Origin of the sequence: Streptomyces sp. AA4 (assembly GCF_000158875.1) — a bacterium.
In the GTDB taxonomy this organism is placed as follows: domain Bacteria; phylum Actinomycetota; class Actinomycetes; order Mycobacteriales; family Pseudonocardiaceae; genus Amycolatopsis.
In genome coordinates this window covers 3457030-3572372 of record NZ_GG657746.1, presented here as the reverse complement: position 1 = coordinate 3572372, position 115343 = coordinate 3457030, and the positions used below count along the sequence as shown (strand labels likewise).

Here is a 115343-nt window from a genome sequence, read left to right as displayed (position 1 = left end):
CGGCGATCGACCTCGCCCGCGCGGGCTTGCCCGGCCCGTATCCGCAGGAATTGCTCGCCGAATTGCACGAACATCATCTGGAGGCCATGGGCGGCGTCTTGCTTCGTCCGGAACCGCTCGACGAGGCCTTCGCCTGGGCAAGTGAAATCCGGCTCGGCGTCACCAGCCCTCTCCTTCCCGCAGCCGGAGGGATGTGGCGCGTCTTCGACTACCTCGTCGACCGCATGGAAAGCCTCGAGCCCTGCCCTCCGGTTCCCGACGTCGTGTGGCCGCATGCCGCGCGAGCCGCTGACCCTGCCGACCTGATGGGCGTGGCGACCGCTGCGGCCGAAGCAGCGACACGTGTCTCCTTTCGAATTGCGGAGGAGATCTGGCGTCCTATCGCCGCAGCCGACGCTGGGCCAATCTCTGCTTTGGCGCTGTTCAATCTCGGAGTTCTGTGCAGCGAGGCTGATCGTCCGGAGGAATCGATCGAACTCTTCAAACACGCCGCAGACCGCGGAGAGCCCCGGTCCGCCTTCAACCTGGGCGTGCTCGCTGACCGGGCAGGAGACAAGGCTGCGGGACGATCGTGGACCATTCGAGCCGCGGAACTCGGATACGGGCCCGCTTTGTTCAGGCTTGGCTTCGCAGCAGAGGAACAGGGCCTTCTGTCCGAGGCCGAGGACTGGTACCGGCAGGGTGCGGCGCTGGGGGACCACCAGTCAGCGACAAATCTCGGGAAGATCTTGAGCCTTGCCTGCCGAGAAGAAGAAGCACAGCAATGGTTTCTTCGCGCGGCGGAGGAAGGTGACGAGATCGCCACCTTCAACATCGGCCTGTTCCACCACGAAGCCGGACGGCTCGACGAGGCCGAACGATGGTACTTGCTGGGCATCGAACGCGGATCCGCCGAAGCCGCCAACAACCTGAGCAATATTTACAAGAATGCGGGCGACCAAGCCGGTGCGGAAAGATGGTTGCGCCATGCCGCCGACGCCGGATACCCGGGTGCAGCTTTCAACCTCGGCCTGCTGTACGAGGAGTCCGGCCAGCCCCGAGAAGCCGAATCATGGTTTCGGCGCGCCGCAGACAACGGACACCTCCAGGCTATCCATGCGCTCGGCAGGATCCGCTTGAACGAGGGTCGGCTCGACGAGACGATTTCCTGGCTTCAACGAGCCGTTGACCTGGGTGACCGCGAGGCGGACGGGATCATCGGCGACCTTCTCCTCGATCTCGGGCGGACCGAAGAAGCGGTCCCGCATCTGACTGTCGCGGCCGAGGCAGGCCATCAAGATTCGGCGTTCAATCTCGGCACGATCTACGCGAACAACGGCGAAGTGAACGAGAGTGCACACTGGTATCGCCAAGCAGCGGAAGGCGGGGACGCCGAAGCTGCAGCGAATCTGGCTGATGTGCTGTTCCGCGCCGGTCGCGTCGCCTCAGCTGTGTGGTGGAGCGGCCGCGCCGGCGATCTGCGCGCAGCAGCTGCCGAGAGCTGATCCGCACCCACCGCTGCCGACTCCTCCCGGGCACCTCCGTCCAACGCCCGGTCCCGGCCCTCGTTGACGCACTGGTTCCGCCTCCTCCACGGAGCGATCCACGCCCCGCTGAGCGGTACTTCCCACCTCCGTCCGGCCCAGCCTCCTTGACGCCAACTCAGCGCACCCCGATGATGATTCATCAGATGTATCGGCCGAATCCCCGCCCCGATTCTCTTGATGATCGAGAAACTTCCGTCAGGCATCGGATCACTGGACTTCACCGTGGAGGTTCCATGACGACCTATCCTCGTCGGCACGCGCTCGGCATGGCACTCGGCGGCGCGGTGCTGCTCGGGACGGCGGGCACCGCCGCGGCGGCGAACGGGCCAGCGCAACCGGTGGTCACGGACGGCTCGGGAACCCCGGTCGTGCCGCCGCCACCGCCGGTGCCCGTCTCCCTCGAGACCTGGTTCGACAACGACGGCATCGACTCCGCGAACGCGCACGACGGGAACTTCGACGGTTCCGGCTACACCTTTCCGGCGGAGCAGATCCCAGCGGGCAGCACGGTCACCGCGGGCGGCGTGCCGTTTCTGCTCGGCTCGGCGGCCGCCGGGGCGAAGAACAACGTCGTCGCGCTCGGCCAGCGCATCGATCTGCCGAAAGGCCGGTATTACGGTGCCGCGTTCCTCGTCGCGTGCAGTTACGGCGGCACCGGGGGCAACGCGACCGTCCACTACGCCGACGGCAGCACCAGCACCGCCGCCCTGTCCGGCTCCGACTGGTACGGCTCCGGCGGCGCCGTCGTCTCGACCTTCCGCTACGGACCGGGCGGCGTCGCCGACCAGAACCCGGTGTCGATCGGGACCGCGCAGGTGTGGATCGACCCGGCGCGGGAGGCGGTCGCGCTGACCCTGCCCAAGACCGCCCCGCCGGCGGCGAACGTGCCGAGCCTGCACGTGTTCGCATTGACGCTGCAGCCGATCGCGCAAGGCCGTTCGGCCACCGTGCTCGACGCCCGGGCGACCGCGAATCTGCTGCAGGACGGCGGTCCGCAGGCGGTCGAGGCGACGGTCGTCAACACCGGCACCGTCTGGCTCGAAACGCGCGACCGGATCACCGTCACGCTCGACGTCCCGGGCGGCCGGGTGCGCACGCCCGCGCCGATCCCCCGGCTGGCGCCAGGCGAGCAGACCACGGTGCGGCTCGGCCTCGTCCCCGATCGCGGCCTGCCCGCCGGAACCCCCGCGACCGGCCGGATCCGGGTGCTCGCCGACCGGTCGACGATCGCCACCCGGACCCTGCCGGTGCCGCTCGGCATCCCGGACTTCCGGCCGACCGACGCGTCGCTGTCCGCGCACCGCGCGCCGTATTGGTTCTGCGACGCCAAATTCGGGATCTTCATCCACTGGGGCGTGTACTCGGTGCCCGCGTGGGCCCCGGTCGGCCAGCAGTACGCCGAGTGGTACTGGAACAACCAGCAAGACCCCAACGGCCCGACGTACGCATATCACGCCAAGACTTACGGCGAATCGTTCGTCTACGACGACTTCATCCCGAAGTTCACCGCTGCCCGGTTCGATCCGCGTTCCTGGGTGCAGCTGATCGCGGACGCGGGCGCGCAGTATTACGTGCTCACGTCCAAGCACCACGACGGATTCGCCTTGTGGGACACCAAAGTCAGCGGCCGCAACGCGAAGAAGCTCGGGCCGCGGCGGGATCTCGTCGCGGACCTGTTCGCCGCGTCGCGCAAGTACACGCCGGGCCTGCGCAACGGCCTGTACTTCTCGCTGCCCGAATGGTTCAACCCGGACAACCCGTGGATGGGCCACGCGCCGCGCAATCCGTACACCGGCGCGCCGCTGCCCTACACCGGCTACACCGCCGGACGCGATTTCGTGAAGGATCTCCAGGCCCCGCAGGTGCTGGAGCTGATTTCCGGCTTCGACCCGGACGTGCTGTGGTTCGACATCGGCGGCGTGAACGACAGCCGTGACGTGCTCACCGAGTATTTCAACCGGGCCAAGAACCGGCGTCGCCCCAAGGACGTCACGTACAACGACCGCGGCGGCATCCCGGACCACGACTTCACCACGCCCGAATACACGACGTACCCGAACACGGTCGTCGCGAAGTGGGAATCGAGCCGGGGCCTGGATCCGTTCTCGTACGGCTACAACCGCGCGACGCCGGACGACAAGTACATGACGACCGACGACGTGGTGCACACGCTGGTCGACGTGGTGTCGAAGAACGGCAACTTCCTGCTGGACATCGGCCCGGATTTCGACGGCACCATCCCGGCGGTGATGCAACAGCGGCTGCGCGAGACCGGAGCCTGGCTGCGCACCAACGGCGAAGCGATCTACGGCACCACGTACTGGTCACGGATGGCCCAGCTCGGCGACCTGCGATTTACGGTGCAGCCGGGTTCGGCGTTCTACGTCCTGTCGCTGGTCGCGCCCGGCGCACAGCTCGTGGTCGACGCGCCGGTCCCGATCCGCCAGGGAGACCGGGTGAGCCTGCTCGGTTACGGCGGCCCGTTGCACTGGAGTCAGAGCGACGGCCGCCTGGTCGTCGACGTTCCGGCGGCGGCGCGGGCGGCGGGGAAGCACGTGTGGGTGTTCAAAGTGGACTGGCGCTGACGCTGGCCGGGGCGGGCCGCGACGGGCCGCCCCAACACCCGCTCGCCCGGTCTTGCGCCCGGGCCGCCACGTCGGCGTCCGAGCAGAACCCGCGACCGCTGCGCTTCAAGCACAACAGACCCAGCAACCGTCCGCTCTCGTCCACCACCGCGAGCCTGCGCCGGGACATCCCCCGCCACGTCGCGTGCAGGTCCGCTTCCGGAGCCGCCACCCGGCCGGTCAGCCGACCCGCCTCGGAGGCCGGAAGCGCGTCCGGCAGCCCGTCCAGATCCGGCCGTTCCACGACGCTCAGCAGCGTTCCCCGCGCGACGACCAGCGCGGCATGCACATGGTCGTCGGCGAAGAGCGCGCGCACCTCGCCGACCGTCGCCGACGCGTCGAGCACCTTCGGCGCCCGGAGCATCGCTTCGGCGACCGTCGACGCGCCGCGGAAATCCGGGGCGGTCACTGCGGGTTGTTCCACTCCGCGTCGGCCTGGTCCTCGGCCTTCGTGCGTTCGCGCGCCAGCTCCAGGGCCCGCCGGGCGGTGGCCTCGTCCGGGTACGGGCCGAGCCGGTCGACGCCGCGCGACTGGCGGCCGCGTTCGACCTCGTTCGTGCGGGTGTTGTAGTACCATTCTTCGGACATCGTCAGCTCCCCTGTGCCTCGATCGAACGCGCCGCGTCGACCCGCAGCGCCTGCATCGCGGTGACCAGTTCCGCCAGGTCCCGCGGGTCGGTGAGCGACCGGTCGGTGAGTTCCCGGATCCGGCGCAGCCGGTACCGCACCGTGTTGGCGTGGCAGTGCAGGACCTGCCCCGCGCGTTCGGACGAACCGCCGTGCGCGAAGTACGCGTCCAGCGTCTCCAGCAGCACGTCGCGTTCCTCGGCGGGCAGCTCCAGCACCGCCCCGAAGACCTGCTCCCCCAGCCGGCGGCCCTCGTCCGGGTCGTAGGCGACGAACGCGGCCAGCGGGCTCGGGTCGAACGCGCGGACCTCGCTCCGCTCCGGCGGGATGGCCGACAGCGCCGTCCGCGCCAGGTGGACCGCGCGCGGGGTTTCGGTCAGCGAGCGGAACATCGGGCTCACGCCGGTGCGGGCCAGCGCCAGTTCGCGCAGCAGCGAGAGCAGCGCGTCGTACTGGTCCTCGCGCAGCGACACCACTCCGGCCTGCAGCGTCGGCGAGAGATGCCACGCCGACACAATGCCGAGCCGCCCCAGCCGCCGCTCGACGCCGACCAGGCTCTCCTCGGCCAGCCCGCGCGTCTCGGCGGCGACCACGGTCAGCTTGCCGTCCAGCGACAGGCCGAGCAGCCGGCCCGCCTCCCACGGCCCGGAATCCGCCCCGCGCGCGCCGGTCAGCAGCGCCTCGGCCAGCGCGGACCGCCGCCGCTGCTGCGCGACCAGCAGTTCCGCGCTCGCCGCCCGGTACGCCTCGGTCACCCGGACCGCGTGTTCGTCGGTGACCTGCCACAGCTGGCTCGCCACGTCGATCAGCACGTCGGTGCTCCCGGTCTCGCGGGCGCGGCCGACCAGCAGGTCCCACAGCATCGCGCAGGCGATCCGGTACACCTGCAGCACCTCGGGCAGCGGCGCGCCCTGGTGCGCCCGGCGGCGGCCGGTCTCCTTCGGCGCGCGCTGGTCCGGGGCCTGCCCGCCGCCGAGCGCGTCGACCATGAACCGGAGGTTCACCGCGATCGAGCGGCGCAGGTCCGCGCGCGGGACGATCTTCTCGTCCCGGTACATCCCGATCCGCTCGCAGCTCGCCGCGCAGACGTCGTCGATCAGCCGGGGCAGCCGCTCCCCGGCCCAGTCGACGAGGTCGGTCAGGGCGGCGGTCCGCACAGCGTTTTCCTCCCGGTCGGCCACGTCCGGGATGCTACCCGCGCCCCGCGGCGGCCGCCCGGGCGGATTCCCTCCGCGGAAAACCGGGCGACTATTTCCCGCGCAATTTGTGGGCCGCCACAGAAATGATTGTCGCGGCCCACACCAGGCCGGTTCGCATTCCCCTCCCGGATGCCCGGAACGCGCCGCCGTGCTTGAATCGGAAGGGAAGCACACATGCGGGCGAGAGGGTTGCGGTGGACGAGCGACGCGAGGACCAGCCGGAGTTCAAGCCATACCACCATCCGGCAGCGGGCTGGGGCGCGGCGAAAAGCGTGACGCAGTTCCTCGTCCGGGAACGGGAACTCGTCGCCGGCCCGCGCGCGATCGTGAAGATGAATCACGAGAACGGCGGATTCGACTGCCCGGGCTGCGCGTGGCCGGACGACACCAAGGGCCTGCATCTCGACATTTGCGAAAACGGGATCAAGCACGTCACCTGGGAGATGACGCGGAAACGCGTCGGCGCGGAATTCTTCGCCGCACACCCAGTGTCCGAACTGGACGGGTGGAGCGACACCGCGCTGGAGGCGCAGGGCAGGCTCACCGAGCCGCTGCGTTACGACGAGAAGACCGACCGGTACGTGCCGATCTCGTGGGACAAGGCGTTCGAGCTGGTCGGCGCGACGCTGCGCGGCCTCGACTCCCCGGACCAGGCGGCGTTCTACACGTCCGGGCGGCTCGGCAACGAGGCGACGTTCCTGTACCAGCTGTGGGCGCGGGAGTTCGGCACGAACAACCTGCCGGACTGCTCGAACATGTGCCACGAGGCGAGCGGCCGCGCGCTGCAGGCCGCGCTCGGCACCGGCAAGGGCACCGCGGACATCCACGACTGGGAGCAAGCCGACGCGCTGTTCATCATGGGCGTGAACGCGGCGTCGAACGCGCCCCGGATGCTCACCGCGCTCGCCGAAGCGCACCGCCGCGGCGCGCAGATCGTGCACGTCAACCCGCTGGTCGAGGCCGGGGCCACGCGCACGATCATCCCGCACGACTTCGTCCGGATGGCGACCTTCCAGTCGACCCCGACGTCCACGCTCAACCTGCAGCCCCGCATCGGCGGCGACCTGGCGTTCCTTCGCGGGATGGCAAAAGCGCTGCTTGAGATGGCAGAGACCGATCCTGGCGCGATCAACTCGGAGTTCCTCGAGACCTATACCACGGGCGCCGAGAAGTACCGCGTCGTCTGCGAAACGACGTCCTGGGCGGAGCTGGAACGGCAGTCCGGGCTGACCGAGGCCGAAATCCGCGCGGCGGCGAAGATCTACCGCGACGCCGACCGGTCGATCATCAGCTGGTGCCTCGGCGTGACGCAGCACGAGCACGGCGTCGACACCGTCCGCGAGATCGTGAACCTGTTGCTGCTGCGCGGAAACATCGGCCGCCCCGGGACCGGTCCGTCGCCGGTGCGCGGGCACAGCAACGTGCAGGGCAACCGCACCTGCGGCATCGACCACCGCCCGGCGGCGGAGTTCCTCGACAAGCTCGCCGAGGTCTGCGGCATCGACCCGCCGCGGCACCACGGGCTCGACACGGTCGGCACGATCGAGGCGATGCACCGCGGCGACGTGCGCGTGTTCGTCGGCATGGGCGGCAACTTCGCGCTCGCCGCGCCGGACACCCCCTATACCGCGGCCGGGCTGCGCAAGTGCGAGCTGACCGTGCAGGTCAGCACCAAGCTCAACCGCAGCCACCTCGAACACGGCAAGCAGGCGCTGATCCTGCCCTGCCTCGGGCGGACGGAGAAGGACTTCCAGACGGGCGGGCTGCAGTCGACGTCGGTCGAGGACGCGATGAGCATGGTCCACCTGTCCACCGGCATGAAGAAGCCCGCGTCGCCGCACCTGCTGTCCGAGCCCGCGATCATCGCCGGGATGGCGAGCGCGACGCTGCCGGAAAGCCCGACGCCGTGGGCGGACTACGTCGGCGACTACGACCGGATCCGCGACACCATGGCGCGGGTGCTGGACGGATTCGAGGACTTCAACACCCGCGTCCGCGAACCCTTGGGTTTCCGCATCCGCCAGGCCGCGCGCGAACGGGTCTTCCACACGCCGTCCGGACGCGCCGAGTTCTCGACCGCGGAACTGCCGGACGTCGTCCCCGCCGTCGGCACGCTGGCGCTGGGCACGATGCGCTCGCACGACCAGTGGAACACGACGATCTACTCCGACGACGACCGGTACCGGGGCATCAAGAACCTCCGGACGCTGGTGTTCCTGAACGCCGAGGACATGCGGGACCGCGGGCTGAGCGAATTCGACGAGGTCGACATCACGGCCACGGCGAAGGACGGGACGAAACGCTCGGTGCGGCGCTACCGGGCGATCCCGTACGACATCCCGCGCGGCTGTGCGGCGGGGTATATGCCGGAGATGAACGTGCTGTGCGCAATCGGTGACTACAGCACGCAGAGCGATCAGCCGTTGATGAAGCACTTGAAGGTCACCGTCGAGCGCTCCGGTTGAGCGTCGCGGTCCGGCACGGGGCGCGGACCAGCACTGCTGCCCCGATGCCCGCCGCTGCCCAGCCGCGCCGTCCGCAGCGTCGCGGGAGCCGCGGGCGCGGCCAGCACGAAACCAGAAGCACCCGAAGGCCCCGATCACACGCTCCGCCTGACCGCCGCGCTCCGGCACGGGGCGCGGACCAGCACCGCCGCCGCGATGCCCGCCGCCACGCCGACCAGCGTGTCCGCCACCCGCGCCGTCAGCAGGGTCGCGGGTGCGGCGGGCGCGGCCAGTTCCGTCATGACCAGGATCAGCGGGGTAAAGAAGCCCAGCGCGATTCCGTAGTGGCGGGACATGAACAACTCCGTCGGGAACAGCAGCACGATCACCGCCAGTGCCAGCGGCGCGGCGCCAAATCCCGGCAGCAGCAGCAAAGCCGTCACGACCAGTCCGGCGAGAGTCCCGAGGACGCGGTGCGCGCTGCGGTCCAGCACGCTGTGCAGGCGCGGATGCAACCGGCTGCGCGGATCGGCCGCCGCGAGTGGCACCGCGGCCGAGGCCATCGCCCAGTTCGCGTGGTCCACGCCGAGCAGCAGACCGACCGCGCCCGCGGCGGCGATCGCCAGTGCGTAGCGGGCGGCGTGCACCAGGGCGCAGGCCGCACCGCATTCCGGTGCGCAGGTTGACGTCCTCGGCGCGGGCGGGCGTTCCGGGCCGGTCAGTCCAATGAGGACACATCCGGCGATCGTGCCCGCGCACAAGGCGATTCCGGCCCACGGTTCGACTCGTCCGGCGGGCACCAAGGCGATCGCGCCGAGGGCGAAGATCCCGAAGAACGGACCGCGCGGGCTCAGATCCAAGCGATTCGTCACGAGTGCGCAGCCGAACGAGAACGCGGCCTCGGTGACCACCAGCAGCCACGGCGGCGCGTGGCAGGCCGACAGCAGCACGCCCAGCGAGACGCCGCTCAGCAGCACTGCACCCGCCTGCAGCTGGTGCCGGAGGCGGAGTGCGCGCGACTCGGCGCGGCCGTACATTCCGGTGAAAGAACCGAACGCGGCGAAAATGATCAAATCCGGACGGCCCGCCGCGAGCAGTGCCAGCCCCGGAATGAGCAGCCCGGCCGCGACGCGTCCCGCGTGCCACCATTCGCCGCCGTCGAACGAGCGCGCGGCTGCGGCCGAGGTCGCCACCGGCACCCTGTCCTCCGCTTGATCGTCTGCCGTGAAGTCACCGGGATCGGCCGGTCATCCTACGATACCCGGGCGAATCGCCGTGACCGCCCGGATTGTGGCGCGCCACAACGAAGTCTGCGCCGGGCGTCAACTCAGGCGCCGGATGTCACTCTTGGCGGGAAACGTGGTACTCCCTTCCGCTGGCCCGCCGGTCCTCGCCGGTTCCGGCGCACACTCTTCCCCGGAAAGGACAAGAGAACCGACAGCCTCGGGAGCTTCCAGTGAGACGCACCAGAATCGCTCTCTTCGCCCTGCTCGTCCTCTGCGCCGCGAGTTTCCACCCCGCCGCCGCGTCGGCGCGCGCCGCCTTCGCCCTCACCAGCACCGCGTTCGCCGACGGCGGGATGATCCCCAAGGTCCACGACTGCGCCAGCAGCGGCGACGGCGACCCGGAAAAGAAGGACGAGTCGCCGCCGCTGGCCTGGTCCGGCGCGCCGGAGGCGGCGAAGAGCTACGCGATCGTCATGCACGACCTCGACAACGGCATCATCCACTGGGTCATCTACGACATCCCGGCAACCACCGCCGAACTGCCGCAGAACGTCGACCACGCGTATCAGCCGGCCGTTCCTGCCGGGTCACGGCAGGCCTACTACCGCGGCAGCGCGAACTTCTTCGGATACCAGGGCCCGTGCACGACCGACCACACCTACGAGTGGACCGTGCACGCACTCAACAAGGAGTCGCTCACCGAACTCGACTCCACCTCGTCCACCCAGGCCGCGGAGAACGCGATCGACGCGGCGACCACCGCGACGGCTTCGCTGCGCGGGAACTCGTAGCGGATCGAGGGGCGCGGTTCAGAAGGCGATCACCTGACGGACCGCGCCTCCGTCCCGCAGCCGGGCGAAACCCTCGTTGATCTCGTCCAGCGTGATCGAATGGGTCAACAACGCCTCCACCGGCAGCAATCCCGCCTGATACAGCGCGATGAACCGGGGCACGTCCCGCCGCGGCACGCACGAGCCCAGGTAGCTGCCCCGCAGGGTTTTCTCCTCGGCCACCAGGCTTTGCGCGGGCAGGGTCAGTCCGGCGGACGGGTCCGGCAGGCCCACCGTGACGGTCGTCCCGCCGGGCCGGGTCGCCTCGTACGCCTGGCTCAGCGCGGCGACCACGCCGGTCGTGTCGACGGCGTGATCCACCCCGCCGCCGGTCCGCTCGCGGATCTCCGCGACCCCGCCGGTCAGCACTGTGGCGCCCAGCGAACGCGCCAGCTCCCGCTTGCTCGGCACCGGATCGATCGCGAGCAGCGTGCTGGCACCGGCGGCCTTCGCGGCTAGCAGCGCCGAGAGGCCGACCCCGCCGAGGCCGAACACCGCCACGCTGTCGCCGGGACGCACGTCCGCCGCGTTGAACACCGCACCGGCGCCGGTCAGCACCGCACAGCCGAACAACGCGGCGATCTCGAACGGCAGGGCCCGGTCGATCCGCACCGCCGAGCGCTCGGACACCACGACGTGCGAGGCGAACGCCGAAACCCCGAGGTGGTGCAACGGGTTCCCGGCCGGCGACGACCACCGGACGTCCCCGCCGAGCAGCGTGCCCGCGCGGTTGGCCGCCGCGGCCGGACCGCACAGCGCGGGGCGGCCCGCCGTGCACGGGACGCAGTCGCCGCAGGAGGGCACGAAGGTCAGGACGACGTGCTCTCCGGGCCGGAAGTCGCTGCCCGGCCCGGCTTCCACGACTTCGCCGGCCGCCTCGTGGCCGAGCACCATCGGCACCGGACGGGGCCGCGACCCGTCGATCACCGACAGGTCCGAATGGCACAGCCCGGCCGCGCGCACTCGCACCAGCAGTTCGCCGGGGCCGGGCGGGGCCAGCGTCAGCGTCTCGATTCCCAGCGGTTTCCCGACCTCGCGCAGGACCGCGCCGCGGACCTCCATCACGCGCCCACCGGGACGCAGCGGGTGACCTGCCGGTCCGACAGCAGCGGCACGACCTCGCCGAGCACGATCCGCGTGAAGTGCTCCGACGCGCAGTGCGCGGTGAAGTCCGCCTCGCTGTCGTACTCCTCGACGATCACCACGACGCCGTCCTCGATTCCCGTGTGGACGGTGTACCGCCGGCACCCGGGCTCGCGCCGCGACGCCTCCGCCATCGGGCCAAGCAACTCGACCACCCGGTCCCGTTCCGCGGTCGCATACCGGGCCACCACTACGAAACTCATTCTTCTCCTGTACGCAGCCGGGACCGGGTCAGCGACCACAGCCCCGGATCGGAGGACGCGGCGGCCGCCGCGCCCATCGCCAGCGAATGCGCCACCCCGTCGCGGTCGGTGACGAAACCGGCCGCGACGAACGGCGACATGACCTCCCTCGCCGCCGCCGACATCCACGGGATGATCGGGGCGGGCATCAGCTCCACCAGGTCCGGCCCGCTGCGCTTGACCGCCTCCAGGCTCCGGTTGAGGTTGGAGCGGTCGGTGACGAACACCTTGTGCATGGTCAGCATCGCCAGCGCCCGCGCCCGTTCGATCGGCGCGACCCGGGTGCTGACCACCCCGGCCGCCCCGATCTCCTGGAGGAAGTCCACGCCCGCGCGGTCGGTGGCGAGCCCGGGGCACGAATCGATGTTGACGAAGACGAGCTTGTCCCGCCCGGCGAGCGCCGTCACGATCTTCGGCAGCTGCCCGACCGGCACCGACGCCAGGATCCCGACCCGCGCCGCCGCGGCCACGAAATCCGGCACCTTCGCGACGCCGACGACCGACGCGCACACCGGGACGTCCTCGAACGCCGCCGTGATCTTCTCGTTCATGCCGTCCACCGTTTCATGCCCTTCCGCGACTTCCCCATCCCGTCCCGCCGCTCCGGTCCGTCCGTGAAGGGCTCCTGAGGAAGATGATTCCCTCAAGGAGCCTTCACGGACCTCAGGCCCGGTCAGCTCGCCGAGTCCAGCGGGTTCGGGCCCAGTTCGGTCGGCAGGCCGAGCTTGCCCGGGTTCAGCAGCCCGGCCGGGTCCAAAGCGCGCTTCACGGCCACGAACGTCTCGAACCCGGTCCCGAGCGCGTCCGCCAGGTACGGTCCCCGCAGCAGGCCCGACCCGTGGTGGTGGCTCAGTGCCGCCCCGTGCCGTACCAGCACGGCGTTCGCGGCATCCCAGGCCGACCGGTACCAGTGCCGCCGCTTCTCCGGTTCCACGTCGCCGCGCAGCGAGAAGTACAGGCAAGCCCCGTCGGTATATGCGTGCGACTGGTGCGCCGACGCGGCCAGCGTCCCCGGCACCGCCTCGATCGCGGCGACCACCTCGTCGTAGATCGCCGGGAGCGCGGACCACGAACCGGCCATCTCGAGAGTGTCGGCGACGAAGCCCGGGCCCGGCGTGAACCCGTCGGCGGACTTGCCGACCAGCATTCGCTCGTCCAGCCAGCGGTCGAACACCGGCTGACTGTCCATTTCGGACCCGGTAGCGGCGCATTCCTCGGCGCTGACCTGGAGCATCGCGTCGACCAGCACCGGGTCGCCCTCGTCGGCGATCAGCAGCAGGTTCGTCTCCGGGTGGCCGAAGTGCGTGCCGCTCTCCAGCTTGTCGTACAGGCGCATCGCGGCCGGGGTCGCGCCGCGCTGCATGATCCGACGGCAGGCGTCCAGTCCGGCGGCGAAGGTTTCGAAGCCGTACGCGATGGCCTTCGAGTACGTCGGCAGCGGATGCGTGCGCAGCCGCACCGCGGTGATCACGCCGAGCGTGCCTTCCGAGCCGACGAACAGCTGTCGCAGGTCGGGGCCGGTCGCGGCGCGCGGGTAGTCGCCGAAGCGGGCCAGCGTGCCGTCGGCGAGGACGACGTCGAGGCCGACGACCATGTCCTCGATTTTCCCGTAACGGGTGGAAAGCTGGCCCGCGCCGCGGCACGCGACCCAGCCGCCGACCGTGGAGATTGCGAACGCGGACGGCCAGTGCCCGGTGGTCGCGCCGTGCGTCTCCTGCAGTTCCTTCTCGAAGAGGTCGCCGAACATGCCCGCCTGCACTTCGACGATCTGCGATTCGGCGTCGAACGACACGATCTTGTTGAGCCCGCACACATCCAGCACGACCCCGCCGTACACCGGAAGCGCGGCGCCGGTGACGTTGCTGCGTCCGGCCGAGACGGTCAGCGGCACCCGGTGCTCGCCGCACAGCCGGACCGCGGCCTGGATCTGCTCGACGGTGCTCACCTCGGCGATCACCGCGTCCGGGGTCGCCGGGGCGCCCGAGGTCTCGCCGATCATCGACCCGGCCCACCAGTCGCGGGTGCGCAGCACGACCTCGTCGCGTTCGGTGTGCACCGCGTCCGCCAGCCCGCGCAACGCCTCGGTCAGCGCGGCGGGCACGGCCACCGCGGCCGTCTGCAGCGACGCGTCGCCCTTGCCCGGTTCGGTGCGTCCGCCCCAGCGCGGCGGCGTCGGCGCGCCGACCACGTAATTGCCCCGGTTGAACGGGTGGGTGACGGTCTGGCGGCTGATCATGCGTTGGCTCCCAACAGATTGTCTCCGAACAGGATCGACTTCTCTCGGGCGACATCCGCCCGGTACTGGTCCACTTGTGCCGCAACGGTTTCCGGGCTGAGGCGCAGTTCCGCGCCGAGCAGTTCGCCGACGAGCGGGGCGGCCTCGACCGACGCGTCCCGCGCGAACAGCCGCAGCCGCGTCCGCCGCGACAGCACGTCGTCGACCGACCTCGCCATCTCCGAACGCGCCGCGAAGACGACCTCGGCCTTCAGGAACGGCTGTCCCTCGATGAGCGGCTCCCCCAGCGCCGGGTTCTCGTCGACCAGCGCGCTCACGAACCGCGCCTCGGTCCCGTAGCGGCCGCCGAGGTGCGCGGCGACGCCCCCGGTCGCGGCGGTCGCCTCCGCGTCGTATCCGGCACCGCCGATCAGCGGCAGGTTTTTGGTGCGGCACTTGGCTTTCCGGCCCAGCAGGCCGATCGCCTTGTCCACGACCAGCTCGCCCATGTGCCGGCTCGTGGTGAGCTTGCCGCCGGTCACCGTGACCATGCCCGCCGACACCGTGATGTGGTGGTCGCGGCGCATGTCCAGCGTCGCGCCCTCCTTGCCGCCGACGAGCGGACGCAGGCCCGCGTAGCTGCCCAGCACGTCGCCCGCGTCCAGCTTGGTATCAAAGGCAATCTGGGCGCCTTCGAGGAGGAAGTCCATCTCCTCGCGGGTGCAGTGTACGTCGTCGGTCGAGCCGGTGTAGTCGGTGTCGGTGGTGCCGACCACGACGACGTCGCCCCAGCGCGTGCAGGTGGCCCGCCGCGCGCGGCCCGGGATCGGCACGGTGACCGTGCAGTCGTTGCGGATTTTCGCCCACGGCAGCACGATGTGCACGCCCTTGGCCGGGCGGACCTGCGGCTGGTGCCCGTCGTCGGCCATGCCCTCGACCCGGTCGGCCCACACGCCGGTCGCGTTGACCACGACGCGCGCCCGGACGTCGATCTGCTCGCCGTCGGCCTGAACCGTCGCGCCGGTGACGCGTCCCCCCGCGGTGCGCAACCCGGTCACCTCGGCCCCATTCACCACCACCGCGCCGTGCCGGGCCGCGCTGCGCACGATCGCCAGCGTGAGCCGTGCGTCGTCAGCACGGCTGTCGTAATACATCAGCCCGCCCTTGAGGTTTTCCGCGCGCAGCGTCGGGGCGTGCGCGAGCACCTCGTCGACGGTCAGCCGCTGGTGCAGCTTGCCGATCCGCCAGCCGCCCGCGAGGTCGTAGGTCCACAAGAGACTCTCGAAAGCCTTGGCGATGCGGGCGTCGAACACGCCGTCCTTGGCCAGGATCGGGAACAGGAACGGCAGCCGCTGCACCAGATGCGGGGCGTTGCGGCGGAACCGCTGCCGCTCCAGCAGCGAATGCCGGACCAGGTCGAGGTTGCCCTGCTCGATGTAGCGCAGGCCGCCGTGCACCATTTTGGACGACTTCGACGACGTTCCGGACGCGAAGTCGTCGCGCTCCACCAGGGCCACCTTCAGGCCGCGGGAAGCGGCGTCGAGCGCGGTGTAGGCGCCGGTGACGCCGCCGCCGATCACCAGCACGTCGAACGTGCCGGTTTCGAGGTCGGTCAGCGCGGCGCGGCGGTCGAGCCGCAGCGGCGCGGACAAGGTCGCCCTCGCGGCGACGGCGTTCGGCCGTCGGGACGGCAGTGTGAACATGAGCTTGTCTCTCCACTCGAAAAGTTTGTAACGTCCACTAAGGACGGTCAGGACAGCGAGACCGCGAGCACGTCCTGCCAGCGGGCGCGCAGTTCGCGCCGTTCGTCCTCGGGCAGCCGAGGCTCGAAGACCTCGCCTTTCCCCAGGTGCGCAACGGCTTCGGCCAGCGACGGCCACACGCCCAGCCGGACGCCCGCGAGATACGCGGCGCCTCGCAGGCTGGCGGTCGCCGAATCGGCCACTCGTTCGATCTCCACCCCGGCGAAATCGGCCTGGCTTTGCAGGAGGACGTCGCTGGCGGCCAACCCGCCGCCCGCTCGCAGGCGGGTCACCGGCCGGTTCATCGTCGTCCGCAGTGCGTCCACGGTGTCGCTCACCGCGTGCGCGATTCCGTCGAGCACCGCACGCGCCACCACGTCGCGCGTGGTAGCCAGGCTCAGCCCGGTCAGCAGCCCGCGCGCGTCGGGACGCTGCACCGGCGTGCGCAGCCCGGCCAGCGTCGGCACGAACCAGGTCGACGTGCTTCTCGGCTGCGCCGCCGCCAGTTCGCTGATCTCCGCGGCGGAACGGAACAACCCGAGATCCTCGGTAAGCCACCGCAAGGCGGAACCGGTGGTCGAGGTGTAGGCCTCCAGGCTGAACCGGCTGTGTCCGGCGCTGCGCCAGCCGACGAGGCACAGCACGCCGTCGACCTCGCCGAGCCCGTCCGGCGGTTCGTCGCCGGCCAGCGCGCCGACGAACGTGCCGGTGCCGTGCACGCAGGTGCCCTGGCCCGGGGTCAGCGCGCCGAGCGCGATCAGCGACGCGTGCTGATCGCCCATCACCGCGGCGATCGGCACCTCGATGCCGAGCAGGCCCGGGTCGGTGCACCCGAAATCGCCGTCGTCGTCGACCGGCGGCGGGGCCAGCTCCGCCGGGAAACCCAGTGCCGCCAGCCATTCCCGGTCCCACGCGTGCTCGCGCAGCCGGTACCCCCCGAACGCGACGGCGTTGGTCGCCGACATGACATATCTGGTGCGGCCGCTGAGATGCCAGACGAGCCAGGTGTCCACCGAACCGAAGAGCACCCGGTCGGCGGGCACGTCGAGCTGGTCGAGCTGCCGTGCTGCCCACAGGAACGGAGCGCGGGTGCCGACCGGGCGGCCGGTCCGGTCCCACAGCACCGGATCCCACTCCGGAGCGAGCTTCGCCAGCTCGTCCGCGTACCGCGTGTCCTGCCACACCACGGCCGGAGCCAGCGGCCGCCCGGTCTCGCGGTCCCACAGGATCGCGGTCGCGCGCTGCGTGCACACCGACATCCCGACGATCTCGACGCCGTTCTCCCCCGCCCACACGATCGCCTGGCGGGCGACGTCGACGGTGCGCTCCAGCAACTGCGCCGCGTCTTGCTCCACTCGGGACGGTTCCGGATGGACGACGTCGACGGCGGTGTAGAACGACGGTCCGGCCACCCCGTCCTCGCCGACCACCGCTGCTCTCGTGCCGGTCGAGCCTTCGTCGACCGCCAGGATTCCGCGCCGCGTCACGCCGTCCTCCCCGGCAGGGAGATCTCCTCGTCGTCCGGGTCGACGCCGCTGCGCGTCGGGTCCCAGCGCACGATCAGGCAGGACACCAGGCCGAGCGCGGGCACCACGGCGAGCAGCGCGATCGTCGGGCCGAGCCCGATCGCCTCCTTGATCTGCGGGAACACGTACAGCCCGATGACGCTGCCGAAGCTTCCGAGCATGCCGGTCACGCCGGTGCCGAGGGTGCGCACGTCGCTGCGGTAGGACAGCGCCGCGATCGACTTGCCGTTCGCGCCCGGGCCCGCGGAGTGGAAGAAGATGAACAGGAACGGCAGCAGGAACCCGATCGCGATCGGCAGTTTCCCGAAGCCGAGCCCCATCACCAGCAGGATGGCGAACGCGAAGGCGTACCCGATCGCGGAGCTGACCCGCAGCCCGATCTTGCGGCCGAAATACGCTGACAGCGCGCCGCCGACGATCCCGGCGACGTTGAAGACCATCGACCCGAGCGTGGCCGTTTCGAACTTCTGGCCGAAGATCGCGAGGCTGATCACCGGCAGGTACCAGCCGACCGCGAAGTACTGCATGGCCTGGGTCAGCGAGATCGCCGTGGACAGGAACGTGCGCGGCAGGTAGGGCTTGCGGAACAGCACGCCCGCCTGCCGGAACCCGATCTTGCGCTCCTCGGCCGCGGCGTCCTCGGCGCTCGGCGTTCCCGGCGTCACGGCGAAACCGTAGATCCGGCGGAGGCTGGCCGCCGCTTCCGCCAGCCGCCCCTTGGACGCGAGCCACGACGGGCTCTCCGCGAGGAACGCGATCTGCAGCACCAGCAGCGCGAGCGCGAAAACCCCGGCCGAGCCGACCGACCAGCGCCAGATCTCCACCGACACCCCGGCTTTGTAGAACACCAGCGTCAGCGCGAGGTTCACCGTGGTGGCGACGTACCAGACGGACTGCCACAGGTTCAGCCGTCCGCGCAGCTTCGCCGGGGTGTACTCGGCGAGCAGCGCCATCGCGACCGCGAAGTCGATGCCGTAGGCGACGCCGACCAGCCCGCGTCCGGCCCAGACCGCCTCGAAACTGCCGCCGGTGGCGGTCAGCACCGCCCCCAGCCCGGCGATCGCCTTCGCCGCGATCAGCGGTTTGACCCGGCCGATCCGGGCGGCCAGCCAGCCGCCCGCCGGGTTGAACAGGATGGCGACCGCGGGCGCGGTCGCGGTGAGCAGGCCGACCTGGCCCGCGCTGAGCCCCAGTTCCTTGGTCATCGGCGCGAGACCGGCGCCGAGCGCGGCGTTCGAATAGGCGTCGAGGAAAAGCCCGCCCAGGACCAGGTACCACAGCAGGTTCGCCTTGCGCGGCAACGCGGACAACGTGTTGATCAGCGCGGTGACCTGCGAAACATTCGCGATCGATCGCGGCGCTGCGACCGTGGGAGAACTCATGGACCGCCAACTTTCTGCGCTGGCTGTCAGCGATCCCGGCATACGAAAAACAGACACGACGAAGACCGCTGACAGTGGCTCTTCGTCTGTGCCTGTCTGAGAACGCAAGATTAAGCGGCGTGCTCGCGGGCGTCAAGACACCCGCGAGCACGCGTCGTCAGAGCACCTTTTCCAGGAAGGCCCGAGCGCGGGGGTTCTCGTTGCCCGCGGAGAAGAACTCGGCGGGCGGCAGGTCGGCGGCGATCTTCCCGCCGTCGACGAAGACCACGCGGTCGGCGACCTTGCGGGCGAACCCCATCTCGTGCGTGACCACGAGCATCGTCATGCCGTCCTTCGCCAGCTCGGACATGATGTCGAGGACGTCCTGCACCACCTCGGGGTCGAGCGCCGAGGTGGGCTCGTCGAACAGCATCAGCTTCGGGTCCATCGCGGCGGCGCGGACGATCGCGACGCGCTGCTTCTGCCCGCCGGACAACCGGTTCGGGTACGCACCGGCGCGTTCGAGCATGCCGACGCGCTCCAGCAAGGCCCGCGCCTTCGCCTCAGCCTCCTCTTTGGACCGTTTGAGCACGTTCATCTGCGGCAACACGACATTGCGCAGCACAGTCATGTTCGGGAAGAGGTTGAAGTGCTGGAACACCATGCCCATGCGAGACCGCAGCCGGTCGAGGTCGACGCCGCGGCCGGTCAGCTCCTCGCCGTCGAACGAGACGCTGCCCGACGTCGGGGTCTCCAGCAGGTTGAGGCAGCGCAGGAAGGTGGACTTCCCGCCGCCGCTGGGCCCGATCACCGCGACGACCTGGCCGGGTTCGATCGCGAAGTCGATCCCGTCGAGCACCTGGACGTCCCCGTAGGACTTGGCGAGGCCGCGGACTTCCAACAGTGCCATCAGATGTACACCGCCATCTTCTTCTCGAGGGTGCGCGTCGTGCCGCTGATCAGGTTGGTGAGCAGGTAATAGAGCAGGCCGATGAACAGGTACACGGTCAGCGCGTCGAAGGTGCGGGAGATGATGGTCTGCCCCACCAGGAACAGCTCGTGAATGGTCACGAAGGAGACCAGCGCGGAGTTCTTCGTCAGCGACACGAATTCGTTGCCCAGCGGCGGAAGCATCCGCAGGAATGCCTGCGGGATGATCACGTGCCGCATCGCCGACACCTGCGACATGCCGCACGAGCGCGCCGCTTCCAGCTGTCCCCGGTCGATGGACTGCACGGCGCCGCGGAAGATCTCGGTCACGTAGGAGCCGCTGTAGAGCCCGAGCGAGACGATGCCCGCGGTCATCGGCGGAAGCTGGAGGCCGAGCTGCGGCAGTCCGAAGTAGATGAAGAACAGCTGCACCACGAACGGAGTCCCGCGGATCACCGACACGTAGACGTTGCCGATCCACCTGACCGGTGCGATCTTGCTGAGCTTCGCGAAGCCGCCGAGCGTGCCGAGCAGCAGGCTCAGCGCCAGCGCGAGCAGGATGACCTGGAGGCTGACCAGCAGGCCCTGCCAGAGCTGTCCCGACGAATCGACGATGGTGGAGAAGTTGAACAGCGAGTGCCCGCCCGATTTCGCCGCGGTGCTCTCCGCGCCGAACCATTTTTCGGTGGACTGCTGGTACGAACCGTCGTCGCGCATCTGCTTGAGCGCGGCGTTGAACGCGGTCCGCAGTTCCGGGTCGGCCTTCTGGAACGCGTAGCCGTAGTTCTCCTCGGTCAGCCGGTCGCCGACCTGCTTGAGGCCGCCCTGCTGCGCGATGAAGTACTTCCCGGCCGGAGCGCCGGTCACGACGGCGTCCGCCTGGCCCAGTTTGACCGACGAGAACATCTGCTCGTTGGTCTGCGCCGTGATCAGCTGCGCGGCGGGCTGGTGCTGAGCGAGCCAGTCGACGGACTTGGTGCCGACCTGGACCGCGACCCGCTTGCCGGCGAGGTCCTTGAGCGAGGCGACGGAGTTGTCCTTGTCGGACACGAAAACCGCGAGCCCGCCCGGATAGTAGATGTCCGAGAAGTCGACGGCCTTCTGCCGCGCGGGGCTGATGTAGATCGCCGACGCGCCGACGTCGATCTGGTTCGCCTGCAGCGCCGGGACGATGTTCCCGAACGGCATCTGCACGAAGTCGACCTTCTTGATGCCCGCGCGCTGCGCGAGCGCCCGGACGAGGTCGATGTCGAAGCCGAGCTGGCCGCCCTTGGCGTCGGTGAACTCGAACGGCGGGAACGTGGCGTCGGTGCCGACCCGGAGCGCGGTCTGCCCGGACCGCAGCGCGGCGAGCTTCCCGCCCTGCGGTTCGGCCGCGCTCGCGGTGGCCGCGCTCATCGGCAGGAACGCGAGCAGGCAGGCCAGCAGCACGGCGCCGAGCCGCGGCCGGATTCGCTGAGGGGGCATGGTCAGTGTCCTTCCGGGACCGGACGGCTCGTCACGAGCGTGTGCGCGAGGCGGGCCGCGATCCGGGCTGTGCGGTGGTCGACGTCGTAGACGGGGTTCAGTTCGGTGAGGTCGGCGAGGACGAGCTTCGGGTCGCTCGCGACCAGCCGGCACACCTCGAGGACGACCGCGGCGGGTACGCCGAGGCTCGCGGGAGCGCTGACCCCTGGCGCCTGCGCGGCGGGGAGCACGTCGAGGTCGATCGACAGATACAGCGCGTCGACGTCCGAGACGAAGGCCCGGACGAAGTCGAGAACTCGGTCGAGATGGCGTTCCTGGCAGTCGACGTCCAGCAGGTGGCGGACGTTCAGCTCGGCGGCCGTCCGGAACAACGCGGCGGTGTTGCCGGGTTCGCTGATTCCGACCACGGCGTAGGCGAATTCCGCGCCGCGTTCGGCTTCCCGGGCGGCGATCTGCCGGAACGGGGTGCCCGAGGACGCGCGGTCGGCCGTCCTCAGGTCGAAGTGCGCGTCGAGGTTGAGGACGCCGAGGCGTCGGCCGTCGAGCAGTCCGCTGCGGGCGAGGCCGAGATAGGAGCCGTACGCCGTTTCGTGGCCGCCGCCGAGCACCAGCGGGAAGTTTCCGGCGCTGAGCTGCTTCGCGACCAGCTCGCCGAGGCTTTCCTGCCCCGCTTCCAGCTCGTCGCCTTCGACGACGACGTCCCCCGCGTCGCTCACCGCGAACTCGGCCGGGAGCGCGAACGACGCCAGCGCTTGCCGGATCGCGTTCGGCCCGGCCTGCGCTCCCGGTCGTCCGCCGTTGCGCCGGACCCCCGCGTCGCTGGCGAACCCGAGCAGCGAAACGCTTGGGGCGGCGGAGAATTCGTGGACGGCGTGGTGCCATCGGCGATGGTCCGGACCGCGGCCGTCGTCGCGTCCGGTCCACTTGGCTGTGCTCACACGTGCTCCTGCAATCGGCTGATGTCCTGCGCGGCGGCGTGGGTGAGCGTGACGAGGGAATCGCGGCGCGGGCGCACGCGGAAATCCGGGGCCATCGTGCTGACCGTGCCGATCAGGTTCCGCTGCCGGTCCAGCACCGGCACGCTCACGCCCCACACGCCCGGGTCGACCTGGCCGACGCTCTCCGCGAAACCCTGGTCCCGGACCCGGCGCAGCTCGGTTTCCAGCTTCGCGACCTGCTCCCCGCTCAACCCGTGCGCTCGCGCGGACTTCGCGACCCGGTCCTCCGGCAGGTACGCCAGCAACGCCTGCGCACTCGCCCCGAACACCAGCGGTTTGCTCAGCCCCGGCGAGAAACTGCACCGGATGACGCGGGTCCCCTCGGCCGCTTCGACGCAGAGCACGTCGTTGTCGCGAGCGATGAGGAACGCGGCGAGTTCGTCGGTGTCCGCCGCGAGCTGCCGCAGCCGCCGCTTGACGCCGCCCTGGCCGAGCGCCTCGCGGCGGTAGTTCTCGGCCATCTGGACGGTGAGCGAACCCGCGCAGTACCGGCCGCGGGTGCGCGCCTGGTGCACGAGGCCGATCTCGACGAACGTCGTGAGGTAGCGGTACACGGCGCTGGACGGAATGCCCGTGCCGACGGAGACCTCCTCCGCCGTGGCGCTCTCCCGCTCGGCGAAGACCGCCAGGATCCGCGCCGCCCTGGTCCCGGCTTTCCGGTTGGCATCCGCGCTTGTCATGGCGCGCACGCTACGTCGCGAGCGGACGGGTTCCTAGCGGGTATTCCCAGTTAATGGGAAGTTTATTCCCGGTGATTGGCTGTGTGCGGAGCGGAGCTACGCTCCCGTCAGCGGGGGCGTTCTCCGCTGGGCGGGCACGTCGGATCCCGGTGGCCCGGCCCGGCGATCCTGCTGACGAATTCGGTGCTGTCGCTGACCCGCCGCGCCTGCGGGAACTGGACCCGGAACTGTTCGGCGAGGCCCTCGGTGCCGGTCTGGTCTTTCGGCACCACGATCACGGCGGCGGGCATGACGTCCGCCTCCGTGAGCTCCAGCAGCTCCGGCTCGTTCGCGAACATTTCCCGGAACCTCGCATAGCCGTCCTGTTTGGTCTGGGGGTAGCTCCGCAGGACCCGCGGATCGCCGCGCAGGGTCCGGGCGACCGCCGCCATCTCGGCATCGGTGCCGACCAGGACGGCCACGGTGTTCGCGCAGACCTCACGGTCGCCGATCGGGATCGGGCGAGTCCGGCAGCGCGTACCCGTCCACGCCGCGCCCGCAGAACCACCACCAGGTCGAACCTCCCGCGACGGCGAGGATCGCCAGCACGACCGCGGCCGTCGCCAGCCGGCGCCGGCGGGGAAGGCGCGGCCTCGCCTCCGGCCTCTCGGGTTCTTGGCCGGCACCGGGAGCCCGGTCGTTCATCGCGTTTCCCTGTTCTTCGCGGACGAGGACAAAACCCCCGCGACACTAGCCGACCCCGTACGGAATACTCCCCTGGTGTTCCTGACAGTCACCACGACTCACCAGCCCGCTTCCGACCTGGGGTTCCTGCTGCACAAGCACCCGGGCCGGGTCCAGTCGTTCGAGCTTTCCGCCGGCCAAGCGCACGTCTTCTACCCCGAGGCGTCCGGCACGCGGTGCACCGCCGCGCTGATGCTCGAGGTCGACCCAGTGGCGCTGGTGCGCGGCAAGGCGGGCTCCGGCGACGGGTTCACCCTGGGCCAGTACGTGAACGACCGCCCCTACGCCGCGTCGAGCCTGCTTTCCGTGGCGCTCAAGGAAGTCTTCCGCACCGCGCTCACCGGACGGTGCAAGTCGCATCCGGAGCTGGCGGCCAGCGCGATCCCGCTCGACATCCGGATTCCGGCGTGTCCGGGCGGCCTCGACCTGGTGCGCCGGATGTTCGAACCCCTCGGCTGGACCGTCGAGGCCACCGTGCTCCCGCTGGATCCGCAGTTCCCGCAGTGGGGCGATTCGCGCTATGTCGACCTCCGGCTCACCGGCGAGCTTCGGCTGGCCGACGCGCTCAACCACGTCTACGTGCTGCTCCCGGTCCTCGACAACGCGAAGCACTACTGGGTCAGCGAAGACGAGATCGACAAGCTCCTGCGCGCGGGCGGCGACTGGCTCGCCGGGCATCCGGAGAAGGAGCTGATCACCCGCCGCTACCTCGCGCACCGGCGGGCTTTGACGACCGCTGCGTTGACGCGGCTGGCCGAAGTGGACGATTCGGAGCCCGAGGAAATCGACAACGCGCTCGCCGAGCCGGCCGTTCTCGAAGCGGCGGACCGTCCGGTGCCGTTGGCCGAGCAGCGGCGCGGCACGATCATGGCCGTGCTCCGCTCGCTGGGCGCGCGTTCGGTCGGCGACTTCGGGTGCGGCGAAGGCGCGCTGGTGCGCGATCTGCTGGCCGAGAAGTCGGTGGAGCGGATCGTGGCCGCGGACGTCTCGGCCCGCGCGCTGCAGGTCGCGGCGCGGAAGCTGCGGCTGGAGCGCCGGTCCGAAACGGAGCGCGCGAGGCTGGAACTGCTGCAGTCCTCGCTCATCTACCGCGACGACCGGCTCGCGGGCCTCGACGCGGCGGTGCTGATGGAGGTCGTCGAGCACGTCGATCCGCCGCGGCTGGAAGCGCTGGAGCGCGCGGTGTTCGAGTTCGCCGCGCCGCGCGCCGTGATCGTGACCACGCCCAACCGCGAGTACAACGTGCGGTTCGCATCGCTGCCCGCGGGCAAGCTGCGCCACCGGGACCACCGGTTCGAGTGGACCCGCGCCGAGTTCCGCGCGTGGGCGGACCGGGTCGCGAGCGGCTACGGCTACGGCCTGCGGATGCTGCCGGTCGGTTCCGACGACCCCGAGGTCGGCCCGGCGACGCAGCTGGCTCTGTTCACGAAGGGAGGCGCGGCATGAGCACTCTGGAGGTCCCCGAACTGTGCCTCGTCGTGCTGGTCGGCGCGAGCGGGTCCGGCAAATCGACGTTCGGCCGCACGCATTTCCGGCCGACCGAGGTGATTTCCTCGGATTTCTGCCGCGGCCTGGTGTCCGACGACGAGAACGATCAGTCGGCGACCAAGGACGCGTTCGACGTCCTGCACTACATCGTCGGCAAGCGGCTCGCCGCCGGGCGGCTGACCGTGGTCGACGCGACCAACGTGCAGCCCGATTCGCGCAAGTCGCTGGTCGCGCTGGCCAGGGAGCACGACGTGCTGCCGGTGGCGATCGTGCTGGACCCGCCGGAATCGCTGTGCGTCGCGCGCAACGCCGAACGGCCCGACCGGACCTTCGGCGCGCACGTGATCCGGCGGCAGCGAGACCAGCTGCGCCGCGGATTGCGAAGCCTGCAGAAGGAAGGCTTCCGGACCGTGCATGTCCTGCGCACTCCGGAAGAGACCGCCGAGGCGACGATCACGCGGGTCCCGTTGTACAACGACTTGCGGCACGAAACCGGGCCGTTCGACATCGTCGGCGACATCCACGGCTGCCGCGTCGAACTCGAAACGCTGCTCGGCGAACTCGGCTACGCCGTCGAACGCGACGACCAGGGCCGCGCGATCGGGGCGAAGCATCCGGAGCGGCGGGCGGTGTTCGTCGGCGATCTCGTCGACCGCGGCCCGGACACGCCGGGTGTGCTGCGGCTCGTGATGGGCATGGTGCGCGCCGGAAACGCCTTCTGTGTCACCGGAAACCACGAGCACAAGCTGCTGCGCGCGCTGCGCGGCCGGAACGTGCAGGTCACCCACGGTCTGGCGGAGTCGCTGGAGCAACTGTCGGCCGAGAGCGAGGAATTCCGCGCGGAGGCGCAGGAGTTCATGGACGGCCTGATCAGCCACTACGTCCTGGACGGCGGCCAACTGGTCGTCGCGCACGCGGGGATCACCGAACGCTTCCAAGGCCGCGCGTCCGGGCGCGTGCGGAGCTTCTGCATGTACGGGCAGAGCACCGGCGAGACCGACGAATTCGGCCTGCCCGTGCGCTATCCGTGGGCGAACGAGTACCGCGGCCGCGCGATGGTCGTGTACGGCCACACGCCGGTGCCCACGCCGGAGTGGGTGAACAACACCCTGTGCCTGGACACCGGCTGCGTGTTCGGCGGGTCGCTCACCGCCTTGCGGTATCCGGAAAAGGAGATCGTCTCCGTCCCGGCGGCCGAGGTCTATTACGAGCCCGCCAAGCCGTTCCCCGCCAACCCGGCGGCCGCGGAACCCGCCGCGCGCCGCGACCCGGGCGTGCTCGACGTCACCGACGTCCTGGGCCGCCGGGTGATCGAGACCGCGTACCAGAAGCGGATCGGCGTCCGCGAGGAGAACGCCGCGGCGGCGCTGGAGGTGATGTCGCGGTTCGCGATCGACCCGCGCTGGCTGGTCTACCTGCCGCCGACCATGTCGCCGGTCGCCACCGCGACGGCCGACGGGCTGCTCGAACATCCCGAGCAGGCGTTCGACTACTTCCGCGCGGAAGGCGTGGATTCCGTGGTGTGCGAGGAAAAGCACATGGGTTCGCGCGCGGTCGCGCTCGTGTGCCGCTCGCTCGACGCCGCGCGGGCTCGCTTCGGCGCGCCCGGCGACGCCCTCGGCGCGGTGTGGACGCGGACCGGACGGCACTTCTTCCCCGAGACCGTGACCGCCGAAGTCGTCGACCGGATCCGCGCGGCGGCGGAGAAGGCCGGGCTGTTCGACGAACTCGGCTCGGACTGGGTGCTGCTCGACGGCGAACTGCTGCCGTGGAGTGTGAAGGCCGAACAGTTGCTGCGCGAGCAGTACGCGGCTGTCGGCGCTGCGGCCCGCTCGGCGCTCCCGGTCGCCGCGAACGCACTGGCCGCCGCCGAGGCGTCCGGGCTCGACGTGTCCGCATTGTTGGAGCGCACGCGTTCCCGCTCAGCCAACGCGGACGCGTTCGCCGCGTCGTACCGCCGCTATTGCTGGCCGACCGACGGTCTCGACGGCGTCCGCTTCGCGCCCTTCCAGGTGCTGGCGTCAGCGGGCCAGGCGCACCACAAGCGGCCCCACGATTGGCACTTGACGCTCGCGGATCGGCTCGTGGAGAGCAGCGACGGATTCCTCGCCCCGACCGGCCGCCTGTCGGTCAGCACCACCGATCCCGCCTCGGTCGCCGCGGCGGTCGACTGGTGGACCGGACTCACCGCGAAGGGCGGCGAGGGCATGGTGGTCAAACCGGCCGCCAACCTCGTCCGCGGCTCGCACGGGCTGGTGCAGCCAGGGCTGAAGGTTCGCGGACGGGAATACCTGCGGATCATCTACGGCCCCGACTACACCGAGGAGCGCCACCTGTCGCGGCTGCGGCAGCGTGGCCTCGGCCACAAGCGCTCGCTCGCGCTGCGGGAGTACGGCCTCGGCCTGGAAGCGTTGGACCGCCTCGCCCGCGACGAGCCGATGTGGCGCGTCCACGAGTGCGTTTTCGCCGTGCTGGCCTTGGAATCCGAACCGGTCGACCCTCGCTTGTAGACAGAAGCCGGTGCGTTCCCGCGGGAACGCACCGGCTTCTGTCGCCGCTCAAGCCGTGTAGGGCGACCGCTGCTCCAGCGTCGGGCTCACGTCCGGATGCCGGCCCTCCTGGCCGGGCACCGGCGTCACCGTCGGAGCCTGCAGATCCCTCTCCGACCGTCGCGCCAGCCGCTCGTCGCGGTGGGCGATCGCGTCGGCCACGTCCTGCTCGCCGCGGATCCGGGCCAGCGCGCCCAGCGTCGCCGCGTGCGCCAGAGCCAGGATCAGCAGCAGCACGCCCAGCCGCCCGACGACGCCCGGCAGGTCGCTCCCGCCGATGTCGACGGTCGAGATCAGGGCCAGGATCCCCAGGGTCCCGAGGTGGAACAACACGGTGACCAGGCGGGTCATCGAGGCGCCGGCTCCGGGGTCCCCGTAGGCGTTCGCGAGGTAACGGCGGCCGCTGCGGTAGATGATCTGGCCGTCCACCAGGACCAGCGCTATCCCGATCGCGAGGAACGAGAGGTATGCGTTGGTGCTCATGCCGGGTGCTCCTTTCCCTGCCGTGCTCCGATCCCCCGGTTACCCGTCGTGCCGCTCCGGAAACGGGCCGTTCGGGTGCCGCCGCGAGGGTGATTGGACCGCCGCCGGGCGGGGTAACCCGAAACGCAGGGTTCAGCGCGAAGCGGACGGAACAAGCGTGCTGGCCGCGGCGTCCCCCGTGGTCGAACTCCGGGTGCCGGCGAACGGGGAACTGCTCTTCCTGGCCCGCCTGGTGGCCGAGGACATCGCCGTCTCGGCCGAGTTCACCCTCGCCGAGGCCGCCGATCTCCGGCTGGCCGTGGACGAGGCGGTCGCGGCGCAGCCGAGCCGGGCCGACGACGGGGCAGTGCTGGAATGCTCGTTCCGCCGCGCCCGCGGGGTCACGGTGACCGTCTCGACCACTTCGTCGTGGGCGTTCCCGCCCGGACCGGACGAGGTCGGCTGGCACATCCTGCGCGCCCTGACCGATTCGCTCGACGCCTGGACCGAACCCGCGCCCGGGGCGGACGGCTGGCGGCTGTGCGTCGAATTCGCCAAGGACCCGTTCCCCGCCGAGCGCTGAGTTTCGCTGCCGTCCGAACGGGAATCCGGCCCGCATGCGCCGAGTGGACGAACTCCTCGCCGAACACGGCACGACGTTCGCCGAGGAAGCCGGGATCAAGCTGGCCGACAAACCGCAACCGCTGTACCGGTTGCTGGTCCTCGCCACACTGCTGTCTACCCGGATCAGCGCCGACATCGCCGTCGCGGCCGCGCGCGAACTCTCGCGGTCTGGCTGGCGCACTCCGGCCGCGATGCGCGATTCCACGTGGCAGCAACGCGTTGACGCGCTCGGCCGCGCCCACTACGTCCGCTACGACGAAAGCACCTCGCAACACCTCGGCGCGGGCGCCGAGTTCATTCGCGACCGCTACCGCGACGACCTGCGCCGCATGGCCGACGACGCCGACGGCGATCCGCGACGGCTGGAAAAACTCCTCGCCGAGTTCCCCCGGATCGGCCCGACCGGCGCGCAGATCTTCTGCCGCGAGGCACAAGCGGTCTGGCCGTGGCTGCGCCCGTACTTCGACCGGAAAGCCTTGGACGGCGCGAAGAAAGCCGGTCTGCCCACCGACCCGGACCGCCTCGCCAAGCTGGTGCCCGGCGAGGATTCGGCCCGGCTGGCGGCCGCGCTCGTGCGGCGAAGCCTGCGGCGCTAGGCCGGATGCTCCTCGACGCCCTCCCGCACGATCGCGACCGGACACGGCGCGTGGTACGCCATCGCGTGGCTCACCGAACCGAGGAACGCGCCCCGCAGCGCACCGCGCCCGTGCCCGCCGACCACCAGCAGCGTCGCCGACTCCGCGTGGTCCAGCAGCACCTCGGCGACGCTTCCGAGCGCCACTTCCCGCTGCACCTCGACGTCCGGATGCCGCTCGGCGAGCCCGGTCAGCGATTCCGCGAGCAGCCGTTCGCCCTCGTCCTCCGGGCTCTGCTGCCCCTCGCCGCCGGAGCGGGCCGGCCCGAAGACGTCCTCCGGAGGTTCCGACCACACGTGCACCGCGTGCAAGGCGCACCCGTGCCGGTCGGCGAAGTCGTACGCGTACCGCACCGCCGCGACGCTGGCCGGCGACCCGTCCACCCCGACCACGACGCGCCGGGTCTTCTCCCGCGAAGGACGGACCACGACGACCGGCCGCGCGCACGTGTGCACCACTTGCGAGGCCGTCGACCCGAGCAGCAGCCTGGGCAGCGCGCCGCGCCCGGACGCGCCGACGACGATCAGCTCCGCCTGCCGCCCGATGTCCGCCAGCTCCCAGCTGGCCCGCCCGAACCGCACCCGGGTGCGCACCGGCAGTCCCGGATGCTGGCGGCCCACCTCGGCGGCGGCCTCGGCCAGTTCCTTCTCCGCGTAGTCCAGGACGGACTGGTCGGCCACCATCTCGCCCCCGACCGGGGTGATGACTCCGGGCACGAAATCGACGTTCGGCATCAGCGGCGTCATCGTCCGGACGACGACCAGGCACGTCCCGAGCGCCTCGGCTTCCGCGGCGGCCCAGTCGACGGCCAGGCGGGCGCCGGCGGAACCGTCGTCCCCGACCACGACCCCCGGCTCGGCCTGGTTCTCCACGTCCATCCCGGCCTCCGTTCCCGTGCGGCGCTTTCCCGGGAGGTACCCGGTCGCCTCGCCCGGCAATCGGGGCCCGGCGGCGCGGTCAGCGCGGCCGGGGCGGGACGGGCGGCTCCGGCGGCGGCAGCGGGCCCGGCCCCGGACGCGGCGGCGGGGCGGGCTCCGGCGGGAACGGCGGCACCGGGGGCGGCGGCGACGGGACGGGCTCCGGTCCGGGGGGCACGGGGTGCACCATGACGGGCTCCTTCCTCGGTCGGATCCTCCGTCCCCGGCTACCCCGCGGAGAAGCGCCGGACACGTCGCACTGCCGCCGGGAAAGCCGAGCCAAAAACACCGCATCGGCCGCCGCGCGGCACGTGGCGTCCGCCGCGGCTCGGGCCGTCGACCCGGCCGAGCCGCCGGGGAGGGGCTCTGACCAGGTCAGACCGGGTCCGGCTCCCCCAGCTGCGCGCCCGGCCCGTCCAGCTCGTCGTGGCGGGACGCGAGCGTCCCCGCGAGGTGCACCAGCTTCACGTTCAGCTGCTGCGAGGTGCGGCGCAGGAGGTCGAACGCCTCCTCCGCGTCGAGGCCCCGGCGCGCCATGATGATGCCCTTCGCCTGGCCGATCACGTCCCGGCTGTCCAGCGCGCGCCGCAGCTGGGCCTGGTTCAGCTCGCTGCGGGTCACCGCGTCCGTTTCGGCCACCGCGAGGGTCGCGTGGCTGGCCAGGAGCTGCACGACGTCGCGGTCGGCCTCGGTCAGGCCGCCGGGCGTGCGGGAGTAGAGGTTGAGCGCGCCGGAGAACCGCGTCGTCGCGTCGTCGACCAGCGCGGTCGCGAGCACCGAACGCCAGCCCACCTCCGCAGCCGCCGGGGACCACTGCGGCCACTGCGTATCACCGCGCAGGTCGGCGGCTTCGAGGAATTCCGGACGGTCCGGCAGGGCCGCGTCGTGGCACGGGCCCTCGCCCAGCTTGTACTGGAGCACGTCCAGTTCGGCGGCCTTCGGATCGGTGTAGGCGGAGGTGTGGAAGGTGCCGTCCGGCGCGCGCAGCGTGATGGAGACCAGTTCGGCCGCGGGCACCAGGGAAGCGGTCGCGTCCACGACCAGCTGCAGGACCTCGCCGACCGTTCGCGCGGCCAGCAGCATCTCGGTGAGCGTCCGGAACCGCTCGCCGGACGGCCGCGGCGACTCGTCCTCGAACGCCAGCGCCTCGGACGCCGACTCGGAGAACGGGACGCCCTCCTCTTCGAGCACCTGACGGGCCACCCCTCCCTCCCGGCAGGCGAAGACCGCTTCGCTCGGCTTCGCGGTCTCGCGCAGCGCGACCAGGTCGTCGCTGGAGAACGAGGTCAGCTCGCTCAGCTCGAAGACCACCATCCGCGGCTCCGCGGCCAGCGCCTCGTCCACCTCGCCGCGCAATCCGGCCGGATCGCCGCTCAGCCGCACCACGGCCGAGTAGTCGACCGCCCCGCCGCTTCCGCCTTCCACAGGTTCCTCCCGCCAGCCCGGACATTCCCCAAGCGCTTGCCAAAGTACTCGGATCCCGGACGGGCGGCGGCCACCCCTCGCGTTCGGTCCCAGCTCGCGGGCGCCCTGTGCGGCCCGGCCGGACCGCGCGAACGCCGTTAACCGATGTCGGCCGCGAGGGGCCTGGCGGCGGTGCGCCCTTCGGCGGCGTCGGCCAGGCAGCCGACCACGCGCAGCTCCCGGTCGAGCCCGAGAACGCGCAGCGGCCGGAGCACCGCGCGCCCCGCGGCGACCACGACGAACGCGACGCCCGCCTGGCCGGCCTCCCGCGCGGCGTCGGTCAGCACTTCCAGGCCGCCGACCGAGCAGAAGGTCAGGCCGGAGACGTCGGCGACCAGCCGCGGCGGGCCGAGCGCGGTCTCCCCGGCCAGGACGTCGCGCAGCCGGTCGGTGGAACGCCGGTCCAGTTCCCCGGACACCGAGACGACGGTTTCGTCCGCGGTGGCGGTGACGACGGTCCTCGCCGGTGCTCCCGGCAGGTAAGCGAAAGTTTCGTGCATCGAGCCCTCCTCGCCGTGCGCGAGACCGGGCCGATTCAGTGCGGCCCGGCCCGGGACCCCGGAAACGGGCCTCTTCGGGTCAGGCGACGGCACGTGGGCTGAACCGCTCCTGCCCCGACCGTACCGCAGCGCGGGGCCCCCGACCAGCCTCCGCCCCGCTCCGGCCCGGGCACTGTGGACGATCCGCGCCCGCACTCTCCGCCGGAACCGTTCCGCACCGGGCGGTTTCCGCTCTCCACAATGGACCAGCCCGCTCCCCCGGTCCGGCGAAGTTTCGCTCGGACCGGCCCGGGTACCCGAACAATATGGCGACCACCCACGCGACCGCGAGCCCGGATCTGTCCGAACTGCCCCCGGCCGACGTCCGCCCCCAGCGGGCGTCGGTCCGCGACACCGGGCGCGTCGTCGCGCGGATGGTCGCCCCCACCGTCGGCATCGGATTGATCAAACGCCGTCCCCGCGCGATGGCCGCGGCGCAGAAACTGCACGTCGACCGCTCGGCCATCCGCCTGCTGCACGATTTGCGCGAACGCTACGGACCCGGTCCGCTCGACCTGCCGATCCCCGGCCGATCGTTCCGGCTGGTGCTCGAGGCGAACCACGTCGGGGCGCTGCTGGCCGGCACGCCCTCGCCGTTCAGCCCGGACAGCGCCGAAAAAGACGCCGCCCTGCGCCATTTCCAGCCGCACGGCGTCCTGATCTCCGGCGGCGCCAACCGCGCCCGGCGGCGGAAACTCAACGAGACCGTCCTCGAACCCGGCCGCGCCGCGCACGAACTCGCCGGTTCCTGGGCGGACACCATCCGCACCGAAGCGCACGAAATGCTTTCCGGCTTCCCCGCTCTCGACGCGACCCAGTTCACCGAGCATTTCTGGACGATCATCCGCAAAATCGTTCTGGGCGGCGACACGACCGCGGACCGGCGCGTCACCGATCTCCTGGACCAGTTGCGGCTCAACGCGAACTGGGCCTTCGCGCATCCGCGCCGCGAGGAGCGGCGCCGCCGGTTCCAGGCGCTGCTGGACCGTCAGCTCGGCTTGGACCGCCCGGGCAGCCTCGGCGCGGCGATGACGAAACAGCCCGCGGACCCGGACGTCGACCCGAGCGGTCAGGTGCCGCACTGGCTGTTCGCCTTCGACGCGGCCGCGATCGCGACCCTTCGCGCCCTCGCCTTGCTGGCCACGCATCCCGACCAGCTGACCGAAGCCCGTCGCGAAGTCGCCGAAGCGGATCTCTCGAAGCCACAACAACTTCCGTACTTGCGCGCCTGTGTTCTGGAGTCCGTCCGGCTCTGGCCGACCACGCCCGCGCTGCTCCGCGAAAGCACCGAGGACACCGCCTGGGGTCCGGCGGGCACGTCGTTCTTGATCTACACGCCGTTCTTCCACCGCGACCCGGAGACCTTGCCGTACGCGGATTCCTTCACGCCCGACATCTGGCTGGACGGCCGCGCCGAGGCCAATCCCGCACTGGTGCCGTTCAGCGCCGGACCTGGGGTGTGCCCGGGCCGCGACGTCGTGCTCTTCACCGCTTCCACGCTGCTCGCCGCGCTTCTTCAGCAAGCAGGTTTCGCGCCGCGAGGCACCGCCGCCGACCTGCAGCCGGGGAAGCTTCCCGCGACGCTGAACCACTTCGGCATCCAGTTCGCGCTGTCCTGAGAACGAAATTCGGCGGGCAGTCACGGATCCGTGACTGCCCGCCGATTTCCCTACTTCAACCGCTCCAGCAACGCGTCGCAGAACGCAGGCAGGTCGTCCGGATTGCGCGACGTGATCACGCCGTCGTCCGTCACGACCTCGCGATCGACCCACTCCGCGCCCGCGTTGCGCAGGTCTGTCTTCAGGGACGGCCACGACGTCACCGTCCGGCCGCGCGCCAGCCCGGACTCGGCCAGCAGCCAAGGTCCGTGGCACACGGCCGCGACCGGCTTGCCCGCGGCGGCCGTTTCCCGGACCAGCGCGACCATCGGCTCGCTGGTGCGGATCTTGTCCGGCGAATACCCGCCGGGCACCACGACCGCGTCGAAGTCCGCCGCGGCCACGTCGTCCACCGCCTGGTCGGTCGTGATTTCGGCGCCGTGCAAGGCGGTGAGCTTCTTGCCCTTCGCCAGGCCGACCACCACCGGCTCGTGCCCGGCGGAACGCAACCGCTCGCACGGCACCAGGAATTCGTCGTCCTCGGTCATTTCGTCGACGAGCACTGCCACGCGGGCCATGCTGTTCTCCTCTCCGCAGGTCTGGACGGGTTCGCTCCCCGTCCGGTTACCCGCCGCCCGGCGGGGCCATGCCCGCCTGTGCGGCGTCCCACGACCGGGTCCGGCTCAGCTCGGCCGCTCGACGTCGCCGCGCCACGAACCCGTTTCGCGTCCGCGCTGTTCGATGAACTGCTTGAACCGCACCATGTCCCCCTTCACGCGCCGGTCCAGGATGCCGAGCTTGTCCGCCGCGTTCTCGGCGAGCCCCTCGGGATCGATCTCCATCTGCGCGGTGATCCGCGTCTTGGTGTCGCCCAGCCGGTGGAAAGTGATCACCCCGGCGTGGTCGGGCCCGGAATCCGAGCGCCACGCGACCCGTTCGTCCGGGTGCTGTTCGGTGATGGTCGCGTCGAACTCCCTGCCGACGCCGCCGAACCGGGTGACCCAGTGCGTGTGCGTCGCGTCGAGCTGGCGGATCTCCTCGACGCCCTCCATGAACTCAGGGAACGATTCGAACTGCGTCCACTGGTTGTACGCGGTCGAAACCGGCACGTCGACGTCCACGATTTCGGTGATCGTGCTGCTCATTCGCTCCTCCTCGCCAGCGGGTACCGGACCCGGGTGCCCGGGACTCCGCGGGGCGAAACCGGCGCGTCCGGCGCGATTGCCCGGCCGCGCTCCGGGTACCCGTCCAGCGGAAAGGAGGCCGCCCATGCGAGTCGTGATCGTCGGCGGCGGATTCGCCGGCTACCACGCGGCGGGCAAGCTGCTGCGGACCCTCGGCGACCGCGCCGAGATCGTCGTGCTGAACCCGACCGACTATTTCCTGTACCTGCCGTTGCTGCCGGAGGTGGCCAGCGGGATCGTCGACCCCCGGCACGTCGCGGTGTCCATTCCGGACACTCTGCGCGGCGTGCGGCTGGCGCTGGGCACGGCGGAATCTGTGGACTTCGACGCCCGCACCGTGACCTACACCGACCCCGAAGACCGCGAGCGGACGCTGGACTACGACCGGCTGATCCTCGCCGCGGGCAGCGTCAACAAACTGCTGCCGATCCCCGGCGTCGCCGAATGCGCGCACGGATTCCGCAGCCTGCCCGAGGCGTTGTACCTGCGGGACCACGTCACCCGGCAGATCGAACTGGCCGCCGCGACCGACGACCAGGCCGAACGCGACGCGCGGTGCACGTTCGTCGTCGTCGGCGCCGGCTACACCGGCACGGAGGTCGCCGCGCAAGGCCCGGAGTTCACCGCCGCCCTCGCGCGCCGGCACCCGGAACTCGAAGGACAGCAGATTCGCTGGCTGCTGCTGGACATCGCCGAACGCGTACTGCCCGAATTGGACCCCCGGCTCGGCGCCACCGCCGACCGGGTGCTGCGCGAGCGCGGCGTCGAGGTCCGGATGAAGACCTCGGTGGACCAGGCGGACGTCGAAGGCGTCACGCTGACCACCGGCGACGCCGTCCCGACGCACACGCTTGTGTGGTGCGTAGGCGTCCGCCCCGACCCGCTGGTCTCCGACCTCGGCCTGGAAACCGTGAAGGGCCGGCTGGTCGTCACGCCGGAGCTGAACGTGCCGGGCCGCGACGACGTGTTCGCCTGCGGCGACGCGGCAGCGGTCCCGGACCTGACGCGTCCCGGCGAAACCACTCCGATGACCGCGCAACACGCGCAGCGGCAAGGGAAACTGGCCGGAAACAACGTCGCCGCGTCGCTCGGCGTCGGCCGCGCGCGCAAGTACCGGCACCACGACCTCGGCTTCGCGGTCGACCTCGGGTCCGGTCAGGGCGCGGCCAATCCGCTCCACATCCCGCTGGCGGGCCTTCCCGCCCGCGCGGTGACCCGCGGCTACCACCTGCTGTCCCTGCCGGGAAACCGGCTGCGCACCGCCACCGACTGGGCGCTGGAGAAGGTGGGCCGGCGGCAGACTGTCCAGCTGGGACTCGTCCGTTCCGGCGCGGTTCCGCTGGACACCGCCTCGCCCGAACTGCCCCGCACCCGGTGAGGCCCGTCCCGAACCTTGGGAGGAAGAATCCGAAATGGACACCCACGAACTGCGCGCACTGCTGACCGACGGACCGTTCGTCTCGGTGCACTTCGACGAATCGCACGACACCGAGGACGCGGCCAAGCAATTGCGCTTGCGGCTCAAGGAGATCGAGGCCGCGCTCGAGGAGCAGGGCGCGGACCGGCCGAGCGTCGAGGCGGTCCTCCGCGCCGTGGAGCAGAGCACCCCGCCGGTCGGCCGGGCCGGGCGCACGCTCGTCGCCGCGCACGGCAGCATCCTGCTCGACCGGCGGCTCGCGGCTCCGCCGCCGGCGCAGGAGGCGCGGTTCTCCGAACTGCCGTACTTCCTGCCGACCGTGAGCCATCTCGAAGAAACGCCCGCGCACCTGGTGGTCCTCGCCGACCGGACCGGCGCGGACATCGAGGTGCACCGGCCGGACGGCAGCGTGGAAACCGAGACCGTGCACGGGCAGGAGCATCCGGTGCACAAGGTCCGCGGCGGCGGTCCGGCGCACCGCGACATCCAGTCGCACGCCGAGCAGACCGCGCACAACAACCTCGCGGAAGTGGCCGACCGCCTCGCGAAGGCCGCCGAACGCGTGCGGCCGCGAGCCATCGTTCTCGCCGGTGAAGTCCAAGCGCGCACCGAACTGCACGAGCGGCTGCCGGAACCGGCCCGCTCGCTCGCCGCGGAGGTCGACGCGGGCAGCCGCGCCTCCGGTGCCGGGCGAGCCGAGCTGGACCGGGCGGTGCACGAAGTGCTTACCGGGCAACGGTTGCGCGAGCTGGACGACCTGGCCGACCGCTTCCGCGCGTCCGCCGGTCGCGAATCGGCGCTGGCGGTCAGCGGATTGTCCGCCGTCACCGCCGCGCTGGCGGAGGCGAACGTGGCGACGCTGCTGGTCGGCGACTCCGGCGAGGCCAGCGTGTACACCGGTGCGGAACCGACGCAGGTCGGCGTGGCTCAGTCCCGGCTGGACGCTTTGGGGGTGGCCGACCCGGCCCGCCGACGCGCGGACGAGGCCCTGCCGTACGCGGCGGTGGCGGTCGGCGCGGACGTCGTGGTGATGGACGAGCGGCTGGACCTGACCGACGGATTCGGGGCCCTGCTGCGGCATCCGTGACTTCGCGCAAGGCTGGGCCCGGGTGCCTCGGTGCCCGGGCCCAGCTTGCTTTGCGGGTTCTTACCGCAACGCGGGCAGCAACTCCCGCTGCGCGAACTTCATGAACTCCGGCTGGTGCTCCGGCCCGCCGATCTGCACCAGCGCCAGATCCGTGAACCCGGCCTGCGCGAACTGCTTCGCCGCGTCCACAATGGGCCCGGCGTCCGGACCACAGGGAATCCCCGCGGCCACGTCGTCCTCGCGGACGTACTGCGTCGCCGCGTCGAACGCCTGTGTCCCGGGCAGTTCGGCGTTCACCGGCCAGCCCGAGCCGAACCAGCGGAACTGCTCGTGCGCCCGCCGGATCGCCGCCCCGCGGTCCGGGTCCCAGCTGACCGGCAGCTGGCCGATCTTGCGCGTCGGCGGACCGACCCGCTCGTGGTCCCATTCCGTGCACAGCTCGGCTTTCGGTTCGACCGCGACCATCGCGTCGGCCACCGGCGCGAACCGCTTCACCGATTTCGAGCCGGACACCGCGATCGCGATCGGCACCCGCGTCGGCGAAAGGTCCCACAGCTTCGCGCCGTCGGCCCGGTAGTACTTGCCCTCGTAGGTGAACGTGCCGCCGTCGAAGAGGCCGCCGATGATCTGGACGGCCTCGGCGAGCCGGTCGTGCCGCACCGAAACCGACGGCCAGCCCATGCCGACGACGTACTCGTTCAGGTTCTCCCCCGCGCCGAGCCCGAGCGTGAACCGCCCGTCGGACAGCAGCTGCACCGTCGCGGCCTTCTGCGCGACCACCACCGGGTGGTAGCGCATGGTCGGGCAGGTGACGAGCGTCATGAGTTCGAGCTGTTCGGTCGCCTGGGCCACCGCGCCGAGCACGCTCCACGCGTACGGCGCGTGCCCCTGTTCGGCCAGCCACGGCGAATAGTGGTCGCTGCAGGCCGCGAAGTCGAAGCTGGCCTGCTCGGCGGCGGTCGCGCAGCTGACCAGCTCCCGCGGCCCGGTCTGTTCGGTCATCAAGGTGTAGCCGATGCGCATGTTCTCCCCGTTCGACGGGCTGTTCCGCGCGCGGCGCGCACGGCCGCAGCGGACGTTCTTTCCCGCCGTCCGGTTACCCTGTCCGGGCCGGGTTCACCCGTGCCGTCCGTCCGGAAGAGACGCCCGGGTCAGGCCCCGGCCAGCGCCGCCTCGACCGTCGGGTACAGCGGCAGCGTGCGCTCCAGCCCGGTGAGCTGGATGGGCCGCATCGTCGCCCGTCCGGACGCGACGATGCGCACGCTCGGGCCGGACGGACGGTGCTGGGTCATCGTCACCAGCGCGGTCAGCCCGGCCGAGGCGAGGAATTCCACCGCGGCGAGGTCCAGGACCACCACCGGCGGGGCCCCGGCGAGCGCCTCGTCGACCGCGGCGGTGAGCCGCGGCGCGGTGACCATGTCGACCTCGCCGTAGACCGCCAGCACCGCGGCCGGGGGCCGGTCCTCCCGCTCGACGCGGAACTCGCGCGCCGGGTCGGCGCCGGGGTCGGTCGGCTCGTCCATCGTCAGGGTCCCGTCGTCGGTCTCTCCTGCCCGGTCCGGGCAGGCGGCCCGCTGCCCGGCCGCCTCCCCCATGATGCCCGCCGCGCCGCGCCGACGCAGGCGGGCGGGGAATCAGCCGCTTCGTCCGGTTTCCCGGCGGCGGCGCCGCCCGCTCGGTTCCTTACGCCATTTGCCTGAATTCCTGCCGTCGAATCGATCAATGCGGTGACAAATTCACCGCGAGCTTGCCGGAATACCCGCGGCGCGGAATTGCCGGAGCAACTCATGTTTCACTCGTCCGTGTGAGGGTATCCGGGAGTGAGCACGCCATATTCCCCACCGAGAGAAGGAAGACGAGGTTCTCCCCGTGATTGTTCTCGGCGTCATTCTGCTCGTGATCGGGTTCATCACCTCGATCCAGATTTTGTGGAGCATCGGGATCGCCCTCGTGGTGATCGGCGCGATCCTGGCGGTGCTCGGCGGGACCGGACGCCGCATCGGCGGCCGCGCGCATTGGTACTGATCCCGCGGAAAGGGAAGCCAAGGCTCCGGGCCGAGTCCCGGAGCCTTGGCTCGCGTTCGGGCTCAGGCCAGTTCCCGCGCCGCCCGAACCGTCGTCAGGCCGCGTTCGCGGGCGCGCGCCAGCACCGCTCTCGTCGTGTCGCCGATCGCGTCGATCTTCGCGTTCGCCGCCGCCTCGTCCATTCCCAGCGTCTCGCGTCCGACCGCGTGAATGATTCCGCCCGCGCTCGCGACAAAGTCCGGAATCCACGTGATTCCCCGGTCCCGCAACACCGTCGCGACTTCCTCGTCGGCGATCTGGTTGTTCGCCGGTCCCACGATCAGCGACGCGCCGCAAGCCGCCGCCGACTCGGCCGTCAGCAATCCTCCCGTCGCAGCGGGCACGAGCACGTCCAACGGCTCCCGCACCAGATCCGCCGTGGTCCAGGCGGCGCCTAGCCGCTCCGCGACCGGCCGGAGCCGGGCATCGACGTCGGTCACGACCACTTTCGCGCCGCGGTCCAGCAGTGCCTCGCAGACAAGCCGTCCGACGCTGCCGAACCCGAGCACGCCTACGCGCAGCCCTTCGACCGAACCCGGCTCCACCCCGGCCTGCAGCGCCGCCAGAACACCCCGTGCGGTCGCGGCGCTCGACGTTCCGCTGCCGCCCTGGTCCACCGGACGGCAGAACGCCCAGCCGTGCGCGAGGCGGTGGATGACCGCCATGTCCTCGGACGTCGTCCCGATGTCCGGCCCCGTGCGATACCGTCCGCCCAGCGCGGCGATCGCCTCGGCGATATCGGCGATCAGGCCGGGCCGGCGCGCCGGATCCAGCCCTTCCGGGGGCAGCGCCGCCACGGTTTTGCCGCCCCCGCAGGGAAGTCCGGCCAGCGCGCACTTCGTCGTCATCGCCGCCGACAACCGCAGCGCGTCGTCCGCCCCGTCCCGCCACGACGGATACGCCTTGATCCGGCACCCGCCGATCGCCGGACCCCGCGCCGTCGAATGGATGGCGACGGAGATCACGACTCCCGACCGGGTCCCGCGGACGACCTGCAGTGCTTCCCCGGCGAAACTCTCTGTTCGGTTCACAGCCAGAAGACTGCCTGTTCCACCGTACTTCTGCGGCTGATCCGGTGATATGTTCGGCAAATGAGCGAACTTCCGAACCTGGATCGGATCGACAGCCTGATCGTGCGCGAACTCCAGCAGGACGCGCGGATCCCGATGCGCGACCTGGCCGAACGCGTCGGCGTCGCGGCGTCGACCTGTTCCGACCGGATCGGCAGGCTGCAGGCGCGCCAGGTGCTGACCGGATTCCACGCTGAGGTCGACCTGCCCGCGCTGGGCAGGTCGGTGCAGGCCATGGTGTTCGCCCAGATCCGCCCGCTCAGCCAGCCGATCATCGACCGCTTCCGCCGCGACGCGCTCGCCATGCCCGAGGTGATGGCCGTCTTCGTCCTGGCCGGCGGCGACGATTTCCTGCTGCACGTCGCGGTTCCGGACGTTTCGCGGCTGCACACGTTCCTCGTCGAGGATCTCAGCAGCCGCAAGGAGGTCGTGCAGTTCCGCAGTTCGATCGTGTTCGACCACCGCCGGAAACGGGCGATCGAGAACCTCGCCGGGGATCAGTGAGCCGGACGACGCCCTCCGGTCAGCCCAGGTCCGCCTCCGGACGGATCTCGATCGCCGGACCCGGATGGTGCATCTCCAGCACCACCAGCTCGTTCTTGCCCTTCCGCCACAGCGACTTCGGTGCGTACAACGTCTTCTGCGGCCCGATCTTCCAGTACCGGCCGAGGTTGAAGCCGTTCAGCCATACGATGCCCTTCTCCCAGCCGGGCAGGGCGAGGAATCCGTCCGCCGGCTCGGTGACCAGCGCAGTCGCGCGATGGAAGGCGGGCCCGGCGCCAGGCGGGGCGGAGGAGAAGCGCAGCCGGGACAGGTCGTCCAGCGGCAGCGGGCGGATCTCCCAGCCGAACAGTTTCTGCTGGGTGTTCATCGCGACCCAGCCGTCGATGCCCTTGCGATCCGCCAGGTACGGGCCGTAGTTCACCCGGCCCATCGCCTCGACCAGAATGTCCAGGCGGGTCCGCGTTTTCTCCAGTTTCAGGTCGAGCGTCGTGTCCGGGCGGTTCCGGTCCAGCACGCCCAGTTGCACGCCGTCGACGAAGACCAGCGCCCGGTCCGCCAGGCCGTGAATGCTCAGCGGGCCGGAGTGCGGGCCCTGCACGGTCGTGCGGTAGTGGATCAGGCCGGTCGACTGGCCCAGCCGTTCCATGGAGACCGGTTGCGCCGAGCGGACCACTGTGGACAGTACCGGCAGCGAGTCCATCAGGGACACCGCGCCGGAAGGCGTGACCGACTGAGCGGACAGGCGCGGCGACCGAGCGGGCGGAGGGACGACGGGCTGCTTGGTGTACTTCGTGAGCACTGCCTGCAATGCGGTGAATTTGGCCCCGACGTCGCCTGCCTCGCCCACTGGGGAATCGTAGTCATAGCTCGTCACGGTGGGCTGATATTGCAGGCCGGAGGTGTTGGCGCCAGCAGTGAAGCCGTAGTTCGTGCCGCCGCAGGCCATGTACAGGTTCACGGACGCACCCGTGGCGAGCAGCTGATCGATGTGGGCGGCGGTTTGCTGGGGATCAGTGGTGTGGTGCGGCTCGCCCCAGTGGTCGAACCAGCCGTCCCAGTATTCGGCCATCATGACCGGCGCGCCGGGACGGAAGGCTTTCAGCGCGGCGATGCTCGGCGCGGGGTCGCCATCACCGGTGCCGGCCTCCAATGTCCCTGGCAGTTCGCCGAAGCGCATGAAGAATTCGGAAGCGCCGTCGGCGACGAAAAGCAGGCTGGTTATTCCGCGCGACCGCAGGCTGTCCCGCAAATGCGCGAGATAGCTCGTGTCGTTGCCGTAGCTGCCGTATTCGTTTTCGATCTGCACGGCGACGATCGGGCCGCCGTGCTGCGCTTCGAGCGGGGTCAGCTGCGGGATCAGCTGGTCGTACCACGCGTCGACGGCCTTGAGGTAAGCCGGATCGGCGCAGCGCAGCTCCATGTTCCGGTCCGCGAGCAGCCAGGCGGGCAGGCCGCCGAATTCCCATTCCGCGCAGATGTACGGACTCGGCCGGACGATGACCTGGAAACCCAGTTCCCCGGCCGTCCGGATGAACGCCGGGAGATCGCGGTCTCCGCGGAAATCGGCGCGACCGGGCGTCGGCTGGTGGAAATTCCAGGCGACGTAGGTTTCGACGGTATTGAGGCCCAGCGCTTTGAGCCGCGACAGGCGGTCGTGCCACTGGTCCGGCCGCAAGCGGAAGTAGTGGATCGCGCCGGAAACGATCTGGAACGGCTTGCCGTCGAGCAAGAACCGGTCGCCGGACACGCTCAGCCCGCGACGACCGGCCGCGCCCACCGGTCCGGCGAAAACGGTGCTCGCGGCGACTGCGGCCGCACCGCCGAGGAAACTCCTCCTGCTCACGTCCATCACTCCCCCGTTCCGCCGACCGTCACCGCGCGCACCTGGGCCAGGAACGAGTCGAGCACGCCGTCCCCGACGAGCGCCTGCCGCACGCCCCACCGGTTGGTGTTGCCTGTCTTCACCGCTTCCGCCCGCTTGACCAGCGCATCCGCCGCTGTGGTCAGGCGTTGCGCGGCAGCGGCGGCACCGCGGGTCGCCGCGGCGAGTGCGTCCAGCCGGGTCACCATCGCCTCGCCCCAGAGCGCGGTCGCGTCCAGCCACGGGGCCGCCTCGCTGACGAATGCGCTTTGCACCTGTCCGCCCCGGATTACCGCCGGAGCGTTGCGGATCTGTTCGGCGTACGAACGGATTTTGGCCAGTGCACGGTGGTCGCCGGAGTTCCAGGCCTGCCAGAACTCGGCGACCTTGGCCGCGAGCACGGGTGCCTGCGGCTGCCGCGGCGTGGGTCCGAAGACAGGTGCCAGATGTTCCAGGTCCGCGAACACTTTCAGTGCCTCCGTCGCGCGCGGATCGCCGCCCGCGAGCCGGGCCAGCGCCTGCGGCCACGAACGGTCCGGCGAGTAGCCCGCGTCGTTCCACGCGAAGTCCGCGACCCCGAACTCGGCGACCTCACTGGCCGCTTCCTGGTTCATCGGATTCGAGACGATCCCGTTGAGATACTCCGACAGCCCCGCTTCGCGATGCGCGTACGGCGCGAGCAGCAACCGACCGGCGGACTGCTCGTAGTCGTTGACCGGGTAGTTGTCCCAGAGGAACACTTTCCGCCCGTACACAGTGGACACCTGCCGAGCTTCGTCGTTCGTGACGCTCGGCGGGACCACCGCGGTGCCGGTCCATTGCACGAAGACGGACGGGTCGAGATTCTCCCGCAGCTGCGTCTTGTACGGAGAATCCTTGAGGTCGCTGTATTCCGTCGGCACGGTCTGCAATGTACGGACGCCGTCGTGAGTCTTCACGAAGTTCTTGGTGATCTCGTTGAGCAACGAAACCTGCGCCTTGCCCGCGGCGGCTTGCCCGGGCGCGCCGAACGCCGTCTGATCGCCGGCACAGTTCCACTTGGTGTAGGAGATGTCGTCGAACGGCAACGAGAACGACCGCACACCGAGGTCGTACACCGCCTGGAATTTCGCCTTCACCGCCGCCACATCCTGCGGCGAGGAGAAGCAGATCGAGACCCCGGGCGACAAGGCGTAGGTGAAGTCGACGTGGTTCGCGTTCGCCGTGCGCACCAGCTTGCCGAGCGCGGCCAACTCCTGCTGCGGATAAGGGTCGCGCCACTGTGCGCGCAGGTACGCGTCGTCTTTCGCGCTGTAGATATACGTGTTCGCCTTGGTCTCGCCGAGGAACTTGATCTGCCGCACGCGATCGTCGTTCGTCCACGGTGGACCGTAGAAGCCTTCGATCGACCCGCGCAAGGCCATCTTCGGCCAGTCCCGGACCGCGACCCCGCTCACCGCCCAGCCGTGTCCAATCCGGACAAACAGCTGTCGCAGCGTCTGCACCCCGTAGTATTGCCCGGCACCGTCGCGGCCATTGACGGTCACGCCGTCGCGGTGCACAGCAAGCGAATAGCCCTCCGCCTGCGTCGGCGCGTCCCCGCCAGTGCCCAGCCGGATGACGAACCCGCGCGGCGGACCAGAGCTGATCTTCTGGACTCCGTGCTGGTGCAACAGAGAAATCAGCAGGTCCTTGGCCGGACCGTCGGTAGTGCCGTCCGTGACCAGCACCACCGACGACGGCAACGAAACATCGGCGGCCTCGCGGGTTATTTGTTGCGGCGTCGGGGAAACGACCGGCGTCGGACCCGGTTTGGCAGCTGCCGGTTGGGCAATCGCGAGGGCGCTCGTGGCGACGACAACGGCGAGCCAAGCTCTGCGGCGTAGAGTCATGACTTCCTCTCAGACGGCGGGGACAGTGCGGTACAACGCGAAAGCAGCCAGGTACGGGGTCGCCCGCGATTGCGTGACGACCACGCGCAAGTGGCGAGCGGTGATCGGCGAGGGGAGGGTGACGAGCCGGTTCGCGCCGATCGTGGTGACGGTCGCGATCGTGCGCCAGGCACCGTCCACTTCGGCCTGGACGGTCGCGCCTTCGACGTGCTGGCCGCGCGTGATGTCCTCCCCCAGCCGGATCTGGTCGAAGGTCACCGGCTTCGGCAGCACGACGTCCATCGTCCCGACAAGCGCGCCGTGCGGCGGTGACCAAGACGTGGTGAGCGAGGAATCCGTGACCGCGTTCAACCCACAGGCCCCGGCCGCGAGATTCTGGCCCTCCGTCCGCGCGATGGCCTGCCCGAACGTCGCCAACGCCGCGCTGTCCGCCGGAGCGACCCGCCCGTCCGGACCCGGCGGAACGTTCAGCAGCAACGAGGCATTACGCCCCACTGACGCACGATAGAGGTCGACAAGCTGCGCGGCCGTCTTCGGCTGTTCGTCCGGGTGATAGAACCAACCCGGCCGGATTGATACGTCAGCTTCGGCCGGTGCCCATTCCAGATACCGCACGGACGGATCGGCGAGCACCTGCCGAGACCCGAGGTCGACCCCCTCCGCCCCGCCGACGAACAACTCCTCGTTGTGCGCGGTGTTCGGATCACCCGTGGTCGGCAGTGCGCTCCACTCGGTCTCGCGGGCCTGCCCCCTCTCGTTGCCGACCCAGCGCACGCCCGCCGGCCCGGCGAACGTGACCGTGTCCGGCGACAGCGCGTGAATCATCCGGAACCAGGTGGTGAAGTCGTAGGATTCGCTGATCCCGTTGCCGCGCCAGGGATTCGCCCCGTCCAGCCACAGCTCGTCGATCGGACCGTACTGGGTGAACAGTTCGTAGATCTGGTTCAGGTAGTAGGCGTTGTAATCATCCTCGGTCACGGTGAACCTGGGCAACTTCCCCGCCGCGAGCGCCGCGGCCCGGTCGTCGTTCGGCACCAGCGACGGAATGGTCCGGACTTTCGCCGCGCTGCCCGTGCCGTACCGCCCCTGACCAGCCGGCGAGTTCGCGCGGTCGTCGTAAGTCGCCTGCTCCTCGATGCTCAACGACTGCCCCGCGGCGACCTTCGCCTCGACCCGTTTCCCCTGGTCCGCGAAGAACTGCGGGGGCAACTCCGCACCGTCTGCAGGCGACAGGTACACGCCGACTTTCAGCCCGGCTTTCCGCGCCGAATCGATGTAGTCGCGCAAGATGTCACCGCGCGGATTGGCACATCCAGCGGCTCGGACCTGCCAATACGCAGACGGATCCTCCGCCCGGCCGTTCTGCGCCGCCTGCCGCGCCTTCGCCACTGAGTCGTCCGCGCACCCCGGCGTCAGCCACCACGGACTCGCGACCACGGAGTGATTCGTATAGCGGGTCGGATAAAGCACAAACCCGTCGTGATGCTTCGCAGTCAGCATCACCTGCGTCACGCCAGCCGCCTTCATCGAGCGCATCCACTGGTCAGTGTCGACGGCAGCAGGCGCGAACGTCGACTCTTTCTCCGCGCCGGAGCCCCATTCGCGGTCGGTGAAGGTGTTCATGCCGAAATGCGTGAAGGCCGTGACGGGCCGCTGCTGCCAAGCGATCTGCCCCGACCGCGGCACGGTCGCAGCGGCCTTGGCAAGGATCCGGTCCGTCCCGTCGCACGACTGCACCACCTGAATCGCAGCCGGCCGGACAGGCCCATGACAAGCGGTTGCTTCCCCCACCGCCGGCGCGGCGGCCGTCCCCCCAGCCGCCAGCACCGCGGCAAGCACCAGACTCGCGGAATTCGACACGGCAACCCTCCTTGTCGGCTCCGTAACCGAACGGTGACGGCCGGGAGCGTAAGTCGGCCATCCATCGGATGTCTAGACCTAATCGGCGGAGGAGGCTCGGCTTTCACCCGAGCGCCGAGGGTTGGATCAGCGCTGTTCCAAGCCTTCCGTCCGCTCTTCTGCTCGTTGCGCGGTGGAAGCACAGTGATCTGATGGATCGGCGGCCTGTACAGCGGCGGCCCGGGCTAGGAAGCGTATGCCAGCTGCTCTGGGTGAGATACCAGCTCCGCCAGCATGAGCCAGCACGGTGCAGCGCTTGCGGGACACCCCCGAGCCTCCCGCCAGGTCAGCCGTCCAGGAAACGCTCCAACTCCCCCACCACGAACCGCGGGTTCTCCTCGGCCAGCCAATGTCCCGCGTGCGGCACGTCCGCCGCTTGGACGATGTCGGTCACCCGCGGGGCCACCGTCGCTCGGATCGCGTCAAGTTGGCCTTGGGCGGTCAGAAGCAGCGTCGGCACCTTCACCGGAGCAGCCGCCACGGTATCCCGGACATCCTTGTCCAGCGCCCGGTAAAGCTCGAAACCACCGGAGAGGGCCGCGGGGCGGCTGTAGGTCCGGGCGTACTCGTCGACCTCGGCTTCGGTGAACGGCGATCGTTCCGAGGTGCCGCCGAAGGCTGTCCCGCCGAAGGAAACCTGCGGGTAGAACAGCGCGAGGTATTCCCGCACATCATCGCCGACCACTGCTTCGGGAACGCGGCGTTGCGAGTGGAAGGCGATGTGCCAGCTCAGCGTCCGGTAAGTGGCGGCATTGATCGCGGGACCGGGAAGCGGCAAATCGAAATAGCCCAGTCGAGCAGTATCTCCGGGGAATTGGCTGGCGTACTGGAATGCCACCGCCGCACCGAAATCGTGGCCGACGACGGCGGCATTCCGAAGTTGAAGCCGCTCCGCGACGAGGGTGTGCACATAACGCGCCAACGTGGCTTTGTCGTATCCGCTCGGCGAACCGGTGCTGTCGCCCAGGCCGGGGAGGTCGATCGCGTACACGGTGTGGTGTTTCGCGAGCGCTGGCATGACCGGCCACCAGCCGTACCAGGTCTGCGGCCAGCCGTGGATCAGCACGACCGGCGTGCCGCTGCCGCCGGTGACGTAGTGCATACGTACGCCGTCGACGTCGGCGAACTCATGCCGGAAGGTGCTTTGGAATGCGGGATCGTCGTGCGTCGCAGCAGCATAAGGAGCGGCGGAACAGGCCACGGTGCCGAGCGCGAGCACGAGGGACAGAGCGAGTGCCGCGAGAGAGCGGGGCACCAGCCGGGATGCGGTGATCATGCGGTCAGTTTCGCCAGCCCGCCCCGGCATGGGCACGGAAAATTGCCGTTCCGGCAAGGGGTTGCGTCCGATGCCCGTTCGGTCAATTCCTCGCAGCCGAACAGGCAAAGACGGCTTCGCTCCGCCCGGACGAGGGTAGGGATGAAGAGGCGTCAACAAGATCAGCACAAGGGGAGGAAGCGCATCATGCGGAAATACGTGGCCACAGCTGCCGTTTGCCTTGCGACAACTGGCGGCGCTCTGTTGCTGAGCGGCACGGCGTTCGCCAGCCGCATCGAGTACAACGGGCCTTACGAAACCCCAGACGATTGCGTCCACGCCCTGCGCGTCTTGCCGCCGGACCCCACGGTCGACGGCGCCGAGTGCATTCCCCGGAACGGCAAGCACTACATCGAAATCTCCCATACAAAATAAGAAAGGATCCCCGGCCCGAAAGGACCGGGGAGATCATCCAGCCGGAGCCAGCACCGCGTTCGCCGCCTCGACGTGGTGGCACGCCGCCCCGTTGTCGGAAGCGGGCACCTCGTCCCGGCACAACCGCTGCTGCGACTCCCCCAGCGCCGCGTAAACCGGGCACCGCGTGCGGAATACGCACCCGCTCGGCGGGTCCGAGGGGCTCGGCAGATCGCCAGCCAGCCGGATCCGGCTCGCGCGGTCCGCGCCGGGCGAAGGCACCGCCGACAGCAACGCCCGGGTGTACGGATGCCGGGGAGTCGCGAAGACCTCCGCAGTGGTGCCCTGTTCGGCCATGTGCCCCAGGTACATCACCGCGACACGGTCGGCGAAGTGGCGCACCACGGACAGGTCGTGCGAGATGAACAGATATGCCACCCCGGTCTCCTGCTGGATGTCCTGCAGCAGGTTGATCACCTGCGCCTGCACCGAAACGTCCAAAGCGGACACCGGCTCGTCGCAGACGATCAGCCGCGGGTCCAGCGCCAGCGCCCGCGCGATGCCCACCCGCTGCTTCTGGCCGCCGGAGAACTCGTGCGGGAACCGGTTGTAGTGGTCCGGCCGCAGCCCGACCCGGTCCATCAGGTCCCGCACCCGCGCCTTCACCCCGCCGGGCGGCGTGATGCCCTGCGCCAGCAGCGGGGCGGCAATGGCGGTGCCCACCGACTGGCGCGGGTTCAAGGCGGAAGCGGGGTTTTGGAAGACGATCTGCACCCGCCGCCGGTACTCCTGCAGGGCAGCGCCGCGCAGGGGGCCGATTTCCTCCCCGGCCAGCCGGATGCTGCCCGACGTCGGGTCGAGCAGGCGCATCACCAGCCTGCCGGTCGTGGACTTGCCGCAGCCGGACTCGCCGACCAGGCCGAGCGTCTGCCCGACCCCGATCGAGAAGCTGATCCCGTCCACGGCCTTCAGCGCGCCCGCCGAGCGGAACAGTCCCGACCGCACCGGGAAGTGCTTCACGAGGTCCCGGACCTCCAGCAACTCGGTCACGCCGCCTCCTCGAGATGGCACCGCGACAGATGCCCGGCGCCGGACAGCGACGGCACTTCGGTCCGGCACCGGTCGCCAGCCACCGACGACGCTTGCGGGCACCGGTCGGCGAACAGGCAGCCGGGCGGAAGGTCGAGCAGGGCCGGCGGGAAGCCCGGGATCGGCCGCAACCGTCCGGTTTCCTCCGCCAGCGACGGCATCGACGACAGCAAGCCCTGGGTGTAGGGGTGGCCGGGCGCGGCGAACAGATCGTCGACGGACGCGACCTCCATGCACATCCCGCCGTACATCACCGCGACCCGGTGACATACCTGCGCCACCACGCCGAGATCGTGCGTCACCATGATCACCGCGGTGCCCGTTTCCGCCTGCAGCTCGCCGATCAGGTCCAGGATCTGCGCCTGCACGGTCACGTCCAGCGCCGTGGTCGGCTCGTCCGCGACCAGCAGTTCCGGTTCGCACACCAGCGCCATCGCGATCATCGCCCGCTGCCGCATCCCTCCGGAGAACTCGTGCGGGTACCCGGCCGCGCGCCGCCGCGGGTCAGGGATGCCGACGCGGCCCAGCATGTCGACCGCGACCTCGGCCGCCGCCTTGCGCGACACCGCGTTGTGCGTCCGGTACACCTCGGCGATCTGCGAGCCGACCGGGTAGAACGGATGCATCGCCGACAGCGGGTCCTGGAAGATCATCGAGATCTTCTTGCCGCGATAGGCGCGCATCGCGGGCTCGGACAAGGTGTTGAGGTCGGTCCCGTCGAGCAGGATCTCGCCGGTCACGGTCGCCGGCGTGTCCTTGAACAGGCCCAGCAGCGCCTGACTGGTCACGGTTTTGCCGGACCCGGACTCCCCGACCAGCCCGATCGTCTCGCCCTTGCCCAGCGTCAGGTCCATCCCGTTGACCGCGTGCACGACGCCGTCGTCGGTCGGGAAGCCGACGCGCAGGTCGCGGACCGCCAGCAGCGGCGTTTCGGTTGCAGACACGTGCCCTCAGACTCTCACTCGGGGGTCGATCACCGCGTAGCACAGGTCGACGACCACGTTGGCCACGATGATGAAGAACGCGGCCATCATGGTGATGGCCATCGTCACCGGCAGGTCGCCGGACTGCGCCGCGTGCACCGCGGTGAACCCGACGCCCGGCACGGAGAAGATTTGCTCGGTTAGCACCGCGCCGCCCAGCAGGCTGCCGATGTCCAGGCCGAGCATGGTGACGATCGGGGTGAGGCCGGCCCGCACGCCGTGCTTGAACACGACGCGCCGGCGCGGCAGCCCCATCGCCCGGGCCGTGCGCATGAAGTCCTCGCCGAAGGTCTCCAGCATCGTGGTCCGGGTGACCCGGATGTACTGCGCGCTGAACAGCAGCGCCAGCGCCACCCACGGCAGCAGGTAGTTGCCGAACCAGCCGAGAGGTCCGGCCGGGCCGAACGGGGACGAGATTTCGTTGCTGGTGAACGGAAGCAGGTGCAGCGTGCTCACGAACACGAGCAGCAGCAGCAACCCCGTCACCGGGATCGGCAGCGACACTCCGCCCGAGGCGGCGCCGACGATGAGCTTGTCGGTCGCCTTCCCCTTGCGCAGCGCCGCGAGAAGCCCCAGCGACACCCCGGCGACTGTCCACAGCAGAACCGCGCCGACCGCGATCGACACCGTGTACGGCAGCGCCCGGGCGAGCACGTCCGTCACCGCTTCGTTGGTCTGGAACGACTTGCCGAGGCACGGCCACGCGCACACCGTCAACGCGCCGGGCGCACCGATCATGCGGCTGTGCACGAAGCCGGACAGGTAGTCCAGGTACTGCACGAAGAACGGCTTGTCCATGCCCAGCGCGATCCGGGCCTGGTCGATCCGCTCCGGCGTGCACTCCTGCCCGCACGCGGCCGCGGCCGGGTCCGCCGGGCCGATCTGGAACAGCGCGAACGTGACGAAGCTGATCACGACCAGCAGGACGGCCATCGCGGCCACGCGCCGCGCCAGGAAGCCGATCACGTCCGCACCCGCTTGGTCCACTGTGGACACCGCATCGCCGGGGAATCCTCTCGTTTCTGGAGTGCCGCTGGAGTGCTACTGCCCGACGCCGACGGCCGACAGGTCGATCGCCCCGAAGAAGTAGCCGACCTGCGCGTTGCGGACCTTGGAGCCGACCACGCTGTAGGTGTAGTTGCGCACCAGCGGGACGAGCGGGTACTGCTGCATGATCCGGTCCATCGCGGTGGCCCACTTGCGGCCCAGCTCCTCGGCGGACCCGTTCTGCCCGCGCAGCTGGTACAGCTCGCCGGACAGCTTGGCGTCGTAGTACCGCGGGATGTTCGAGAAGCCGTAGGTCTTGCCGTCGAGGCTCGGGCCGATGTTCGGGTCGACCGTGAAGCGCACCGACGAGCTGTCCGCGCCGCCGCACCAGCCGGAACGCGCGATGTCCGGCATCTGGTCGCCGGCGAGCACGGTGTAGTAGTTCGCGGTCGGGATCGGGCGCAGCTGCACGTCGACGCCCAGCGCCTTCAGGTTCTGCTGCAGAACGGTGCCGACCCCCTTGTACTTCGCCGACGCCTCGGCGTAGCCGTACACCAGCGACTTGGGATAGTTCTTGCCCTGCAACAGCTTCTTGGCCACTTCGAGCTTCGGCTGCCCCTTCGGGTCCAGCTCGGTGTGCTGCTCGACATATCCCTTCTGCGCGTCGTTGAGATACGACTGCGGGATGTTGCCGAACCGCTCGCCGCCGTACTGCAGCAGGATCGCGTTGCGGTCCAAGGCCAGCGCGAACGCCTTGCGGACGTCCGGGTCGGTGATGGTCGTCGTGTTGAAGTTCAGCACGTCCGTGCAGCCGAGGAGACCGGCGGCGGTGCGCTTGGAGATGTCCTGAGCGGACAGTTTCGCGATGTCCGACGGCTGCAGCGCGCCCTGGGTGTCCAGCGTGAGCGCGGTCGGGTCCGCGTCGGAGAGCAGCTGCTGGCTGATCGTCGCCTGCGCGGTCGACAGCGTGAAGGTGAAGGTGTCGGGCAGCGCCGGGCGGTTCGGGTCGGTCGCCGGGTCCCAGTTCGGGTTGCGGACCAGCTTCAGGCTGCGGCCGCGGTCGTAGGAGGCGATCTTGTACGGACCGCTCGACACCGGGTGGTTGGTGTAGTCGAGCTTGGTGTCCTTCGCCTGCGGCACCGGCGCGGTGTTCGACCGCGACACCAGCGCGGGGAACTCGGCGAACGGCTGCTTCAGGTGGAAGACGACCGTGTGGTCGTCCGGGGTGTCGATGGCCTTGAAATCGCCGCCCTGGTACGGGCCTTTGTAGCTGTCGTCGGTCAGCGCGGAGTCGAGTTCCTGCGGGGCCTGGGTGTAGACGTCGCGCGCGTAAGTGCGTTCGACGCCGTACTTGACGTCGCGGGCGGTGATCGGCGTGCCGTCCTCGTATTTCAGGCCCTGGCGCAGGGTATACGTCCAGGTGAGCCCGTCCGCCGACGCCTTGCCGAGGTCGGTCGCCAGGTCGGGCACGATCGTCGGCGGTTTGCCGGACGTCTCCTTCGCCATGGTCAGCGTGCGGTAGTACAACTGGCCGACGTTGGCGGTCTGGACGTAGTTGCTGTTGCCCGGGTCGAGGGTCTGGAAGTCCGAGGACATCAGGACGTGGATGTCGCCGCCCTTCGCGGTCGACCCCTCGGCCACCTTGACCGCGGCGCGTTTGGTCACGTCCTGCTGCCCGTTGCCCGCGCCGGCGGCGGGCTTCGGACCGCCGCACGCGGTCAGCGCGAGCCCGGCGGCGAGCGCCAGCACTCCCGCCGCGGTGGTGCTCTTTTTCACGAAATACTCCTTATGCAGAAGGGAAATCAGCGACGGGACGCCTTGGGGTCGAGCGCGTCCCGGACGGCGTCGCCCAGCAGGTTGAAAGCCAGCACCGTGATCGCGAGCGCGCCCGCGAGCACTGCCAGGAACCAGGGGTCGGAGAGATACCAGTTGCCCGCCTGTGCCGCGTTGAGCATCTGGCCCCACGACGGCGTCGGGTCCTTCACGCCGACACCGAGGAACGACAGCGCGGCCTCGGAGGTGATGTTGATCGGGATCAGCATGGTCGCGTACACGAGCACGACGCCCAGCACGTTCGGGATGATCTGCTTCAGGATGATCGACCGGCGGCTCGCGCCGAACGCCTTCGCCGCCTCGACGTACTCCTGTTCGCGGATCGAGAGCACCTGGCCGCGCACGACCCGCGCCAGGTACGCCCAGCCGAAGAAGCCGAGGATGATCACCAGCGACGAGATCGGGATCAGGCTGCCGGAATCGAGCGCGGTGCCGCGCAGGCGGGACTGCAGGATCGGGGTCAGCGACAACACCAGCAGCAGGTGCGGGAACGCGAGGAACAGGTCCATGATCCGGCTGATGACCATGTCGGTCTTGCCGCCGAAGTACCCCGCCGCCGCGCCGAGCACGGTGCCCAGCACGACCGAGACGACGGTGGCCAGCAGCGCGATGGTCAGCGAAACCCGTGCGCCGTAAGCCATCCGCGCGAAGATGTCGCGGCCGAGTCCCGGTTCGAGGCCCAGCCAATGCTCGCCTGAGGGGTAGCGGTAGTAGTCCAGCGGCAGGCCGGGCGTCGTGAAGCCGTCGAGGAAATCCGGGCCGGTGTGCGCGGCGAACGGGTCGGACCCCTCGATGCCGGTCAGCACCGGGGCGAGGATCGCGAACAGCACGATCAGGCACACCGCGACCAGCGCCGCCATCGCGACGCGGCTGCGCCGGATCCGCAGCCAGGCCGTGCCCACGAGGGTGCGGCCGGAGCGGACCGCCGCGACCGGGGCGGCGGCCGTGTCGACACCTTGCACGGGGTTCTCCTCATCGAGTGCGAACGATGGCGTTTGGTATACCAACTGCTCGTACAAGATCACAAGAGTGTCTTCGAGGATTGTTGCCGTGCTGTGTGCTGCTTGGTGCGGCGCGAAAGGACCGCGCTTCGACGGGGCGAGGCGCGGCCTACCAAATGCGCTCCGGAGCGGTGGTGCGATGGCCCGGCAGGTCACGGGGCTCGCGAGGGTGTCCGAAAAGGACGGTGCGGGCAGCTCGTGCGGACAGATTGCGGCCGATCTGGCTCGGCTGTTGCCGAGGACTCCTCTGGCGTCCGAGCGCTAAGCCCTCAGCTGTCGTCGACAACTCCCCCGACGCGCGAGAACGAGACCCCCGCCGTTGCCTACGAATCCCCCGTTGTGCGGGCACTAGGCGTCAGCACCTGCTCGCCCGCGGGCACCCAGCCGCCACCGACAATTTCCCGGTCCGCGGACACCCCGACCCCAGCCGTTGCCGACAATCCCCCAGGCCGCAGGCACCCGGCCATTGCCGACAACTCCTCAGCGTGCGCTGGAGTCAGCCGTCGCCGCCAACCGCCGAACCGCACGCACGCCAGGCATCAGCCATCGCCGAAAACTCCTCAACGCGCGCACCGGCGTCCGCCGGTGCCGCCAACAGCCCCACCGCACGCGCGCCAGGCATCAGCCATCTCCAACAATTCCCCAGCCGTCGCCGACAACACCCCCGGCGCGCTCAGGCGTCAGTCGTCGCCGCGCCCCAGCCCGCGCAAATGCCGCCCGCTCTCCATGTGCTCCATCAGCAGCGCTTCCACGGTCTCCCCGTCCCGCCGCGCGATCGCGTCGTACAGCGCCCGGTGCTCCCCCGCCACCCGTTCCAGGTCCTCGTGCTGCCCCAGCAGCCACCGCATCCGGCTGCGGAGCGTCAGTTCCAGCTCGTTCAACAGCTCGTTGCCCGCCATCGCCGTGACGGCCTCGTGGAAGTCCGCCGCCGCGCGGTGGGCCGTCACCGCGTCCCCAGCCGCGGCGGCGGCCGTTTCCTCGTCCAGCGCGGCGCGCAGCCGGTCCAGCCCGGCGCGGGAATGGCGGGCGGCCGCGAGCTTGAACGTCAGGATTTCCAGCGCCGCCCGCACTTCCTGCAGGTCCGCGATGTCGCTCGCGGTGAACTCCCGCACCACCGCCCACGTCCGGGGCCGCGGCGTGACCAGGCCTTCGGCGACCAGCGTTTTCAGCGCGTCCCGCACCGGGACCCGGCTCACGCCCAGATCCGCGGCGAGGTCCCGTTCGACGAGCTTGCTCCCCGGTTTCCGCACCCCGTCCAGGATCTCGTCCCGGAGCTGCCGGACGACCCGGTCCGTCTCGGATTCGACGCCCTGTTCCGCTGCCATCCGGCCATTCTCGCACCAGTGCCTCGACCGTCCACTGTGGCCGGTGATTTTCTCAGCGCGGATTCGTCTTCCGCCACGCCGCGTAATCCGCCACCGCCGCCCGCACGTCGAATTCCGGCGCGAAGCCCGTTTCCTCCCGCAGCCGCGAAATATCCAGATACGGGCCCGTCTCCCCGCCGGGCTTCAGCTGATCCGGCATCCTCGGCACGATCTCCGCCAGCGCCTCGGCGAACTCCCGGTTCGTCACCGGCTTCCCGCTCGACACGTTGTACGTGTGATATCTCAACGACGGTGCCGTGGTCAGCAACGCGATCGCGCGGCCGGCGTCCGGGGCGTAACAGCAGTCGAACCCCTCGTCGGCGACCAGCGCAGGCGGGGTGGCGCCGCACAGCCCGGCGTTGAGATATGACGGAATCGGGAAGAACGGCGATTCCGGGTCCACCAGCGGACCCCACACCGTCCCGATCCGCAGCACCACCGGTTCGACGCCGCTGCCCCGCAGGCTGTGCGTCGTCAGCGGCTCGACGGCCTTCTTGAACGCCACGATCAGATGCGGCAGATCCGCGGTCGGCAGCGGTAGCTCCTCGTGCCAGCAGGGTTCCTCGCGGCCGAGGTACACGCCGAGGCTGCTCGCGACCGCGAACCGCCGCACCCGCCATGCCCGGGCCGCGTCGAGAGCGTTGGTCAGGCCGGCCAGGTCGGTGCGGAAGAAGGCGACCGGGTCGTCGCCCGGGATGCTGCCCGCCAGGTGGACGATCGCGGTGATGTCGTACCGGTCGCCGAGGGCGAGGAAGGCGTCCCGGTCGGTCGCGTCGAGCGTTTCCACGGCGACGCGGTCCGCCAGGAACGACGGGACGTCCGTCCGCCGGTGCCCGGTGACCAGGACGTCCTGCCCGAGATCGGCGAGCGCCCGGGCCGTGTGCGCGCCGATCATGCCGAGACCGCCGGTCACGAGGATCATCGCGGCGCCCCGCACTGTGCGGTGAAGAGCTTTGTCATGCCGCGAACCTACGGACCGGCCGCCCGTCAGTTCTTGAACGAATCGCGCATCAGAAGTGCGTGCCGCCGTCGATGCGGACCTCGGTGCCGGTGATGAACGCGGCGTCCTCGCTGGCGAGCATCGCGACGACCGACGCGACCGTCTCCGGACCGGCGAAACCCTGGCCCAGCGCGGGAAGCAGCTTGCCGAGCAGGGTGAAATCGGCGTCCTCGGGAAAGCCTGGGCCGACGCTCTGCTTGCTCTTACCGCTGCCGTCGGTCATGCCGGACGAGATCGAACCGGGCTGCACCGCGGTGAAGCGGATGCCGTCCTTCGCGTATTCGGACGCCAGCGCGTGCGTCATCGACTGGATGCCGCCCTTGCTCGCCGCGTACGCCGCCATGTACGGGTGCGCGAACATCGCCGACGTCGAGCTGAAGTTCACCACCGCGGGTTTGTCGCCGTCCCGCAGCGCCGGGATCGACTCGCGGATCATCAGGAACGTGCCGACCAGGTTGACGCGCAGCACCTGCTCGAACGCGTCGACCGGCATCTCGTGGGTGTGCGCCGACCGCAGGATGCCCGCGGCGTTGACGAGCGCGTCCAGCCCGCCGAGCCAGTCGACCGCCGATGCGACCCCGGCCTTCACCGACGCTTCGTCGGCGACGTTCACCACCACAGTGCTCAGCCGGTCCGCCGCGTCGCCCGCCTTCTCGACGGTGTCCGCCAGGCCCGCTTCGCTCACGTCCGCGGCGACGACGCGCCCGCCCTCGGCCAGCATCCGCAGCACCGTCGCCTGCCCGATGCCCGAGCCAGCTCCGGTGACCAGCACCCGGCGTCCTTCGTAACGATTCATGGTCCGATCCTTTCGTCTACTGACACATTACGCCTTTATGGCACACTGTGCCACTCTGACGAACTGCGCACGCTTGACAGTGATCCGGTAACGTTGCGGCGTGAGCGGAAAGACCCCGACCCTGACCGAACGGCGCAAAGCGGCGACGCAACTCGACATCGCCCGCGCCGCCGCGCGCCTGTTCACCGAGCATGGCGCACAGGGAACGACCGCGGAAGCGATCGCCGACGCCGCGGGCGTCGCGCCGCGCACCTTCTACCGCTACTTCCGCACGAAAGAGGACGCGGTCGCCCCGCTGCTGGTCGTCGGCGCCGATTCGTGGCGGGACCACCTGGCGTCGACGCCCGAAGGAACGCCGCTGCTGAAGGCAGTCGAGGACGCGATCCACAAGACGATCTCCGCCGCGGACGCCACCCAGGAATTCACCTGGACCCGCGGCCTGCTGCGAGCCGCGAGCGGGGACGATTCGGCGCTGGCTGCCGTGTGGCACCGGGTGAACGGCGAATCGGAAACCCGGCTGCGGCCGATTCTGGCACGGCTGGCCCCGGAGACGGACGAGGTGACAGTGCACCTGGTCGCGGCCGCGGCGACGGACGCGATTCGGATTTCGCTGGAGATCTGGGCTGGGACAGAGGAGAAGGCCGCACCGGTGGAGCTGGCGGTGCGGTGTTTCCGCGGACTGTCCGGGGGGCTCGACGTTTCACGAGGCCGCTGACCGAGGCCTAGGCGTCCGATCGGCGCGCCCTGCGATCGGCTGCCCGCCGCCGTCCGGTCTGGCTCGCGGGGATGCGCGGGTGGGCAGCCCCGGTCGTCGGCTGGCCCGGAATAGTGCGCGGCAACGGATCCTCGGTGACCCGGTACCAGGCCCGGATGTTCGCCGGTTCGGCCCATCCCCGCACCGCTTCGGCGACCTGCCGATGGACGTACCCCGCGTGACTGCACGTCTCGTGCCAGGAGCTCCGCCGCTGCTCCGCGGTCAACGGCCGCTCGAACAGTTCGTCCCGCAACGCCAGCTGACGATCGAGGTCGTGCTCGACCGCCGAAGCCCGGTCCAGACCGGCCGGCGTCCGGTCCTCGCAGACGGGGCACGGGCAAGTCCAGAACTGCTCGATCTCAGGGGTCCGGCGGAATACCTTCGAGCAGGTCTCGATCCGGTGGTAGCTGAGCAGCCGCGGCACGAATACCGAAGGGCCGCCCGGACGGCCGCCGGACGCCGGATACAGGTGCTGCAACGAGCTTCTCGTGCCCACCGCCGCCGCGTGCGCACCGTGACAAAGCAGGCCCACGGCGGAGATGTCGCAGCGCAACACCAGCACCGGCGTCGCGCAGTCGGCGAGGAAACGCAAAAACGCGCGCAGCAACTTCTGCACACCGAACGGATCGGCGCGGTGCTCGAGAACGACCGCGACCGGCACCCCGTGCCGATTGACCTCCCGCGCCAACGCGGCCGCGATCGGTCCGCTGTCGAACCACCACGAAGAGAGGGGCAGCGTAGCGACGGACGGTTCCCTCGCGGCGGCCAACAAGATCCCGCGCAGGCCCGTCCAGTCGCGCGCCGCGAGGTAGCCGGAATCGGTCAGCGGCAGCAATCCGAGCCTCCGCTGCTTCCGGCACCACTCCGGATGCGTTCCAGTTCCGGCGCACACCCGCCGTTTTCCCGCGTAACGCTCGGCGTCGCACAAGATCGGTCCGTCGAAGCCCTTCTCTCGCAGGCGCTTGACCGCATCCGTCGCCGACCGCCCGGTCAAAACGAGCCCGGTGCCGTGCGCCGCGCAGACACCGAGCAATGCCTCGGACCGCGCGGGCCGGCATTGGACCAGGAGCCGCCCGGAAAGCCCCGCCAGTGCCGGATCCCTCTCTCCACGGTGACGCAAGCCGACCTGCCCCGTCACTCACTGTCGCCTGGATGCCGACGCCAACCACACCGGAGGCGTGCGCCGTCCTCACCCAGCGCAGACCCGTGCCGCCCGGTGAGTGACGCCGCGAGTCAGCGGAACTCGTGCACGACCTCGATCTCCCCGACCAGGTGCGCGTTGAACTCCGCCAATTCCTCGGCAGGAACCCACAGCTCCAGGATCGTCTCCCCGCCCGCCTGCCGCACCGGGTAGCGGTCGAGGAATGCCGTTTCGACGCGGAAGCGGGTCACGTAACCGGCGCCGTCGTACCGGACGTTCCAGTCCCGCGCGATCTTCACCGCGTAGTCCTCGTTCAGCACCGGGTAGAAGATCGGCTGCTCCGGCAACCGCGGCGGCCACTCGCGCCAGCCGGACTGGCGCACCAGCTCCAGCTCGGCCGGGCCGGTCGGCCGCCACAGCTCGGTCGTCGCGGTGTCCATCGGGTCCCCCTTTCGACGGCACAAGGTAGCCGTCGGCCGCGGGCGCGAGACCGGTTTTGGTCTCGCACCCGCCGGTCTACCAAAGCGCCGCACCGGCCGTCTGCGTCCAAATCGGACAAAGCGCCACGCAAACCCGGGAGGCCCAACCAGGACAGCCGTCCAGAACGGTCGCGAGCGCGCATCGTTCCCGTCCGCACCCTTGACAACCCGCCACCGGCCGCGTTTATGGTATACCAAACAATGAAGGGTGTGCGCGATGAAGCGTTCCGCAGTGGTGGCCGCGGTGGCCTTCACCCCTTACGTGGCGATGATCGCCGGCCTGCCCTGGTTCAGCGGCGGCGGCCGGATCTGGTTCCTGCCCGAGATCGGGTTCTGGATCCTCCTCTGGGTGGCCCTCACGCCCGTGTTCCTCGGCGTCGCCGACCGCATCCGGCGCCCGGGCGCCGCCGAAACCGAGCAGGAGCAGCGATGAACGCGGGCGCGATCGTCGCGCTGGCCGTGGTGGCGCTGGCGGTGGTCATCGGACTCGCCGCGCGCGGCCGGAAGCAGATGAACCTCGAACAGTGGACGGTCGCCGGCCGGTCCTACGGGACGCTGCTGTTCTGGGTCCTCGCCGCGGGCGAGACCTACTCCACCTTCACCTACCTCGGCGCCTCCGGGTTCGCCTACGCCAACGGCGGCGCGGCGTTCTACATCGCCGGCTACGGAACCTGCGCCTTCGTCCTGTCCTACTTCTTCCTCCCTCCATTGTGGAGGTACGCGAAGAAGCACAACCTCGTCACGCAAGCGGATTTCTTCACCCACCGGTTCCGCAGCCCGTGGTTCGGCGCGCTGACCGCGATCGTCGGCGTGGCGTTCATGATCCCCTACATCGAGGCGCAGCTGCTCGGCCTCGGCCAGATCGTCGAGACGACGACCGGCATCAACCGGGTCACCAGCATGGTGCTCGCGGTCGTGCTCATCGCGGTGTTCGTCTACGCGTCCGGCATGAAGGCCGCCGCGTGGGTGTCGGTGCTCAAGGACATCCTGCTGATCGGCACCGTGCTGGTCGTCGGCATCGCGATTCCGCTGCACTACTTCGGCGGCTTCGGACATCTCATCGACACCGTGCAGGCACAGCACCCCGGCTTCCTCGGCGTACCAGCGCCGGGCAGCCCGCTCGGGGTGCCCTGGATGATGTCGACCCTGTTGGTCACGAGCGCGGCGTTCTTCATGTTCCCGCACGCGCTGGCCGCGATGTACACCGCGAAGTCCGAACAGACGATCCGCCGCAACGCGATTTACCTTCCGCTGTACCAGATCCTGATCGCGCTCACGCTGTTCGTCGGCTTCGCCGCGGTGCTCGTGGTGCCGGGGCTGAAGGGCAGCGCCACCAACGGCGCGCTGCTTTCGCTGACTTTGAAGACCATGCCGTCGTGGGTGGTCGGTCTCGTCGGCGGCGCGGGCGCGCTGGCCGCGATCGTGCCGATCAGCCTGCTGCTCCTGCAGTCCGCGACGCTGCTCGCCCGCAACGTCTACCAGGGCGTTCTGCGCCCGAAGACCAGCGAACTGGGCGTCTTCCGGCTGTCGCGCGGCCTGGTCGTCGTGGTGACCGCGGTGGCGCTGGTGTTCGCGATCTTCCAGCCCGCGCTGCTGGTGAACCTGCTGCTCACCGGACAGAACGGCGTTTCGCAGTTCTTCCCGGCGATCGTGCTGGGGCTGGTGTGGCGGCGGCTGACCAAGGCGGGCGCGGCCACCGGGCTCGTCGTCGGTGTCGCGATCGTCGCGTGGACGGTCCTCGCTTCGAAGAACACGTTGTGGGGCCTCAATCCCGGCCTGCTGGCGATCATCGTCAACGTCGTGCTCACCGTCGGCGTCAGCCTCGCCACCTCCGAGCGGCGCGAGCCGACCGTCGAGGCCAAAGCCGTGGAGGGAGTCGCGTGAACCTGTTGCTGCGCAACGTCCGTCCCGGCGGCGGCGATCCGATGGACGTGTTAGTACGAGATGGCCGGATCGCCGAGTTCGGGCCGATCGCGGACGTCACAGACGAGGTTCCGGTCGAAGACGGCGGCGGCGCACTGCTGCTGCCCGGCCTCGTCGACGCCCATTGCCACCTCGACAAGACCCTCTGGGGCCTCCCCTGGGTGCCGAACACCGCGGGTTCGGTCCTCGCCGACCGGATCTCGAACGAACAGCGCCGCCGCAAGGAATTCGGGCTCCCCTCGCCCGAGCCCGCGGCCGCGCTGCTCGACGCGATGATCGCGAACGGCACTTCGTACGTCCGCGCGCACACCGATGTCGACCCCGAATTGGGGTTGTCCGGCATCGAGGCGGTGCGGGAGGCGGCGGCGCGGCATCGCGGCCGGGTCACCGTCGAGCAGGTCGCTTTCCCCCAGGGCGGCCTGCTCACCCGGCCCGGCACGCTGGAACTGCTGGAACGGGCGGTGGCGTCCGGCGTGGAGAACGTCGGCGGCATCGACCCGGCCGGCTACGACCGCGATCCGCGCGGGCACCTCGACGCGATCTTCGACATCGCCGCCCGCCACGGCTGCGGCGTCGACCTGCACCTGCACGACGAAGGTCCGCTCGGTGCCTGGGAAATCGAGCTGATCATCGAGCGGACGAAGGCGCTCGGTCTAGCCGGGAAGGTCGCGATCGGGCACGCGTTCGGCATCTGCGGCATCCCGGACGCACAGCAGGACCGCCTGATCGACGGCCTCGCGGAGCAGCAGATCACGCTGACCACCGCGGCGGTGTACGACCGGCCGGTGCCGCCACTGGCCAAAATGCACGCCGCGGGCGCGAACGTCGCGTGCGGCAACGACGGCATCCGCGACCTGTGGGGACCGTACGGCGACGGCGACATGCTGACGCGCACCATGCACCTGGCGTACCGCAGCTCATTCCGGACCGACCCGGAGATCGAACTCGCGCTGTACGCGGCGACATACGGCGGCGCGAAAGCGTTGCGGCTCACGGATTACGGCCTGAGGATCGGCGACCACGCTGATTTCTTCCTCGTAGACGCAGAGTACCCGGCCGAAGCCGTCGTATCCCATCCTCCGCGGCGGCTCGTGGTGAAGGGCGGGGCTGTCGTCTCGCGGCGATAGCCCCGCCCGCTGCGCTACTCCTGGAACGCCGGGAAGGTCGGAGGGAACAACTCCCCCGCCTCCCGGCGTTCGACGTCCCGCTCCGAATACGCGGCGCGCATCTTCTCGAACAAAGCCTGGGCGCGACGGCGGAGGTCCTGCTCGTCGACGCCGGGGACGTGCCCGTCGACCAGCACCGGCTGGCCTGCGACGACGGAATGCGTTGCCTGGCGGGCGGTTCCGCTGAGCAGGAACGTGCGGATCGGGTCATCCCGCACGCCGTCACGGAGGTCGCCGACGTGGAACGCGACGAGGTCCGCCTGCGCGCCCGGCACCAGCTTGCCGAGGTCGTCGCGGCGAAGCGCGCGGGCGCCGCCGAGCGTTGCGGCTTCGACGTACCACTCCGCCGGGGCCGCGTCGGCGCGGTCGTCCATCACCTTCGCCAGGTGGACGCCGACATCCATGCCGCGCACCAGGTCCGGCGGGAAGGAATCCGTGCCCAGACACAGGTTCAGGCCTGCTTCGCGGTAATCACGGAACGAGCGCAGGGCGTGGCCGTAGCGGAAGGACGTCAGCGGGCAGTGGATTACGGACGCGCCGGCTGCGGCCAAGGTCGCGACGTCGCCTCGGTCTTCGCCGTAGACGTCGGGATGGCGGTCGAGGACTTGGCCGTGCGGGATCAGCAGACGGTCGTTGAGGAGGCCGGTGCGCTTGAGCATTTCCAGCGGTGTTACGCCGTAACGGTCGAGGATCAGCTCGCGCTCCAGCACGCCTTGCAGGCAGTGAAGCCGCACCAGGACATCGCGCTCGCGTGCCGCTTCGGCGGTAGCGCGCATGAGGTCTTCGGTGAGGGTTTCGATGCGGCACGGCAGCAGAACGCCGTTGACGAGCGGATCGCCGAGTTCCTTTGCGTGGTCGAGGAAACGCAGGGCATCGGCTAGCCCTTCCTCGCCGCGCCGCTCGTCGAAGGCGACCGTGCGGGCACCGTCCACAGTGGCCACATTGACGCCGGAACGGTAAGCCGGGCCTAGATATCCGCGCAGCCCGAGATTGCGGGAGAAGTCCGCCATCGCGACGAGTTCCTCGTACGGCTCCGCCCACGACGAGTGGACTTCCGACGCGATCGGCATGAACGTCGTGATGCCGTGCAGCGCAAGCTGAACGAGCGCGTACTCGCGAATGGTCTGCCGTTCTTCCAGGGTGAAGACGTCGCGGCGCCGGTTCGCGAAGTAGTCCTCTGACCACTGCAACCCGGCCGCACGGTCTGCGGTGGCCCAGGAATCGAGGAGGAGATGGTCCACATCGGTCAGCGCGTCGAGGTCGATCAGGCCCGGGAGGACGAGCGATTCGCCGAGGTCGACGTCGAGGTCGACGCTTCCGGCATACCGCGGGCCGACGTAGGTGAGGACGTCGTCCTCCCAGACGACCTCGCCGTTTTCCAGCAGGGCGTGCCGCCCGTTCTGATGGGCCAGCACATGGCGGGCACGCCAGCGAGTGCGCATGGGATTCCTTCCGCTCGGTGCATTTAGGTATACCAAATGGCGGAACCTGGAGGCCAGCCCTTGCCGGGGGCGGGTTTTTCCGGGAACCTGGGAGGAGGTTCGCCGATACTGTCGGTGACAGCGGCGGGAGGGGATCGGATGGAGCCGGGTTTCGCGTCGGAGTCCGAGCGCGTCACGGAACGGCTGCGGAACGAAATCCTCGACGGCACGCGGGTTCCGGGCAGCAAGCTGGTCGAACGGGACCTGGCCGCGGAGATGGGCGTGAGCCGCGTGCCGGTGCGGGACGCGTTGCGCGCGCTGGTAAACGAGGGCCTGGTGACGCCGCGGCCGCGGTCGTGGTCGGTGGTGCGGGAGTTCACCGCGTCGGACGTCGCGGATCTCAACGAGGTGCGCACCGCCTTCGAAGGCCTCACTTTCCGGCTCGCCGCGCAACGCCGCACGCGCGAGGGCCTGGCGCGGCTGCGGGAGGTGCTGGACACGGAACTGCACGCCGCCCGCGCCGGCGACGCGGTGACCGCCCGCCGCGCGGCCGCGGACTTCCACGAGGTCGTGACGTCCCTGTCGGCGAACGAACTGCTCGGCGAGTTGGAGCGGACGTTGCGCAGCCGCATGCGCTGGCTGCTGGGCCAGCACGACGACCTGGAAGCCATGGCGGCCGAGCACGAGCTTCTGTACGAGGCGATCGTGGATCGGGACGTCGAGCGGGTGGAACGGCTGGTGCTGGCCCATCTGGCGACGGGCACCAGCGAGGCGGCTCGGCGGCATTCGGCGGAGGAGGCCGCTTCGGCGGGGTGAGCCGCGTCGTCCGCGGGACTTCGCGGTACGACGAGTTGCGGGCCCTCTCGGGTCGGCCAGCGCGCTTGAGAGCCCAGAATCTGGCGGGCAGCAGCAGGGATATCCCAACCGCTGTCGCGATTCGATCAATCAGCACCGGTGAGATATCAGCCGCCCTCCATTGCGGGCAGTGCGACACCGGTGATACCCCCAGTCCTCCCAGTGCGGCTGCGCTGAGATCTCAGTGCAGCGGCGTGCATCCCCCGTGAGATCTCGTGGGATCGAGGCGGGGCACTAGTCCGCCGAGTTGAGATCTCACCATCGCTCCACTCCGCGCGCCCTTTGTAGAACTGCGTCAGCACTAGCTTCCCGTGTTGAAGCCTTCCGGACCGCACCTTCCCCGGGAGACCTCAGCGAGACGTCCGCACCAACCGGTTGCGGCTGAGATCTCAAACCGGTGCCACGCCCGCCCTGTGTGATCTCGCGGGGCCAAGACAGCCGCACCAATCTCCAGCGTTGAGATCTCAGGTCGATGCCACGCCTGGCCTGGGTGATCTCAGTGGGCCAAGACAGCGACACCAGCCCTGAGCGTTGAGATCTCAGTGCGGTGCCACCACTCCACCCGCGAGATCTCCGCAGGACACGGCGTCCGCACCAGCCCGGCAGCGTTGAGATCTCGGCCGCGGCACCGCAGCCGCTCCGTGAGATCTCAGGGAGCGTCGGCACCAGTCCGGCGGGTTCCCCGTCCCCCGCCGGACTTCGTCCCGTCAGAGGTCAACGACTGCTAGACCGTCCGCCACCACGATGCCGTCGTGGAGCACCGTCCGATCCTTGCCGCGGTCCATCACCGCGCTGGTCGGGGTTTCGCCGTCCACCAGGACCAGGTCCGCGCGGTCTCCGACCGCCACGCCGGGCCGGTCGGAGATTCCCGCCAGGCGGGGGACGTCGTGGCTCATGATCGACGCCCCGCCCATCGTCGCGACCGCCAGGGCCATCTCGATCAGCTCGTCGCGGCGGAACCCGTGGGTGAAAGCCAGCTGCCACGTGCGGTCGAGAAGATCGCAGTTGCCGTACGGGCTCCAGTAGTCCCGCTGGCCGTCCTCCCCCAGCCCGACGCGCACGCCCGCGGTCGTCAGGTCCGCCAGCGACAATTGCCGGTCGACGGACGGCGCGACCGTCGCCATCGCGATGTCCAGCTCGGCGAACGTGTCAATCAGCCGGCGGCTCACCGCTTCCGAAACCGAGCCCAGCTCGTACGCGTGCGACATCGTCACCTTGCCGCGCATGTCCAGCGCGCGGACCCGCTCGATCACCAGGTCCGTCGAGAACACGCCGAGATGCCCCGGCTCGTGCAGGTGGATGTCCACCTCGACGCCGTACTTCTCGGCCAGCCCGAACACGACGTCCAAGTGCCCCTTGGGATCCTTGTCGAGCGAGCACGGATCGATCCCGCCGACCACCGTCGCGCCTGAACGCAACGCCGCCTCCAGCACGTCCACCGTGCCGGGCTCGCGCAGGATGCCTGCCTGCGGAAACGCCATCACTTCGACGTCCGCATGCCGGGCGAAGCGCTCCTTGGCCGCGAGCACCGCGTCGAGCTTCTCGAGCTGGCAGTCCACGTCGACCTGCGCGTAGGTGCGCACGCGAGTGGTGCCGTTAGCGATCATGCGCTCCAACGTGCCCGCGACGCGCTCCGGCAGCGACACCTCGGCCTTCCGCCAGTTCTCGCGGTCGTTCAGCATCATCGCCCAGACGCCCGGCGCCCCGGTGTGCGGCCGGAACGGCAGGCCGATGCGCGTCGAGTCGAGGTGGACGTGCACGTCGCTGAACGACGGGAACAACAGCCGCCCGCGCCCCTCGACCACCGCCTCGCCGGACGCCGCCGGGTCATGCGGGCGAACCGCAGCGACCCGGTCGCCGGCCACCTCGACGTCGCTGCGCTGACCGCCCCAGGGACGGACGTCACGGATCAACACGGAGAGCACCTTTCTCGACGGGAGCACTTTGGTATACCAAGAGTACTAGACGTCGCCCCGCGGCGTTCTCCGCACAAGCTCATCGGCAACACCTGCCGCCGAGGCGCAAGAAATCGCCACCAGCCGATCGATGCCACCCGGATCCAGTCCGGACTCGACCGGCTTCCCTCGGCGGCGACCAGTCCGACCCAAGCGCGCCGCCAAGAAGGCAGCACGCGGCAATCGGAAAAAGCGGACGATTCGCCCCGACCTCCAATGACGTCGGCCCCGCCGAAGCAGCAAGTGATACGCGTCACAGCGAAGCCCGGTAAGAAAGCGCGTCCATTTCCCGATAGGAGGAATGCAGCGAATACTGCTCGGCTGACGATCAGCGCTCGATTACTGCATTCAGTCTATTTCGCGGCACAGATTCCCGAGGAGAAGCTCGATCGTGATCGTCCAGCCGGACGTTGCCGGACCCGTTGACAACGTTGGCTCCCCGCCCGCCGGCCGCAGGCCTTGGCGCACCGCGGTTCTGTGCGCCGCCTGGCTGCTGGCCGCGACCTGGCTCCAGCTGATCCGCGGCCCGGGGCATCGCGCGCCGGACGTCCCGTGGGCCGAAGACGCGAGCGTTTTCGTCAACCAGGCGCTGCGGCATTCGTTCTGGGACAACATCTTCGCGCAGCACGCCGGGTATCTCCAGGTCGTCGCGCGGCTGCTCGCCCAGCCGGTCCGGCACCTCCCCGTCGCGTGGTTCGCGGTCTGGCTCGCGGCGACCGCGGCGTTCGTCGTGGCGCTGATCTCGCTGCTGGTTTGGTTCCTCAGCGGCAAGGTGGTCCAGACTTTGTGGGCGCGCGCCCTGCTGACCGCGCTGGTTCCGCTGCTGCCGCAGGCCGGGTTCGAAGTGAACGGCGCGATCTGCGACCTGCACTGGCACCTCGCGTATGCCGCGTTCTGGGTGCTGCTGGTCCCGGCGAAATCCCTCCGGGGACAGCTCGGCGCCGCGGCGGTGGTCGTCCTGGCCGCGCTTTCGGATCCGCTGACCGCGTTGGTCCTGCCGATCGCGATCGTCGGCATCCTTCGGACGTCGCGCCGACGCCTCGCCTTGATCGCCCCGGCCGCGATGTGCGCGGCGCTGGCTGTGCAGGCCTGGGTGCATTTCACGCAGTCAGTGCCGTTCCGCGCGAGCCCCACGAACATCTGGGACCTCCCGAAAATCTACGGACTCCGCGTCGTCCTGAGCGCACTGATCGGCGACCGCGAACTCACGTCCGTGTACGTGCCGCTGGGCATGCCGATCGTCGTGGCCGCCTGCGTCCTCGTGCTCGCCGGCCTGGCGGTTCTCCTGCGCGTCGCCGACCGGCAGACGCGGATCATCGCCGTCGCGTCCCTCCTCGCGTCCGTCGCCTACCTGGTCGTCTCGGTCGGGATGCGCGGCACCGGCGGCGTCCTCCCCCGGGAATCGTTCGGGCTGGGCGATTCCCGGTACACGATCGTCCCGCTGCTTCTGGCGTGGACCGCGGTCATCGTCCTGCTCGACCGGGCGGCAGCCCGCTCCGGCCCGGCGCGGAACGCTCCCGGCGTGGGACCGTCCGCGCTGATCGGGATCGTCACCGCCGCGTTCCTCGGCATCCAGCTGCTCAGCGACTGGACCCTGCCCACCGTCCGCTCGTTCGGGCCGTCCTGGAGTGCCAGCCTGCGGACCGCCGAAGCCACCTGCGAAAAGCCGCTCGGCGAGCGTGCCCCGCAACCGGCGCCGCTCGTCGCCGAGAGGAACGGGAAGACCTCCGCGCCGATCGTCCCGGGGCCGGACGACGTCACGATCGTCGTGGCGCCCGAACCGCCGCCCGGCGAGCCGCTCCTGTTCGGAGTTGTTCTTCCCTGCTCCGCGCTCCGGAAATAGCGCGGTGGCCCGCACCTGGTCGATCAGGTGCGGGCCACCGGGCTGACAGTTATCTGTGAATGCGCAGCGCTTCCCAGGCCCGATGCAGCTCCGCGTTCAATCGGTCGATTTCGCGACGCTGCGCGGAAACCGTCTCGGCCAATTGATCAGCGTGTCCGGCCTGCGCCGCGGCCTCGTACTGCATTTGCAATACGCGGGTGTAAAGCGCGACGCGGTTGTTCTCCATCGTGGCGAGCAGATCCGACTCCGTGTAGGGGCGCAACGCGTCCTCGAGCCCCTGATCGGCCGCGCGGTACAGCACGCCCATCCCGAAGACGGCAGGCACCAGACCGAACCGCCACTGCTCGTTCCCCGGCCGGGCAAGGACGTCTTCGACCGCGGTGGCCACGCCGTTGCGCTCGCCGCCGGCGTGCTGCGCGACCGTGAATGCTCCCGCTCCGACGAATCCGGCAGGCGTCAGTTCGTCGTGCCACGCGGTCGGGCCGTCCGCGCTCGTCGCGTGCTTGTCCTCCGGCGCGAGCGGCGAGGGCTCGTAGTACAAATCCCGCCGCGCGCACGGCCACAGCAGGTCGTGCATGACGACGACGGCGTCCGGGGCGTTGTCGAAAATCCAGCTCAGCTCGCGTTCCACGACCGCGTAGTTGTGGTCGCCGTCGAGCACGTAGAGATCGGCGACCGGCAGTTCCGGCAGCACCTCCGGAGAGGGCGTCGTCACCAGGTGCAGAGCCGGGTTCTCGGCCAGCGTCGCGCGGAGTTGCGCGGTCGCGCCGGGATCGACGCAGTAGACCGCCTTCGCTCCCAGCTCGACGTACATCCCGCTGACCTGCCCCGATTCGACGCCGACCTCGACGACCGAGCGGATCTCGCGGTGCGCGAACACGACCTCGAAGATCTCCCGGAACACCGCCATCGAATGCAGGAGCAACGGCTGCTTGCGCGCCTCCCGCATCTGGGCGTACGGATCGTCTCGCGTCCCGGCACGCCGGGCCAGCGACGACGGACCTTCCATCAATGCCCCCTCAGCCGCCGCGCGGCGATCCGAGCGGCCCCCGCGGTCACCCCGATGACGCCGCGTTCGCGGAACTCGTCCCGCACCTTCGCGGAAATCCGCGCGGTCCGGTCGGCGGGCGGCATGCGGTAGCCGAGCCCCGACCGGGACCGCGGCAGCATCGCGAACGCGACCGTGACCTGAAGGGAGCTGACACTCCCCCCGGCCTTCTCCGCGAGCGGAAGCCAGATCGCGGCGAGCGGCGAATGGAACTCGACCATGTTCGCGCCCAGCCACGCGCAGTCCTCGTAGTGCAGCCGGGCGAAATCGTCCGTGCTGTTCCAGCGCAAGGTCTGCGGCCGTCCGCCCGCGATGGCCCGGACCTCGATCCAGTCCACCCGGACGAGCGCCGGCCGGCCCGGGATCGCCAGCGAGATCAGCTCGAGGTCCGCGTCGTGGACGTCCATCCGGGCGAACGAAAGCCCGTTGTGGTTGATCCGCACGCGACGGCTGGTCCCGTCGTGCCATTCCCCGTCGCCGGTCCGGTAGCGCAGCGTGGTCGCCGACGATTCCCCGGCGGGCTCGAACATCGCCGGGTCGACCAGTCCATTGTGGATCGCGCGCGCGGCGGCGCCAAGGTGCGGGTCGGCCGCCGCGAGCAGCGCGGGCCAGAACGAATCCCGCATCTGCAGGTCGTCGAGGTCGCTCGGCGAAAGGTACGGGATCGCCGGCACGAGATCGTCCGGCAGCACGCGGGTGACGACCGCCGAGCCGAAGTTGTCCTCGTGCTCCCAGTTGCCGAACACCGATGCTTCCTCGGCGGTGGGCAGCTTCAGCGAGGAGGTGAGGATGTTGGCCAGCCGCTCCTTCGCCGTGTCCACCAGGGTGGGCCACGCCGTGTCGTCCAGTGCGACGTAACGGTTCCACTGCTGCTGGAACGCGCGGATCCCGTCCTGCACCGCGGTGCGCTCCAGATTCTGCGAATCCCGGCCCGCGGCGACGCCCAGCACCGGCGAGCCGTCCTCGGCGAAGTCGACGAGCGAACCGCACAGCGCGTTGACCGACTGCTCCAGGACCTCCGGGCTGCGGACCACCGCGCCGACCGCGTCCGCCGGATGCCCGGACTGGCCGAGATAGCCCTCGGCGCGCAGCCCGGCGAGCAGGACCTGGACGGACCGGTCGTCGGTGGCGAGGTAGAGGCCGGCCGGTTCGATGCCGATCCCGGCGAGCCGCAGCACCCGGGCGAGCTGCAGCTGGATCGTGCCGCCCCAGCCGAGGTCGACCAGCGTCAGGTCCGGCCGGTCCAGCGCACCCGCGTCGCGCAGCGACCGGACCAGTCGTTCGCGCGCCGCCGTCGCGGTCACCGCGAGCCGGTTGACCAGGTGCGGCATCTCGGTGAGCGCGACGCCCAGCCGCTGCGCGATCTCGTCGTTGTCCAGCACCGTGTCGAGGTCCTCGGCCAGGTGCGGCACCTCCCCGACCCGCAGGTGCAGCATCGCCAGCAGCTGCCGGACGGTCAGCTCGTGGCGTTTCCGCACGAACTTGACGATCTCGTCCCGGTCCGCGCTCTCCAGCGCGGCGATCGAGGTGACCTGGCGCGACAGCCAGATCGGCTTCGCGGTCACGTCCCATCCCCGCGCCCGCGCCGCGTTGTTGACCAGCTCGGACAGCAGTTCGCCTTCGCGCATCGGGCACCACACGACCGGCGTGCCCGCCTGGTGCGCCTTGAACGCGACCCATTCGGCGAAGCCGGTCAGGACCGGTCCGACGATCGCCGCTCCGTAACGCCAGGCGGTCTTCACCGCGCCGGTGCCCTCCGGCGAGAAGCTCTGCAGCGTCTTCGCCCGCAGGCTCGTGATGCCGAAGTCGCCGCGGTCCGCGTCGAAATGCGGGGCGTACGCGCCGAAGGGGTCCTCCGGCTCCTGCTCCCGCTCGAGGATCCGCGCGTAGGCGTCGTCGATCCGCTGGTAGTGCACGGTGCGGATGCCGAGCTTCTCCGGGACCTCGCAGTCGGCGACCTCGTTGTCCCCGACGTGCACCACCTGCTCCGGGCTGACGCCGAGTTCGGCCAGGACGATCTCCCACAGACCGGAAGCTTTGTCCTTGCCGTGCTGGTGCGACCGGAAGACCCGCGCGCCTTTCAGCGCTTCGAGGCCCGGGCGGTCGAGCAGGTGCGCCAGCTGGTCCTCGGTGAAGTACGTGTCGGAAACGAGGACGACCGGGACGTCGTTCTCCCGCGCCGCTTCGATGGCGGCCGCGACGTCGAGGTCGACGACCGTGAACTCCCGCTCGGCGTCGACCTCGGCCTGGACCAGTTCCTTCAGCGAAGCGCCCCGGAAGTGCTGGAGCGGCATCGCGCGCCAGATGTCGAACAGCGACACCTCGCTGCCGGGTGCGTCGCGCCGGGCGTTCCGCTCCGCGACGATCCGCATTCGCCGGAAGGCGGCGTCGGAAATCCAGTCTTCGCACTGTCCGCCGCGGCGGAGCCGCGAGCCCAGGATGCCGAAGAGGTCGGCGGGGCGCGGAGTGCGCCGCCAGAGAATGGTGTCGAAAACGTCGAACGAAACAACGGAACAAGAACCGTCGGCGAGGACCTGGGCGACCTGCCGGAGTCTTCGGTGCGCGGTCTGGTTAGGGTCGAGCATGGTTCCCCCCTCTGCACTGCTGGCGATCTGCGAAGAAAGATATCCCAGTCCCTTTCGGCCGATTCACCCGGACGGATTAGTTACCTCGCCGTGACCAGCGGGCGGGCTTACTCGGCCGCGAGAGCGAGCCACCGCCTCCGACTGCCGTCCGTTCAGCAGATCCCGTTAGGCAAAACGGCGTAAACGCGCTGCGCCAAACGAAAACTACCACGGAGTAGCTTGTGGATCCCCGTTCTCCGGCGTCCGTGAATTTCTCACGTTGAATTCCTCACGCTCAAACACACACTGCGGGGTGCCGCAGGGCGAATCAACCGGCGAGCAGACGGAGAAGCCTCGCGGTCTCCGCCGCCACCGCCGTTCGCCCCAGCCGCACGTATTTCCGCGGATCCACCGCGTCCGGCTGTTCCTCCAGAAACTGCCGGACCGAACGCGTGAACAGTCCGTTGAGATGCGTTGAGATATTAACCTTCGTCATCCCGGATACCACGGCCCCGCGCAGTTCCTCGTCGGACAGGCCGGACGAGCCGTGCAATACCAGCGGGACCGGTACCGCGTCTCGCAATCGGGCTACCAGCGCGCGGTCCACCTGGGCGGTCCGTTCCACCATCGCGTGCGACGTGCCCACGGCCACCGCCAGCGCGTCCACTCCGGTCGCGGCCACGAACTCCGCCGCTTCGCTCGGGTCGGTGCGGGCGCCGGGCGCGTGCACGCCGTCCTTGCCGCCGACCTCGCCCAGTTCCGCTTCCACCGCCACCCCGGCGTCGTGGCAGAGGTCGGCGATTTCGCGGGTCGTGCGGAGGTTTTCCGCGTACGGCCGGCGCGATCCGTCGTACATCACGCTGTCCACGCCCAGTGCGATTCCTTCCCGGATCAGCTCCGGGTCTTCGATGTGGTCCAGGTGCACCAGCACGTCCACGGAAGCGCGGCGGGCGATTTCCAATGACGCCACGGTGATCGGGGCCAGTCCGCCGTGGTAGCGGACGCAGTTCTCGCTGATCTGCAGCACAACCGGCAACCCGGCTTGTTCCGCGCCTTCGGTGATGGCCTCGGCGTGCTCAAGCATGATCACGTTGAACGCGCCGACGGCGGCGCCGCGCTCGCGGGCGGCGGTCAGCAGCCGGGGCAGGTCGGGGCGGGTGATCATGCGGGGGCTCCGTTCAGGAATCGGTGGTAGGCGGGGAGGTCGACTTCTCCGGCGACCGGACGCAGCACAGCCGCGGCACCCAGGGCGGCGGCCGTGCGCAGGGCTTCGATCAACGGGCGACCGGCAGCTAAAGCCAGGGCCAGCCCGGCGGTTGCGGCATCCCCGGCACCGGTTGGGTTGCCGTGCACGCCAGGGATGGCGGGGACGCTGAACACGCCAGCGGAGGTGTAGGCGGCGATCCCGGCAGCCCCGCGCGAGACGACGACCAACGGCGCGCCCAGCCGGAGAAGCGCAGCGGCACCAGCGGCTTCGTCAGGGGCGGAGGTTGCCGCGAGCAGTTCTGCCTGGTTCGGTTTCACCAGCGCACCGGCTCGGGCGGCGGTCAGCAGCGACGGGCCGGAAGCGTCGACCAACGTCCGCACCCCCGCCTCCCGGGCGATGCGGACCCATTCGGCGACCAGGTCCGGCGAAGCGCCGCGCGGCAGGGAACCGGAAACCACCGCCAAATCAGCTCCGGAAAGGCATTCGGCCAGGCGGGCGCCGAGGGCCCGCCATTCCGCTTCGGACACTTCCGGGCCGGGTTCGGTGTAGACAGTCGGATGGCCGTCCCCGGTCACCGTCACGGTGGTCCGGTTCTCGCCGGAAATCGGGACGGCCGCGAAGGGAACGTCCAGCGCGGCCCCGAGCCACCGGCCCGCCTCCCCGCCCAGCGGGAGCAGCGCCCGGACCGGGACGTCCACGGCGGCGAGCACCCGGGCGACGTTCACGCCCTTGCCGCCCGGCCGCCGCTGGACCTCCCGCACCCGGTTCGTGTCCCCCAGCGCGTGGGCGCCGATCCGGTAGGTGACGTCGACGGCCGGGTTCGGCGTCAGGGTGACGATCATCAGACGAGGATCACCGAGCGCGTCAGCGAGCGCGGGCGGTCCGGGTCCAGACCGCGCCGGGCGGCCAGCGCGACGGCGAAGCGCTGCGCCACCACGAGCGCGGCGAGCGGGTCCAGGTCGTGGTGCACGAAACGCGCGCCGGTGCGGGCGACGTCGTCCGCGAGCCCGGCGGGGGCCGGGCCCAGCGACCACACGAGACGGCCGGGCTGCGCGATCGCGATCGGGCCGTGCCGGTAGTCCATCGCGGGATAGGACTCGGCCCAGAACTGTGCCGCCTCACGGGTTTTCAGCGCGGCTTCGAAGGCCAGGCCGACAGCGGGGCCGCGGCCGATGAAGGTGACCTGTTCCGCGTCGAGCAGGTCGTCGATCGGTTCGGCCAGCGCTTCCGCACCGGCCGCGGCGAGTTGGCCGATGTCGTCGCCCAGACCGGCGCGCAGCAGGGCGAGCGTGCTGGTGGCGAAGCGGGTCTGCACGACGGATTGCTCGTCGGCGAAGGAAAGTTCGACGACCTCGTCCGCCTGTTCGGCAGCGGGGCTGTCGCCGACCGCGGTGATCAGCACAGTGCGCTGCGCGGGCATCGCGGCGAGCAGATCGACGATCTCGGTCGTGGTGCCGGAGCGGGAAATCGCCACGACGCGGTCGTATTCGCGCGAAGCCGGGTATTCGGAGCCGGCGAAGGCGTCGGTGACCCCGAGACCGCGTTGTTCGCGGGCGACGGCGTAGCTCATCGCGATGAACCAGCTGGTGCCGCAGCCGACGACGGCCACTCGTTCGCCCGGCTGGGGCAACGCGGCGGACGGGGCCAGCGCGGCCGCCGCGCGCCACATTTCGGGCTGGGAAGCCAGTTCGGCGGCCGCGAAGGAGCCGGAAGCATCCGGAAGGGAGGACACGGGATGGAGGCCTTTCGATCCAGGGCGGGGACGTGATCGCATCCGGCACCCTACTTGAGTATTTTTGATTGGTCTATGCGTTATAGCGCAGATTCGATCATCCAGTCGAGTCCGCCCGCCCTCTAGGATGAGCAGCGACCCGGCCCCGACCAGGAACGAGAGACCCGGCATGACGCCCCAGCAACGCCTGAACGCCCTGCTCGAATTGGTGAGCGAACGGGGCAACGTCACGATCGCGGAGATCGGCGACGCGCTCGGCATCTCCCCCGCGACCGCGCGGCGGGACCTCTCGATCCTCGCCGACCAGCGGCTGATCACCCGCACGCACGGCGGGGCCGCCGCGCTGGGCACCGGCTACGAGCTGCCGCTGCAGTACAAGATCGCCCGGCAGGCCGAGGCCAAGACCGCGATCGCCGCGCGCGCCGCGGACCTCGTGCGACCAGGCGAAACGGTCGGCCTCAACGGCGGGACCACGACCACCGAGGTCGCCCGCGCGCTGGGCAAGAGCGAGCGGTTCGTCCGCAGCGACGGCGAAACCGGGCTGACCGTCGTGACCAACGCGCTCAACATCGCCTACGAGCTGTCCGTGCGCGCGCAGGTCAAAATCGTCGTGACCGGCGGCGTCGCGCGGCGGCAGTCCTACGAACTGGTCGGCTCGCTCGTCTCGGAAGCGCTCTCGGCGTTCGCGCTGGACACGGTCATCCTCGGCGTCGACGGACTGAGCGCGCAATACGGCGCGACCACCCTGCACGAGGGGGAAGCCGAGGTCAGCAGGCACTTCAGCCAGGTCGCGCGGCGCGTGATCGTGGTGGCCGACGCGACGAAGCTGACCAAGGCCACGTTCGCCCGCATCTGCCGGCTCGACGCGATCGACGTCCTGGTCACCGACGCCGAGGTGCCCGCCTCGTTCGCCGCCGACCTCGCCGCGGCCTCCGTGGAGCTGGTCGTCGCCGCGTGAGCGGCCCCGCCACCCATTGCGCATTTATGATTGATTTGCCATCATGCAGATCAATATCACGCAGAGGTGAGGTGGCGACGTGGTGAACCCCCGGGTGCTGCGGGTCGGCGTGGTCGGCGTCGGCCTGCGAGCCGAGATCGCCCGGCACGTGGCGGAATCCGGGGTCGCGGCGGAGATCGTGGCCGCTTCGGACCCCGACGAACACGGCCGGGCGCGAGCACGCGAAATGTTCGGCGACGTCGAGATCGGGTCCGAGCATCACCAGCTCGCGAACCGGGTCGACGCCGCGATCGTGACGTCCCCGGACTGGACGCACGCGGAGATCGCAGTCGACCTGCTCCGGGCCGACGTAGCGGTGTATCTCGAAAAGCCGCTCGCCACCACGCTTCCGGACGCGGACGCCGTACTCGCCGCCGCCCAGGAAACCGGCAGCAAGCTCTACATCGGACACAACTTCCGGCACGCCGCGGTCGTCCGCACGCTCCGCGACGTCGTGACGCGCGGCGAGATCGGCGAAGTGAAAGCCGTGTGGTGCCGCCATTTCGTCGGCAACGGCGGCGACTACTACTTCAAGGACTGGCACGCCGACCGCAGCCGCGTGAATTCCTTGCTGCTGCAGAAAGCCAGCCACGACCTCGACGTCATCCACTACCTCGCCGGCGGTTTCACCCGGCGCGTCACCGCGATGGGCGACCTGGCCGTCTACGGCAAGATCACCGACCGAAGCGGCCAAGGCGACCGTCTCGCCGACGACTGGTTTTCCTTCGACAACTGGCCTCCGGCCGCGCAAACCGGCCTCAACCCGGTCGTCGACGTCGAGGATCTGTCGATGGTCCACATGCGACTCGACAACGGCGTCCTGGCCAGCTACGAACAGTGCCATTTCACGCCCGACTACTGGCGCAACTACACCGTGCTCGGCACCGAAGGCCGCGCGGAGAACTTCGGCGACACCGGCGGCGGCGTGGTGAAAGTGTGGAACCGCCGCCGCAATTGGGCCCGAGACGGCGACCGCGAATACCCGATCGACGGCGTCGAATCCGGCCACGCCGACGCCGATCTCCTGACCATGACTGAATTCCTGCGTTACGTGGTGCACGGCGATCCGCCGGAGCTGTCGCCGATCGCCGCCCGCGAAGCCGTGGCGGCGGGCGCGCTCGCCACGCAATCCCTTCGTTCCGGCTCCGTGCCGGTCGACATCCCTCCCCTGCCCGAAACGGTAGCCGCCCATTTCTCCCCGCCGGAAGGAAACCGCAGATGACTTCCCTCTCCCACTGTCCCCGCTAGCGCAAAGGGAAGGAACGCGAAACCCATGCGCGTGCGCACTCTGACCCGGCGCGGATTTCTCCGCGGCACGGCTGCGCTGGCCCTGGTGCCCGCAGCCGCGGCGTGTGCCGAGGCCCCCGCCGCAACGTCCGGGCCGGTCACCGTCGAAATGTGGCACGGCCAGAGCGACACCGGCCTCAAAGTCCTCAAGCAACTGGTCGCCGCGTTCCAGCGCGAGCACCCCGACATACGGATCGACCTCGGCGGCGGCGTGCTCGCCGACGCCATGCTGCAGAAGGTGACCGCGGCGCTCGCGTCCGGCTCCTACCCGGACATCGCGTACATCTTCGGCTCCGACCTCGCCAGCATCGCCCGCAGCCCGCGCGTGGCCGACATGGGCGACGTCGTGCACGGCCAGTTCTGGAAACCCGCGCTCGAAGCCGTCACCGTCAACGAGCGGGTCCGCGCGGTGCCCGCGATGCTCGACTCGCTCGCCGTCGCCTGCAACAGGAAACTGTTCCAGCAGCACGGCGTTCCGCTGCCGGACGAATCCTGGCGCTGGCAGGATTTCGTGGACACCGCTAGGAAACTGACCGACCGGAACCAAGGCCAGTTCGGCACGGCCTGGCCCGGCGCGGGCGACGAGGACACGGTCTGGCGGATCTGGCCGATGATCTGGGACCTCGGCGGCGCCATCGTCGGCCAGGACGGCCGCAGCATCGGCTTCGCCGACAGCGGCGTGCGTGCGCTCGAGGTGATCCGGAAACTGGCCGCCGACCGCAGTGTCTACATCGACCCGAAACCCGGCTCCGAGCAGATGTACCAGGCCTTCGCCTCGGGCCGGATCGCGATGGTGCCGACCGGTCCGTGGCAGCTGCCCGACATCGCCGACGCGGGACTCGACTACCACATCGTCCCGCTGCCGACGTTCACCGGAAAGCCGATCACGATCTCCGGCCCGGACACCTGGACGGTCTTCGACAACGGCGACCGGCGCCTCGCCGCGGCCAAAACCTTCCTGCGGTGGCTCACCGCGCCGGCCCAGGACGTCGTCTGGGACGTCGGCGCGGGCAGCCTCCCGCTGAGCGCCGAATCGCAGCGGCTTCCGGAGTGGCAGCAGAAAACCCAGGACACCGCCGGGCTTTCGGTCTTCGTCAAGTCGCTCGAGAACTCGCACGTCCGCGCGAACCACCCGGCCTATCCGCAGGTTTCGCAGGCAGTCGCCGCGGCCATCGTCTCCGTGCTGCTCGGGCGCGCGACCCCCGCCGATGCCATGCGCGACTGCGCTTCCGCGGCCAACGCCGCCCTCATCATCCCCCGTTAGGACCCCGCCCATGTCCGTACATCCCGGCCCGATCACCGTCGCTCCGGCCGCCAAGACCCGGCGCCGCCGCGAAACCGCCGCCGCCTGGGCCTACCTGAGCCCCTCGGTCGTCGTCATCATCGGCCTCGGTCTGGTGCCCGTCGTGTGGTCGCTGATCCTGTCGTTCCAGGCCGACGACCTCGTCACCCCGTCCCGGTTCGTCGGCGTCGACAACTACGCGGCGCTCGCGCAGGACCCGCACTTCGGCCAAGCGGTCGGCAACACGCTGCTGTACACGGCGTTATACGTTCCGCTGAGCATCGTCCTCGGCCTCGCGCTGGCGCTCGCGCTGAACCGGCGGGTGCGCTTCATCGGCGCGTACCGGACGTTGATGTTCGTTCCGTTCGTGCTGTCGGCGACCGCGCAGGGCGTGCTGTTCTCGTTCATCCTCGACCCGGAATTCGGCGTCGCCAACTCGCTGCTGCACCGGATCGGCCTGAGCCCGCAAGGGTTTCTGACCGATCCGTCGCAGGCGCTGCTGGTCCTGGTCGCCATCACGCTGTGGAGCGGCACCGGGTTCTGCATGGTCGTCTTCCTGGCCGCGCTGCAGGACGTGCCGCCGTCGCTGATCGAAGCCGCGCGGCTGGACGGCGCCGGCCCGTTCCGCATCCTCCGGCACGTGACCCTGCCCGCGGTGCTGCCGGTGACCACCTTCCTGACCCTGTGGCAGCTGATCCAATCGCTGCAGGTCTTCGACCTGACGTACGTCACCACGAAGGGCGGGCCGCTCGGCTCGACCACGGTGATCGTCTACTTCATCTGGCAGCAGGCCTTCCAGAACTTCACCGCCGGATACGGCGCCGCCGCGGCCTACGTGCTCGCGGTCGTGCTGCTGGCGCTCGGGCTGGGCGTCCGGCTGCTGCGCCGTACCAAGGAGGTCCGATGACCACGCGCACGCACGTCGCGCCGGTTTCCGCGGCTCAGCTGCCCGACGTGCTCCGTCGGCCCCGGCGCTGGCGGCTCCCGTTCAGCCCGTGGCATCTGCTGCTGGCCCCGCTGGCGCTGGTGTTCGCCGCTCCGCTGGTGTGGCTGCTGCTCAGCTCGGTGATGAGCAACGCGGAGATCAACCGGTTCCCGCCGTCGCTGTGGCCGTCCGGGATCGACTTCTCCGGCTACCGGTACGTGCTGGAGAACACGCTGTTCCTGCGCTGGTTCTCGAACTCGCTGATCGTGTCGGTCGTGACCGTGGCGGCCAACCTCGTGTTCGGCTCGCTCGGCGGCTACGCGTTCGCGCGCATGCGGTTCCGCGGTTCGAAGGTGATGCTCGGGCTGATGATGGCGACCATGGCGGTGCCGTTCCAGCTCACCATGATCCCGACGTTCCTGGTGATGAAGAAGCTCGGCCTGATCGACTCGCTCGGCGCGCTGATCGTCCCGTCGCTGGTCACGCCGTTCGCGGTCTTCCTGTTGCGGCAGTTCTTCCTTTCGCTGCCGCGAGAACTGGAGGAGGCGGCCTGGATCGACGGCTGCTCGCGGCTGCGGGTGCTGCTCCGGATCGTGCTCCCGCTGTCGCGGCCCGCGCTGAGCACCGTCGCCGTGCTGACCTTCCTCAGCACGTGGAACGACCTGACCTGGCCGTTGATCGCGATCAACCACGACACCCAGTACACCCTGCAGCTCGGCCTGACCACCTTCCAGGGACAGCACCACACGAACTGGGCGGCGGTGATGGCCGGGAACGTCATCACCGTGGCGCCGGTGCTGCTGGCGTTCCTGGGCGCGCAGAAGACGTTCATCCAGTCCATCACCTCCAGCGGCCTCAAGGGCTGACCGGTCATCAAGAGGAATCACGCATGCCGCACCGCTTCGACCTGCTCGTGCTCGGCGACGTCAACCCCGACGTCGTCCTCGGGCCGCTGACCGGGGACCTCGACTTCCGGCAACGGGAGCACCTCGTCGGCCACGGTTCGCTCACCCTCGGCGGGTCCGCCGCGATCACCGCCGCCGGGGCCGCCCGGCTGGGGCTGGACGTCGCGTTCGCCGGGCGGGTCGGCGACGACGCCGCCGGTCGCTTCGTCCGCGACCTCCTCGACGACCGCGGCGTCGACACCCGGGCGCTCACCGTCGATCCCACGCTGCCGACCCCGCTCACCGCGATCCTGACCCGCGACGGCAGCCGGGCCATCGTCACCAGTTCCGGAGTGCTGGACGCGGTGTCGGCGGCGGACGTCCCCGCCGAGCTGCTCGCGAGCGCCCGGCACGTGCACGCCTCGTCGTACTTCCTGATGCCCAAGCTGGCCGCCGGGCTGCCCGAACTGTTCCGCACCGCGCGGGCGCACGGCGCGACCACGTCGCTGGACACCAACGACGACCCGGCGCGACAGTGGGATCCCAGCGGCATCCAGCTGGTACTTCAGGAGACCGACTTCCTGCTGCCCAACGCCGCCGAAGCCGTTGAGTTGTCCGGGAAATCCAGCCTCCTCGACGCCGCCGCGCATCTCGCCGCACCGGGTCCGACTGTCGTGGTCAAGAACGGGGCCGACGGCGCTCTCGCGCACCACCGCGGCGAAACCATCACGGTTCCCGCGTCCCCGATCACCCCGCTCGACACCGTCGGCGCCGGGGACAGCTTCAACGCCGCGTTTCTCGCCGCGACACTGCGCGGCCTGCCGCTTCGCGACGCGCTGCGGGCCGGGATCGAGGGCGGCGGCCGTTCGACTCTCGCGCGCGGCGGGATCGACGGCCAACCCACTTGGAACGAGCTCAACCTCACTGAAACGGAAAACGCATGACCACCAAGATCACCTTCGTCGGCGCCGGCAGCGTCGTGTTCACCCAGGGCCTGCTCGCGGATCTCTTCGCCTACCCTGAACTGGCCGAGGTGCACGTCGCGCTGCACGACATCGACCCGGAACGCCTGCGCACCGCGCACGCGGCGGCCGGTCGCATCGCCGAATCCCGCGGCGCCAAGCCGGTCCTCACCGCGCACCTCGACCGTCGCGAAGCCCTCGCGGACGCGGACTTCGTCGTCAACATGGTCCAAATCGGAATGGGCGAGGCCACCCGCGTCGACTTCGACATTCCCGCGCGCTTCGGCGTGAAGCAGACCATCGGCGACACGCTCGGCGTCGGCGGGATTTTCCGCGCCCTGCGTACTTTCCCGTTCCTGCGCGCGCTCGGCGAGGACATCGCGCAGGTGTGCCCACAGGCGTGGCTGCTGAACTACACCAACCCGATGGCGATGAACGTGCAGTACCTCTCCGAAACGCTCGGCCCGGACCGGGTGGTCGGCCTGTGCCATTCGGTGTACTGGACGGTGCACGACCTGGCCAAACTGCTGGAGGTGCCGCTGTCGGAGGTCACCTACCACGCCGCGGGCGTCAACCACCAGGCCTGGGTCCTGCGTCTGGAGCACCAGGGCGCCGATCTGTACCCGCGGCTCGCCGAACTCGCCGAGGACCCGCAGCTGCGGCGGCGCGTGCGGTTCGACATGTTCCGGCGGCTCGGCTACTACCCCACCGAAACGAGCGAGCATTCCTCCGAATACGTGCCCTGGTATCTCGGCCACGCCGGCGAAATCGAACGGCTGCGGCTGCCGATCGGCGCGTACCTGGACGTCGTGGCGGAGAACGAGGCCGAATACGAACGTACCCGCCAGGCCGTCGAACGCGACGAACCGCTCCCCGTCGAGGGCACCAACGAATACGCGCCGCAGATCGTCCACAGTGTCGTCACCGGCACGCCGCGGACCGTTTACGGCAACGTGCTCAACCGCGGGCTGATCCCGAATCTGCCCGCGACCGGCGCGGTCGAAGTGCCGTGCCTCGCCGACGCCACCGGCATCCGGCCGACGCGCGTCGACGCGCTTCCGCCGCAGCTGGCCGCGCTCAACCGCACCTACCTGAGCACCACCGAACTGGTGGTGCGCGCGGCGATCGAGGACGATCCCCGGCACATCCGGCACGCCGCGATGACCGATCCCGCGACGGCGGCCGCGCTGCCGGTCGAACGCATCTGGGAACTATGCGACGAAATGGTGCTCGCGCACGGCGACGCGCTCCAGCCCGGATTGCGGAAAACGCTGGGCCGCTAACGAGTCTTGACGGCGCGGCGCGGTGATCCGCTAAACTTCCGGTGCCTGCCGGACGGGCAGGTGCCAGAAGTACGCCCAGCCGGTAATGCGGTTTCGCCCGCGAGCCCGGACCCAGTCGCCAGGATGTCTTCGGCACTTCCGAGGCGGGGCCGTACTCACCATCGCTGGAGTCACCAGATGCCTTCGCTCCCTGGTCGGATTTCTCGCGGAACCGCGGCGGCCGCCCTGCTGATCGGCAGCTCGGCTTGCACGTTCGGAGCCGCGGGCACGGCGGAAAGCGCGCCGCTGCCCGCGCCGCAGAGCCAGGTCGCCCTGCCTGCCCCGCACGCCGGGTTCGACTACCAGATCGGCGGTCCTTACCAGCCGACGGCCGACGTGCAGGTGGTCAGCCGCGACCACAGCGTCCCGGCCGCCGCCGGGGTGTACAACATCTGCTACGTCAACGCTTTCCAGGCCCAGCCCGGCGCCGAAGGCGAATGGGGCGACCTGGTCCTGCGCGACGGCAACGGCGACGTCGTGAAGGATCCCGATTGGAACGAGGCGCTGCTCGACCTGCGCACCGAGGACAAGCGGAACCGGGTCGCGGCCAAGGTCGGCGGGTGGATCGACGACTGCGCGGGCAAGGGTTATCAAGCCGTCGAGCCGGACAACTACGACAGCTTCACCCGGTCCCATGGCCTGCTCAGCGCCCGGAACGCCCAGGACCTCGCGAAGCTGCTTTCCTCGCGCGCGCACGGGAAAGGCCTCGCGATCGGCCAGAAGAACACCTCGGAACTGTCGTCGTCGCGCGCGGACAACGGGCTTGACTTCGCCGTCGCCGAGGAATGCGGCGAGCAGGACAACTGCGCGGAGTACACGAAGTATTTCGGCAACCACGTGATCGTCATCGAATACACCGGCGACGGTTTGCGCAACGCGTGTGCCAAGTGGGGCAGCACTCTCAGCATCGTCCAGCGCGACCGGGACGTGAAGCCGAAGGGCGATCCCGCCTACGTCCGCGAAACCTGCTGAGGCTTCCGCCGTCCTGCCAGCGTCGCCGCGCGGATGCTGGCAGGGTGGCGGAATGGCCGACGAGTACCCGTTCGACAACGCAAGCGCCCCGGCGAGCGACCGGATGGCCGCGCTGGAAGCCAGCTACGACGCGACGACCGTCCAGCACCTGAGCGATCTCGGCGTCGGCGCGGGATGGTCCTGCTGGGAGATCGGCGCCGGCGGCGGATCGATCGCCCGCTGGCTGGCTCAGCAGGTCAGTCCGGCAGGCCACGTGCTGGCCACGGACCTCGACCTGCGGCTGCTCGCCGACCTGCCCGCGCCCGTTTCGGCGGTGCGGCACGACGTCCGCACGGAACCGCTCCCGGACCGGAAATTCGACCTGATCCACGCCCGCCTGGTGCTGATCCACTTCCCGGAACGGGACGACCTGGCGGCGAAACTCGCCGAAGCGCTCGCGCCGGGCGGTTGGCTGGTCCTCGAAGAAATCGAACCGCGCGGGCAAACCGTGCTCGCCGCGCCCGACGAGGCGAGTGCGGCGGTTTTCGGTTCCGTGCAAGGCCGAATCCTGGACCTGCTCGAACGAGCGGGCAGCGACGCGGCATGGGCCGGGCGGCTGCCCGAGGTGCTCGCCGGGGCCGGATTGCGCGACGTCGGCAGCGCGCGGACCACGACGAGGTGGCCGGGCGGCGGGCCGGAAATCCGGTTGCTGGCCGCGAATTCGGTGGAGCTGGCCGACCAGCTGGCCGCGGACGGCGTGCCGCCGGAGGAACTCGAGCAGTTCCGCCGGGTGCTCGCCGATCCGCGGTTCGCCGTCTCGTCCTATCCCCTCGTGTCGGCGTGGGGACGCCGTTAACGACGGCGCGAGATCGCCACCCCGGCGAGGCAGAGCACACCGCCGACGAGGCCGTACGCGGTCGGGGTTTCCGACAGCAGCAGCCAGGACAGCAGCACGGCCACCGCAGGCACGGCGTAAGTCACCATCGTGAGCCGACCCGCGTCCGTGCGGCGCAGCGCGTACGCCCACGCGGTGAAGCCGACGGCGGTGGGGAACACTCCCAAGTAGACGCTGCCGAGCACCGCGCCTGTCGGGGCCCCCTGCAGTTCGCCGATCAGTTGCGGCGTCCACGGCAGCAGAGCCACGGTGCCGACGACGCAGCCGAGCCAGATCGCGGTCAGCCCGTCGACGTGCCGCAACGTGATCTTCTGGACCATGACTCCGGCCGCGTAGAGCACGGCGGCGAGCAAGCACAGCAGGACGCCCGCCCAGTCGTTGCTTCCGGTGGCCCCGGTCGCGATCAGCGCGGCCCCGGCCAGCGCAACGAGCGAGCCGATGACGAGCGAGCGCGAGAAGCCTTCGCCGAGGAACTTCCCGGCCGCGACGGCGACCATCAGCGGCGCGAGGTTCACCAGCAACGCCGCGGTCCCGGCGTCGACGTGCCGCTCCCCCGCGTTGAGGACGACGGTGTACGCGGCCAGCCACAGTACGGCGTATGCCGCGACCAGCAGAAACGCCTTCCGCGACAGCCGCACTCGGACGGCGCCCTTGACGACGGCGAACACGGTGAGCGTCACGGCCGCGACGGCGAGCCGCAGCAGCGCCAGCGGTGCCGGGGACAGCGCGTGCCCAACGCTGCGGATGGCGACGAACGACGACGCCCACAGCACGACTGCCAGCCCCGCGGCGGCCGCGATCTTGCCGAAGTCGGTCTTGCCGGCGGGTTGAACGGTTTCCACGAGATCGGTCACCTGGCCATCGTCGCCTCGCGCGGCTGTACAGCACAAGCGATGAGTTCTGTACCTCCGTTAAGAGCTGCTGTACATTCGCGGCATGCTGGACATTCCCCGGCTCCGCGTGCTGCGCGCAGTCGTCGCCTCCGGGTCGATCCGCGCGAGCGCCGCCGCGCTCGGCTACACACCGTCCGCGGTGAGCCAGCAAATCACCACGCTGCAACGGGAGACCGGGCTGCAGCTGTTCGAACGGTCCGGCCGCGGCATCGAGCCCACCGAGGCCGGACGGACGCTCGCCGCCGAGGCCGAGGCGCTGTTCGAGTCCTTCAGCCGGGTCGAGCAGGTCGTCGCCGAACTGCGCGCCGGACGCGTCGGCCGGCTCTCGATCGGCTACTTCGGCTCGGCCGGTTCGACGTGGCTGGCTCCGACCGTCGCCGCGCTGCGCGCCGAGTTCCCCGGCCTGCGGCTGGACCTGATGCTGACCGAGTTCACGCCGGGCGACCCGGACATCGACATCTTCGTGGAGGAAACCGGGGCCGAGCACCCCGGGTCGGTCGTCGTGCACCGGCTGGCCGAGGACCCGTACCTGGCGGTCGTCCGCCTCGACGACCCGCTCGCCGGGCTGCCGGAGGTGCCGCTGGCCGCGCTCGCCGAACGGCATTGGGTGGACAACGACCTGCGCGAAGGCCCGTGCCGGCAGGTCCTCCTCAACGCCTGCACGCAGGCCGGGTTCTCGCCGAGCTTCGTGGTCGAAACGCACGACTACCGGACCGCGATGTCTTTCGTGGCAACGGGAATCGGGCTGACGGTCGTGCCGGAGCTGGGCATCGGCGAACTCCCGGACGGCCTCACGACCGTCGCGCTGACCTCGCCCGCGCCGGTCCGGCACCTCAGTCTCGCGGTGAAGAAGCCGATCGCGGAGCACCCGGCCGCCCGGCGTGCGGTGGAACTGCTGGAAAACCTGGTGTGCACGGGGAAAACCCGCGTCGGCTGACGTCGGCACGCCCATTCCCGGCGAGGAAACAAGGCCCGCTCCGGTAACGAATGCACCACATTCGCGCCGCGAATGCGCGGCCGCCACCCCGAACGGACCAGTCCGTACCGGGTTCCCGCCGGACGACCGGCGGAAGCCGTGTCACCGGAACGGGTTGATGGCCCGGTGCCAATTTGTACCGCTCTTTCCGCGCCGACCAGGGCGGCTGCCGGATAACCCTCTTCGTTACACCCCGATCGGGTAGGGATGACTCACGCGCAGTCCCCGTTTTCCCGGCCCGCACCCGCCGCTGTCACCCTCCCGAGGAGAGCCGAACCCCCGGGTTGGCGGATTGGCCGGGGCACCCCCGCCGTGCGGGAATGGTGTCACCGTCCGACATCGAAGTCGCCCGGTTTTTCCCCAGGGAAAGGGAAGGGTTCGTTTTCATGGACGTCCGGTACGAGGCTTTTTGCTTCGCCGATCCGCTGTTCTTCGACGAACCGCGGGAAACCCCGGGCGCGGCCGGCGACCTGGCCGCGGGCTTGCCCCAGCCGGGACCCGAATGGACGGTCGAGACCCGCGGGATCTGGCGTTCGCTGCGTCCGGCGGGCCGGAAACTTCCCGCCCAGGGCTGGAAAATCCATGTCTCCGCCGGTCTGGACAACGCCGAGGACGTTCTGGCCCGCGTGCACCGGTACTGCGTGGAGCATCGGGTGGCGTACAAGCACCTGCGCTCGCGCACGATCCTGGTGAGCCGCAATTCGAAATACGCGCCGCGCGAGGGAAGCGGCAAGCTGATCACGATTTACCCGGAGTCCGACGAGCGGCTCTCCCGGATACTGCGCGACCTTTCTTCCGAGCTGGAAGGCGAGCACGGCGCGTATATTCTGAGCGATCTCCGCTACCGCGAAGGCCCGCTTTACGTCCGATATGGCGGATTCGCCGAACAGTGGACCGAACACGCCGGGACCCGGGTGCTGGCAATCCGCCGTCCGGACGGCACCCTCGTGCCCGACCGGCGCGAACCGTCCTTTTCCGTGCCCGACTGGGTGCCGATTCCGGCCTGTTTGGCCGACAGCCTGGCCGCGCGCAAGAACGGCGCGCGATTCCCGTACCGGGTGACCGGTTCCCTGCACTTTTCCAACGGCGGCGGCGTTTATCTGGCCGAACGAGGGGTCGACCAGAAGACCGTCGTGCTGAAGGAGGCACGCCCGCACGCCGGGCTGGACCGGGACGGAGCCGACGCGGTCGCCCGGCTGAACCACGAGCGCGAGGTGCTCGAACGGCTGGCGGACGTTCCGGGGATCCCCCGGGTGTACGAACAGTTCACCGTATGGGAGCACCACTACCTGGCGATGGAGCATCTGCCCGGCATCTCGCTGAGCAGCTGGCTCGCCCGGCACTACCCGCTCACCAGCGGCGCCCGGGGCGAAGGCGATCTCACGGCCTACCGCGACCGCGCGCTGGCCGTGCTGGCGCGGGTCGAACGGATCGTCGCGGACATCCACCGGCACGGGATCGTGTTCGGCGACCTGCACGGGAAGAACATCCTGGTGGACGAGAACGACCAGGTGTCGCTGATCGACTTCGAGCTGGCGGTCGACGCCGATTCGGGCGACCGTCCGGGGCTGGGCGCCCCCGGCTTCCGCGCGCCCGCCGACCGGCACGGGTTCGAGATCGACGAGCACGCACTGGCCGCGCTGCGGCTGTGGGTTTTCCTTCCGCTGGTGCTGCTGCTGGAACTCGCGCCGGGCAAGCTGCGCGGGATCGCGGACTTCGCCGAGCAGCGGTTCGACCTGCCGGACGGGTACGCCGATCGCGTGGTCTCCGTGCTCGCCCCGCGCACCAGCCCGCCCATAGCGCACACTGCGCTCGACGAGTCGCATCCGGACTGGCCGCTGGTCCGCAAGCAGATCGCGGAGGCCATCCTCGCGAGTGCCACCCCGGACCGCGCGGACCGGCTGTTCCCCGGCGACATCGAACAATTCCGCTCCGGCGGCGCGGGGTTCGGCGTCGGAGCCGCGGGCGTGCTGCACTCGCTGCACGTCGCCGGAGCCGGCCGTTATCCGGAATACGAACAGTGGCTGCTCGCCGCGGTGCGCCGGCAACCGCCCGCACGGCCCGGCTTCTTCGACGGCAGCTACGGCATCGCGTACGTGCTGGAGGAATTCGGTTACGCCGAGGAAGCCGACGAACTGCTCGCCGCGGCGCAGTCGCTGGCCGACCAGACCACCGACCACGGCCTGGAAAGCGGACTCGCCGGAATCGGCCTGACCCGCCTGCACTTCGCGACGACCCGCGGCGACAACGAATTCGGCCGCCAAGCGCTGGACGTCGCGGTACGGCTGGCGACCGCCTTCGAAACCGCCGACCCGCCCGGCCGCTTCGCCCGGGCCGGACTGCTCAGCGGCTGGTCCGGACCGGCGCTGCTGTTCCTGCGGCTGTACGAGCACACCGGAGAACCGTCCTGGCTGACCCTGGCCGACCGGGTGCTGGACCGCGACCTGGAGGAATGCGCCCCCGCGTCCGACGGATCGCTCCAGGTCCGCGACGGAACCCTCCGCATGCTGCCGTACGCCGCGGTCGGCAGCGCCGGAATCCTGCTGGTCGCCGAACAGATCGCCCGGCACCTCCCGGACTCCGCGGCGGCCCGCAGCCTGCCCGGACTGCGCGCGGCGTGCCGCGGGGAATTCGTGATCCACCCGGGCTTGCTGTACGGCCGGTGCGGGCTCGCCGCCGCGCTGTCCTTCGCCGAGGAACCGGATCGCGAAGCCATCGACCTGCACCTGGCCCGGCTGTCCTGGCACGGCGTCCCGTACCGCGGCGGGCTGGCCTTCCCGGGCAACCAGCTGCTTCGCCTGTCGACCGACGTCAGCACCGGCAGCGCGGGAGTCCTCCGCACGCTCGCCGCACTACTGGACGGCGCGGAACTGCTGCCCTTCCTGGGCGCCGCACCGTCCCCGCACACCTCCGGCCGATGAGCGCCGGCGGACCCCGAGAGAAGGGAACACCCATGGAACACGTCCTGGAGCTGCAGGCGTTGGAGGCCCCGGAAGCCCTCGAAGGCCAGGGACTGGACCACCACGGCTGCAGCCACTACAGCGCATGGTGCGGCGAAAGCACGCTCAGCCTGCTTCTCTGCTACTGACCGCGCGGGCAGGGCGGGAACGGCGCAGGACAAGTGCGCCGTTCCCGCCCCGTTCATTCTGCACTGACGCCCTGCTGCGGTCTCGGCGGGCGGGCCGAGTATCGCCGGCCACTCGCTGATCACCGGGTCTGCCGACCACCACCGGAGGGAGCGACACGCCCCGACCCGCCGACCATGCCTACTACACGGCCGCTCCCGCCGACCACCGCCTGAGGGAAGCAATACAGCCCGACCGCCGACCGCGCCCGCCACCCCACTGCGGGCACCGCCCGCCGCCCGAGGGCACGACCCCACCCCGACCGCCGACCGCGCTCGCCACACCGCCGCAGACACCACGCTCACCAACCACCGCCCGAGCGAAGCAACACGACCCCGCCGCCAACCACACCTGCCACACCACCGCAAACACCGCCCACCAACCACCGCCCGAGCGAAGCAACACGACCCCGCCGCCAACCACACCTGCCACACCACCGCAAACACCGCCCACCAACCACCGCCCGAGCGAAGCAACACGACCCCACCACCGACCACACCTGCCACACCACCGCAAACACCGCCCACCAACCACCGCCTGAGGGGAGCGACATGGCCCGACCCGCCGACCGGCTGCTGAGGTCGGTCGCCCTCCTCGACCGTCCCCGGCTGGCCGCCGTCGTCGTCACGTCGCTGGTCTCCGCCGCTGCCGGATTGCTGCTGCCCGGCGCCCTCGCCGCGGCGACCGACGCGGTGCTCGGCGGGCGAAGCAGTACCGGTCCGGTGGTGTGGCTGCTGGTCGTGGGCGCCGCGGAGATCGTCGCGGACGCCGTCGGCGTGCTCCTTCCCGCCCGCCTGACCAGCAACGCCAGCGCCTGGCTCCGCCGTCAGGTCACCGACCGGCTGCTCGCGGTGGGCACCAGTTCGCCCTTCGCTCCCGGCGACGCGGTCAGCCGAGTGAGCGGCGATTGCGCGGCCGCCGGCGGCATCGCGGCAGTCGTGGTGCAGCTGATCGCGACCGGCCTCATGTCCTCCGGCGCGGTAGTCCTGCTGGCCCTTCTGGACTGGCGGCTCGCGCTGGTCTTCCTCGGCAGCCTCCCCTTCGCCTTGCTTCTGGCGCGTTCGCACCTGAGGGGCACCGCCAAAGATGTCCTTGCCTACCAACGGGTTTCCGGCGAACTGTCCGCCCGTCTGCTCGACGCCGTGACCGGCCTGCGGACGATCGCCGCGTCCGGCACCGCCGACGCCGAAGCCGCCCGGGTGCTGCGCCCGTTGCCCCGGCTCAACCTGGCCGGCCAAGGCATGTGGCGCACCCAAGCCCGGATGGTGTGGCGAGCCGGTCTCCTGCTCCCGACAGTGGAAATCCTCACCCTCGCCGCCGCCGGATTCGGGGTCCTCGACGGACGCTTGAGCGCCGGGGACGTCCTCGCCGCTCTCGGCTACGTCGCGCTCGGCCTCGGCCTGGTCACGCAAATCCCGTTGCTCACCACGCTTTCCCGCATCCGGTCGGCCGCCCACCGGATCACCGAAGTCCTCGACACCGAGCCTCCGCCGCGCGGCGCCCTCGGTCTGTTGCGAGGAAACGGCACCCTGGAACTCCGCGGCGCGACCGTCCACGGCGCACTCGCCGACGTCAACCTCACCATCCCCGGCGGTTGTTTCGCCGCCGTGGTAGGGAGTTCCGGCTCGGGAAAGTCCACCATGGTCAGTCTGCTGGCAGGTCTCCGCCGCCCCGACGCCGGGCAGGCGCTGCTCGACGGCCGCGACCTCGCCGTGCTGCGTCCGGAGGAGCTTCGAGCCGTGATCGGGTACGCCGCCGCCGAGCCCGCCCTTCTCGGCGCCACGATCGCCGATGCGGTCGCTTATGGCTCGTGGGCCAGCGTCCCGGCGGTCGATGCCGCCTGCCGGACCGCACGGATTCACGACGTACTCGTCCGATTGCCGCAAGGGTACGACACTCCGCTTGCCGAAACCCCGTTGTCCGGCGGGGAAAGTGCCCGGGTCGGTCTCGCGCGTGCCCTCGCGCGGAACCCACGGGTGCTCCTTCTCGACGACGCCACCTCCAGCCTGGACGCCATCACCGAACGCGCCGTGACGGCTGAACTCGGCCGCCGGACTCGGGTCGTCGTGACGCACCGGGCCGCGATGGCCGCACGAGCGGATCTCGTGGTGTGGCTGGCAGCCGGGCAGGTCCGGGCAGTCGGACCGCACGCGCGATTGTGGCAACTGCCGGGGTACCGCGCCGTCTTCACGGAGGAAACGTGAACCCCCGGCACCAACCCACCCGGGGACAACCGACAGCACCCACGACCGTCGGCCGCCGATCTCCGGCAATCGTGACGCACCGAGTCGCGATGGCCGCACAGGCGGATTTGCTGGCATCGCTGACAGCGCGCCAGGTCAGGGCAGCCGCACGCATGAACACCGGGCACCAGCCCGCACGGCGACAACCGACAGCACCCACGACCGTCGGCCGCCGACCTCCGGCAATCGTGACACACCGAGCAGCGACGGCCGCACAAGCGGATTCGTTGGCATGGCTGGCAGCGCGCCAGGCCAGGGCAGCCGCACGCATGAACACCGGGCACCAGCCCGCACGGCGACAAACGACAGCACCCGCGACGCGCCGGGCCGCAGTGGCCGCACGAGCGGATCTGGTGGGGCTGGCAGCGGGCCAAGTCCGGGCGTTCGGGCCGCACACGTGGCAACTGCCGGGACACCGCGCCGCGTTCACGGAGGAAACGTGAACACCCGACACCAACTCACCCGGCGACACACCACCGCACCCGCGACCATGACCGTCGGCCGCCTCTACCGGAACGCTCTCGCCGGGCAATGGCGCGGCGGGCTGGTTCTCCTGGCCTGTTCCGTCCTCGAAGGACTGCCCGCGTTCTTCTCCGGACGGCTCGTCGAACTGGCCGTCAACAGCGGGTTCGCCGCCGGAAAGCCCGGCGTCGGCCTCGGGTGGCTCGGCGTGTTCGGCCTCGCCGCGCTCGCGGGCGCGTTCGGCTCCCGGCTGGTGTGGCGGCAATTGGGCAAGGTCGTCGAGCCCCTGCGCGACGCGCTGGTGACCGCCGTCGTGCGCGGGGTGCTGCATGATCCCGCACCGCCGCGGGGCGGTCCGGACGCGCGCGGCGTCGCGCGGATCACCCAGCACGTCGAGGTCGTGCGCGACGCTACCGGCGGGCTCCTGGTCCAGGCGCGCGGCATGATCGTCACGACCGCGGCGGCGATCGCCGGGCTGGTGAGCGTCGCGGGGCCGCTGACGGTGCCGGTCGTAGTGCCGGTGGTCCTCGCGCTGGCCGGGTTCGCCGCACTGCTCCCCTCCCTCGCGCGGCGGCAACGCGCACTCACGCTCGCCGACGAGGGCACCGCGGCCGCCACCGGCTCGATTTTCGCCGGGATGCGCGACGTCGTCGCCTGTGGAGCCGAACCGGTCGCCGCCCTGACCGCCGACCACGCCGTGGACCGGCAAGCTGAGGCCGCGGTGCGCGTCGCGAGGTCGGCGGCGCTGCGGTCGGTGCTCGTGGCGCTCGGCGGCTTCGTCCCGCTGGTGCTCACGCTCGCCCTGGCGCCGTCGATGGTCGCCCGCGGCGAACTGACCGCCGGGGCCGCGCTGGGCGCACTCGTCTACCTGGCCACCACCTTGCAGCCAGCACTGCGCGGTCTGGCCGCCACCGCGTCGACGGTCGTCCTCCGCTTGCTCGTCGCGCTGCGCCGGCTCGCCGAAACCACCGCCCCGCCCGAACGCCGCCTGGCGACCGAAAGCCCAGCCGGACTCGGGCTCGTCGTGCGCGACCTGACGTTCCGTTGGGGCGCCGCACCGGAACCGGTGGTCCGCGGCCTGAACCTCGACCTGCGCCCGGGCGAGCACCTGGCCGTGGTCGGCCCGAGCGGGATCGGGAAATCGACCCTCGCCGGCCTGCTCACCGGCTTGCTGGAACCGCAGCACGGCGAGGTCCGGCTGGGCGGCGTACGAGCCAGCGAACTGGCCGACAGGCCCCGGCATCTGGTGCTGGTGCCGCAACAGGCCTACCTCTTCGCCGGGACCGTGCGCGAAAACCTGTCGCTGTTCCACCCCGAAGCCTCCGACCGCCGCCTGGCCGCAGCCGCCGAAGCCGTCGGCGCCGCCCCGCTGCTGGCCCGCTTAGGCGGCCTGGACGCGGAACTCGGCCCCGGTGCGGAGGGCCTTTCCGCCGGAGAGGCCCAGCTCCTCGCGCTGGCGAGGGCCTACGCCGCGCCCGCCGGAGTCGTCGTCCTGGACGAGGCGACGTCCACTTTGGACCCTGCCGCGGAGGTCCACGCGGAACGCGCCTTCGCCGCCCGCGGAGGAACCCTGATAGTGATCGCCCACCGCCTGTCGTCCGCGGTCCGGGCGCACCGCGTGCTGCTGATGGACGGACAGGAGACCCTGCTGGGCCGCCACGACGAACTCCTCGCGACGGCACCGCGGTACGCCGAGATGATGCGGGCTTGGCTGCCGGAGCGCTCGCGGCTTGAAGCCAGCTGATCGCTACGTGGAATCGGACCGCCGTGGGGCGCTGCGTTCTGGCCACCGGTGCTCATGACCGTTCGGCTCTTCCGACGGCGGGCCTGCGCGGGCCTCGACGTCGCTGAGTGATTCGGCCCCCGGGAGGATCCCGCCGTTGGGTCGGATTCGACGCGGGGTCGAACAACTCGCTGGAGATGCAGTGCTCTCGATCGCGTTCCCCGAGACGCACGGAACCGAGGCTCAGACCTTGCGCGGCACCGAGGCGATGAGGATCTTGCTTCCGTTGCGGCCGAGGTAGATGTCGACCTTGCTGATCCCGCCGGACGGGCCGGGTTCGGTCCAGCCGAAGGTTTTCTGGTCGTCGGAGACGGTGCGGGTCTGGACGTCGAACAGGGTGCCCGCCTGCCGGAATTCGAAGGTGACCGTGGTGCTGCCCGCCGTCGGGTCGTCGCGGACGAATCCGGTGACGCCGACCGCGCGGTTGTACCAGGTCAGCGTTCCGCCGGTGCGGCCGCCGCTGATGCCGCCGCCGAAGTCGGACGTCGGGTAGCCCGCGGCGTTCGCGGCCCCCGCGCCGCCGAGCGCGACGGCCGCGGACAGGACGAGACCGATGGCGATGCGTTTCACGGCGTTTCCCCCAGGATGGTCGGTTCCGGCGGAATCGTACTTCGCCGATGCTTCCGGCGCGGGATTATGCGTGAACTTCCGGGGTTGGGTCCTGTTTCTCGACAGCCTCGCGGCGAGGTCTGTCCATGGCCGCCTGCCAGCCGCGGCGATCCCGTGCAGTGTCCGGTTAGGACGGTGCTCGTGGTCTCGTTGACAACTGGAGGCCATCTCCATATTTTGACAAGTGGAGATAGTCTCCAGTTATCCGGCGGCGAGGTGCGGCAGTGAAGATCCTGATGTTCGGACGCGGCGTGATCGCGGCGATGTACGGCTGGGCCTTGGAACGGGCAGGCCACGAGGTCGAGTTCTACGTCCGCCCGGGCCGGGCGGCGGAGTACGGGGATTCGGTCGATCTCGACGTCCGCGGCCTGAGGGGACGGCGGATCGTCGAGAACTGGCCGGTGCGTTGCCGCGAGGAGCTGGAGCCGGAGCACGAGTTCGACCTGATTGTGGTGAGCGTCCAGCATTACCGGCTCGCGGAGGCGGCGGCCTTCCTCGCACCGCGCGTCGGGAAGGCCACGGTGCTGGTTTTCGGCAACATCTGGTCCGAGCCGCTGGAGGCGATCGGCGATCTTCCCGTTGACCAGGTCGCTTGGGGCTTCCCGCAGGGCGGCGGCGGTTTCGGCGAGGACGGGGTGCTTCGCGGGATGCTGCTGCCGTTCGCCGTGTTCGGGACCCTCGGCGAGCCGATGACCGAACGCGAGCGGACCGTCCGGCAGGTGTTTCGCGACGCGGGATTCCGGGTCCGAGAGCGACCTGACTTCCGCGGCTGGTTGTGGGTGCATTTCGTCTCGGACGCGGGCCTGCACTCGCAGGGCGTGCGGCTGGGTTCGTTGAGTTCGCTAGCCCGGTCCCGCGACGACTTGCGCGAGGCGCTGCTGGCTGGCCGTGAATTGGTGCCGCTCCTCGCAGCGCGGGGCGTCGACTTGCGGCGGCACCGGGGCGCGTTGCTGCCGTTCCAGGCGCCGACTTGGCTGACCGCTCCGGCGCTCGGCTGGTTGCTGGCTCATTTCCCTCCCGCGCGGGCGAATCTCGAGGCGCACTCCGACCCGGACGCCCGCGAGCCGTGCGAAATCTGCCGAGACGTGCTGGCAGAGGCTCGACGGTTGGGTGTCCGGGTGCCGCGGTTGGAGGCGGCGGAACCGTATTTCGGTTTGGACAGGAAGGAGTGAGCTGCCGGGCGCGGTTCTGTCGGCGGCTGCGGTTCGCTTGGCGGGCAGGGGAAGTTGTTGCCAGCGGTCGCCTGAGCCGGGTTGGTTGCCGAGTCCGCGCGGGATCGGCGGCTCGCTACGCTGGGTGCCCATCGCTCGCGCGACCACGGCCGCTAACACCGGTCACTGAACACTCACGCCAACCGGACTGCTCGCCACGCCGATGCCGAACGGTTCCGAGAGGCGGATCTCGCAGACTGGGTGCTCCTCGCGGAGCAGGCTCAGCACGGTTGGCACGAACGCCCACCTAAGGCCCACGCTCGCTATGGCGAGTGCGCACTCGCAGTGATTTCCAGAGCGGCTACATCGGCTGCCGGAAGCGGGGCGCGACGGGTTATCGGTGTGAGGCACGTTAGCGGCGGTCGTCGTCGGGCGGATCGCTCGACCGGTTGCCACGCCGAGCCGCGGGCATTCGCCAATCCGATACTTCGCCGCCCGCCATGGATTCGCCGCCTGCCATGGAACGTTCGCGCGAATCCGGCCGCCAGGCAGCCCGCCGCCGGACGTTCACCCGAACGCGATACCTGCCACGCCGCTGCTTGCGGGAGACGACTTGGCGCGGGCCGAATTCGGTAGACCGCGGACCGAGGCGGGGATTATGCATGGCTTTGAGCGCCACGCCGCCACGCCGCCACGCCGCCACGCCGCCACGCCGCCACGCCGCCACGCCGCCACGCCGCCACGCCGCCACGCCGCCACGCCGCCACGCCGCCACGCCGCCACGCCGCCACGCCGCCACGCCGCCACGCCGCCACGCCGCCACGCCGCCACGCCGCCACGCCGCCACGCCGCCACGCCGCCACGCCGCCACGCCGCCACGCCGCCACGCCGCCACGCCGCCACGCCGCCACGCCGCCACGCCGCCACGCCGCCACGCCGCCACGCCGCCACGCCGCCACGCCGCCACGCCGCCACGCCGCCACGCCGCCACGCCGCCACGCCGCCACGCCGCCACGCCGCCACGCCGCCACGCCGCCACGCCGCCACGCCGCCACGCCGCCACGAGGGATGGTCACGGGAAACCCGTTGCTGCGCAATGGTTTCATCCGTTCGTGGTCGAGTTTCGGCCATTCCGGCGCGCCGCGCGCCCTCGTCGCAGACCTCCCCGCCGCCTCCCCGCGGCAGCGCGGGAAACCGGGCGCGGGCTCAGACCACTCCGGCCGCGATCAGCTGTTCCCAGATCACCCCCTGGTCCACGACCTCCACGCCGAGTTTCTCGGCCTTCGTGAGTTTGCTCGCGCCGACGTCGGCGCCGGTGATGAGCAGGTCCGTGCTCGCCGAGACGGAGGACGCGGTGGTCGCGCCCGCCGTTTCGCACAGGCGCTGGAAGGTGGGGCGCGGCACCTTCTCCCCCGAGCGCGGGTCGCTGATCGCGCCGGTGACGACTACCGTTTTGCCTTCCAACGGCGCACCCGCGACGACCGCCGGCGGGAGGTCTTCTTCCAAGACGTCCAGGGAGACTCCGCGTTCCCGCAGGCGTTCCAATTCGGGGCGCAGCCGGGTGAGGTGTTCCACCAGCGAGGCGGCGACCTTCGGGCCGATGTCCTCCACCTCCACGAGGCCGTCCACCCCCGCGTCGAGCACTGCTTCCAGAGAGGCGAACCCGGCTCGGCACAGGCGCGCCGCGGTGCCTTCCGACGCCATCGGGATCGCGAGCCCGATCAGTGCCCGGCGCAAGCCGACCTGGCGGCTGGCGTCGATGGACTCGATCATCCGCGTCGCCGAGACCTCGCCGATGCGGTCGAATTCCAGCAGGCGTTCCTTGGTTAGCCGGTAGAAGTCCGACGGGTGCTCCAGGATCCCGGCCTCGGCCAGCCGTTCGATCCACACGCCGCCGATCGCGTCGATGTCCGCGGCGGCCCGGGACGCCCAGTGGATCAGCCGCCGTACGGTCTGCGCGGGGCAGGAAACGTTGGTGCAGAACAGTTCCCGGCTGTTGCCCTGTTCGGTGAGCGGCTGCTCGCACGACGGGCACGTCGACGGGGGCACGATCTCGCGTTCCGCTCCGGTGCGTTTCGACTCGTCGAGCACCCCGGCGACGAACGGGATCACGTCGCCCGCCCGGCGCACCAGCACGGTGTCGCCGATCTTGATGCCGCGGGCGCGGATGACCTCCTGGTTGGCCAGCGTCGCGCGCGTGACCGTGGTCCCTCCCACGAAGACCGGCTCCAGCCACGCGACCGGAGCGATCTTGCCGGTTTTGCCGACGTCCCAGACCACATCGGACAGTACGGTCGTCTTCTCCTCGGCGGCGAACTTGTAGGCCAGCGCCCCGCGCGGCGAACTCGAACGGGTGCCCGCGGCGGCGTACGCGGCACGGTCGGCGAGCCGGAGGACGGCGCCGTCGATGTCGTAGTCCAGGTCGTTGCGCTGCTGCTCGATCGCGGTGATCACGGCCTGCGCGGAGGCGGCGTCGGCGCAGCGGCGCATGTCCGCCGCGGTGAAGCCGAGCGCCAGCAGGCCGCTGCCCAGGTCGGTTTCCGCGCTGCCGGGCTCGGTGTCCAGGTCGAAGGCGAAGAAACGCAGCCGCCGCTCGGCCACCGCGGCCGGGTCTTTCGCGCGCAGGGTGCCCGCCGCCGCGTTGCGGGGGTTGATCAGCGGTTTGTCCGGGTGCGCGGTGTTGTAGGCGGCGAACGTCGAACGCAGCATCACCGCCTCGCCGCGCACCTCGACCCGGCCCGGGGCGCTGACCTGGTGCGGAACGCCGTCGGTCAGCGCGCGCACCAGCATGGTGACGTCGTCGCCGGTGGTCCCGTCGCCCCGGGTGACCGCCCGCGCGAGGCGGCCGTCCTCGTACACCAGGGCCAGCGACAGGCCGTCGAGCTTCGGCATCACGACCACGGCCTGGCCCGGGAACCGGTCGAAGAAGGCCTCGACCTGCTCCGGTTTCGTCGCCTTCTCCAGCGACAGCATCGGCCGCGAATGCCGGATCGGCGCGTGCAGCACCGCCGGACCGCCCACCTGGTCCAGCGGGTTCGGGTCCGGGGCCAGCTCGGGGCTCGCCTCGATCAACCCGCGCAGCTCGTCCTCGATCGCGTCGTACTCCGCGTCCGCGACTGCCGGCGAGCCCCGGTAGTACGCGTCGCGCAACGCCACGATCTGGTCGGCCAGCTCCTGAATACGTTCCCGAACGTCCACGACCCGGAACGCTACCTGGCGCCACCGACAAAACCGGACAGCGACGCCGACGAGGCGGCGGCTCCAGAGCAACCGCGGCGCCCTCCGGGGCGCGACGACCGCTGCTCCGCAGCAACCCGCGAAGGACGGTCAGGAAGCCGGGTCCTCGCCCAGTTCTCTGAGCTCCCGGGCCAGCCGGGCGATCATCGTCCGGCCTTCCTGGACTTGCAGGCGGGGAAATTCGAAGCCGAGGACGCCCGTGCCGGTCACTCCGATACTGCAGCGCAGCGCTTGCGCCACCCCGGGGACCAGCACGGGGTCCGCGACCCAGGCGAGCTGGTCCAGCGTCCACGAGTGCAGCAGCTTCCCCGGTGCGGCCCGGATTATGCCGCCGACGGTGAAGGTGGCCAGGCGGTGCGTCGTGAGCGTCAGGATGATCCGGCCGGGGATGGCGATCGGCGCTTCCGGGGCCTCTGCTTTGCCCCGCCGCGCGGCCAGCGCCATCCCTGCCGCGCCCGCGACCCCGGCGATGCCCGCGGCACCGGCGATCATCGTGTTCCGCACCCCGCCGGGCCGGAAGGCGATCAGCGCGTAGCGGACCCGCTCCCCGGGCACGAGATCGTCGGCGAGCCGGCTCTGGGCTTTTTCCTGCAGGGTCACGTTCCGCGGCCTTCCTCTCCTCGTCAGCATCCGGACGATTTCAGGAGGTCACGCCTGCGGGGGACGGGATTTTCGCCGACAAGCCCCGGTCGCCGGACAGCGGAGACCCGGCGATTTTAAGGAACGCTCGTTCTTGACTGATCGTTCCTCAAAAGGCTACTGTCGTGGCATGGGAAGGCGAAGGGCGTTCGACGAGGACGAGGTGGTGCGGGCCGCCGTGGGGTTGTTCGGCGGGCGGGCCTACGACGGGGTCTCAGTGGACGACCTCGTGACCCACCTCGGGGTGCACCGGAACAGTCTGTACAAGACGTTCGGCAGCAAGCGCGGTCTCTACCTGGCCGCCTTGCGCCGCCACGTCGCCGACGACGTCCAGCCCTTGACCGAAGCGCTCGCCGCGGCGAACGACGCCGAGACCGCGCTGCGGCTCGTCACTTCGGCCGACCTCGGGCTGCTGGTGCTCGCCGCGGTCGAACGGGCACCGTCCGACGAGGAGGTGGGCGCCGAGGTGTCCGCGGCGTTGACCGCGCTCGACCAGGCGATCGCCGACGCGCTCGGCGTCTCCCCCGCTCTGGCCGCCGCTCTCACCGCCGCCGCGTTGGGGCTTCGACTGCGCGGCGACCCCGGCGAGGCGCGCACCGCGCTGACCCACCGTCTCGATCCGCTTGACTGACAAGGAAAACAAACATGGCACTGGTTCGCATCGACGGCGACGATCTCGTTGTCGTCATCGAAGGTCTCGACAAGCTCTGGGCGCTGAAGAGCAGCTTGACCATCCCGCTGGCGAACGTCCGCGGCGCGACCGCCGACCCCGGCATCGCCGCCGAACCGAAGGGGATCCGCGCGCCGGGCGCCCACGTGCCCGGGGTGATCACGGCGGGCACGTTCCATCTCGACGGGGAGAAGGTGTTCTGGGACGTCAAGGACGCGTCGAAGGCCGTCGTCATCGAACTCGCCGACGAGCGTTACGCCCGGCTGGTCGTTCAGGTCGACGATCCTCGCGAGACTGTCGCGCTGATCGAGAAAGCCTTGCGCTGACAGAGGTTCTCCGCACGAGCGACGGCCGGCCGGGTGTCCACAACGGACACCCGGCCGCGGGCCGGAGCACCTGGGCACGGCCTGCCCGCAAGAGCGGAGTCAGTTCTCCCGCGCGGCCTGAGCGCGTTCGCGAGCCTCGAGGATTTCCGGGACATGGCTTTCCGCCCATTCGCGGACGGCGCGCAACGGCACCAGCAGCGACCGGCCGAGATCGGTGAGCCCGTATTCGACGCGGGGCGGCTGTTCCGCGTACTCGACGCGGGCGAGCAGCCCGTCCTCCTCCATCGCGCGCAGCGTTTCGGTCAGCACCTTCGGGGTGACGCCCTCGATCCGCTCCGCCAGCGCGGTGAAGCGCAGCGGCCCGTCCTCCAGCGCGTTGACCACGAAGACCGTCCACCTCGCCCCGATCCGGTGCAGGACCACCCGGGACGGGCAGCGGGCGGACATGACGTTGTAGGCCACGGCGATTCCTCCGGGGTCGGTTACGTTGAAGTACCTGGTTACTTTTCCATAGCCTACGTCGGCCACGGGCGAACCGACGGAACGGAGAAGGACCATGGGCAACCGGCTGGCCGGACAAACCGTGCTGGTGCTGGGCGGACGGCATCTGGGCACGGCGATCGCCGAAGCCGCGGCCGAGGAGGGCGCGAAGGTGCACGTCGCGTCCCATCGGCCGGGCGGGCTGCAGATCGACCTGCGCGACGAGGCGACGATCGCGGCCGCGGCAGCGGGACTCGGACCGGTCGACCACCTGATCAACACGGCGGCGGCGCCCCACGCGGCGCCGATCCGCGAACTCGACCGGGACAAGACCGTCGACGCGTTCACCGCCAAAGTCATCGGGCCCCTGCTGCTCGCGAAACACTTCACGATCCGGCGGTCGCTGCTGCTGTTCTCCGGACAGGTCGGCTGGCGTCCGGCTCGCGGAAACGTCGTGACCGGTGTGACCAACGGGGCAGCCGCCTTCGCCGCGCAGCACCTCGCCGCCGAACTCGCGCCGGTCCGGGTCAACGCGCTGTCGCCGGGGATCATCGACTCCGGCGTCTGGGACGGCAAGGGCGACGCCAAACCGGATTTCCTCGCGAACGCCGCGCAGCGCACCCTCGTCGGCCGCACCGGCACGGTCGCCGACGTGACCGACACGGTGCTGTGGATGCTGCAGGCCGAATTCCTCACCGGCGAAACCATCCACCTCGAAGGCGGCCGCCCCTGACCGCGAATCCGGTGCCGGCCGGGAGAAAACCCCGCCGGCACCGGGTTTTCACCGATGCTGGACGAACGGGGACAGCGGGTTCCAAAGCCCGTTGCACCGGTGCTGCCGCGGGATCTCGGTGGTGAGCTGGCTGTCCCCCGCCGCGTTGAGGGACATGACGACCGGGTTGCGCTCGGTGAAGGGATCCCACTGGGGCGTGCCGTCCACCGTGGGGCTGCCGGTGCGCGCGAATCCGGTCCACTGCGCCACCAGCTGGTCGGAGAGCACCTTCTGGTTGGGGTTGAGCTGAACTCCCGGCGGCGGGGTCAGCAGCATCCCCTCGGCGACGTGGTACGCGCCGTTCGGTTTGGTCGGGTCGAGGAAGAACGCGGGCGGCACGTCGGTGTCGTCCATTTCGTAGGCATAAACCGGAATGTGCCGCGAGAGCCGTTCGTCGTTCAGCAGCGCGGGGCAGACCGAATTGGAATCGGCCACGATCGTCCGGAAAGCGAGGAACGGGGCCGGATTCGGGAACCGTTTCAGCGGATAGCTTTCGCTGACTTCCTTGGCGTGCTCGCCGTACTGCTGCGCCACCATTTTCCGGTAGTCCTCCGGCGTCGAGGCGGACGGCAGCTGGACCTCGTCGCGGGCCACGCCGTGCATCAGCGCGACCTTGTTGACCCGCCCCTTGGCGAACGCCTCCCCCGGCGACATCGGCAGCGTCGTCCCGTTCACGATCGGCGCGATCGTGCCGCTGTCCGGTTTCATCCCGTTGCCCGCCTGCTTCAGCAGGGTCGCGACGGGCACCTTGCGCAAGCACGCCCCGGCGTCGGACTGGCAGCCCAGCGCTTTGGCGAACCGCGCCCCGGCCTGCTGGGCCTGTTCCTCGTCGGGCAGATCCGCCTTGCAGTCCTGCGGCTGCCACTGGATGTCCGTGCCCAGCAACGAGTTGTACTCGCCGTTCTGGGCGATGCCGCGCTGGAACAGTCCCGCTGCGGTCGGCGAAACCGTGTGGTCGCAGACGCTCGACCCGCCCGCGGACGCCCCGTAAATCGTGACATTGTGCGGGTCTCCGCCAAATTTCGCGATGTTGCGCTGCACCCAGCGCAGCGCGGCCTGCTGGTCCTGCAGCCCGTAGTCGCCCGCGTGCTCGCCGAACGCCTCGTGCGCCAGGAACCCGAAAATCCCGAGCCGGTAGTTGACCTCGACGCTGATCACGCGGCCCTCGGTCACCAGCCGGCTCGCGTTCTGCGCCTGCAGAATGAGGAATCCGCCGCCGTGCAGCTGCACCATGACCGGCAGCTTCCCGTGCCCGGGGTGGGCGGGCACGCGGACGTTCAGGTTCAGGCAGTCCTCCGTCTCCGATCCCGGGCCGAGACCGGCCAGCTGCGGGCACGCGTTGCCGGGCGCGGTCGCGGGGAACGGCTCGGTCCACTTCGCCGGACGCCGCGGCGGCGCCCAGCGCAGGTCGCCGACCGGCGGCGCGCCGAACCGGATCCCTTCCCACGACCGGACGTCCGGACCGGCGATCCCGCACACCGGGCCGTCGTCGGTCGCCACGGTCGTGCCCGGCGAACACGCCGGAGCCGGCGGCGGCGCGGCCTCGGCCCGGCCGCCCGCCACGGACGCCGAACCGGCCAGCGACGTCGCGACCAGCGCGACCGCCGCCAGCGCGACGCCTGCCTTCCCGTCAAGTCTCATCCGTCCTCCTTCGCTCCCGCCTCGCCGGGAGAGCGCGACGGCGGGCGCGGGACCCGACGAGCGGCATCCGCGCACCGAACAGGCGTCCTTCCGGCAGGGGCTCGACCTCACCGGTGGCCGTTTCCCCGCCACCGCAACGAGAACGGCACGGAGGGCGCGTTCCCGCCGCATTCCAGTCTGGGCTCGGCGGGAAAAGGCACAACCTCCGTTCGGTCGCGCGGGAACTGTCAATTTCCCGGGCAGAATGGTCTTTGTCAGGGATCCGGATCCGCCTCGCCGGACCGGCCGCGGCGGGCCGGAGCGGCGAATGCGGCGCGTGCTTTCCGGCAAGGGTTGCGGAATCCGCGGGGAAATGCGGACGGGACGCGGGCGGGGCTGGGGCGCGCAGGGAGCCGGCTCCACCTCGCCGGACCGGCCGCGGCGGGCTGGAGCGAGCACTTTCGGCGAATGCGGCGCGTGCTTTCCGGCGAGCGATACGGAATCCGCGGGGAAAGGGGGAAGGGACGCGGGCGGGGCGGCGGCGGGATGGCCCGAGATGGGCGCTCGAGAGGTCCGTGAGGGGAACCCTCACGGACTCAGAGTCCCTCAGGGTTCCCCTCACGAACCTCCGCTGCTGCGGCGAAGGCAGGCCGCCGGGCAGTCAGCAGGGTTGCCCGCCCGGAAGCCGTCGCAGCGGGTGCTCACTGTCCCTGTTCCACTTCAGCGCCGCGTCGAGCTGGCCGTCGGACAGGCGGGCTTGGCGGGCGAGTTCGGGCAGCGACGCCTGCCGCGCGGTCCGGCTCGCCTGGCACAGCAGGCCGAACCACCACTGTTCGTCGACCCAGTCGCGCCGGGCCTGCTCGACCAGCTGGGCCATGTGCTCGTCGCCGCACGCGTAGACGAGCCGCTGGCCGTGGCCGGCGAAATCGGCGGGGTCGGCGCGCGAGGAATCGGGGACGAGCGCGGTCTGCAGTTTCCCGGGAGGGATCGGCTCGCCGCAGCGCTCGCACGATTTCCGGCGCCGGGCGCGGAAAACCACCTCGGGGGACGGAAGCGACATCAGGCACTCCGGACGGTCGGCACGGGTTCCGTGTCGCAGATGTCAGAAAGCCAGGGGCCGGGGCGCGCGGCATCTGCACTTCCCCAGGAGGACCCCTCCCGGGAAATCCACATTAACGGCGGGCCCGCGGCCTTGCCAAGACGTCCGTCCGGGCTGTCCGCGCCCCGCCGCACCAGGGGTCCGATGCACGGAGCGAGGCCGTTACGGTCATTCCGGGTGGTTTCCCGGCCGCGGCGGGTGACGCGCGGCGCTCAGCTCGCGCGGCCGAGAACCTGTTCCGGTCTCAGTTCGCCGCGCACGACCGTCTCCGCCACCGCGCTGAGCCGTTCGTTGTGCGCGCGGCTGTAGGCGCGCAGCCGGTCGAACGCCAGGTCCATGTCCAGCCCGCCGGCCTGCGCCAGCACGCCCTTCGCCTGTTCGATGACGACCCGGCTGTTGAGCGCCTGCTGCAGCTGCTGGCTGAGCAGCTCGCCGCGCCGGATCGCGCGTTCCTGCAGGATCCCGATGGTCGCGACGTCCGCCAGCGCGCGGGCGACGTCCAGCGCGGGCCCGCTCACCGGGACCGGGCCCTGTCCGAAGAGGGTCAGCGCGCCGATCACCTCCCCGCGCAACCGCAACGGAAGGGCGTACGCAGACCGGAATCCCGCCTCGGCTGCCTGTCGCGCGAACTGCGGCCAGCGCACCGCCGCCGCGGCGATGTCCTCGACGCACACCGATTCGCCGCAGCGGCAGGCCTCCGGACCCGGCCCGTCCGGCAGCTCCAGCAGCGTCCAGCCAGTCTTGTCCGACGCCGCGGCCGCCTCCAGGCCGCCGCGCTGATCCACGAGCAGCAGCCCGGCTGCCGAGGCGCCGAGCAGGGTGACGCAGTATTTCGCGAGCCGGTGCAGCACATCCGCGGCGTCGTAGTCGTCGGCCAGGGAGTCGGCCATCTCCACGAACGCGCGCAGCAGCTGGTTTTCGCTGGATGACGTGACCGCGCCAGCGAACCCGTCGCTCATCAGCACCTCGCTTTCTTCCCGGCGGCGTTCGCACGCGCGCCTCGTTTCCGCCCATGACTGCTTCTCGGATGCGCCCACAGCCGGGCCCGTGCCTTTTGCGCTGGACTCCCGCCCGGTTCCGGTCGCCTGGGGCACACCGCCGCCGGGTTCCCCGGCGAGGGCCGCGGTAATCACGAGGAGCAACGCGTTCGTCCAGAGAGCGGCCCGCGCGGCGGAAAGATGAATATGCCTCCGAATCCGCCGAACCCTCGATGGACGTCCCGTCGCCGCATCCGCCTCCACCTTCTCGCCGACCGGGCAGCACGACAGCGTCAGCAATGGAAAGGTCCACAGTGGACGGTTGACGCCCGCCGACGGGATGGCTCTCCGTCCCGTAATCCACGCCGGACCAGCCTCAGCGCAACGGCGCCGACCACTCCACCCGCACCCCGCCGCCCGGCCCGGACCCCAGCACGAACTCCCCGCCCGCCGACTCCGCCCGCTCCCGCAGATTCCCCAGCCCGCTCGGCGAAACCTCCTCCGGCAGCCCGGTCCCGTCGTCGGTCACCGAAATCCGCACCACTTCGTCCCGGACCGCGACGGAAACCGACAGCGCCGACGCCCCGGCGTGCCGGACCGCGTTGCTGACCGCTTCCCGCACGACGGCTTCCACGTGTTCGGCCAACTGGGCGGGCACCGCGTCGAGCGGGCCGGCCATGCTGACCGCGGGGTGCAGCGGGGCGTCGTCGGTCAGTTCCGCGATCGCGTCGTGCAGCCGGTTCCGCAGCCGGGCCTCCCCCGCCGCGCCGCCGTGCAGGTCGAAGATCGCGGTGCGGATCTCGCGGACGATCTCGTGCATCTGGTCGATGCTCTCCTGCAGCCGCCGCTGCAGCTCCGGCGTCTTCGCCCGCCGCTGCGTGCTCTGCATCGCCAGTCCCACCGCGAACAGCCGCTGGATCACGTGATCGTGCAAATCCCGGGCGATCCGGTCGCGGTCGGACAGCACGTCCCGCTCCCGCGCCGCCCGCTGCTGCGAGGCCAGCTGCAACGCCAGCGCCGCCTGGTCCGCGAACGACGCCAGCACCGGCAGCTGCGCCGTCTCGAACAACGCGGATCCCGGTTCCCGCAACGCGATCAGCACTCCCGAGGTGTGGTCGCCCGCGCGCAACGGCACCACCAGCGCCGGACCGCGGCCGCGATCCGGCAGCAGCGCCAGTTCGGCCATCCGGCGCGGGGTCCGGTCGCGGTAGACCGCGCCCGGCACGGACCCGTCGACGGGCATCCGCAACCCGGTCAAATCGCGTACGTCGCCGCCCGCGCACACGGTCACGGTCAGCTCGGCGGAATCGGCGTACCAGTCCTCGTCGACGTCGAGCCTGCCCGTTCCCGGCAGCGCGAGGAGCGTGACGTCCGAACCGGTCAGTTCCAGCGCGCGGCCCGCGATCAGCTCGAGCGCGTCCACCGGGTCGGTGCCGCCCAGCAGCTCCGTGGTCACCTCGCTCGTCGCGCCCAGCCAACGCTGCCGCAACCGGGTCTGCTCATACAGGTGCGCGTTCTCGATCGCGATCCCGGCCGCGGCGGCCAGCGCCTGCACGATCACCTCGTCGTCGTCGGTGAACTCCGCCCCGTCCTTTTTCTCGGTGAGGTAGAGATTCCCGAACACCTCCTCGCGGACCCGCACCGGCACGCCGAGGAACGAATGCATCGGCGGATGGTTCGCCGGGAACCCGACCGACGCCGGATGCGCCGAGATTTCCGTCAGCCGCAACGGTTTCGCGTCGTCGATCACCAGCCCCAGCAGGCCGTGCCCCTCCGGAAGATGCCCGATCCGCTTCCGCGTCTCCGCGTCGATGCCCAGGTACACGAACTCCGCCAGCGCGCCGTCGTCGCCGAGCACGCCCAGCGCGCCGTAATGCGCCTCCCCCAGCTCGACCGCGGCCTGCACGATCCGGCGCAGCGTCGCGTCCAGTTCGAGCCCGGATGCGACCGCCAGCACCGCCTCCAGCAGGCCGTCCATCTTGTCCCGGGTGCCGATGAGCAGCTCGATCCGTTCCTGCAGATCGCGCAGCGTCTCCCGCAGCCGCAGCTGCGACAGGGTTCCCGACAGCTTCCGGGTGGGTTCCGGCATCAGACCTGCTTTCGGCGTCCTCAGACAGATGACTTTCGCCCCTGGGCGCCCCCGTCCGGCGGACGCATGCTGAAGCGAACGACTACGCACGACACAGTGTCCCGCGTTTCGCGGTCCCGGGGAGAAGGATGACCCTTCAGGTGGCGCCGTCCGGCCTGCTCAGCGCCGAACAGGTGGCGTCGGTGCTGCGCTCCGCGACCCTGGCGCCGTCCACGCACAACACGCAGCCCTGGCTGTTCAGCAGCGGTCCGGCGGGCATCGAGGTGCACGCGGACGCCGACCGCACCCTGCCCGTCGCTGACCCCGACCGGCGCGAACTGCTGCTCTCCTGCGGGGCGGCGCTGTTCAACCTGCGCACCGCGATCCACTCGACCGGTGTCCATCCCGCGACCAGCTACTTCCCCCGCCGCAGCGACCCGGACCTGCTCGCCCTCGTGCGCCCGCGCGCCGCCGCCCCGACCGACCGCAAGCTCGCGTCTCTGGCCGAGGCCATCCCGCTGCGGCACACCAACCGCACGCCGTTCACCGCCAAACCCGTCCCGCCCGGGGCGCTGGGAACGCTGCGGCACGCGGCCGAGGTCGAGCACGCCTGGCTGCCGCGGCTCGACGAGGACCAGCTCGGCGGGCTCAACGACCTGATCCGCGAAAGCCACCGCCTCCAGACCGAGGACCCGGCCTTCCGGTCGGAATGGCAGCGCTGGACCGGGCGCGGGCCCGACCGGCGCGACGGCGTGCCGTTCGCCGCCGGCGGAGCCGTCACCGCGGACGACACCTGGGTCCTGCGCGATTACGGCGGCGGTTCGCGCGCACCGGGCGCGGCGCCGCTGGTCGTCGTGGTCGGGACGTTCGCCGACCAGCCGATCGACCGGCTGCGCGCCGGACAGGCCATGCAACGGGTCCTGCTCGCCGCCACTGCCCGCGGCATCGACGCCTCGTTCATCTCCCAGCCGGTCGAAGTGCCCGTGATCCGCGCCCGGCTCCGCGACCTGCTCGGCGGCGGGCTCTGGCCGCAAATCGTCTTGCGCCTCGGCTACGGCGCACCGGTCCCGCGCACCCCGCGCCGCGCCCTCGAAGACGTCCTCGTCACTCCGTCCGCGCTCAGCGTCTAACCGCCCGGCCGACGCGCACGACCGCGCAGCTCCGTCGCCAGCACCGCCGCCTGCGTGCGCCGTTCCAGGCCGAGCTTCGTCAGCAACCGCGACACGTAGTTTTTCACCGTTTTCTCCGCGAGGAACATCCGCTCCGAAATCTGCCGGTTCGTCAGCCCCTCTCCGATCAGGGCCAGCAGCGTCCGTTCCTGATCGGACAGGTGCGCGAGCGGTCCCCGCTGCTTTTCCGCGCTGTCGCGCAGTTTCGTCATCAACGCGGCCGCCGCGTGCGCGTCCAGCAGCGATTTCCCGGCCCCGACGTCCCGGACCGCCGAGATCAGGTCGAGGCCCTTGATGTCCTTGATCACGTACCCGGCGGCACCGGCCAGCACCGCGTCGAGCATCGCCTGTTCGTCGGTGTACGAGGTGAGCATCAGGCACTTCAGGTCCGGCGACAGGGACCGCAGTTCGCGGGCCAGTTCGATGCCGTTGCCGTCGGGCAGCCGCACGTCGAGCACCGCGACGTCCGGCCGCAGCGCCGGAATCCGGGCCAGCGCCTGCGCGACGTCGCCCGCCTGGCCGACCACGGCGATGTCCGGGTCCTCCTCCAGCAGGTCGGCGACCCCGCGCCGGACCACCTCGTGGTCGTCCACCAGGAAAACCCGCAGCATCGGTCCTTCTCCCCGGTCGGGCTCGTTCGTGCGTCGAGCGTACGGCGCGCCGCCGCGCTCCGGCGGCGCCCACGGTCCTCAATCCCCGGCCGGCGGACGCGTTTTCACCGGCACGGACCAGCTCAGCCGCGAACCGCCGGCCACGGTCAGCGTCCCGCCGCGGCGGCTCGCCTGCTCCGCCAGCGCGGCCAGCCCCGCCGCGGCGGACACGGCGACGTCGCCGTCGCCCTCGTACCGGACGGTCACCGTCGTCCGCGCCGGTTCCGCGTGGATTTCGACCTCCACCGCGTCGGCCGAGGTGTGCCGGGCGATCAGCCGCAGTGCGTCGGCGAGCAGCGGCACCACGACGTCCGAGGGCACCGGATCGAGTTTCCCGGTCAGCTGCGTGGACACCGCGAGGCCCAGTTCCTCGCGCGCCTCGGCGAGGACCCGCAGCACCTGGTCGCGGATCGGCTCCGGGGCGGGCGGCAGGACGTCGTCCAGCCGGAAAAACCGTTTGCTGCACGTGGTTGATCACGTCGTCCAGGTCGGCGATCGTCTCCCGCAGCCGGGCCGCGACGACCGCCGATTTGGCGAGCCCGGCCGTGGTCTGCAGCGAAAGCCCGGTGGCGTAGAGCCGGTTCAGGATCTCGCTGTGCAGCCGCGCCGCGATCCGGTCGCGCTCGTCGTGCAGCGCGGCGTCCTCGCGTTCGGCCCGCGCCTTCGCCAGTTCGAGCGCGACCGCCGCCTGGTCGGCGAACCAGGCCGCGATCTCCAGGTCGTCGGCGGTGAACGCCGGGCGCCCGGCCAGCCGGGAGACGGTCAGCACCCCGGCCACCGTGCCGTTCCCGGCGAGCGGAACCAGCATCACCGAATCGAGATTGAGGCTCAGCACGGACGGCACGGACAGCCGCGACAGCTCGTCCGGCCACGACCCGATCCTCGGCTCGCCGCGGGCGAACACCGTGCCGGCCACAGTGGACTCGGTGAGCAGTTCCCGGCCGGCCAGCTGTTCCGCGCCCGCCCCGACCGCGCGTTCGACGAAAAGGTAGCCCTCCCGTTCCGCCGGGCGGGTCACCGAGACCAGGTCGGCGGACGCGAGCTCGCGGGCGTAGTCCACGACGCGGCCGAGCGGGTCGCCGAGATCCGCCGACAGCAGCTCCCGGGTGACCGCCGCCGACGCGCGCAGCCATTCCTGCTGGTTCCGCGCGGTCTCGTACAGCCGCGCGTTCTCGATCGCGCTGCCCGCCGCCGCGGCGAGCGCCAGCGCCAGTTGCTCGTCCTCCTCGCTGAACCGGCCCCGCGCGGAGTCGGCGAGATAGAGGTCGCCGAACACCTCGCCGCGCACCCGGACCGGGACGCCCAGGAAGCTCGTCATCGGCGGATGCCCCTCGGGGAACCCGGTCGAGCGGGGATCGTCCTGCAGCCGGTCCAGCCGCACCGGGCGCGAGTCCTCGACGACCGCGCCGAGCAGGCCCTTGCCCTCGGGCAGCCTGCCGATCCGCTCGACCGCCTCCGGGTCCGTCCCGGTGTGCACGAATTCCGCCAGCCGCCCGTCCGGCCCGATCACGCCCAGCGCCGCGTACCGCGCTTCGACCAGCTCGCACGCGGACTCCACGAGGCGGCGCAGCAGCGCGGGCAGGGCGAGGCTTCCGGTGAGGGACTGGGTCGCGCGCAGCAGCCCGCGCAGCCTGCCCTGCGTGCTGATGACCTCCTGGGCGCGTTCCACCAGCTCGCCGAGAAGCTGGTCCAGTTCCATCCTCGGCTGATCGGGGAACGTCAGCCTCGCTGGTTCGGGTGCGTCCCGCTGGTTCACCCCGGCTCCTGCCCGTCCGGCCCCCGCGTCCCGTCCGCGGCGCGCCACTGGGAATTCAGTCTTCCGGCTCGCGCGAGCGGCCGTCAAGCACGCGAAAAGGGCGCCGCCGCGGTTTTCGGCGCTGCACGGGAAAACGGGTGTGCCGGTCCCGCTCGCGGCAAGGAAATCGGGCGGTAAAACGTCGCTCGCGGACCTTGCCTTCCCCGCGAGACGGGCGATCCGGCAGTGCGCCGCAAGAGAGAACGGAATCGGCGGCCTGCCCCGGCGGACAGGAACGAACGGCGGCGGAATGGTTCTTCCGGCGGACCTCGTGCTCATCGGACGGACCGGCGCGGAATTGCCGGTCGCCCGCCCGGGCATTCCCCGGATTCCCCCGATTTGTTGTCCTTTCGCCAGATATTCGCGGGAACGGTCAGCGCCGCGCCTCCGGGCGCACCACGAGGACCGGGCACGACGCGTGGTGGATCAGCGCCTGGCTGGTCGAGCCCAGCAGCATCCCGGCGAAGCCGCCCCGGCCGCGGGTCCCGACGACCATCAGCTGCGCCCGCTCCGACTCCTCCAGCAGGACCTGCCGCGGCCGGTCGCGGACGAGTTTCCGGCGCACCTCGACGCCGGGGTACTTCTCCTGCCAGCCGTCGAGCCGCTGCGCGAGCAGCCGTTCCTCGACCGGCTGGCGGCGGGTTTCCCGTTCCGGCAGCGGGCGCGCGGTGCGTTCGAGCACGTCGCACACGACGTCGGCCCAGGCGTGCACCGCGACCAGCGGGACCCGCCGGGCACTGGCCTCCTCGAACGCCGCCGCGATCGCCGCCTCGCTGTTCGGGCTGGTGTCGACGCCGACCGCCACCGGCCCGTCGAGCGGGACCGGGCCGTCGCCGCGGCGCCCGCGGACCACCACGACCGGGCAGCCCGCGTTGCTCACCACGGCCGCGAGCGTCGCGCCCGCGAGCAGGCCGGTGAACCCTTCGGTCCCGGTGCGGCCGAGCACGACCATCCGGGCGTCGCGGGACCGGTCGATCAGCAGGTCCGGTGCGGAGTCGGAGTACACCTCGTTGCGGACCGGGGACGCGTCGCAGAACGCCGCCAGACCGTCGCCGGGCGGGTCCTCGAAGAACGGGCCGGGCCCGGCGAATCCGGCGGGCACGGCGGTCTGCAGGCAGTGCACGAGTTCCAGTTCGAGATCCCGGCCCGCGGCGAGCCGGGCGGCCCACCGGACCGCTTCGGCCGCGCCGTCCCATCCGCCGATCCCGACGAGCACGGTGCGGTTCCGGCCGGTCATCTGCCCGTCCCGTCGCCCGCCGGGTCCGCCGCCACCACGCCCGGCACCGCGAGCGCCAGCAGCGTCGCGACGTCGCGGTCGGCTTCCTCGTCGTACCGGTCGGTGATGCGCACGACCCCTTCGTGCACCTCGACTTTCCAGCGTCCGGTCCCGCCGTAGACCTCGAGCCGGTGCCGTACGTCCGCGGCGATCGCGGTGTCGGCGCGGGCGAGCACGCGGACCACGTCGCCGCGCGTCACGATGCCGACCACCCGCGAGCCCTCGACGACGATCGGCATCGCCTGGCTCTTCGCGTCCACCAGTTCGCGGCAGACGTCCGCGAGGTCGGCTCCGGGCGGCATCGCGGCGGCGGGCGAGGTCATCACCGCGCCGACAGTCGTCTCGAGCGCGCCGGGGTGGTACGGCCGCCGCCCGTCCGGTGCCGGCGTCCGGCCTCGGCCGAGGTCGGCCTCGGTGACGATGCCGACGAGCCGTCCGTCGTCGTCGACCACCGGCAGCGCGGGGAAGCCGCGTTCGGCGAGAATCCCGGCAGCTTCGTCGGCGGAGGTCCACGGACGCACCGTCTCCGCGGGCGAGGTCATCAGATCGCGTGCGCGCATCGGGCCCGTCCCTTCCCTGGTACTGGCTCGAAAGTAAGCGACGGGACCGGGCGGGCACGCCGGTCCGGAGTCACCGGCTCTGAGGACCAACGTCCTCAGTGCCGCGGCGCGGGCGGCGTGTTCCGCCGTTCGGCGCAGCGGCTCTCCGCTGCGCCTCGGTGAGCACGACCGCGTCCGGGCCGGGGAAGATCGTCGAAACGTAGCCGCCGAGGAACCAGCGGACGGTGAACGGCGGGCCGCCGTCCGGGGTCCCGGTCGCGACGACGCGGCCGTGCCGGTCCGGGACTTCCGTCCGTCCGCTCTTCACCACCAGCCAGTCGCCGGGCTGTGCGCGCATCGCTCCTCCTCGTCGGGTCGGGCTTCGGGTCGTCGCGGCGGCGTCTTCTTCACCGGAACGCTCCGCGGACGACCGCCACCGGGCACGCCGAGTGCGCGAGCAGCCGGTTGCCGGTGGACCCGAGCCGCCCGCCGGAGCCCGGCCCGCGGCCCCGGCTGCCGATCACGACCAACTGCGCGCCCTCGACGGCCATCAACGCCTGTCCCGCCGAACGCTCCCGCACCGCCCGGACCCGCACCGCGACCTCCGGATACTTGTCCGCCCAGGCGGCGAGGCACTCGCGGAGCAACCGGTCCTCCTCCGCGGCCCGCCCCGGCCGGTCGGACCGCCAGGCCCGCACCGCGACCAGCGGCACGCGCCGGTTCGCCGCGGCCTCGAAGGCGAATCCCCCGACGCGCTCGTCGGCCGCCACCCCGACCACGACCGCCCCTCCCGGCGCCGCGCGCCCGCGCACGATCACCACCGGGCAGTACGCCCCCGCCGCCACCCGCAACGCGACCGACCCGATCGCCGCCCCGCGCAGCCCGCCGAGCCCGTGCGAACCCAGCACCGCCAGCGACACCGACCGCGACCTCTCGACCAGCAAGTCGACCGCGAGCCCGGTCCGCAGCACCGGCACCGTCACCACCCCCGGCGCGGCCTCCTCGGCGACCTGCGCCGCACGGCTCAGCCATCGGTGCGCGCGGGCGAACCGCTCTCGCGCGTGCTGGTCGGAGGTGCCGGCCTGGAACAGCTGCAGGCGGCAGCCGCGGCGCCGCGCTTCCGCGGCCGCCCAGCGGACCGCTGCCAGCGAGGCCTCCGACTCGTCCACCCCGACGAGCACCGCGCGGTCGGGTTTCTTCCCGGGCACCCTCGCCTCCCCTTCCCGCCGCCGGTCCCGGCGGCAGGGTCCACGGTGGCCTGCCCGGGGGCGGTTCGGCAGGGGCCGAAGTCCTTTCCCGGAGGGACGAAAGCGCATCTCCGACGATTCCGCCGCGGGGGTGCGGAGGTTCGTGAGGGGAACCCTCAGGGACTCTGATTCCGTCAGGGTTCCCCTCACGGACTTCGCGCGGGCCGATGCTCCGTCGACGGCGGCACTCCGCATGACCTGATCCTCGCGCCCGGCATGCCGTCCACTGTGGACGTTGTCGGCCGTCCGCGAACGGCGTCGCCCCTCTGGGAAACCGCACCCGCCCGCCGTCGCGACGCGGCCGGACTGCCCCAAGCCGAGGGCCGAAAGTCACCGGCCGGGCAGGCCGCTCCGGAACTTCCAAGTCCACAAAGGACTCAAGTCAGCGGGCCACCGCAACGGGGCAGGCCGCGTGCGCGAGCAGCCAGTACCCGGTCGACCCCAGCAGACCGCCCGCCAACGGGCCGCGCGCCCGAGCCCCCGCGA

General features: G+C 70.6%; 101 protein-coding genes and 1 pseudogene (1 of these 102 running past the window's edge). 39 read left to right on the top strand and 63 right to left on the bottom strand.

The window, feature by feature from the left end; translation table 11 throughout:
• Positions 1-1484, top strand: partial view of a tetratricopeptide repeat protein gene (locus SSMG_RS16465; RefSeq protein WP_158688042.1) — the 3' portion only. Its footprint begins 868 nt before the window's first position; 1484 of the gene's 2352 nt are visible here — the last part of the coding sequence; its start codon lies off the left edge, out of view; it ends in the stop codon at positions 1482-1484.
• A 275-nt stretch (positions 1485-1759) separates the two neighbouring features.
• Entirely contained in the window at positions 1760-4111 is a 2352-nt protein-coding gene (locus tag SSMG_RS16460; RefSeq protein ID WP_037713892.1) for an alpha-L-fucosidase, read from the top strand.
• On the opposite strand, the gene SSMG_RS16455 is transcribed toward SSMG_RS16460, so the two are convergent.
• From SSMG_RS16455 to SSMG_RS16445, 3 genes are read right to left on the bottom strand one after another with little or no spacing between them, the layout of a single operon-like run.
• Positions 4092-4559 (bottom strand): CBS domain-containing protein, encoded by a 468-nt coding sequence (locus SSMG_RS16455; protein ID WP_037713891.1) that lies wholly within the window; start codon positions 4557-4559, stop codon positions 4092-4094. The genes SSMG_RS16460 and SSMG_RS16455 overlap by 20 nt on opposite strands.
• Positions 4556-4738 (bottom strand): hypothetical protein, encoded by a 183-nt coding sequence (locus SSMG_RS16450; protein WP_037713889.1) that lies wholly within the window; start codon positions 4736-4738, stop codon positions 4556-4558. Before SSMG_RS16450 ends, SSMG_RS16455 begins: the two co-directional genes overlap by 4 nt.
• Before the next feature lie 2 nt (positions 4739-4740).
• A complete protein-coding gene (locus SSMG_RS16445) occupies positions 4741-5958 on the bottom strand; it encodes a CdaR family transcriptional regulator (protein ID WP_009077629.1) in 1218 nt (405 codons plus the stop codon).
• 212 nt (positions 5959-6170) lie between these two features.
• On the opposite strand from SSMG_RS16445, the gene SSMG_RS16440 reads away from it, so the two are divergent.
• A complete protein-coding gene (locus SSMG_RS16440; RefSeq protein ID WP_037713886.1) occupies positions 6171-8441 on the top strand; it encodes an FdhF/YdeP family oxidoreductase in 2271 nt (756 codons plus the stop codon).
• Between the two features lie 134 nt (positions 8442-8575).
• On the opposite strand, the gene SSMG_RS16435 is transcribed toward SSMG_RS16440, so the two are convergent.
• Positions 8576-9619, bottom strand: a complete 1044-nt coding sequence (locus SSMG_RS16435; protein WP_009077622.1) for an FUSC family protein — start codon at positions 9617-9619, stop codon at positions 8576-8578.
• Positions 9620-9876: 257 nt separating this feature from the next.
• Between SSMG_RS16435 and SSMG_RS16430 the strand changes: the two genes are divergently transcribed.
• Entirely contained in the window at positions 9877-10437 is a 561-nt protein-coding gene (locus SSMG_RS16430; protein ID WP_037713883.1) for a YbhB/YbcL family Raf kinase inhibitor-like protein, read from the top strand.
• Between the two features lie 18 nt (positions 10438-10455).
• Here the strand turns inward: SSMG_RS16430 and SSMG_RS16425 are convergent, their stop codons facing one another.
• The 13 genes from SSMG_RS16425 to SSMG_RS16365 all read right to left on the bottom strand — a co-directional run bounded on the left by SSMG_RS16425 (position 10456) and on the right by SSMG_RS16365 (position 23464).
• Complete coding sequence (locus tag SSMG_RS16425; protein ID WP_009077619.1) at positions 10456-11538, bottom strand: zinc-binding dehydrogenase; 1083 nt, start codon at positions 11536-11538, stop codon at positions 10456-10458.
• Positions 11538-11822: a putative quinol monooxygenase gene (locus SSMG_RS16420; RefSeq protein WP_009077617.1), complete on the bottom strand. Its 285-nt coding sequence runs from the start codon at positions 11820-11822 to the stop codon at positions 11538-11540. Before SSMG_RS16420 ends, SSMG_RS16425 begins: the two co-directional genes overlap by 1 nt.
• Positions 11819-12412 (bottom strand): glycerol-3-phosphate responsive antiterminator, encoded by a 594-nt coding sequence (locus tag SSMG_RS16415; RefSeq protein ID WP_009077616.1) that lies wholly within the window; start codon positions 12410-12412, stop codon positions 11819-11821. The genes SSMG_RS16420 and SSMG_RS16415 overlap by 4 nt, the downstream gene beginning before the upstream one ends.
• A gap of 122 nt (positions 12413-12534) precedes the next feature.
• The gene (locus tag SSMG_RS16410) at positions 12535-14097 is read right to left on the bottom strand and encodes an FAD-binding oxidoreductase (RefSeq protein WP_009077615.1); all 1563 of its coding nucleotides are present in this window, start codon (positions 14095-14097) and stop codon (positions 12535-12537) included.
• Positions 14094-15779 carry a glycerol-3-phosphate dehydrogenase/oxidase gene (locus tag SSMG_RS16405; RefSeq protein WP_037713881.1) on the bottom strand — a complete coding sequence of 562 codons (1686 nt, stop codon included), beginning with the start codon at positions 15777-15779 and terminating at the stop codon, positions 14094-14096. The genes SSMG_RS16410 and SSMG_RS16405 overlap by 4 nt, the downstream gene beginning before the upstream one ends.
• Positions 15780-15826: 47 nt before the next feature.
• Complete coding sequence (locus SSMG_RS16400) at positions 15827-17305, bottom strand: FGGY-family carbohydrate kinase (RefSeq protein WP_009077613.1); 1479 nt, start codon at positions 17303-17305, stop codon at positions 15827-15829.
• A complete protein-coding gene (locus tag SSMG_RS16395; protein WP_009077612.1) occupies positions 17302-18726 on the bottom strand; it encodes an MFS transporter in 1425 nt (474 codons plus the stop codon). The genes SSMG_RS16400 and SSMG_RS16395 overlap by 4 nt, the downstream gene beginning before the upstream one ends.
• A 157-nt stretch (positions 18727-18883) precedes the next feature.
• Positions 18884-19615, bottom strand: a complete 732-nt coding sequence (locus SSMG_RS16390; RefSeq protein WP_009077611.1) for an amino acid ABC transporter ATP-binding protein — start codon at positions 19613-19615, stop codon at positions 18884-18886.
• Complete coding sequence (locus SSMG_RS16385; protein WP_009077610.1) at positions 19615-21102, bottom strand: ABC transporter permease subunit; 1488 nt, start codon at positions 21100-21102, stop codon at positions 19615-19617. The genes SSMG_RS16390 and SSMG_RS16385 overlap by 1 nt, the downstream gene beginning before the upstream one ends.
• A gap of 2 nt (positions 21103-21104) precedes the next feature.
• Entirely contained in the window at positions 21105-22040 is a 936-nt protein-coding gene (gene hutG / locus SSMG_RS16380) for a formimidoylglutamase (RefSeq protein ID WP_009077609.1), read from the bottom strand.
• Entirely contained in the window at positions 22037-22780 is a 744-nt protein-coding gene (locus SSMG_RS16375; protein WP_037713879.1) for an IclR family transcriptional regulator, read from the bottom strand. Before SSMG_RS16375 ends, hutG begins: the two co-directional genes overlap by 4 nt.
• Positions 22781-22887: 107 nt before the next feature.
• Positions 22888-23241 carry a permease-like cell division protein FtsX gene (locus SSMG_RS16370; protein WP_037713876.1) on the bottom strand — a complete coding sequence of 118 codons (354 nt, stop codon included), beginning with the start codon at positions 23239-23241 and terminating at the stop codon, positions 22888-22890.
• Between the two features lie 16 nt (positions 23242-23257).
• Positions 23258-23464 (bottom strand): hypothetical protein, encoded by a 207-nt coding sequence (locus SSMG_RS16365; RefSeq protein WP_037713875.1) that lies wholly within the window; start codon positions 23462-23464, stop codon positions 23258-23260.
• 75 nt (positions 23465-23539) lie between these two features.
• On the opposite strand from SSMG_RS16365, the gene SSMG_RS16360 reads away from it, so the two are divergent.
• On the top strand, positions 23540-24949 hold the full coding sequence (locus tag SSMG_RS16360; RefSeq protein ID WP_037713873.1) for a 3' terminal RNA ribose 2'-O-methyltransferase Hen1: 1410 nt from the start codon (positions 23540-23542) through the stop codon (positions 24947-24949).
• Positions 24946-27501 carry a polynucleotide kinase-phosphatase gene (locus SSMG_RS16355; RefSeq protein WP_009077604.1) on the top strand — a complete coding sequence of 852 codons (2556 nt, stop codon included), beginning with the start codon at positions 24946-24948 and terminating at the stop codon, positions 27499-27501. The genes SSMG_RS16360 and SSMG_RS16355 overlap by 4 nt, the downstream gene beginning before the upstream one ends.
• Positions 27502-27549: 48 nt before the next feature.
• Here SSMG_RS16355 and SSMG_RS16350 read toward each other — a convergent pair whose 3' ends face one another.
• The gene (locus tag SSMG_RS16350; protein WP_009077601.1) at positions 27550-28023 is read right to left on the bottom strand and encodes a hypothetical protein; all 474 of its coding nucleotides are present in this window, start codon (positions 28021-28023) and stop codon (positions 27550-27552) included.
• 157 nt (positions 28024-28180) lie between these two features.
• On the opposite strand from SSMG_RS16350, the gene SSMG_RS16345 reads away from it, so the two are divergent.
• Together SSMG_RS16345 and SSMG_RS16340 are read left to right on the top strand one after the other, a co-directional pair.
• Complete coding sequence (locus SSMG_RS16345; RefSeq protein ID WP_037713871.1) at positions 28181-28585, top strand: hypothetical protein; 405 nt, start codon at positions 28181-28183, stop codon at positions 28583-28585.
• Positions 28586-28619: 34 nt separating this feature from the next.
• Positions 28620-29222 carry a hypothetical protein gene (locus SSMG_RS16340; RefSeq protein WP_009077599.1) on the top strand — a complete coding sequence of 201 codons (603 nt, stop codon included), beginning with the start codon at positions 28620-28622 and terminating at the stop codon, positions 29220-29222.
• On the opposite strand, the gene SSMG_RS16335 is transcribed toward SSMG_RS16340, so the two are convergent.
• From SSMG_RS16335 to SSMG_RS16325, 3 genes are all read right to left on the bottom strand, one after another.
• On the bottom strand, positions 29219-30139 hold the full coding sequence (locus SSMG_RS16335; protein ID WP_037713867.1) for a universal stress protein: 921 nt from the start codon (positions 30137-30139) through the stop codon (positions 29219-29221). The genes SSMG_RS16340 and SSMG_RS16335 overlap by 4 nt on opposite strands.
• A gap of 414 nt (positions 30140-30553) precedes the next feature.
• Positions 30554-31603: a GAF and ANTAR domain-containing protein gene (locus tag SSMG_RS16330; protein WP_100266808.1), complete on the bottom strand. Its 1050-nt coding sequence runs from the start codon at positions 31601-31603 to the stop codon at positions 30554-30556.
• A gap of 137 nt (positions 31604-31740) precedes the next feature.
• Positions 31741-32142 carry an STAS domain-containing protein gene (locus tag SSMG_RS16325; RefSeq protein WP_050788200.1) on the bottom strand — a complete coding sequence of 134 codons (402 nt, stop codon included), beginning with the start codon at positions 32140-32142 and terminating at the stop codon, positions 31741-31743.
• Positions 32143-32447: 305 nt separating this feature from the next.
• Here SSMG_RS16325 and SSMG_RS16320 point away from each other — a divergent pair, with 305 nt between their 5' ends.
• Positions 32448-33800 (top strand): cytochrome P450, encoded by a 1353-nt coding sequence (locus SSMG_RS16320; RefSeq protein ID WP_009077590.1) that lies wholly within the window; start codon positions 32448-32450, stop codon positions 33798-33800.
• 50 nt (positions 33801-33850) lie between these two features.
• On the opposite strand, the gene SSMG_RS16315 is transcribed toward SSMG_RS16320, so the two are convergent.
• A complete protein-coding gene (locus SSMG_RS16315; RefSeq protein WP_009077588.1) occupies positions 33851-34357 on the bottom strand; it encodes a type 1 glutamine amidotransferase domain-containing protein in 507 nt (168 codons plus the stop codon).
• A gap of 105 nt (positions 34358-34462) precedes the next feature.
• Positions 34463-34924, bottom strand: a complete 462-nt coding sequence (locus tag SSMG_RS16310; RefSeq protein WP_009077586.1) for an SRPBCC family protein — start codon at positions 34922-34924, stop codon at positions 34463-34465.
• A gap of 124 nt (positions 34925-35048) precedes the next feature.
• Here SSMG_RS16310 and SSMG_RS16305 point away from each other — a divergent pair, with 124 nt between their 5' ends.
• The gene (locus tag SSMG_RS16305) at positions 35049-36341 is read left to right on the top strand and encodes an NAD(P)/FAD-dependent oxidoreductase (RefSeq protein ID WP_009077584.1); all 1293 of its coding nucleotides are present in this window, start codon (positions 35049-35051) and stop codon (positions 36339-36341) included.
• Between the two features lie 34 nt (positions 36342-36375).
• Positions 36376-37467 (top strand): Vms1/Ankzf1 family peptidyl-tRNA hydrolase, encoded by a 1092-nt coding sequence (locus SSMG_RS16300; protein WP_009077582.1) that lies wholly within the window; start codon positions 36376-36378, stop codon positions 37465-37467.
• A gap of 60 nt (positions 37468-37527) precedes the next feature.
• On the opposite strand, the gene SSMG_RS16295 is transcribed toward SSMG_RS16300, so the two are convergent.
• Positions 37528-38490: a TIGR03557 family F420-dependent LLM class oxidoreductase gene (locus tag SSMG_RS16295; protein WP_009077580.1), complete on the bottom strand. Its 963-nt coding sequence runs from the start codon at positions 38488-38490 to the stop codon at positions 37528-37530.
• 128 nt (positions 38491-38618) lie between these two features.
• Complete coding sequence (locus tag SSMG_RS16290; RefSeq protein WP_009077578.1) at positions 38619-39062, bottom strand: STAS domain-containing protein; 444 nt, start codon at positions 39060-39062, stop codon at positions 38619-38621.
• A gap of 274 nt (positions 39063-39336) precedes the next feature.
• Here SSMG_RS16290 and SSMG_RS46145 point away from each other — a divergent pair, with 274 nt between their 5' ends.
• On the top strand, positions 39337-39492 hold the full coding sequence (locus SSMG_RS46145; protein ID WP_086024889.1) for a hypothetical protein: 156 nt from the start codon (positions 39337-39339) through the stop codon (positions 39490-39492).
• Positions 39493-39554: 62 nt separating this feature from the next.
• Here the strand turns inward: SSMG_RS46145 and SSMG_RS16285 are convergent, their stop codons facing one another.
• The gene (locus SSMG_RS16285) at positions 39555-40562 is read right to left on the bottom strand and encodes a Glu/Leu/Phe/Val dehydrogenase dimerization domain-containing protein (RefSeq protein ID WP_037713864.1); all 1008 of its coding nucleotides are present in this window, start codon (positions 40560-40562) and stop codon (positions 39555-39557) included.
• Between the two features lie 60 nt (positions 40563-40622).
• Here SSMG_RS16285 and SSMG_RS16280 point away from each other — a divergent pair, with 60 nt between their 5' ends.
• A complete protein-coding gene (locus SSMG_RS16280; protein WP_009077574.1) occupies positions 40623-41105 on the top strand; it encodes an Lrp/AsnC family transcriptional regulator in 483 nt (160 codons plus the stop codon).
• A 19-nt stretch (positions 41106-41124) separates the two neighbouring features.
• Here SSMG_RS16280 and SSMG_RS16275 read toward each other — a convergent pair whose 3' ends face one another.
• The 4 genes from SSMG_RS16275 to SSMG_RS16260 all read right to left on the bottom strand — a co-directional run bounded on the left by SSMG_RS16275 (position 41125) and on the right by SSMG_RS16260 (position 48180).
• A complete protein-coding gene (locus SSMG_RS16275; RefSeq protein WP_009077571.1) occupies positions 41125-42954 on the bottom strand; it encodes a beta-galactosidase in 1830 nt (609 codons plus the stop codon).
• Positions 42954-44837, bottom strand: a complete 1884-nt coding sequence (locus tag SSMG_RS16270; RefSeq protein WP_009077570.1) for a beta-N-acetylglucosaminidase domain-containing protein — start codon at positions 44835-44837, stop codon at positions 42954-42956. The genes SSMG_RS16275 and SSMG_RS16270 overlap by 1 nt, the downstream gene beginning before the upstream one ends.
• 9 nt (positions 44838-44846) lie before the next feature.
• Positions 44847-46460, bottom strand: coding sequence for an alpha-L-fucosidase (locus SSMG_RS16265; RefSeq protein ID WP_199841139.1), 1614 nt, complete (start codon positions 46458-46460; stop codon positions 44847-44849).
• A 562-nt stretch (positions 46461-47022) separates the two neighbouring features.
• Positions 47023-48180 (bottom strand): alpha/beta fold hydrolase, encoded by a 1158-nt coding sequence (locus SSMG_RS16260; protein ID WP_286156960.1) that lies wholly within the window; start codon positions 48178-48180, stop codon positions 47023-47025.
• Positions 48181-48198: 18 nt separating this feature from the next.
• Between SSMG_RS16260 and SSMG_RS16255 the strand changes: the two genes are divergently transcribed.
• Positions 48199-48426 (top strand): hypothetical protein, encoded by a 228-nt coding sequence (locus SSMG_RS16255; protein ID WP_009077565.1) that lies wholly within the window; start codon positions 48199-48201, stop codon positions 48424-48426.
• Positions 48427-48459: 33 nt separating this feature from the next.
• On the opposite strand, the gene SSMG_RS16250 is transcribed toward SSMG_RS16255, so the two are convergent.
• From SSMG_RS16250 to SSMG_RS16215, 8 genes are all read right to left on the bottom strand, one after another.
• The gene (locus SSMG_RS16250; protein ID WP_009077563.1) at positions 48460-49455 is read right to left on the bottom strand and encodes an ABC transporter ATP-binding protein; all 996 of its coding nucleotides are present in this window, start codon (positions 49453-49455) and stop codon (positions 48460-48462) included.
• Positions 49452-50438, bottom strand: coding sequence for an ABC transporter ATP-binding protein (locus tag SSMG_RS16245; protein ID WP_009077561.1), 987 nt, complete (start codon positions 50436-50438; stop codon positions 49452-49454). Before SSMG_RS16245 ends, SSMG_RS16250 begins: the two co-directional genes overlap by 4 nt.
• Before the next feature lie 6 nt (positions 50439-50444).
• The gene (locus SSMG_RS16240) at positions 50445-51473 is read right to left on the bottom strand and encodes an ABC transporter permease (protein ID WP_009077560.1); all 1029 of its coding nucleotides are present in this window, start codon (positions 51471-51473) and stop codon (positions 50445-50447) included.
• A 45-nt stretch (positions 51474-51518) separates the two neighbouring features.
• Entirely contained in the window at positions 51519-53240 is a 1722-nt protein-coding gene (locus tag SSMG_RS16235) for an ABC transporter substrate-binding protein (protein WP_037713858.1), read from the bottom strand.
• A 26-nt stretch (positions 53241-53266) separates the two neighbouring features.
• Positions 53267-54259: an ABC transporter permease gene (locus SSMG_RS16230; RefSeq protein ID WP_009077556.1), complete on the bottom strand. Its 993-nt coding sequence runs from the start codon at positions 54257-54259 to the stop codon at positions 53267-53269.
• Between the two features lie 719 nt (positions 54260-54978).
• Positions 54979-55623, bottom strand: coding sequence for a GntR family transcriptional regulator (locus SSMG_RS16225; RefSeq protein WP_009077554.1), 645 nt, complete (start codon positions 55621-55623; stop codon positions 54979-54981).
• 52 nt (positions 55624-55675) lie between these two features.
• Positions 55676-56584: an NAD(P)-dependent oxidoreductase gene (locus SSMG_RS16220; protein ID WP_037713856.1), complete on the bottom strand. Its 909-nt coding sequence runs from the start codon at positions 56582-56584 to the stop codon at positions 55676-55678.
• A gap of 88 nt (positions 56585-56672) precedes the next feature.
• Entirely contained in the window at positions 56673-57458 is a 786-nt protein-coding gene (locus SSMG_RS16215) for an SDR family NAD(P)-dependent oxidoreductase (protein ID WP_009077551.1), read from the bottom strand.
• 100 nt (positions 57459-57558) lie between these two features.
• On the opposite strand from SSMG_RS16215, the gene SSMG_RS16210 reads away from it, so the two are divergent.
• A complete protein-coding gene (locus SSMG_RS16210; protein ID WP_009077550.1) occupies positions 57559-58173 on the top strand; it encodes a TetR/AcrR family transcriptional regulator in 615 nt (204 codons plus the stop codon).
• Positions 58174-58180: 7 nt separating this feature from the next.
• Here SSMG_RS16210 and SSMG_RS16205 read toward each other — a convergent pair whose 3' ends face one another.
• Both SSMG_RS16205 and SSMG_RS16200 read right to left on the bottom strand, forming a co-directional pair.
• On the bottom strand, positions 58181-59332 hold the full coding sequence (locus SSMG_RS16205) for a hypothetical protein (RefSeq protein WP_037717317.1): 1152 nt from the start codon (positions 59330-59332) through the stop codon (positions 58181-58183).
• A 113-nt stretch (positions 59333-59445) separates the two neighbouring features.
• Positions 59446-59793: a hypothetical protein gene (locus SSMG_RS16200; protein WP_037713853.1), complete on the bottom strand. Its 348-nt coding sequence runs from the start codon at positions 59791-59793 to the stop codon at positions 59446-59448.
• Between the two features lie 256 nt (positions 59794-60049).
• Here SSMG_RS16200 and SSMG_RS45395 point away from each other — a divergent pair, with 256 nt between their 5' ends.
• Genes SSMG_RS45395 through SSMG_RS16185 form a run of 3 tightly spaced genes read left to right on the top strand, consistent with a single transcriptional unit; the run spans position 60050 to position 62882 of the window.
• Entirely contained in the window at positions 60050-60265 is a 216-nt protein-coding gene (locus SSMG_RS45395; protein ID WP_037713851.1) for a hypothetical protein, read from the top strand.
• Positions 60262-61716 (top strand): sodium:solute symporter, encoded by a 1455-nt coding sequence (locus tag SSMG_RS16190; protein WP_009077547.1) that lies wholly within the window; start codon positions 60262-60264, stop codon positions 61714-61716. The genes SSMG_RS45395 and SSMG_RS16190 overlap by 4 nt, the downstream gene beginning before the upstream one ends.
• Positions 61713-62882, top strand: coding sequence for an amidohydrolase (locus SSMG_RS16185; RefSeq protein ID WP_009077546.1), 1170 nt, complete (start codon positions 61713-61715; stop codon positions 62880-62882). Before SSMG_RS16190 ends, SSMG_RS16185 begins: the two co-directional genes overlap by 4 nt.
• A gap of 14 nt (positions 62883-62896) precedes the next feature.
• Here SSMG_RS16185 and SSMG_RS16180 read toward each other — a convergent pair whose 3' ends face one another.
• Entirely contained in the window at positions 62897-64363 is a 1467-nt protein-coding gene (locus tag SSMG_RS16180; protein WP_009077545.1) for a chlorohydrolase family protein, read from the bottom strand.
• Between the two features lie 138 nt (positions 64364-64501).
• Here SSMG_RS16180 and SSMG_RS16175 point away from each other — a divergent pair, with 138 nt between their 5' ends.
• Positions 64502-65158, top strand: coding sequence for a GntR family transcriptional regulator (locus SSMG_RS16175; RefSeq protein WP_037713848.1), 657 nt, complete (start codon positions 64502-64504; stop codon positions 65156-65158).
• A gap of 746 nt (positions 65159-65904) precedes the next feature.
• Here the strand turns inward: SSMG_RS16175 and SSMG_RS16170 are convergent.
• Entirely contained in the window at positions 65905-67113 is a 1209-nt protein-coding gene (locus tag SSMG_RS16170) for an amidohydrolase family protein (RefSeq protein WP_037713846.1), read from the bottom strand.
• A 430-nt stretch (positions 67114-67543) separates the two neighbouring features.
• On the opposite strand from SSMG_RS16170, the gene SSMG_RS16165 reads away from it, so the two are divergent.
• The gene (locus tag SSMG_RS16165; protein WP_009077542.1) at positions 67544-68995 is read left to right on the top strand and encodes a hypothetical protein; all 1452 of its coding nucleotides are present in this window, start codon (positions 67544-67546) and stop codon (positions 68993-68995) included.
• A 49-nt stretch (positions 68996-69044) separates the two neighbouring features.
• Here the strand turns inward: SSMG_RS16165 and SSMG_RS16160 are convergent, their stop codons facing one another.
• The 5 genes from SSMG_RS16160 to SSMG_RS16140 form a co-directional block, all read right to left on the bottom strand.
• Complete coding sequence (locus SSMG_RS16160) at positions 69045-70004, bottom strand: class I SAM-dependent methyltransferase (protein ID WP_037713844.1); 960 nt, start codon at positions 70002-70004, stop codon at positions 69045-69047.
• A complete protein-coding gene (locus SSMG_RS16155) occupies positions 70004-72628 on the bottom strand; it encodes an HAD family hydrolase (protein ID WP_009077540.1) in 2625 nt (874 codons plus the stop codon). Before SSMG_RS16155 ends, SSMG_RS16160 begins: the two co-directional genes overlap by 1 nt.
• A gap of 307 nt (positions 72629-72935) precedes the next feature.
• Positions 72936-73772 (bottom strand): class II fructose-bisphosphate aldolase, encoded by an 837-nt coding sequence (locus SSMG_RS16150; RefSeq protein WP_009077539.1) that lies wholly within the window; start codon positions 73770-73772, stop codon positions 72936-72938.
• Positions 73769-74656, bottom strand: a complete 888-nt coding sequence (locus SSMG_RS16145) for a 1-phosphofructokinase family hexose kinase (protein WP_009077538.1) — start codon at positions 74654-74656, stop codon at positions 73769-73771. Before SSMG_RS16145 ends, SSMG_RS16150 begins: the two co-directional genes overlap by 4 nt.
• Entirely contained in the window at positions 74656-75483 is an 828-nt protein-coding gene (locus SSMG_RS16140; RefSeq protein ID WP_234392874.1) for an SIS domain-containing protein, read from the bottom strand. Before SSMG_RS16140 ends, SSMG_RS16145 begins: the two co-directional genes overlap by 1 nt.
• A gap of 232 nt (positions 75484-75715) precedes the next feature.
• Between SSMG_RS16140 and SSMG_RS16135 the strand changes: the two genes are divergently transcribed.
• From SSMG_RS16135 to SSMG_RS16095, 9 genes are all read left to right on the top strand, one after another.
• Positions 75716-76504, top strand: coding sequence for a DeoR/GlpR family DNA-binding transcription regulator (locus SSMG_RS16135; RefSeq protein WP_009077536.1), 789 nt, complete (start codon positions 75716-75718; stop codon positions 76502-76504).
• Between the two features lie 79 nt (positions 76505-76583).
• Positions 76584-77765 (top strand): Gfo/Idh/MocA family protein, encoded by a 1182-nt coding sequence (locus tag SSMG_RS16130; protein WP_009077535.1) that lies wholly within the window; start codon positions 76584-76586, stop codon positions 77763-77765.
• Between the two features lie 51 nt (positions 77766-77816).
• Entirely contained in the window at positions 77817-79094 is a 1278-nt protein-coding gene (locus SSMG_RS16125; RefSeq protein ID WP_009077534.1) for an ABC transporter substrate-binding protein, read from the top strand.
• Positions 79095-79104: 10 nt separating this feature from the next.
• The gene (locus SSMG_RS16120) at positions 79105-80019 is read left to right on the top strand and encodes a carbohydrate ABC transporter permease (protein WP_009077532.1); all 915 of its coding nucleotides are present in this window, start codon (positions 79105-79107) and stop codon (positions 80017-80019) included.
• Positions 80016-80903, top strand: coding sequence for a carbohydrate ABC transporter permease (locus tag SSMG_RS16115; RefSeq protein ID WP_009077531.1), 888 nt, complete (start codon positions 80016-80018; stop codon positions 80901-80903). Before SSMG_RS16120 ends, SSMG_RS16115 begins: the two co-directional genes overlap by 4 nt.
• 23 nt (positions 80904-80926) lie before the next feature.
• Entirely contained in the window at positions 80927-81865 is a 939-nt protein-coding gene (locus SSMG_RS16110; protein ID WP_037713841.1) for a carbohydrate kinase family protein, read from the top strand.
• Positions 81862-83166 (top strand): alpha-glucosidase/alpha-galactosidase, encoded by a 1305-nt coding sequence (locus tag SSMG_RS16105; protein ID WP_009077527.1) that lies wholly within the window; start codon positions 81862-81864, stop codon positions 83164-83166. The genes SSMG_RS16110 and SSMG_RS16105 overlap by 4 nt, the downstream gene beginning before the upstream one ends.
• A 177-nt stretch (positions 83167-83343) precedes the next feature.
• Positions 83344-84177: an endo alpha-1,4 polygalactosaminidase gene (locus SSMG_RS16100; protein ID WP_009077524.1), complete on the top strand. Its 834-nt coding sequence runs from the start codon at positions 83344-83346 to the stop codon at positions 84175-84177.
• Positions 84178-84229: 52 nt separating this feature from the next.
• Positions 84230-85012 (top strand): class I SAM-dependent methyltransferase, encoded by a 783-nt coding sequence (locus SSMG_RS16095; protein WP_009077522.1) that lies wholly within the window; start codon positions 84230-84232, stop codon positions 85010-85012.
• Here the strand turns inward: SSMG_RS16095 and SSMG_RS16090 are convergent.
• On the bottom strand, positions 85009-85905 hold the full coding sequence (locus tag SSMG_RS16090; RefSeq protein ID WP_037713839.1) for a DMT family transporter: 897 nt from the start codon (positions 85903-85905) through the stop codon (positions 85009-85011). The two genes, SSMG_RS16095 and SSMG_RS16090, sit on opposite strands and share 4 nt — an antisense overlap.
• Positions 85906-85987: 82 nt before the next feature.
• Here SSMG_RS16090 and SSMG_RS16085 point away from each other — a divergent pair, with 82 nt between their 5' ends.
• The 5 genes from SSMG_RS16085 to SSMG_RS16070 all read left to right on the top strand — a co-directional run bounded on the left by SSMG_RS16085 (position 85988) and on the right by SSMG_RS16070 (position 94494).
• Positions 85988-86881, top strand: a complete 894-nt coding sequence (locus SSMG_RS16085; RefSeq protein ID WP_037713837.1) for a LysR family transcriptional regulator — start codon at positions 85988-85990, stop codon at positions 86879-86881.
• Positions 86882-87306: 425 nt separating this feature from the next.
• Entirely contained in the window at positions 87307-89841 is a 2535-nt protein-coding gene (lanKC, locus tag SSMG_RS16080; protein ID WP_037717304.1) for a class III lanthionine synthetase LanKC, read from the top strand.
• Positions 89842-89873: 32 nt separating this feature from the next.
• The gene (locus SSMG_RS44320; RefSeq protein ID WP_086024888.1) at positions 89874-90008 is read left to right on the top strand and encodes a class III lanthipeptide; all 135 of its coding nucleotides are present in this window, start codon (positions 89874-89876) and stop codon (positions 90006-90008) included.
• 588 nt (positions 90009-90596) lie between these two features.
• Complete coding sequence (locus SSMG_RS16075; RefSeq protein ID WP_009077514.1) at positions 90597-92249, top strand: ABC transporter ATP-binding protein; 1653 nt, start codon at positions 90597-90599, stop codon at positions 92247-92249.
• 478 nt (positions 92250-92727) lie between these two features.
• Positions 92728-94494 carry an ABC transporter ATP-binding protein gene (locus SSMG_RS16070; RefSeq protein ID WP_286156959.1) on the top strand — a complete coding sequence of 589 codons (1767 nt, stop codon included), beginning with the start codon at positions 92728-92730 and terminating at the stop codon, positions 94492-94494.
• Between the two features lie 222 nt (positions 94495-94716).
• Here SSMG_RS16070 and SSMG_RS16065 read toward each other — a convergent pair whose 3' ends face one another.
• Complete coding sequence (locus SSMG_RS16065; RefSeq protein WP_037713835.1) at positions 94717-95103, bottom strand: hypothetical protein; 387 nt, start codon at positions 95101-95103, stop codon at positions 94717-94719.
• Positions 95104-95366: 263 nt separating this feature from the next.
• Here SSMG_RS16065 and SSMG_RS16060 point away from each other — a divergent pair, with 263 nt between their 5' ends.
• Entirely contained in the window at positions 95367-96314 is a 948-nt protein-coding gene (locus tag SSMG_RS16060; protein WP_009077509.1) for a ketopantoate reductase family protein, read from the top strand.
• A gap of 1185 nt (positions 96315-97499) precedes the next feature.
• On the opposite strand, the gene ligA is transcribed toward SSMG_RS16060, so the two are convergent.
• Positions 97500-99491, bottom strand: a complete 1992-nt coding sequence (gene ligA / locus SSMG_RS16055) for an NAD-dependent DNA ligase LigA (protein WP_009077508.1) — start codon at positions 99489-99491, stop codon at positions 97500-97502.
• A gap of 129 nt (positions 99492-99620) precedes the next feature.
• Positions 99621-100130 (bottom strand): hypothetical protein, encoded by a 510-nt coding sequence (locus SSMG_RS16050; protein ID WP_037713832.1) that lies wholly within the window; start codon positions 100128-100130, stop codon positions 99621-99623.
• Positions 100131-100299: 169 nt separating this feature from the next.
• Between SSMG_RS16050 and SSMG_RS16045 the strand changes: the two genes are divergently transcribed.
• Positions 100300-100800: a TetR/AcrR family transcriptional regulator gene (locus tag SSMG_RS16045; protein ID WP_037713830.1), complete on the top strand. Its 501-nt coding sequence runs from the start codon at positions 100300-100302 to the stop codon at positions 100798-100800.
• Positions 100801-100814: 14 nt separating this feature from the next.
• Positions 100815-101165, top strand: coding sequence for a hypothetical protein (locus tag SSMG_RS16040; protein ID WP_037713827.1), 351 nt, complete (start codon positions 100815-100817; stop codon positions 101163-101165).
• A gap of 99 nt (positions 101166-101264) precedes the next feature.
• Here the strand turns inward: SSMG_RS16040 and SSMG_RS16035 are convergent, their stop codons facing one another.
• Positions 101265-101633 (bottom strand): helix-turn-helix domain-containing protein, encoded by a 369-nt coding sequence (locus SSMG_RS16035; RefSeq protein WP_086024979.1) that lies wholly within the window; start codon positions 101631-101633, stop codon positions 101265-101267.
• A gap of 88 nt (positions 101634-101721) precedes the next feature.
• On the opposite strand from SSMG_RS16035, the gene SSMG_RS16030 reads away from it, so the two are divergent.
• Entirely contained in the window at positions 101722-102378 is a 657-nt protein-coding gene (locus tag SSMG_RS16030) for an SDR family oxidoreductase (RefSeq protein ID WP_009077499.1), read from the top strand.
• 48 nt (positions 102379-102426) lie between these two features.
• Here the strand turns inward: SSMG_RS16030 and SSMG_RS16025 are convergent, their stop codons facing one another.
• The 4 genes from SSMG_RS16025 to SSMG_RS16010 all read right to left on the bottom strand — a co-directional run bounded on the left by SSMG_RS16025 (position 102427) and on the right by SSMG_RS16010 (position 108202).
• On the bottom strand, positions 102427-104058 hold the full coding sequence (locus SSMG_RS16025) for a carboxylesterase/lipase family protein (RefSeq protein ID WP_009077498.1): 1632 nt from the start codon (positions 104056-104058) through the stop codon (positions 102427-102429).
• Between the two features lie 640 nt (positions 104059-104698).
• The gene (locus SSMG_RS16020; protein ID WP_009077496.1) at positions 104699-105097 is read right to left on the bottom strand and encodes a hypothetical protein; all 399 of its coding nucleotides are present in this window, start codon (positions 105095-105097) and stop codon (positions 104699-104701) included.
• Positions 105098-105348: 251 nt separating this feature from the next.
• Complete coding sequence (locus SSMG_RS16015) at positions 105349-106095, bottom strand: GAF and ANTAR domain-containing protein (protein WP_009077494.1); 747 nt, start codon at positions 106093-106095, stop codon at positions 105349-105351.
• A gap of 394 nt (positions 106096-106489) precedes the next feature.
• On the bottom strand, positions 106490-108202 hold the full coding sequence (locus tag SSMG_RS16010) for a GAF domain-containing protein (RefSeq protein WP_009077492.1): 1713 nt from the start codon (positions 108200-108202) through the stop codon (positions 106490-106492).
• A gap of 128 nt (positions 108203-108330) precedes the next feature.
• On the opposite strand from SSMG_RS16010, the gene SSMG_RS16005 reads away from it, so the two are divergent.
• Positions 108331-109311: a nitroreductase family protein gene (locus tag SSMG_RS16005; RefSeq protein ID WP_009077489.1), complete on the top strand. Its 981-nt coding sequence runs from the start codon at positions 108331-108333 to the stop codon at positions 109309-109311.
• Here the strand turns inward: SSMG_RS16005 and SSMG_RS16000 are convergent.
• From SSMG_RS16000 to SSMG_RS15975, 7 genes and pseudogenes are all read right to left on the bottom strand, one after another.
• On the bottom strand, positions 109308-109961 hold the full coding sequence (locus SSMG_RS16000) for a response regulator transcription factor (protein ID WP_009077487.1): 654 nt from the start codon (positions 109959-109961) through the stop codon (positions 109308-109310). The two genes, SSMG_RS16005 and SSMG_RS16000, sit on opposite strands and share 4 nt — an antisense overlap.
• 78 nt (positions 109962-110039) lie before the next feature.
• The gene (locus SSMG_RS42435) at positions 110040-110399 is read right to left on the bottom strand and encodes a hypothetical protein (RefSeq protein ID WP_009077485.1); all 360 of its coding nucleotides are present in this window, start codon (positions 110397-110399) and stop codon (positions 110040-110042) included.
• 331 nt (positions 110400-110730) lie between these two features.
• Positions 110731-111699 (bottom strand): annotated as a pseudogene (locus SSMG_RS47660) (GAF domain-containing protein); the annotation flags it as partial.
• A gap of 469 nt (positions 111700-112168) precedes the next feature.
• Positions 112169-113032, bottom strand: a complete 864-nt coding sequence (locus tag SSMG_RS15990) for a universal stress protein (RefSeq protein WP_009077481.1) — start codon at positions 113030-113032, stop codon at positions 112169-112171.
• Positions 113029-113631, bottom strand: coding sequence for a CBS domain-containing protein (locus SSMG_RS15985; RefSeq protein ID WP_009077479.1), 603 nt, complete (start codon positions 113629-113631; stop codon positions 113029-113031). The genes SSMG_RS15990 and SSMG_RS15985 overlap by 4 nt, the downstream gene beginning before the upstream one ends.
• A 70-nt stretch (positions 113632-113701) precedes the next feature.
• On the bottom strand, positions 113702-113968 hold the full coding sequence (locus SSMG_RS15980; protein WP_009077477.1) for a DUF1918 domain-containing protein: 267 nt from the start codon (positions 113966-113968) through the stop codon (positions 113702-113704).
• Between the two features lie 49 nt (positions 113969-114017).
• Positions 114018-114818 carry a universal stress protein gene (locus SSMG_RS15975; protein WP_037713823.1) on the bottom strand — a complete coding sequence of 267 codons (801 nt, stop codon included), beginning with the start codon at positions 114816-114818 and terminating at the stop codon, positions 114018-114020.
• Positions 114819-115343 lie beyond the last annotated feature (525 nt).

What these genes read in the sequence shown, in the direction of transcription:
- SSMG_RS16225 (WP_009077554.1), bottom strand. Translation starts at nt 55,623, where the DNA reads ATGGCAGCGGAACAGGGCGTCGAATCCGAGACGGACCGGGTCGTCCGG.
- SSMG_RS16095 (WP_009077522.1), top strand. Translation starts at nt 84,230, where the DNA reads ATGGCCGACGAGTACCCGTTCGACAACGCAAGCGCCCCGGCGAGCGAC.
- SSMG_RS16015 (WP_009077494.1), bottom strand. Translation starts at nt 106,095, where the DNA reads ATGAGCGACGGGTTCGCTGGCGCGGTCACGTCATCCAGCGAAAACCAG.
- SSMG_RS16215 (WP_009077551.1), bottom strand. Translation starts at nt 57,458, where the DNA reads ATGAATCGTTACGAAGGACGCCGGGTGCTGGTCACCGGAGCTGGCTCG.
- SSMG_RS16280 (WP_009077574.1), top strand. Translation starts at nt 40,623, where the DNA reads ATGAGCGAACTTCCGAACCTGGATCGGATCGACAGCCTGATCGTGCGC.
- SSMG_RS16340 (WP_009077599.1), top strand. Translation starts at nt 28,620, where the DNA reads ATGCGCCGAGTGGACGAACTCCTCGCCGAACACGGCACGACGTTCGCC.
- SSMG_RS16450 (WP_037713889.1), bottom strand. Translation starts at nt 4,738, where the DNA reads ATGTCCGAAGAATGGTACTACAACACCCGCACGAACGAGGTCGAACGC.
- SSMG_RS16265 (WP_199841139.1), bottom strand. Translation starts at nt 46,460, where the DNA reads ATGAACACCTTCACCGACCGCGAATGGGGCTCCGGCGCGGAGAAAGAG.
- SSMG_RS16200 (WP_037713853.1), bottom strand. Translation starts at nt 59,793, where the DNA reads ATGGACACCGCGACGACCGAGCTGTGGCGGCCGACCGGCCCGGCCGAG.
- SSMG_RS16375 (WP_037713879.1), bottom strand. Translation starts at nt 22,780, where the DNA reads ATGACAAGCGCGGATGCCAACCGGAAAGCCGGGACCAGGGCGGCGCGG.
- SSMG_RS16030 (WP_009077499.1), top strand. Translation starts at nt 101,722, where the DNA reads ATGGGCAACCGGCTGGCCGGACAAACCGTGCTGGTGCTGGGCGGACGG.
- SSMG_RS16415 (WP_009077616.1), bottom strand. Translation starts at nt 12,412, where the DNA reads ATGAACGAGAAGATCACGGCGGCGTTCGAGGACGTCCCGGTGTGCGCG.
- SSMG_RS16390 (WP_009077611.1), bottom strand. Translation starts at nt 19,615, where the DNA reads ATGGCACTGTTGGAAGTCCGCGGCCTCGCCAAGTCCTACGGGGACGTC.
- SSMG_RS16140 (WP_234392874.1), bottom strand. Translation starts at nt 75,483, where the DNA reads ATGTGGCGCGCGGCGGCCGCGCTGGCCCCGTCCGCCGCGTTGCCCCAG.
- SSMG_RS16175 (WP_037713848.1), top strand. Translation starts at nt 64,502, where the DNA reads ATGGAGCCGGGTTTCGCGTCGGAGTCCGAGCGCGTCACGGAACGGCTG.
- SSMG_RS16085 (WP_037713837.1), top strand. Translation starts at nt 85,988, where the DNA reads ATGCTGGACATTCCCCGGCTCCGCGTGCTGCGCGCAGTCGTCGCCTCC.
- SSMG_RS15980 (WP_009077477.1), bottom strand. Translation starts at nt 113,968, where the DNA reads ATGCGCGCACAGCCCGGCGACTGGCTGGTGGTGAAGAGCGGACGGACG.
- SSMG_RS16395 (WP_009077612.1), bottom strand. Translation starts at nt 18,726, where the DNA reads ATGAGTTCTCCCACGGTCGCAGCGCCGCGATCGATCGCGAATGTTTCG.
- SSMG_RS16270 (WP_009077570.1), bottom strand. Translation starts at nt 44,837, where the DNA reads ATGACTCTACGCCGCAGAGCTTGGCTCGCCGTTGTCGTCGCCACGAGC.
- SSMG_RS16125 (WP_009077534.1), top strand. Translation starts at nt 77,817, where the DNA reads ATGCGCGTGCGCACTCTGACCCGGCGCGGATTTCTCCGCGGCACGGCT.
- SSMG_RS16020 (WP_009077496.1), bottom strand. Translation starts at nt 105,097, where the DNA reads ATGTCGCTTCCGTCCCCCGAGGTGGTTTTCCGCGCCCGGCGCCGGAAA.
- SSMG_RS16220 (WP_037713856.1), bottom strand. Translation starts at nt 56,584, where the DNA reads ATGATCCTCGTGACCGGCGGTCTCGGCATGATCGGCGCGCACACGGCC.
- SSMG_RS16460 (WP_037713892.1), top strand. Translation starts at nt 1,760, where the DNA reads ATGACGACCTATCCTCGTCGGCACGCGCTCGGCATGGCACTCGGCGGC.
- SSMG_RS16325 (WP_050788200.1), bottom strand. Translation starts at nt 32,142, where the DNA reads ATGCACGAAACTTTCGCTTACCTGCCGGGAGCACCGGCGAGGACCGTC.
- SSMG_RS16025 (WP_009077498.1), bottom strand. Translation starts at nt 104,058, where the DNA reads ATGAGACTTGACGGGAAGGCAGGCGTCGCGCTGGCGGCGGTCGCGCTG.
- lanKC (WP_037717304.1), top strand. Translation starts at nt 87,307, where the DNA reads ATGGACGTCCGGTACGAGGCTTTTTGCTTCGCCGATCCGCTGTTCTTC.
- SSMG_RS16365 (WP_037713875.1), bottom strand. Translation starts at nt 23,464, where the DNA reads ATGAACGACCGGGCTCCCGGTGCCGGCCAAGAACCCGAGAGGCCGGAG.
- SSMG_RS16300 (WP_009077582.1), top strand. Translation starts at nt 36,376, where the DNA reads ATGGACACCCACGAACTGCGCGCACTGCTGACCGACGGACCGTTCGTC.
- SSMG_RS16275 (WP_009077571.1), bottom strand. Translation starts at nt 42,954, where the DNA reads ATGGACGTGAGCAGGAGGAGTTTCCTCGGCGGTGCGGCCGCAGTCGCC.
- SSMG_RS16040 (WP_037713827.1), top strand. Translation starts at nt 100,815, where the DNA reads ATGGCACTGGTTCGCATCGACGGCGACGATCTCGTTGTCGTCATCGAA.
- SSMG_RS16310 (WP_009077586.1), bottom strand. Translation starts at nt 34,924, where the DNA reads ATGAGCAGCACGATCACCGAAATCGTGGACGTCGACGTGCCGGTTTCG.
- SSMG_RS44320 (WP_086024888.1), top strand. Translation starts at nt 89,874, where the DNA reads ATGGAACACGTCCTGGAGCTGCAGGCGTTGGAGGCCCCGGAAGCCCTC.
- SSMG_RS16000 (WP_009077487.1), bottom strand. Translation starts at nt 109,961, where the DNA reads ATGCTGCGGGTTTTCCTGGTGGACGACCACGAGGTGGTCCGGCGCGGG.
- SSMG_RS16405 (WP_037713881.1), bottom strand. Translation starts at nt 15,779, where the DNA reads ATGTTCACACTGCCGTCCCGACGGCCGAACGCCGTCGCCGCGAGGGCG.
- SSMG_RS16305 (WP_009077584.1), top strand. Translation starts at nt 35,049, where the DNA reads ATGCGAGTCGTGATCGTCGGCGGCGGATTCGCCGGCTACCACGCGGCG.
- SSMG_RS16180 (WP_009077545.1), bottom strand. Translation starts at nt 64,363, where the DNA reads ATGCGCACTCGCTGGCGTGCCCGCCATGTGCTGGCCCATCAGAACGGG.
- SSMG_RS16100 (WP_009077524.1), top strand. Translation starts at nt 83,344, where the DNA reads ATGCCTTCGCTCCCTGGTCGGATTTCTCGCGGAACCGCGGCGGCCGCC.
- SSMG_RS16295 (WP_009077580.1), bottom strand. Translation starts at nt 38,490, where the DNA reads ATGCGCATCGGCTACACCTTGATGACCGAACAGACCGGGCCGCGGGAG.
- SSMG_RS15985 (WP_009077479.1), bottom strand. Translation starts at nt 113,631, where the DNA reads ATGCGCGCACGCGATCTGATGACCTCGCCCGCGGAGACGGTGCGTCCG.
- SSMG_RS16160 (WP_037713844.1), bottom strand. Translation starts at nt 70,004, where the DNA reads ATGGAAGGTCCGTCGTCGCTGGCCCGGCGTGCCGGGACGCGAGACGAT.
- SSMG_RS16120 (WP_009077532.1), top strand. Translation starts at nt 79,105, where the DNA reads ATGTCCGTACATCCCGGCCCGATCACCGTCGCTCCGGCCGCCAAGACC.
- SSMG_RS16255 (WP_009077565.1), top strand. Translation starts at nt 48,199, where the DNA reads ATGCGGAAATACGTGGCCACAGCTGCCGTTTGCCTTGCGACAACTGGC.
- SSMG_RS15990 (WP_009077481.1), bottom strand. Translation starts at nt 113,032, where the DNA reads ATGACCGGCCGGAACCGCACCGTGCTCGTCGGGATCGGCGGATGGGAC.
- SSMG_RS16075 (WP_009077514.1), top strand. Translation starts at nt 90,597, where the DNA reads ATGGCCCGACCCGCCGACCGGCTGCTGAGGTCGGTCGCCCTCCTCGAC.
- SSMG_RS16005 (WP_009077489.1), top strand. Translation starts at nt 108,331, where the DNA reads ATGACCCTTCAGGTGGCGCCGTCCGGCCTGCTCAGCGCCGAACAGGTG.
- SSMG_RS16385 (WP_009077610.1), bottom strand. Translation starts at nt 21,102, where the DNA reads ATGCCCCCTCAGCGAATCCGGCCGCGGCTCGGCGCCGTGCTGCTGGCC.
- SSMG_RS16010 (WP_009077492.1), bottom strand. Translation starts at nt 108,202, where the DNA reads ATGCCGGAACCCACCCGGAAGCTGTCGGGAACCCTGTCGCAGCTGCGG.
- SSMG_RS16315 (WP_009077588.1), bottom strand. Translation starts at nt 34,357, where the DNA reads ATGGCCCGCGTGGCAGTGCTCGTCGACGAAATGACCGAGGACGACGAA.
- SSMG_RS16290 (WP_009077578.1), bottom strand. Translation starts at nt 39,062, where the DNA reads ATGGGGGAGGCGGCCGGGCAGCGGGCCGCCTGCCCGGACCGGGCAGGA.
- SSMG_RS16145 (WP_009077538.1), bottom strand. Translation starts at nt 74,656, where the DNA reads ATGATCGTCACCCTGACGCCGAACCCGGCCGTCGACGTCACCTACCGG.
- SSMG_RS16105 (WP_009077527.1), top strand. Translation starts at nt 81,862, where the DNA reads ATGACCACCAAGATCACCTTCGTCGGCGCCGGCAGCGTCGTGTTCACC.
- SSMG_RS16155 (WP_009077540.1), bottom strand. Translation starts at nt 72,628, where the DNA reads ATGCTCGACCCTAACCAGACCGCGCACCGAAGACTCCGGCAGGTCGCC.
- SSMG_RS16350 (WP_009077601.1), bottom strand. Translation starts at nt 28,023, where the DNA reads ATGAGCACCAACGCATACCTCTCGTTCCTCGCGATCGGGATAGCGCTG.
- SSMG_RS16135 (WP_009077536.1), top strand. Translation starts at nt 75,716, where the DNA reads ATGACGCCCCAGCAACGCCTGAACGCCCTGCTCGAATTGGTGAGCGAA.
- SSMG_RS16355 (WP_009077604.1), top strand. Translation starts at nt 24,946, where the DNA reads ATGAGCACTCTGGAGGTCCCCGAACTGTGCCTCGTCGTGCTGGTCGGC.
- SSMG_RS16410 (WP_009077615.1), bottom strand. Translation starts at nt 14,097, where the DNA reads ATGATCAGCCGCCAGACCGTCACCCACCCGTTCAACCGGGGCAATTAC.
- SSMG_RS16190 (WP_009077547.1), top strand. Translation starts at nt 60,262, where the DNA reads ATGAACGCGGGCGCGATCGTCGCGCTGGCCGTGGTGGCGCTGGCGGTG.
- SSMG_RS16110 (WP_037713841.1), top strand. Translation starts at nt 80,927, where the DNA reads ATGCCGCACCGCTTCGACCTGCTCGTGCTCGGCGACGTCAACCCCGAC.
- SSMG_RS45395 (WP_037713851.1), top strand. Translation starts at nt 60,050, where the DNA reads ATGAAGCGTTCCGCAGTGGTGGCCGCGGTGGCCTTCACCCCTTACGTG.
- SSMG_RS16335 (WP_037713867.1), bottom strand. Translation starts at nt 30,139, where the DNA reads ATGGACGTGGAGAACCAGGCCGAGCCGGGGGTCGTGGTCGGGGACGAC.
- SSMG_RS16320 (WP_009077590.1), top strand. Translation starts at nt 32,448, where the DNA reads ATGGCGACCACCCACGCGACCGCGAGCCCGGATCTGTCCGAACTGCCC.
- SSMG_RS16150 (WP_009077539.1), bottom strand. Translation starts at nt 73,772, where the DNA reads ATGATCACCCGCCCCGACCTGCCCCGGCTGCTGACCGCCGCCCGCGAG.
- SSMG_RS16420 (WP_009077617.1), bottom strand. Translation starts at nt 11,822, where the DNA reads ATGAGTTTCGTAGTGGTGGCCCGGTATGCGACCGCGGAACGGGACCGG.
- SSMG_RS16425 (WP_009077619.1), bottom strand. Translation starts at nt 11,538, where the DNA reads ATGGAGGTCCGCGGCGCGGTCCTGCGCGAGGTCGGGAAACCGCTGGGA.
- SSMG_RS16045 (WP_037713830.1), top strand. Translation starts at nt 100,300, where the DNA reads ATGGGAAGGCGAAGGGCGTTCGACGAGGACGAGGTGGTGCGGGCCGCC.
- SSMG_RS16115 (WP_009077531.1), top strand. Translation starts at nt 80,016, where the DNA reads ATGACCACGCGCACGCACGTCGCGCCGGTTTCCGCGGCTCAGCTGCCC.